Source organism: Streptomyces exfoliatus, assembly GCF_000725545.1.
In the GTDB taxonomy this organism is placed as follows: domain Bacteria; phylum Actinomycetota; class Actinomycetes; order Streptomycetales; family Streptomycetaceae; genus Streptomyces; species Streptomyces exfoliatus.
Genome location: NZ_JNZP01000002.1, coordinates 1 through 113,316, shown reverse-complemented (window position 1 = coordinate 113,316; position 113,316 = coordinate 1). Strand labels below are relative to the sequence as shown.

The window sequence follows — 113,316 nt, the reverse complement described above, 5'->3', positions numbered from 1 at the left end:
TGAAGAAGGAGGCCACGAACAGGCCCACGAGCAGCCAGCGGGGACCGCCCGCCGCGGGAATGAGCAGCGGGCCGAGGAAGATCACCGACACCGACACCCGGTACGCGGTGCCCACCGAAAGACGGCGCACCACCATCCCGGACACCAGCGCGCCGAGCAGGCCTCCCACGGCCGCCGCGCCCATCACGAAACCGACCGCCGCGGCGGACAGTTCCTTGTCGCGCACCGCGTAGAGCAGGAACAGCGTCTGCACCATGGTCAGCAGGAAGTTGCACGAACAGCCGACGAGCCCCATCGCACGCAGCCAGCGGTTCCCGAACACCCAGCGCAGCCCCTCCAAGAGCTCGACGCGCAGCCGCCGCTTCTCCTCCGGCACCGCCGGCGCGGGCTCGGGCTTCCTGATGAGGAGCAGCGACACCACCGACAGGGCGTACGAGAAGGCGTTGGCGGTCATGGCGAACGGCGCCGAGAACACGCTCACGAGTGTGCCGGCGAGACCGGGCCCGGCGATGTCCGCCGACGACAGCGTTGCGTTCAGCTTGGTGTTCGCCTCGAGGAGGCTGCGCCGGTCCTTCACGAGCACCGGAACGTACGACATCCAGCTGACGTCGAAGAGCACCGTCGCCACCCCGATGCCGAGCGCGAGCGCGTACAGCGTCGGCAGCGTGAGCAGCCCGAACTCGTACAGGACCGGCACGAGCCCGATCAGCACCATCCGGACCAGGTTGGCGCCCAGCATCACCGGCCGCTTCCGCACCCGGTCCACCCAGACGCCGAAGAGCAGGGCGAGCCCGAGGAAGGGAACCAGCTGTGCGAACCGCAGCATGCCCAGCTCCCCGGCGCCCACGCCGAAGACCAGGACCGCGGTCAGCGGCAGCGCGAGCTGGGTGATCTGGGTGCCATAGAGGGAGAGCCCCTCGCCCGCCCAGAACACCATGAAGTCCCTGTCGCGCCAGAGCGACCGAGGAGGGCCCTCCGCCTCGGCCGCGGGGGCCGACGCGGTGGGCGTGCCGTGCTCCGTCATGCCGGACTCGCCTCTCGTAGCGCCTCGTTGACGACGGCGGTGATGGCCGCCAGGCCCGGGTCCTGCCACACGGAATGGTGGTCACCCGGTGCGATGTGCTCGGTGAGCCGGCTCGCGTACGGACTCCAGTCGAGGAGCCGCTCCACCGATTCCGCGGCTCTGATCAGGATCGTGGGCCCGTCGTACACCGCGTCGAGCCGGTGCTCGCGCATGGCCACGACATGCGTACGGAAGAGGGCGTAGCGCTCCAGCAGGAACTCCGCGTCGAACTCCTCGGGTACGGCGCCGTGGAGCTCCGCCGCGGCGAAGACCTCGGCCGGCTCCGCCCCCGGGCGCACACCGGCCAGCGCCTTGTCGACACCGGGGGCCCGGTCACGGGTCACGCCGAGGAAGTCGTACAGGAAGTAGCGGGCCAGCTCGTCGTCGGGCGGCACCGACTGCGTCCCGGGCAGCGCCGCGTCCACGATGACGAGCAGCGGCACCTCCTCACCCGCGGCGACGAGGAGCCGTGCCATCTCGTACGCGACGACCCCGCCGAGGGACCATCCGAGCAACTGGTAGGGGCCGTGCGGCCGGTCCGCCCGGAGCGAGGCCGTGTGCAGCTCGGCCAGCTCGCGGATCGACGTCAAGGGCTCCGAGGCGCCGTCGAATCCTGGCGCCTCGAATCCGAACACCGGGCGCGCCGGGGCGATTCGGTGCGCCATCGACGAGTAGCAGAACGGCGATCCGGAGACCGGATGGACGCAGTGCAGCGGAAGCAGGTCACCCTCCGCGCGGAGGGTGACGAGACTGCCGACGGTCGGTTCGATCACGGGGTCGGCGCTCCGTTCGGGGTGGGTGCGGGCGGTGCGAGCCGCTCGTCGATGACACGTGCGATGCCGCTGACCGTCGTACCGCCGTACAGCAGACGGACGTTCACCCGGATCCCGAAGTGCTTGTTGAGCCGGGTGACCGCGCGCATCGCCTGGAGGGAGTTGCCGCCGAGCGTGAAGAACCCGCTGTCCGCCCCGATCCGGGACGTGCCGAGCACGGCCGCGAAGACCTCGGCCACCGCCTTCTCGGTCGGCGTGGACGGCGCGGTGCCGCTCGCCGGCGGCTCGCCGAGGTCGTCGGGCGGCGCCGGGAGCGCCTTGCGATCGACCTTGCCGTTGGGCGTCAGGGGCAGCTCGTCCAGGACGAGCACGGTGCCGGGCACCATGAAGGCGGGGAGGGCCCGGGCGGCGTGCTCGGCGACCTCTGCGGGCTCCACGTTCCGGCCGCTCTCGGCGACGAGATGGGCGACGAGCCGCCGGTCGCCCGCTCCGTCGGGATGCGCGGTGACGACCGCCTCCCTGACCGTGTCATGGGCGCGGAGCACGGACTCGATCTCGCCCAGCTCGATCCGCAGACCGCGCAGTTTGACCTGGAAGTCCGCCCTGCCGAGGAGTTCGATCAGCCCGTCGGGACCGTACCGGGCCACATCGCCCGTCCGGTAGAGACGCTCGCCCGACACCTCGCCGCAGGACCACTCGAAGAACCGCTCCGCCGTCTGTTCGGGCCGGCCGAGATAGTCCCGGGCGAGCCCGATCCCCGCAAGGTGCAGTTCGCCGGGGACCCCCGGCGGCACGGGCTGGAGACCGTCGTCGAGGATGTACGTGCGCTGGTTGGCCATCGGGCGTCCGTACGGGATGCTCGTCCAGCGGGAGTCGGTCTTCACCACCTCGAAGATCGTCGAGTGGATCGAGGACTCCGTCGCTCCGCCCAGGGCGACGAAGCGCAGTGCGGGGGCGAACGCCCGTGCCCGGTCGGGCAGCGACACGGGAATCCAGTCGCCGCCGAGCAGCGCCAGACGCAGGTCGCCGAGCGGCTGGGCACCGATGCTGTCCAGGTGGTCGACGACCATGTCCAGGAGAGCGGGAGCCGAGTTCCAGACGGTGACCCGGTGGGCGGCGAGCAGGTCCGCCCAGTGCTCCGGATCCTTCGACCGCTCCGGCTCCGGCAGGATCACCGTTCCGCCCGCGGCGGTGAGCCCGAGGAACTCGTACACCGACATGTCGAAGCTGGGCGACGACAGGGCCAGGACCCGGTCCCCCGGGCCCACGCCGAAGCGGGAGTTGAGGTCGGCGATGTTGTTCATCACCCCGCGGTGCCGCAGGGCGATCGGCTTCGGGGCGCCGGTCGACCCGGACGTGTGGATGATGTACGCGAGGTCGTCGGGGGTGGCGCCGCCCTCCGGATCGTGGGTGGGGAGCCCGGCGAGGAGCTCCTCTGCCCGGTCGAGGAGCACCACCGGGGTGTCGGGCCCCGTGCCCGCGGGAGGCAGGCTGTCGGCGGGACCGCTCCGGCTGACGACCACCGCGCAGGACGTGCCGGCCACCATCGTGGCGAGGCGCTGCCGGGGGTAGTCGGGGTCGAGCGGCACGTAGGCGCCGCCCGCCTTGAGCACCCCGAGGACGGCGACGAGCAGCTCGGCGCAGCGGTCCAGGCAGATGCCGACCCGCCGGTCGGGGCCGACCCCGAGGCCCCGCAGATGGTGGGCGAGACGGTTCGCCGCCTCGTTCACCTCGCGGTACGTCCAGCTCCGGTCACCGCCCACCAGGGCGAGGGCGTCCGGGGCCCCGGCGGCGCGGGCCTCGAACGCGGTGTGCAGACAGACGTCGTGCGGAAGGTCCGCCGCGGTGTCGTTCCACTCGACGAGCATCCGGCGCAGCTCGTCCTCGGGGAGCAGCCGCAGCCGCGACACCGGCCGCTCCGGGTCCGCGAGCGCGTCCTCCAGGAGCGTGCGGTAGGAGTCGAGCAGCCGGACCACGGTGGCCCGGTCGAAGAGTTCGGGGGCGTACCGCAGCTCCGCGCTCGGCAGGCCGTCGTCCTCCTCGCCCGGCGGGTGCAGGACCAGCTCGAACTCGTCCCGACCCGCCGGCCCGGCCTCCGCCGTCCCGACGGGGGCCGAGCCGGCGGCGAGCCCGGCCACCGTCTCCGTGCCGGTGACGGTACGGCTCAGGCGGACCGCCGTACCGACACCGGGTGTCGTCACGAGGAAGCCGAAGTCGGCCTGACCGCTCCAGCGGTGGAGCAGGGCGGTGAAGCCCGCCAGGAGGATTCCCTCCGGGGCCGACCCGGCCGAGGGACCGAGCGGCAGCCGGGCGGAGCCCGTCCGCTCTGGAGCGGCCCCGGGCAGGCGTGGACGATCGATCGGCAGCAGCACGGGCGGCGACGGCACGGGAGCCGAGGCACCCGCCGTCACGGGCGCGGGTACGGCGTCCGGTGCGGAAGTCGTCATGGAATCCGGGTTCCGGCTCAAGACCTCTCTCCTGGCTCGCGGTCGGAGACATCGGCGGCGCCGACGCCGGCCCCGAAGGGCAGCGGGTGGGTGCGGCACAGCGCGGCCACCTCGGCCGTCACCCGGTCGCGCACCACGGGGTCGGTGCGGAACTCGGTGTCACCGAGCACGGTCGTCGCGCTGAGCACGTCGTGGAGCAGAGCGGCGCAGACCCGCATCTGATCCGGCCCCATGCCCCGCTGCGCCAGCACGTTCGTGCCCAGACGCAGACCGCTGGCGACGAGCGGCGCCTTGGTGTCCTTCGGGATGCGGTTGCGGTTCGTGAGGATCCCGCACTCCTCCAGGGCGCGCTCGGCGACCACACCGGTCATGCCGCGGTCGAGCATGTCCAGGAGCACCATGTGGTTCTCGGTACCGCCGGTCAGGATCCGGTATCCGGCCTCGCCCAGGGCGTCGGAGAGCGCCGCGGCGTCCGCACGGACCAGCCGCATCGTGTCCCCGAACGCCGGCTCCGCCACCAGCTTGAGCGCGTGGGCCTTCGCGGCGACCGACGCAGGGCTCGGCGTGCCCTGGGACTGCGGGAACACCGCGCGCTGCATCAGCCGGGAGAGCGGGGTGCGGCGGGCGTCCGGGCCGGGAGTCAGGTGCTCCTCCCCGATCAGGATCAGCCCCCCGCGCGGCCCGCCCAGCTGCTTGTACGTACTGGTGGTCGTGACGTGCGCCAGATCGATGGGGCTGGGGTGCTCCCCGGCGGCCACCAGACCGGCGATGTGCGAGATGTCGGCCACCAGATACGCCCCGACGGAGTCCGCGATGGCGCGGAACCGGGCGAAGTCCAGGATCCGCGGATAGGCGCTGGCCCCGGCGATGAGCACCTTGGGACGGTGAGCGAGGGCCAGCTCGGCCACCTGGTCGTAGTCGATGAACCCCTGGTCGTCCAGGCCGTAGTGCACCGCCCGGTAGTGGTGACCGGTCACCGACGCGGCGGACCCGTGCGTGAGATGCCCGCCGGAGTCCAGGTCCAGGGCGAGCAGAACACCGCCCGGGGGCAGCAGCGCGGCCAGCACCGCCTGGTTGGCCGAGGAGCAGGAATGCGGCTGCACATTGGCGTAACGGGCGCCGAAGGCACGCTTGGCCCGGTCGACGGCGAGTCGCTCCACACCGTCGAACCGCTCCGCACCGGGGTGGTAGCGAGCCCCCGGATAGCCCTCGGCCGTCACGTTCGACAGGGCGGCGCCGCCCGCGGCCAGCACCGCGGGGCCCGCGGCGCTGGCGGACGCCACCATGGCGAGGGTCATGGCCTGCCGCTCCACCTCCCGGTCGAGGAACAGCGCCAGCTCGGGGTCGGTCCCGTTCAGCAGCTCCATCCCCCGGCGAAGCAGCACCGCCTGCGCGGAGCCGGAGCCGGAGCCGTTCTGCGGCGCGGGCAGGGGCGCCGGCGCGGGTACTGCGGGCGCCGGCGGCACGGGCGGCGACGGGGACGGGATCGAGACCCGTGGGGCGTCAAGCACGCGTACCCGCCTTCGACTCCACCAGCGTGTCGATGGCCGTGGCGACCGTGGCGACCGAGGCACCGCCGTACAGGAGCCGGACGTTGACCTTCACCCCGAAGTGCTTGTTGAGCCGGCTCACCACCCGCATCGCCTGCAGCGAATTGCCGCCCAGCTCGAAGAAGTTGCTGTCCGCGCTGACCTGCGTCACGGACAGAACGGTGCCGAACACCTCGGCCACCTTCTCCTCGGTCGCCGTCACCGGGGCGACGAAGCTCGCCGTCCCGTCGCCCGAACCGGACACCGGAGCCGGCAGCTTGGTGCGATCGATCTTGCGGGCCGGGGTCAGCGGGAACTCCGCCAGCTCCACCCACCCGGTCGGCACCATGTACTCGGGCATCGTCGCGCCCAGGTGCTCACGGAGCTCCGCCACCGTCGGCGAGACGTCACCGAGCACCGTGTAGTACGCGACGAGCTGCTTCTCCCCGTAGTCCTCGCGCAGCAGCACCAGGGCCATCCGGACCTTCGGGTGCGTCAGCAGGCCGGACTCGATCTCACCGAGCTCGATCCGCAGCCCGCGCAGCTTCACCTGGTTGTCGAGCCGCCCGATGAAGTCGATCTGGAGATCACGGGTCCAGCGCACCAGGTCGCCGGTGCGGTAGACCCGGCCCTTGCCCAGGATCGGGTCGGGGACGAACTTCTCCTCCGTCAGCTCCGGCAGGTTGAGGTAGCCGCGCGCGAGGCCGTCGTCGCCGCCGATCAGCAGCTCGCCCGGCACGCCGACCGGCACCAGGTTGAACTCCTTGTCCACCACGTAGTGCAGCCGGCTGAACTCGGGGCGGCCGATGGGCGGCGAGGACTGCCACTCCTTGTGCTCGCACAGGTACTCGGTGGTCGCCACCGACGCCTCGGTGGGGCCGTAGAGGTTCACGAACTTCCGGCCCGGCAGGTTCCACTTGTTGACCAGATCGGCCGGCAGCGCCTCCGCCCCGCCCATGATGTACTTCAGATCCGGGTACGGCCCCGCCTCGACCACGGAGAGGATCGCCGGGGACAGCCCCGCGTAGGTCACCCGCTGGTCACGCATCAGGGCCCCCAGGGCCTCCGGCGACGAGGCGTCCTCCGGAGCCACGAGCACGAGCGCCGAGCCGCTGATCAGACCCGCGAAGATCTCGCCCTGGGACATGTCGAAGGTCAGCGCGGGCAACTGCAGGAGCCGGTCCTCGGTGTTCCACTCGCCGAAGCTGCGCCGGTACGCCTCGATGAACATGCGCAGGCCGCGCTGCTCGATCATCACGCCCTTGGGCCGCCCGGTGGAACCGGAGGTGTAGAGGACGTAGACCAGGGAGGCGGGCTGCGCCCACTCCTCGAGCGGCTCGTCGTCCGGCTGGGCCTCGATGACGTCCCAGTCGGCGTCGATCCGGACGGTCTCCCAGCCGCACGACTCCGGCAGGTCGCCGAGCGAGGCGGCCCGGGTGATGACCAGCGGGCTCTTGGTGTCCCGCAACATGTGGTCGAGGCGGGCGTTGGGGTGCGAGGGGTCGATGATGGTGTAGGCGGCCCCGGAGACCATGACACCCAGGATCGCGACCAGCGCGTCCAGGTCGCGGTCCATGGCGATGGCCACGACCTCCTCCTGGCGCACCCCGCGGGAACGGATGTACCGGGCGAGCTTGCCGGCCCGGCGCATCAGCTCGCCGTACGTCATCTCCACGCCGCGGCAGACCGCCGCGACCAGGTCGGGGTTCTCCTCGGCGATCCGGGCGATCGTCGCGTGCACCGGCTCCGTGGTGTAGTCGAAGTCGGCGCCGCGTCCCACCTCCAGGAGCTCGGCGCGCTCGGCCTCGGAGAGCATCGGCAGCGCGGAGACCGGGGTCTCCGGGGCGTCCGCGGCGGCGTCGAGCACCGTGCGGAAGTGGTCGATCATCGCCTCGACGCGCCAGCGGTCGTAGAGGTCGGTGGCGAACTCGACGATGAGACGCAGGCGTTCGGCGCCCTCGATGAAGCTGAAGGACAGGTCGAACCGCGAGCGCGAGGTGGCCAGCGTGATCGACTCGGATGACAGGCCGCTCAGTTCGAGGGCGTCGCCGGTGCTGGCCTCGCCGAGGAGCTGGCAGGCGATCTGGAAGAGCGGGTTGCGTCCCGCGTCCCGGGTCGTCTGCACGCGGTCGACGACGTGGTCGAACGGTACGTCCTGGTTGTCGTACATGTCCAGGTTCGCGTCGGCGATCCGCTCGAGGAGCTCGGTGAACGTGACACCGCCCGACAGGTCGCACCGCAGCACCGTCATGTTGATGAACAGGCCGACGACGTCCTCGAGTTCGGGGTCGGTGCGGCCGAGCATGGGCACCCCGAGGGCGATGTCGTCCTGGCCGCTGTACCGACTCAGCACGACGTTCAGGGCCGCGGCCACCACCATGTACAGGGAGGCGCCCTGCTCGTGCGCCAAGGCCCGCGCCTTGGTGAGCAGTTCGACGGGGAAGTCGACCACGAAGGTCTCGCCGTTCTGCGTGGGCTCCGGCGGCCGGAGCCGGTCGGCGGGCAGTTCGAGCGCTTCGAGGCCGGCCAGCCGCTCCTCCCAGAACTTCAGCTCCTCCTCCCAGACGCCGTCGGCCCGCTGCTTGCGCTGCCGCTTGATGTGGTCGACGTAGCCGATGGACAGTTCGGGCAGCGAGGGCGCCCGGCCCGCGGCCAGGTCGTCGTAGGCTGCGGAGATCTCCCGGCTGATCACACCGCCGGACCAGCCGTCGGTGATGATGTGGTGGAAGCTGAGGCTGAGCACGTGGTGGTCGGCGGCCAGCCGGAACAGCTGGAACCGGGAGATCGGCCCCGCGGCCAGGTCGAACGGCGTGTCCGCCTCGGTCTGCAGCGCCTCGCGCAGCGCGCTCTCGGCCTCCTCCGGGCCCAGCTCGGAGAGGTCCCGGAGCGGCAGCGGCCGGTCCTCGGCGGGCGACACGACCTGGTAGGGGACACCGTCCGCCGCGTGGAAGGTGACCCGGAGCTGCTCGTGGCGCTTCACGAGCAGGTTGATCGCGCCTTCCAGGGCGGCCGTGTCGAGCGGGCCGCGCAGCCGGTAGGCCACCGGGACGTTGTAGGTGGTCTCACCGGGGCTCATCTGGTCCAGGAACCACAACTGTTCCTGGCCAAACGACAGTTGGATGTTCGACTCGTCAGTGTGCATGCTCATCGTCACAGAACTCCGTTCGGGGGCATGGCAGGGCAGGGCAGGGCATGGCGAAGCAGGACAGGGCGGGGCGGAGGCAGGTCAAGGACGCGGCAGGGCGGGGGCGGCAGCGCGGCGCATCGCCCTGGGGCGCGGAATTGAGGAACTCGAGGTCCTGACGGGCCGGGGCGGCGGCCCCCGTGGCGGGGGACGGGGCCAGGGGCCGGAGCCCCGGCGGGTCAGCGGACCGGGGCGGGGCCGGTCGGGGGAGTGGAGGGTCTGAGGACCCGCTCCACGCGGCTCAGGCCTTCGGCCACCGCCTCGGGGGACCGCGCGAAGCAGATCCGGAAGCCGTCACTGGCTCCGAGGGTCTCGCCGGGCATCAGCAGGACGCCCAGGTCCAGTGCTCTGCGGCACATCGCGAGGGGTTCCTCCCCCGTGGTGAGCCAGAGCCAGGCGAAGGGGGTGCCCTCGGGCTCCACGAGGGTCACCGCGTCCGCGTTGCGCCGGGCGAAGTCCCGTACGAGGGTGAGCCCGGCTTGGGTGACCTCGTGGTACGTGCGCAGATGGTCCTCGCGGTGGGCCAGGACGTCGCAGGCCAGGGTCTCGCACAGCACCGAGTTGGAGATGGTGGACAGGAACTTGCGCCGTGCGCAGCTCTCCACGACGGCCGGCGGACCGTAGAGCCAGCCGACCCGCAGCCCGGGAAAGCCGTACACCTTGGACAGGCTGGACACCGAGATCACCCGGTCGCTGCCGACGGCCGCCGAGCGCGAGAGGTCGAGCGCGTACTCCTCGTCGAGCAGCAGATGGGCTCCGGTGCGCGCCGCGAGGGCGACCAGACCGCGCAGGTCGTCCTCCCCGATGCGCCGGCCGGTCGGGTTGCACGGGCTGTTGGCGACGATCAGCCGCACGTCCGGCCCGGCCACCGCCTCGGCGGCCTCGACGTCGAAGCTGAGGTCCGGGCGGAATCCGACGAGGTCGACCCGGGCGCCCAGCTCGGGCGGCACGTCCCAGGACTGCTGCCAGCCCGGCCGGAAGGCGATCACCCGCGACCCGGGGGTCAGCAGCGCCGCGTACACGAGGTAGAGCGCCTGCTGGGCGCCCTGGGTGATGAGCACCGATTCGGCCGAGCCGCCGTACAGGCCGGCGACCGCCTCGCGCAGGGCGCCGAGGCCCCGGTCGTGTCCGTAGTCCAGTTCGAGGCCGGCCGGCACCTTGAGGGAGTCGAGACGCCCGGGGAGCATGTTGCTGTCGCCGAGGTCGATGTCGAAGCGTCCTGCGGCGTCCTCGAACACCCACCGCTGGATCGGGTAGTCACGCGTCGTCCGCGCGTGCGGGGAGGGGCTCACCGTACCGTCTTCGCCGGCGTCGTCCGGTCGAGCCGGGCGCGCAGGGCGGGCGCGAAGGAGCCGGCCGCCACCTGTTCGGCGTCTCCCGTCATGGTGACGTGGCCGTCCTCGGCCACGCTGATCTCCACCGTGCCGCCGGGCATCCTGACCTCCACCCGGGCGTCGCAGAGCCCCAGTTCGCGGGCGGCGGACACCGCCGCGCAGGCGCCGGCGCCGGACGCCGTCACGTACCCGGCGCCGCGCTCGAAGACCTCGAGCTCCATCACGGACCGGTTCACCATGCGCACGAACTGCACGTTGGTGCGGTTCGGGAAGCGCTCGTGACCGGCGATCCCGGGGCCGAGCCGCCGGGCGAGCTCCGCCGTCGGGGTGTCGTCCACCCGTACGACCGTGTGCGGATTGCCGTTGTACACGCAGGTGACGGTCAGTTCGTCGCCGTCCACGGCGAGCGGCACGTTCACCGCGCGCCCGTCGAGTGGAGTCCCGTCCTCGCGGAGCAGAGACACGTCGGCGGCGTCGAAGCCGGGCCGCCCCATGCCGACCTCCACCCGTCCCTCGGAGGCGTCGAGGACCCGTACGGAGGAGTCGCCGGCGGCCGTACGGAGGGTGAACTCGTCTCCGTCGGCCCAGGCGCCGGGCTCCTGCCCGGCGAGGTGGAGCGCGAACATCCGCAGACCGTTGCCGCTTCTGCCGCAGTCGGATCCGTCGGAGTTGTACAGGTCGAGGGAGACCGGGGCGCCGGGGCGGGGCGGCTCCAGCGGCCCGTAGAGAAGCCCGTCGGCACCGATGCCCAGCCGTCGGTCGCAGACCAGCCGGATCGCCTCACGGGTCACGGGGAAGTCGGTGTGGCGGGGGTCGATCACCAAGTAGTCGTTGCCTGCTGCCTGGTATTTGAAGAAGTCGTTCACGGATGAACTCCCTTGGCTGCGGGGCGCGGCGCCGCCCCGAGGCGTGGTGCCTCGCCCCGGGGCGGCGCCCGGTTTCACTGCTCGGAGAGCGCGGCGTTGTCGTGCTCCTCGCCGTACCACTTCTCCGCCCACCGGGAGAACGCGATGATGACGATGTCCCGGTGGCCGGGGCCGCCGTCGGCGGACAGCACGTCGGTGACGTCGTGGGCGAGCTCCCGGTCGTCCAGGAGGACCGCCTGGCCCGGCTCCAGCGTCCCGGTCCAGAAGGGCTCGTCGGCCCCCGGGTTCCACAGACGGGTCTGGCCGCCGGCCACGTTCACCTTGTTGAGGACCGCGATCATCACGAACTCGTGGCCGTCGTGGTGCACGCCCTCCGGGGTGAGCGGGCCGGGCTTGCCGCCCTCGGCGCGGGTCCGGTTCTGGTGGACGTTGATCTGCCAGTCCTCGGACCGGTCGAGACCGAGCTCGCTGACGCCGTGACTGATCAGCGGGGTGAAGTCCACCTTGATCGGCTCGTAGACGCGGCGGATGCCGCCGCCGACCGAGTTGAACTTCTTGTAGGTCGTGTAGTCCCGGTGCGCGAGACGCTCGAACGACCACCCGTCACTGCCCTGGGGGCTGAGGCGGTACTGCGAGAACCGCTTGAAGCGGGTGCCGTTGCCCATGTACTCGTCGACCGGGCAGTCGTCGTAGCTGGGCAGGATGTCGGCGGAGATGTCGGGCAGGTCGATGATGGTGAAGCGTTCGCTGCCAAGGGCCATGGTCTCTCCTCCAGAGAAGATGAAGTCGTCGGACGTCAGGCGGCGACGGACGGGATGCGCTCGTCCAGGTACGCGGCAGAGGAGTTGAGCCGCCAGAGGATGCCGCGGGCGATGGCGCGCCGCATGTCCGCGGACTCGGCGGCGGGCAGCACCACGTTGTGGAACCAGCCCTGCGCGTGCTGCGAGTCGATCGTGATGTGCAGCTTGTGATAGGTGATGCCGACCTCGGGCAGACCCAGGCGCTCCCAGGCGTGCACGACCTGGACGAACCGGTCGGGTGCCATCCACTCGGTCATGCCCAGGAAGCCCACGGCCTCCGCGTACAGGGCGCGCTGGCGGCACAGCATGACGGCGAGGTTGCCGTTGAGCAGGGAGGTCGCGGTGAGCGACCTGCTCAGCTCGTCCTCCGAGATCTCGAAGACCTCGTAGATCTTGTTGAAGAGGTGGGTGTGGACCTGGGCGTGGTCGCCGTTGCCCATCTCGTCCCAGAAGTTGGCGGCGATCTCCATCTTGGCGGCGCCGGCGGTGCCCACCTGCATCATGGCCAGCAGGTCGTCGAAGCGGCCGTCGACGACCGACTCCTGCATCACGTAGTTCCGCAGGTCGTCGTGCGAGGCCGCGTTGCGGATGAAGTCGTGGTAGTACGGGTGCTTGTACACCCGGTGGTTCCGGGCCGTGTTCTTGAGCCAGGTCAGGTACTCCCGCGGCTCCGTGGGCGCCTCTTCGATCAGCCCCGGCTCGATCAGGGCGTCCTGGGCGGCCGCGGTGGCGGTCTCGAGGAGCCTGGCTATCTCGTACACGACGACCGATCCCTCGGCGGTCTGCCCCTGCGGGATCTTGGTGTACAGCTGGTAGATCCGGTCGAGGAGGTACTGCTGGGCGTACAGGGCGCCGTTGTCGCCCGAGGCCGCAGCGGCGTTGATGTCGGCCACCTCGCCCAGGACGCGGCTCCGCTCGCCGCCCGACAGGGCGTCGACCTTCTCGGGCGCGGAACCGAGCCATGCGCACACCTTGTCCACGGTGGACAGGAACGGGTCACCGGGTACGGTCAGACCCTTGGAGCCGCCGACTTCTGGCATGTGTTTCCCCTTGGATTCACTGGACGAATCAGATTTGCGACGCGCGGTCTGTGCACCGTCGCCAGGAAGGGCGACGGTTGGCCTGCCATTGCTTGTACTGCGGCGAAGCGTTCTTGCGGGCCGCAGCGGTGGCGGGCGCTGCCATTCTGCAAGGGGCCCACTGGACGGAATATGTACGCGCTCTGTACGACCGCCGGGCCCTCGTCGCCGGCCTTCGCGTACGGCCCTGGCCGCAGGGCTACGCTGGCCGTCGCCCTGGTGGACGACCGCCTCGGCGGACATCGACACGGAAGGTGCGCGTGAGCGAGGAGTGGACGGATGCCGGCCTGTACGGGCGGCTGCGCGTCGAGCGGGGAGACCTCGGGCCGGCCCGCTGGCTGACCGAACGCCGGCCCGGGTACGGCGAGTTCGGAACCGTCGGTGGGGTCGCCGCACCAGGATTCGCCGCCTACGCGCGCGTGTTGCACCCCGCGGCCCTCGACGAGCGCCCCGTGCGCTGGGAGACCGTCGCCGCCGCCTACGGGCGGAGCGTCGGGGAGCTGACGGACTGGCACGAGGTGATCGGCGTGGACCGGTTCTACCAGAACGACGAGGAGTACGGCCTGGCCGGGGTGTGGGACGAGCATCCGGCCGAAGGCCCCACGCCGGGTGAGGTGGCGCGGGAACTGATCCCCGTACTGGCCCGGCACACGGACACGCCGGAGCGGTGCTGGTTCGGGTTGTGGCACGGCTACGGCCGCCGGGAATGGCCCGGGATCCCCACCTTCCCGACGCCGGAGCGGGAGGAGATCCTCCTGTCGGGAGCGCTGGCCGACGTCATGTCCCCTCCCGAGGCCGAGCCGTTCGACGAACTGCCGGACCTGTGGTGGCCGCAGGACAGGGCCTGGTGCGTGGGCGGGGACGTCGATCTGGTGAGCACGTACGTGTGCGGCTCGGAGGACCTGATCGCCGCACTGCTCGCGACGCCCGGCCTGGAGGTCCACCGCGTGTCGTCGGGGGACCGTGTCGGCTGACCGGTCGCAGGTGCCGGGGCGTAGCGGGTGGGTCATTCTTGGAGCATGGGTGCCAACCGTCGTGGTCCCCTGCGCAGGGGCCGGTCCGGGGTCCGCGGTGTGCGCGCCGTGGTCGCCGCCGCTGTCGCCGCCGTGATCACCGCCGTCGCGGTGGCCGCGGGCGTCGCTCTGCGCGGCGCCGACGCGGGCGGCACGCCTGCCGGTGTCCGCGGCGCCGACGGTACGACCGCCGCGGTCCGCGGCGCGCAGGTGACGCCTGCCGGCGTCCACGGCGCGGACGCGACGTCCGCCGGTGTCCACGGCCCGTCGGCGGCCCCGCCGCCGCCCTCGCCGTCGGCGCCCACGCCCCGGCCTGCCGCCTCTCACGTCGCGGCGGAGGTGTCCATACCGTCGATCGGGGTCGAAGCGCTGGATGTCGTGCCGTACGAGGGCACGACCGACGACCGGGCGGGAACCCGGATCCAGGACCGGGGTGTGGCCGCCAGCCCCTACGGCGAGCACGGGGGCGTCGGGCCAGGGGACGTCGGCAACTATCTGGTGACCGCCCACCGGCTCTCGGCCGGCGGGCCGCTGCGTGATCTGCCCGCGGTCGACGTGGGGGACCTGGTGCGTGTCACCGCCGGGGGCACGGTCTACACGTACGAGATCGTCGAGACGCGGGAGACGTCCTTCCGCTCGGAGCGCTCGCTCGCCGAGCAGCGGGCCGCCGTCCCGGGCGACCCGGGGCAGAAGCCCACCCGAGCCATGATCACCCTCTCGACGTGCGCGACGCCGGAGGACGACGCGGCGGGCAACTTCTGGCGGGACGCCCAGGGCAACCCCGAGCACCGGATCGACAAGATAGGCGTCCTGACGTCGAAGCGGCCGGCGTAGGGCCCGTCCTCCGTGCGGGACAGGCCCTGGGACACTCTCCGGCCGGTGCGGCGCGCGTGGGGGGAGCGGCGGATTCCGCCCCAGGGGTAGAAATCGCTTTCTTTCCCCGGCATGCTGTCCGCCACCGCGCCGGGCCGCCCGCGCGCCCGTCCCCCGGAGGTTCCCCCCCATGCCCTCCTCCGCCCCCACGCCCCCTCCCTTCGCGTCCCGCCGAGGCCTGCTGCGCGCGGCCCTCGGCGCCGCCGTCGTCGCCCCGCTCGCGATACCGGCCGCCGCGACAGCCGCACACGCCGCCGACGCGTACGACACCCTGCGTCTGACCTGGCGGGACCTGCTCCTCGGCACGAACGTCGTGCCGACCGCCGAACCCTTCGCCTCGAAGCTCGCCGCGCTCGGCGCCACCGCCGGCGACCTCCGCTCCGCCATGGCCACGGCGAACGGCTCCCTCTGGCCGGACCTGCCGTACGCCGACCCCGAACCGGACACGGACGCCGAGTCGTACACGTACTCGGGCAACCTCAACACCAGCTACAACCGGCTCCGCACCCTCACCGAGGCGTACTCTCAGCCCGGCACCGGACTCACCGGCGACGCGACCCTGCGCGCCGAGATCCTCGCCGGCCTCGACCACCTCCACGACCAGGCGTACAACGCGAGCCAGGTGCGCTACGGCAACTGGTACAACTGGCAGATAGGCATCCCGCAGGCGCTGCTCGACATCGACGTCCTCCTGTACGACGTCCTCGGCGCGACCCGCGTCGCGGCACACTGCGCCGCCGTCGACCACTTCGTCCCCGACAGCGCGGTCGCGAGCTACACCGGCACCTCCACCGGGGCCAACCGGGTCGACCTCTGCCGGGTCCTCGCGCTCCGCGGAGTCGTCGGAAAGTCCTCCGCGAAGCTGTCCCGGGCCCGCGACGCGCTCTCCCCGGTCTTCCCGTACGTCACGTCCGGCGACGGTCTCCACGCCGACGGCAGCTTCATCCAGCACACCTACGTCCCCTACGCCGCTTCCTACGGCGCCGTCATGCTCGGCGGGCTCTCGATGCTCTTCGCCCTGCTCAAGGGATCGGCGTGGGAGGTCACCGACAGCGGCCGGCAGGTGGTGTTCGACTCCGTCGAGAAGGCCTACGCGCCCTTCCTCTTCAACGGCCTGGCCATGGACGCCGTCGCGGGGCGCGCGATCAGCCGCGGTGTACAGCGGACGGACACCAGGGGCGTCCGCCAGGACGACCACCTGCGGGGCCACGGGATCATCGCGCGCGTCGCGCTGCTCGCGCGGAGCGCGTCGGCCGCCGAGAAGGCCCGCTGGGACGGCATGGTCAAGGGCTGGATCGCACGCGACCACTACAGCCCGCTGCTCGCCGACCCGGCGCTCGGTGTCGCCGCGCTCGCCCGCCTCAAGGCCGTCCAGGACGGCACGGCCCCGGCGAGCCCCGAACCGTCCGGTCACCGTCTCTTCCCCGGCATGGACCGCGCCGTGCACCGCCGCGCCGGGTGGGCGGCGTCGCTCTCCATGGCGTCGAACCGGATCACGTACTACGAGAACGGCAACGGCGAGAACCTGCGCGCCTGGCACAGCGGCTCCGGAATGCTCTACTGGTGGGGCGACGACTTCGCCAACGGGCAGTACAGCGATCACTTCTGGCCCACCGTCGATCCCTACCGGCTGCCCGGCACCACGGCCTCCCGCAAGCCGCTCGCCGACGGCGAGGGCGGGACCTGGGGCGCGGCCCGGCCCGATGTGCGCTGGGTCGGCGGGACGACGGACGGCACGTACGCGGCTGTGGGGCAGTACCTCAAGGGGCTGTCGTCCACGCTCCTGGCCAAGAAGTCCTGGTTCTTCCTCGACGACGCGGTCGTCTGCCTCGGCGCGGGGATCCACGGCCGCGACGGCGCCGGTGTCGAGTCGGTCGTGGAGAACCGCAACCTCGGCGGGACGGGTGTCCATGCCTTCACCGTCGACGGCGCGGCCCAGCCCACGACGCTCGGCTGGAGCGCCACCCTCACGGGCGCCCGATGGGCCCACCTCGCCGGTTTCGCGGGCTACGTCTTCCCCGGCGGCGCCACGGCGCTCAAGGCCCTGCGCCAGGCCCGCACGGGCGCCTGGTCGGACATCAACAAAGGGGCCGAGACCTCGCCGTACACGCGCCGGTACCTCACGCTCTGGCTCGACCACGGCACCGATCCGACGTGGGCGGCCTACTCGTACGTCCTGATGCCGGGCGCGACCCAGGCGGAGACGGCGGCGCGCGCGGCGGACACGGGATGGCTCACCGTCCTCGCCAACGCCAACGAACAGCAGGGCGTACGGGTCCCCGCGCTCGGCTTCACCGGCGTCAACTTCTGGCTCGCCGGCACCGTCGGCGACGTCACGGTCGGCGCCCCCGCGTCCGTGCTGATCCGCGAGTCCGGCACCACCGCCACGATCTGCGTCTCGGGCCCCCTGCGCGACGGGGCGCCGATCGACCTGACCTGGAACCGCCCCGTGCCGGCGGTGGTGTCCAAGGACGCCACGGTCCAGGTGCTGTCCACGGGATCCGCGCTCACCCTGCGGATCACTCCCGGCACGCTCGCCGCCACGCACAGGGCGGTCGTCAGCCTGGGGTGAGAGGGGAGCGGGAACGTGTGGGCCATTGGCTCCGTCCGGCCACCCACCGCGCTGTCGCAGTGGGCCGATGGCCCACCGTTTCCACGGTCGGTTGAGCCGTCGTACCCCCTTCCGTCTATCCTTGTAGCCATCACACACCTTCGGCGCCGCGCAGCGCCGTCCGGCGACGAGGCCGGACCGGCCCGCGGTGCCTTCGTCGTGTCCGAGCCCCCACCACCCCCGGGGTCCCTCGCGCGCGGCGAGGAACACGACAAGGGGGGCGGGATTGGCCGCCGTGCGGAAGTACTTCATGGCCCCGGATCCGGGACGCGTCCGGCTCAGGGTGTCGACGCGCGCCGTTCTCGGCATCACGCTCGCCGTCGCCCTCGCGGAGCTCTTCGGCCTCTCCCTGACCGCCTCCATCACCGCCGGTCTCGCCGCTCTGCTCGCCCTCTTCACGGTCGGCGACTCCACGGTCCGCCGCCAGGCCGTCACCACCGCCCTGCTGCCGGCGGTCGGCTTCCCCGTCCTCGCGCTCGCCACATTCCTGCACGGCGCCCCGCTCCTGCGGGACGCGAGCTGGCTGCTCGTCGTCTTCGCCGGCGTGTACGCCCGCCGCTGGGGACCGCGCGGGCACGCCCTCGGCATCTTCGCGTTCATGCAGTTCTTCGTGACGCAGTTCCTGCACGCGCTCCCCTCCCAGCTTCCCGAGCTGTACGCCGCCGTCGCCCTCGCGCTGCTCGCCGTCGGAGCGGTCCGCTTCGTGGCCTGGTGCATCGAGCGGCACGTGCCGCCGCCGGGCGCGCCCGCCCCGCTGCCCGGCACGGGCCTGGCCCGCCCCACCACCCGCCAGGCCTTCCAGGCCACGGCCGCGTGCGCCGTGGCCCTCGCCGCCGGCCAGCTGATCTCGCACGAGCGCTGGTACTGGGCCGTCGGCACCGCCTGGTGGATCTTCGTGAACACCTCATCGCGCGGCGAGACGCTCGTCCGGGGCTTCCGCCGGGTCCTCGGCACCGTCGCCGGCATCGCCGCCGGCCTGCTGATCGCCGTCCCGCTGGGCGGCGCGACCGCCCCCACCGCCCTGCTCGTCGCCGTGTGCGTCTTCGGGATCTTCTACACCGCCCCGCTCTCGTACAGCTGGATGATGTTCTTCGTCACCGTCATGGCGGGACTGCTCTACGGGCTGCTCGGCGTCCTGCACCCCGGCCTGCTGCTCCTGCGCTTCCAGGAGACCGCCGTCGGCGCGATCGGCGCCGCGATCGGCGTCGCCCTGCTGCCGGTGACCACGCACGCCGCCACAAACGCCTGGATCGAGCGGGCCGTGACCTGCGTGCACACCTGCACCACCGCCGCCGCCCGGCGCCTCGCGGGCGACCCGGGCGTCGACCCGGCGCCGCACGCCGCCGAGCTGGAGATCCTGCTCGGCCGGGTCCGGCTCTCCCTCGCGCCGCTCGTGCACCCCCTGAACCCGCTGCGGGCCCGCAAGGCACGCGCGCGCCGGGTGCTCGCGCTCCTGGACGACTGCGCCCGCGAGATCCGGGGCCTCGCCGCCGTCGCGGCCGACCCGGACGCCTCGCACGACGCCCGGCTCGTGGCCGCCGCCTGGCGCGTGGAAGCCGCGGTCCACGCCCTCGTGCCCCCGGCGGGTCCGGGACGGACCGCGGTCGCCGAGGCCGACGGCGTACCGCATCACCACCCCGGCGCGGAGGCCGCCCTCGGCCATCTGCACGGCCTGGAGCAGGCACTCGTCGGCCTCGCGGCACCCCTGAAGACCTCCCTCCGCGCTCCGCTGGTCCCCGCCGCCTGAGCCGCGCACCGTTGGTCTAGACCGCCTGCTACCGTCGGCCGGACGAAGGCCGGTCGACCGCGACCGGCCCCGGGGACAGGGGAGGCGCCGTGAGCGGCACAGGGACGGTAGACACGGCTCGGGGGCGGAGCGCGGTACGGGCGTACATCGGCTCCTTCACCTCGGCCGGCGGGCGGGGCGTCCTGGCCGCCGACGTGGACGAGGAGACCGGCGCGCTGACCGTCACGGGCGGCAGCGACGCCGTCGCCGACCCCTCGTTCCTCGCCCTCGCGGGCCCGGTGCTGCACGCCGTGTCCGAGATTGACGCGGGAGCCGTCGCCGCCTTCGACGTCACAGGACCCGCCCCCCGGCCGCTCGGCGCGCCCGTCCCCGTCGACGGCGCGGCCCCCACCCACCTCGCCGTCGCCGCCGGCCACCTCCTCACCGCCAACTACACCTCCGGCAGCGTCACCGCCCTGCCGCTGTCCGAGGACGGCACCGCCCGCCCCGCCACGACCGTCCTGCGGCACGAGGGCGCCGGACCGGTCACCGCGCGCCAGGCCGGCCCGCACGCCCACCAGGTGCTCCCCGACCCCGGCGGCCGGTGGGTCGTCAGCGTGGACCTCGGCACCGACTCCGTACGGATCTGCGCCCTCGACCCGGTCACCGGGGCGCTCACCCTGCACGGCGAGACCGCGCTGCGTCCCGGCACCGGCCCGCGCCACCTCGCCTTCCACCCGGCCGGCACGCACGCGTACGTCCTGAACGAGCTGGAGCCCACCCTCACGGTCTGTCGCTGGGACGCGGTCGCCGGCGTGCTCGAACCGCTCGGCGAGACCCCCGTCGTCCCCGACCTCGTCCCCGAGGGCGCCCCCGGTACCGCCTATCCCTCCGAGGTCGTCGTCGCCCCCGACGGACGGTTCCTCTGGGCCGCCGTCCGAGGCGCCGACACCATCGCCGTGCTCGCCCTCGACCCGGACGGCAGCGGAGCCTCCCTCGCCGCCACCGTGCCCTGCGGCGGCAACTGGCCTCGCGACCTGACCCTCGCCCCGTCCGGTCGGCACCTGTACGCCGCCAACGAGCGCTCCGGCGACGTCACCTGGTTCACCCTCGACCCCGAATCCGGGATCCCCGAGCGCGCGGGCTCGATCGAGGCCCCGGCGGCCTCCTGCGTCGTCTTCGGCTGAACCGGCGGGACCCGGATCCTCTTCGTACGTCGAAGGGCCCGCACCGGACATCCGGTGCGGGCCCTTCGACGTACGGGCAGGGGTGCGGGCGCGGGCCTCAGAGCGAGGACGAGCCCTGCTGCTGGGGAATGCCGAGGGTCGCCGTGTACTGCGAGAGCACCAGCTTGCCGATCGCCGGGTAGGCGCCCAGCGGCTCGGCCGCGGCGCACCCGGCCTCCTTCGAGGCCTCGTCGAGCAGACCCTCCGGCAGCTCGGGGCCGATCAGGTACGGGGCGAGGGCCAGCTGCTCCGAGCCCGCGGCGCGCAGCTGATCCGAGATGGAGGCGATGGAACCCTCCTGGTCGAGGGCGGCGGCCATCACCGGCACGGCGAGGCGCGCGGCGAGCAGCATGCCGGTGATCCCCGCGGCCTGCACGGCCTCCTCGCCGCCGACCGTGGCCAGGATGATGCCGTCGGCGGCCGTCGCCACCGTGAACAGCCGGGCGCGGTCGGCGCGGGCCAGGCCCGCCTCCGACAGACGCACGTGCAGCGCCTCGGCGAGCAGCGGGTGCGGGCCGAGGACATCCGTCAGCTCGGCGGTGTTGCCGGCGTCCATGACGGCCTGGCGCACCTGGCGCATCTGGGCGCTGTCCGGACCGGCGAGCAGCGGCACGACGACCGCGGCCGGGCCCGTCGGGGCGGTGACCTCACGGCCGGCGGCCACGGCCAGCTCGTACCGCTCGGTGCGCAGCGAGGCGGCGGCCGCGAGCATCGTCGCGAGCGAGGGGAACTCGATGTCGTCGCCCTCCAGGAAGCCGATCAGGGCTTCGAGGCCGGGCAGCTCGGAACGCGCGATGCTCACGACCTCCTCGGCCAGCGAGCGTATGGCGGCGGAGGGCGCGCCGGGCACAGCGAGAACCAGTGCGGGAGCGCCCTCGGGCGCCGCCGCGGGTTCGGGGCGACGGTGCCGCCCGGACTGACGGGGTCGAGGCATTCGTACAGGCAGGCCGGAAGCAGGCCCAGTGGGGGAGCTCATGGCGCCGCATGCTACTGGTTTCGCCCGGTGTGCCGTCGGGTGAGGTACGGTCACGCGCCTTCTGCCCCCGTATGTCCCCCCTGGACGCGGCCCCAAGCCCCCTCAGGGACCGAGACACCGGCTCCCACCTGGGCGGATGCCCGTCACCTTCGGCCGTGTCCGCGCCCTCGCCTACGAGGCCGTGTCGCCGAACAGACGGAGCAGCGAGGGGTCCTCCGGCAGCCGCAGGGTGTCCGAGGCCAGTCCCGCCGCGAGCGCGACGGCCCCGGCCAGCGGATCCCCTGCCGGATCCACCGCCCGGGCGTGCGGGAGCCGCTCCCCGAGCGCCGCGCGCAGCGGTACGAGCAGGGCGTCGCCCATCCTGAACAGCCCCCCGGTCAGCGCCACCACGGCTCCGGGCGCGACGGGGCACACCGCCTCCGCGGCGTCGGCGATGTGCCCGGCCGCCCGCGCCAGGATGTCCGCCGCCACCGGGTCCTCGGCAGCGCACCGCCCCACCTCGGGGGCGAAGGAGGCGAGCACCGCCGGCCGGTCCGTGCGGGGGTACAGCGTGCCCGGCAGCCCGGCCACCGGACCGAACACCTTCTCCGCGCGGACCAGGAGCGCAGCCGAGCCGCCGCGCCGCCCGTCGTACGCCCGCATCGCCGCCTCCAGCCCGGCCCGGCCGATCCAGGCGCCGCTGCCGCAGTCGCCGAGGAGGTGGCCCCAGCCGTCGGCCCGCCGCCAGGACGTCAGATCCGTCCCGAGGGCGATCATGCCCGTGCCGCCGGCCACGACCGCGCCGGGGCGCTGCCCGAGCGCCCCGGCGTACGCGGTGACCGCGTCGGCGGCGAGCGCGAGCCGCCCGACCCCCCAGGCCCCGGCGAACGCCCCCGGCAGTTCGGCGCGCAGCTCGTCCCCGAGGGTCGCCATCCCGGCGGCGCCCACGGCCACGGCGACCACCGACCGCCCGCAGTGGGGCTCCGCCAGGGCCCGGACGGCGGGCAGGACCTGTTCGAGGAGGTGCCGGGCGGAGATCCCGCCCGGACCGGTCCGTACCGGCTCCCGCGAGGCGCGGGTACCGAGCACGGCACCGCCGACCGCCTCGGCCAGGGCGACCCGGATCCCCGACCCCCCGGAGTCGACCCCGACGACCAGACCGTCGGAGGGGCCGGAGAGGCCGACGGGGCCGGCAGGGCCTGCGGAGGCGAAGGGCTCGTTCATGGACACCACGGTGCACCGTCCTCGCATCGAGTGGGGCGGGGGAGACGCCCGGACCGGATTGTCACTGTAGGCCGGTAGAGTGACGGACCGTGACAGCGCGACCGTTGAAGGAACTGGTGGAGCCCGGCTGGGCGGAGGCCCTGGGCCCCGTCGCGGGGCGGGTGGCCGAGATGGGCGACTTCCTGCGTGCGGAGATCGCCGCGGGCCGGACGTATCTGCCGTCGGGGCAGAACGTCCTGCGGGCCTTCCAGCAACCCTTCGACGAGGTGCGGGTGCTGATCGTCGGTCAGGATCCCTACCCGACGCCGGGGATGGCGATCGGACTGAGCTTCGCGGTCGCGCCCGAGGTCCGCTCGCTGCCGGGAAGCCTGGAGAACATCTTCCGGGAGCTGCACACCGACCTCGGCATGCCGCGGCCCTCGAACGGCGACCTGACCCCCTGGACCCGCCAGGGCGTCCTGCTCCTCAACAGGGCGCTGACCACGGCTCCCCGCAAGCCGGCGGCCCATCGCGGCAAGGGCTGGGAAGAGGTGACCGAGCAGGCCATCCGCGCCCTCGCCGCCCGGGGCAAGCCGCTGGTGTCGATCCTGTGGGGCCGCGACGCGCGCAACGCCCGCCCGCTCCTCGGCGACCTGCCGGCGATCGAGTCCGCGCACCCCTCCCCGATGTCGGCGGACCGCGGCTTCTTCGGCTCCAGGCCCTTCAGCCGCGCGAACGAACTGCTCCTGAAGCAGGGCGCCCAGCCGGTGGACTGGCGCCTGCCCTGACCCCGGGACCCCGGCCGTGAACCCGGGGCCACGGTGCTCCAGGGCACCCGTGGCCCCCGGCTCAGATCACGGCCGCCCGGACGCACAGCACGTCCGGCAGGTGCTCGGCCAGGAGTCGCCAGCTGTCGCCGTCGTCCGCGCTGGCGTACAGCTCGCCGTTGCGGTTGCCGAAGTAGACGCCCGCCGGGTCCGCGTCGTCCGTGCACAGCGCGTCCCGCAGCACCGTGCCGTAGTGGTCGCCCTCGGGCAGCCCCCGTACCAGCGGCTCCCAGCTGGCTCCGGCGTCGGTCGTGCGGTAGACCCGGCAGCGGCGGCCGGCCGGGACCCGGTCGGAGTCCGCGGTGATGGGGAAGACGTACGCCGTGTCCGGCCGGTGCGGGTGTGCGGCGACCGCGAACCCGAAGTCGGAGGGCAGCCCGGCGCCGATGTCGGACCAGCTGGCCCCGGCGTCGTCGCTGCGGAACACGCCCCAGTGGTTCTGGAGGTAGAGCCGGTCCAGGTTGCCCGCGTCCTGGGCGATCTTGTGCACGCACTGCCCGAACTCCGGGTTCGGGTCCGGCAGGAACACCGCCGACACGCCCTGGTTGGAGGGCTCCCACGCGGCCCCGCCGTCCCGGGAGCGGAACACCCCCGCGGTGGACACCGCGACCGTCACGGCCTCCGGGTCGCGCCGGTCGGTCAGGACCGTGTGCACGGCCTCGCCGCCCCCGCCCGGCACCCACCGGGAGCGGGTCGGGTGCTCCCACAGCGGGCGGACGAGCTCGAAGGACTCCCCTCCGTCCGTCGACCTGAAGAGCGCCGCCGGCTCCGTCCCCGCGTACACGACGCCGGGAGAGTGGTGCGGTGCCGGGTGCAGCTGCCAGACGCGTTCGAGGGAGGCCCCGGTGTCCTCGGGGAACCTGACCGCCGGGCGCGCCGGTTCGGTCCAGGTCCTGCCGAGGTCGTCGGAGTGGAAGACCGACGGCCCCCAGTGGGCGCTGTCCCCGCCCACGAGCAGGCGCGGGGCCGGTCCCCTGGTGTCGATGGCGACCGAGTAGACCGCCTGCGAGGGGAAGGCCGGATCGTCGAACTCCCACCGGTCGTCGCGCCTTCGGCCGATGAAGAGTCCCTTGCGGGTGCCTACGGTGAGGAGTACGTCGGGCATGACTGCGACCTCCAGGACGCCGTTGTCGCGGATACGGGCCAGTCTGCACCCGGCCACTGACAACGGCTCCCGGACACTCCCGCGCCCGCGTGGCCGGTCGCTCGGATCATGCCCGATCCGAACGACCGGCCCTAGATCGCCCAGGCGTACGGCGCCGGAGTCGCGGGAGCCTCCGCGCCGAGGTCGCGGGCGGCGCGACGGGCCCAGGAGGCGTCGCGCAGCAGCTCGCGGCCGAGGAGGACCGCGTCGGCCTCGCCGTTGGCGAGGATCTTCTCCGCCTGGTCGCTCTCGGTGATCAGGCCGACGGCGGCCACGGGCAGTCCGGTCTCCGCCTTGACGCGGGCGGCGAACGGCACCTGGTAGCCGGGGCCCACCGGGATCTCGGCCGGTCCGCCGTTGCCGCCGCTGGAGACGTCGAGGAGGTCGACGCCGTGGTCGCGGAGCAGGGCCGCGAACCGTACGGTCTCGTCGACCGTCCAGCCCTGCTCCTCCAGCCAGTCGGTGGCCGAGATGCGGAAGAAGACGGGGAGTTCCTCGGGCCACACGGCCCGGACGGCGTCGACGACCTCGAGGGCGAGGCGGGTCCGGTTCTCGAAGGAACCGCCGTACGCGTCGGTGCGGTGGTTGCTGTGCGGGGAGAGGAACTCGCCGATGAGGTAGCCGTGGGCGCCGTGCACCTCGACGACCTCGAAGCCGGCGTCGAGGGCGCGCCGGGCGGCGTCCGCGAACTGTCCGGTGATCTCCCGGATCGCCTCCACGGTCAGCTCGGTCGGCACCGGATGGCCCTCGGCGAACGCGACGGGGCTCGGTCCGACGGGCTGCCAGCCGGGGCCGCCGTCGGGGACGGGCCCGCGGCCCTCCCACGGGCGATTCGTCGAGGCCTTGCGGCCCGCGTGGCCGATCTGGATGCCGGGCACCGTGCCGTGCTCCTTGAGGAAGGCGGTGATCCGGCGCAGACCTTCGGTCTGGGTGTCGTTCCAGAGGCCGAGGTCCGCGGGGCTGATCCGTCCCTCGGGGGCGACGGCGGTCGCCTCGACCAGGATGAGTCCGGTGCCGCCGGTGGCCCGGGAGGCGTAGTGGGCGAAGTGCCAGTCCGTCGCCACGCCCGCGTTCGGTCCGGTCATGTCCGCCGAGTACTGGCACATCGGCGCCATCCAGACCCGGTTGGGCACGGTCAGGGACCGCAGGGTGTAGGGCTCGAACAGGGCGACGCTCATGACGGACTCCGTTTCGGGATGCCTCGAAGGACCCTTGTACGATACCCGTCGTAGTACGGCGTCTGTCAAACTACGAGGGTTCTCGTACAATGGGCCGCATCCCGGATGAAGTGGAGCCGCCGCCATGACGACCGCCACCAGCCCCCGCGCCCTCGAACACCCCCCGCGCGACCGGATCCGTCTCGAAGCGGTGCTGCACGCGCTCTCGGACCCGGTACGCCTGCGCATCGTGCGGGACATGGCGCGCGAGGCCACCGAACTGAGCTGCTCGTACTTCGACCTCCCGGTGACCAAGTCCACGACGACGCACCACTTCAGGGTGCTGCGCGAGAGCGGCGTCATCCAGCAGATGTACCGCGGGACGGCCAAGCTCAACGCCCTGCGCGGCGAGGACCTCGACGCCCTCTTCCCCGGCCTCCTCGACGCCGTCCTGGCGGCCGCGGACGCCCAGGCCGCCCGCACGGAGGGGGCGGCCTGAAAACACGCCCTAGGGCCCGAAGGGGCTCTGCGGCGGCGGGTCCTACAGCGACCGCATCCTGTTGATCTCCGAGGTCTGCTGGGCGATCACGTCGTTCGCCATCTCCTCCACGAGGACGTTGTTGCCCTCGCTCAGCACCTCGGCCGCCATCGTCACCGCCCCCTCGTGGTGCGTGATCATCAGCTTCAGGAACAGCTCGTCGAAGGCCTCGCCCTTCGCGCTCCCCAGCTCCTTGAGCTGCGCCGCGGTCGCCATGCCCGGCATCGAGTGATGGTCGTGACCGGGCTGTTCGCGCGGGCCGCCGTTGTTCTTCAGCCAGCCCTCCATCGCGCTGATCTCCGGCTGCTGGGCCGCCGCGATCCGCTCGGCCACCTTCTTGACCTGTGAGGATCCCGCCCGCTGCGGGGCCAGCGCCGTCATGGTCAGAGCCTGTCTGTGGTGCTCGATCATCATCTGCGTGTAGCGGAAGTCGGCGCTGTTCGGGCTGTCGTCGGGCAGGAGCCGGGCGGCCTCCTCCGGAGATATCCGCCGGGCCGGTTCGCCCGGTTTCCCCGGCGCCACCACCGTGGTCCCGGTCGACGCTCCCGCCTCGGGGGCGGTCTCCGGCCCCGACTCGCAGGCGCTCAGGGCCAGTACGGCGACGGCGGACAGGGCCACGGCGACGACGGCACACTGACGGCGGATCAACAACGCGACCTCCAGGGTTCTTGCGGTGAGTGTGTCCGTTCCTAGCACTTTTCGCGGGGCGTCCGAGCAAAAACCTTCATTACATCTGCGTTGCCATCTGTTGAGATGTGCACGGCAAGGAAGATACTGCCGCTGTCCAACACCCGTTCAAAGCTGAACGGATACAAGGGAGGACGGAGTGACCTCGTTGCGTACCCCGCGTACCACGACCATCACGCGAGACCCGCGTGCACGGCTCAGACGCCTGGGCGTGGCATCAGCCGCGGCCGGAATGCTCGCCACGTTGTTCGTGGCCGGCCCCGCGTCCGCCACACCCGACCCCGGAGACAACCCCGTCCAGGGCAAGGTCTCCTCGGAGCAGGCGGCCGACGCGCGCTCCGCCATCCAGAGCGGCGAGATACCCGGCGTGGACGAGATCGTCCACAGCCCGAACATCGAGCACCTCGTGAACATCCCGAAGGACGCCCTCAAGGGCACCAACTCGGACCTCGCGTTCCAGGGCAAGTACGCGTTCGCCGGCAACTACGACGGCTTCCGCATCTTCGACATCAGCGACCCGAAGGCCCCGAAGACCGTCGCCCAGGTCCTCTGCCCCGGATCCCAGAACGACATCTCCGTCTCCGGGAACCTCGTGTTCCTCTCGACGGACTCCTCGCGGAGCGACAACTCCTGCGCCAGCACCTCCCAGCCCGCCTCGGTCAAGGACTCCTGGGAGGGCATGAAGATCTTCGACATCAGCGACATCGCCAACCCGAAGTACGTGGCCGCCGTCGAGACCGCCTGCGGTTCGCACACCCACACGCTGGTGCCCAAGGGCAAGAACGTCTACGTGTACGTCTCCTCGTACTCGCCCAACGCGGCGTTCCCCGACTGCCAGCCCCCGCACGACGGCATCTCGGTCATCAAGGTGCCCCGCAAGGCGCCCGAGCAGTCCGCGATCGTCAGCTTCCCCGTCCTCTTCCCGGGCGAGGGCCCGGACGGCGGCGGCAACCCGGGCGGACCCACCAACCCGGGCGTCTCGAAGACCACCGGCTGCCACGACATCACGGTGCTGCCGGAGAAGAACCTCGCGGCCGGTGCCTGCATGGGTGACGGCATCCTCTTCGACATCGAGGACCCCGAGCACCCCCGGGTGATCGACCAGGTCCAGGACAACGTCAACTTCGCGTTCTGGCACTCCGCCACCTTCAACCAGCGGACGAACAAGGTCGTCTTCACCGACGAGCTCGGCGGCGGCGGCGGGGCCACCTGCAACGCCGAAGTCGGCCCGAACCGCGGCGCCAACGGCATCTACGACATCGTGGGCAAGGGCAAGAAGCGCGATCTCGTCTTCCGCAGCTACTTCAAGATCCCGCGCCACCAGGCCTCCACCGAGAACTGCGTCGCCCACAACGGCTCGCTGATCCCGGTCAAGGGCAAGGACCTCATGGTCCAGGCCTGGTACCAGGGCGGTGTCTCCGTCTGGGACTTCACCGACTCGGCGAAGCCCAAGGAGATCGCCTACTTCGAGCGCGGCCCGGTGTCCGCCACCACCATCACGACCGGTGGCTCGTGGTCCGCGTACTACTACAACGGCTACATCTACTCGAACGACATCGCCAAGGGCTTCGACGTGCTGAAGCTCTCCGACCCCCGTACGGACCCCGCGAAGCGGGTCCGCATGGACGAGCTCAACGTCCAGACGCAGCCGAACTACTTCGACTTCGACTCGACCGACGACTGACCCGGGTCCTGACGACCGGCTGACGGCCTGATCGCCGGCGTGCCGCCGGGCGGACCCCCGTCCGGCGGCACGCCCGCCTCCCAGTCCAGGCCGTACCGGTGGAACAGCTCCGCGCGCAGCCGCGCGAGCGGCATCCTGGCGCCCGGCAGCAGCACCGCCACCACCGCGCCCATCAGGAGGGCGCGCAGCAGCGGATAGTCGGTGTCCACGTCCTCGGAGCCGTACCGGGTGACCGTGTCCCGCAGCAGGGACGCGAGGCGCTGCTGCTCCTCGCACTGCACGAACCCCTCGGCCTGCAGGATTCCCGCCATATGGGTCCGCATCAGCGTGGGGCGCTCCATCGCGAGCCCCAGGATCGCGTCGATCGCGCGGGCCAGCCGCTCGCGGCCGTCCTCCGTGCGCGGTTCGCGCTCCAGCGCCTCCTCCAGGGTGAGGTGCATCAGACGGTGCACCGCCGCCTGGAGGAGCTGCCGCTTGCCGGGGAAGTAGTACGAGATCAGCCCGCGCGCCGTACCGGCCCGCTCCGCGATGTCGCCCAGCGTGGTCGCCTCGTACCCGCGCGTGTCCACCAGCTCCACCGTGGCCCGCAGAATCCGCTCCCGCGAACGGCGCCGCAGCTCTTCATTGACCGATGGGCTACGCGGGGACATGCTGGACTCCTGCGTTGACTGGCTGCCGGCCAATATACTCGGCGCATCCGGTCGGCATGCCCGCGTGGCAGACCGCCGGGGATGCCGTCTGTTCTGGGCGACACGGGGGATCGTCCAGAGCAGACGGCTTCATCATGTCCTTTCCATTCTGCTCCCGCCGAGCCCGCCGAGCCCGCCGTCCCGAAGGCCTGCCGTCCGGGCCCCACGCCGTTCGCTCCAGCGGTACGTCAGGACCGCCACGGCCACACAGCACCAGCCCAGCAGCCAGCCCCCGAGCACGTCCGTCGGCCAGTGCACACCCAGGTAGAGCCGGGTCCAGCCGGCGCCGAGGACCGAGACGAGCGCGACGCCCGCGAGCGCGCCCCAGCCGCGCCACCCGGGGCGCCAGCGCAGCGCGAGCACCCAGAGCAGCAGCCCGCAGGCCACCATGGCCGTCATCGCGTGCCCCGAGGGGAAGGCGGCGTACTGTGCCGAGTCGACCGGGTCGGGCCACCGCGGCCGCTCCCGGTCCAGCAGCGCCTTCACCCCCTGCTGGAGCGCCGCGGCGAACAGCATGGTCCCGGCCAGCCACAGGGCCGTGCGCCGTTCCCGCCGCCACCACAGCAGCACCGCGGTCGCCGCGGCCAGGGCGCGCATCGTCCACGGGTCCCACACCCAGTCGCTGAGGATCCGGTGGAGTCGGGTGAGCCAGGGGCGGGCGACGGCCTCACGGTGCAGGGACTCGGCGACCGACAGGTCGAAGGAGAGCAAAGGCGCCCACCCCACGGCCACGAGCACGAGTAGCGGAAGGGCCAGGGCGCCGGAGATCACCGCGGAGGAGCGCATACATCGATCCTGCCTGATGACCTGCCCCGAGTGATCCTCCGCGCGCGCCCTCCGCGCGCCGCCGCACCCGAATCCGCCGAGGCGCGCACCGCCATCCGTTGCTATCCCAGCGCGCTGAGCGCAGGGACGAAGGCCACGAGCACCGGGACCACCGGTACCAGGGCCGCGGCCGCGGTGAGCCGCAGTCGGCGCCCCGCGGTGAGCCGGGGCGCCGCGGTGAGCAGCCGGTTCACCCGCTGGGGGAGATCCGCGTACGGGGCGGGGCCGGGCCCGAACACGCCCCGGTCCTCGTTCAGTCCGACCAGGGCGAGCGCGATCGTCAGCCGCCCGAACCGGCGCGAGGCCACGTCGTCGGCGGCCAGCTCCACGAGCCGGTGCATCTCCTCGCGGAAGGCCGCGAAGACCGGGATCCCGGGGAACCCGGCGGCCAACGCCGCCGAGGAGTGCAGCAGCCAGTCGTGCCGGGCGCGGGCGTGACCCTGCTCGTGCGCCAGGACCGCGTCCAGCTGACGCCCCTTCAACCGCCGCAGCGCCGCGGTGGTGATGACCAGCCGGGACGTGGTCCCCGCGAGCCACCAGGCGTCCGCCCGCTCGCCCTCCAGGACCACGAGACGCTCCTCGCCGGGCTCCTCCCCGGGCATCAGGGGGGCGCGGACGAGCAGATCGCAGCGGCGCTGCCTGCGCCGGGCGCGGGCCCGGCCGATCTCCCGGCCGAGCATCGCACCGGACCAGACGCCGCCGGCCGCGAGGACCACGGCGAGGACCGCGGACCAGGGGCCGGTCGTCCCCAGCTCGTACGCGTCGACCACCGCGCGCGGGGCGGGCGCGAAGACCTGCCCGCGCACGGCCTGCCAGGCGGTCGACGCGCTGAACGTCATGGAGAGCGCGAAGCTCAGCAGGACGGCGGCGACCACGCACTGCCACACCCAGAGGGCCACCACGGGTTCTCGCTCGACCCAGTCGGCCCGTGACAGCAGCCGGGGCGCGGCGAGGGCGGTCAGGACGCCGAGCAGGAACAGCGCGAGGGAGACCCACATGGGCGTCACCCTATGAGCGCGGTACGGGTCGGGGGTATGGCCTCGGGCCCCAAGTGACGTACGCCACGGTTTCGTTGCCCGTGCAGCCGTGCAGCCGTGCAGCCGTGCAGCCGTGCAGCCGTCCAGCCGTCCGCCGCCCTACCGACCCACCGCTCTCACAAGGTCACCAACATGGCCAGCATGGCGAGCGCCATCGACAGCCGGCAGGCGAGCGCCAGCTCGGGCCGAGTCGCCCAGGCCGGCCCCGGACCCGGCCCCTGTCCCTGCCCGGGGCCACCGGCCCTCGCCGTCCTCACCGTCGCGACCGGTGCGAGTCTCGCGCCCGCGTGCAGCACGTACACCACGTAATAGAGGAGCAGCCCGCCCGTGACGACGGGTATGCCGCTCGTGGTGCCCGGCGTGTGCCCCGTGTGCGCCCCCGTGGCGGGTGACGCCATCGCCACCGCCATGTAGACCATGGCGAGCGAGCCGACCAGATGGTGCAGATGGTGACCGCCCCGCCGGACCGTGAACAGGCCGTGCAGCGTGGCGCCGCCGAACACCGCCGCGTACACCGCCCAGCCCCAGGTCGGCGGCGTGAGCACGGCCGCGGGCAGCGCCATGGACGCCATCCCGAATCCCATCACCGCCTCGCCGCCCGCCGCCCGCCGCTGCTCCCCGGCGCACACGCGCATCCGCAGCAGGCAGTACACCCCCGTCGCCGCGCACAGCGCGACCATGAGCCACCCGGACAGAGCCGGTCCGTGCACGGCACACCTCCCCCTCGACGCCGTACCGTCCCCGGAGGAATGCCCGGCGCCGGTCGTGCGCACGCGGGCGCACGGGCGCGCGGAGGCGTACGAAGGGGAGTGAACGGCGCCCGACTAAGCTCGGGACGGTCGCGTTCGGCGACCGTCAGTACCCGAGGGGAGCCCCGTTCACATGGACACCGCCACGTCGCAGGAGACCGGCCGGATCAGCTACCGCGACGCGGTCCTGGGCGACGTCCCGGCACTCGTCCCGCTCGTCCAGTCGGCCTACCGGGGCGACGCGAGCCGGCGGGGGTGGACCACCGAGGCACACCTGCTCCAGGGACAGCGCACCGACCCCGACGGCGTGGCCGCCGTGATCACCACGCCCGGCAGCCGGCTCCTGGTGGTCGAGAGCGACGACGAGATCGTCGCCTGCTGCCAGCTGGAGGACCGCGGCGAGGCCGCCTACTTCGGCATGTTCGCGGTCCGGCCCGAACTGCAGGGCGCGGGCCTCGGCAAGCTGATCATCGCGGAGGCGGAGCGCCGGGTGCGCGAGCTCTGGGGCGCGCGGGAGATGCACATGACGGTGATCTCCGTGCGCGAGGAGCTGATCGCCTGGTACGAGCGGCGCGGCTACCGGCGCACCGGCCGGATGTCCCCGTTCCCGTACGGCGACGAGCGGTTCGGCGTACCGCAGCGGGACGATCTCGAGTTCGAGCTCCTGGTCAAGCCGCTCGGCTGACCGGGGTGGCGGAAGGGCGGCTTCGACCCTGACTGACAGGAAAAACTTCTGTCGAACGGGGGGTCGCGCAGGATAATTTCTCTTGCCCCTCTTGTGGTGGGGAACCGTGGATGGTTACGGTGTCTTGACGCGAGGTTCTCCTGTGGAGGAAGAGGCATGACGGAAATTCTTGTGCAGGACGTGATCGGTGAGGGGATATTCACCGACGCCCGGGTGATCGACCACCCCGCCTGGCCCGAGCTCAAGAATGCCGTGGAGGAGATCCGCTCCTGGCAGAGCGCCGACGGCTCCATCGACTTCGAGGCCGAGGGCGCGCCCGCCCGCTCCCTGGCCGAGCTGACCCTCGACCGCGTCATCGCCGCGGTCGAGCAGCTCTCCCCGCTCGTCCCGCACGACGGCGCGTACCACCGCGCTGTCGTCTCGGACCTGCGCAAGTGGGGCGAGAGCGGCTTCACGGTCCCGGACTTCCTGGACTCGCTGCTCGCGTTCCAGCCGGCCGCCGACCGCAGGGACGGGCTCCAGCACCTGGTGCTCTTCCCGATGTACACGCAGAACGGCAACCTGGACCGCAACCTCGAAGCCGTCGTGCTGCGCATGGTGTGGCCGGAGTGGCTCTCCGAGCTGGAGCGCACCCGCTACGACAACCCGCTCTTCTGCGGCATCACCTTCGAGGACTTCACCGCCGGGTACGACACCAACTCGGCCGTCCTCTTCCCGGAGACCATCGCCGTCCGCGAGGCCCCCGAGCGCTTCACCTGGGGTGGCATCTTCTGCGACCGAGAGGCCGCCCGCTTCCGCAAGGTGACGGAAGCCGCCGTCGACATCCTGGGCATCCAGCTGCCCACGGACATCGCCGCCATGATCGACGACCAGGCCCGCTGCGAGCAGGCGTTCGTGCTCTGGGACATGGTCCACGACCGCACCCACAGCCACGGCGACCTGCCCTTCGACCCCTTCATGATCAAGCAGCGCCAGCCCTTCTGGATGTACGGACTCGAAGAGCTCCGCTGCGACCTCACCGCCTTCAAGGAGGCCGTGAAGCTGGAGTCCGAGGGCAACGCGCACGGCCGCGACGTGCAGTACGCGGTCCTCTTCGACCGGATGTTCCGCTTCCCGCTCTCCGGTGACCGCAACCGCAACTACGACGGTCTCGGCGGCCAGCTCCTCTTCGCGTACCTCCACAAGCACGAAGTGGTGCGCTGGACGGACAACACCCTCAAGATCGACTGGCAGCGGGCCCCCGAGGTCACCAACCAGCTCTGCGCCGAGATCGAGAAGCTCTACCGCGACGGCATCGACCGCCCCAAGCTCGTCCACTGGTTCAAGGCGTACGAGCTCGTCTCCACCTACCTCGCCCCGCACCCGGGATCGAAGTGGGCCAAGGGCCCCGACGCCCTCGACCTCTCGCTTCCGCCGCGCAAGCTCGTCGACGACGTGCTTCCGGACGAGTTTCCGCTCAGCATGTTCTTTGAGGCCCTCGCCAAGAAGCTGAAGGGCGTGATCGCCGAAACCAAGGGCATCACCGCCGCCGACGTCTCTGGGACCGAGCGGGCCGCCGCGTGAGCACGCGTACCGAGGACACGGAGGAGGCGTCGCCCATGAACGCCAACGGAAACGGCGGGCCGCTCGACGGCGCCGTCATCGCGGTGGCCGGCGCGGCAGGACCCGCGGGCCGCGCGACGCTGCTGCGCCTCGCCGAGGCCGGTGCGACCGTGGTCGCGTCCGACGCCGACCCGACCCGCCTCGCGGAGGCCGTCGACGCCGCCCGCTACGCGCACGGCGGCGCCACCGTCATCGGCGACACGGTCGACCTGCTCGACCTGGACGCCACGCGCGACTGGGCCGCGAAGACCGAGAAGGAGTTCGGCCGGATCGACGGCCTCGTCCACCTGGTCGGCGGCTGGCGCGGCAGCGCCTCCTTCACCGAGACCGACCTCAAGGACTGGGACTTCCTGGAGAAGCTCCTGATCCGCACCGTCCAGCACACCTCGCTCGCCTTCCACGACGGGCTGCTGCGGGCCGACGGCCGGGGCCGTTACGCCCTGATCAGCCAGGTCGGCGCGCACAAGCCGCTGGCCAACAACGCCGCGTACAACGCCGGCAAGGCCGCCGCCGAGGCGTGGACCCTCGCCATGGCGGACTCCTTCCGCAAGCTGGGGGGCGACGACGGCCCGCAGGCGGCGGCTGCGATCCTGGTGATCAAGGCATTGGTGCACGACGGCATGCGCGCCGAGCGCCCCAACGCGAAGTTCGCGGGCTTCACCGACGTCACGGACCTTGCCGACGAGGTCGCCGGTCTGTGGGACAGGCCCGCCCAGGAAGTGAATGGACAGCGTCTGTGGCTGACCCCCAAGCCGTGACCGCGGCTCTCGGCCCCAGGACCGACGCGCGTCGTCACCACGACCCGTCGGTCCGGGGCTTCGCCAGCGACAACTACGCCGGCGCCCACCCCGAGGTCCTCGCGGCCCTCGCCCTCGCCAACGACGGCCACCAGGTCGCCTACGGCGAGGACCAGTACACCGAGCACCTCCAGCGGATCATGCACAGCCACTTCGGCCCCTCCGCCGAGGCCTTCCCGGTCTTCAACGGGACCGGGGCGAACGTGACCGCCCTCCAGGCGCTCACCGACCGCTGGGGCGCCGTCATCTGCGCCGAGTCCGCGCACATCAACGTGGACGAGGGCGGTGCGCCGGAGCGGATGGGCGGCCTCAAGCTGCTCACCGTGCCGACCCCGGACGGCAAGCTCACCCCCGAGCTGATCGACCGGCAGGCCTGGGGATGGGAGGACGAGCACCGGGCGATGCCGCAGGTCGTCTCGATCACCCAGAACACGGAGCTGGGCACCGTCTACACGGTCGAGGAGATCCGCGCGATCGTCGATCACGCCCACTCCAAGGGCATGAAGGTCCACCTCGACGGTGCCCGGATAGCCAACGCCGCCGCTTCGCTCGACGTGCCGATGCGCGCGTTCACCAACGCGGTGGGCGTCGACGTCATCTCGTACGGCGGCACGAAGAACGGCATGCTCTTCGGCGAGGCCGTGGTCGTGCTCAACCCCGACGCGGTCAGCCACATGAAGCACCTGCGCAAGCTGTCCATGCAGCTCGCGTCGAAGATGCGCTTCGTGTCGGTGCAGCTGGAGGCCCTCCTCGCGAAGGACCTGTGGCTGCGCAACGCCCGCCACGCCAACGCGATGGCCCAGCGCCTCGCGGCCGGCGTGCGGGAGGTCGACGGGGTGGAGATCCTCTACCCGGTGCAGGCCAACGCGGTCTTCGCGCGCCTGCCGCACGAGGTGAGCAGGCGACTGCAGGAACGCTTCCGCTTCTACTTCTGGGACGAGGCCGCCGGCGATGTCCGCTGGATGTGCGCCTTCGACACCACGGAGGACGACGTGGACGCCTTCCTCCAGGCCCTGAAGGAAGAACTGGCTCGCTAGCACGTGCCGCACGAAGGAACGGCCGGACGGAAGTCATCGACTCCCGTCCGGCCGTTCTCGTCTTCGTCTTCTTATGGAGCCCGTTACGGGTCTTCTCATGGAGCCCGGTACGGCCGAAAGTCCAATGAAGTGAATTATCCAGTGCCCTACACTGGACCACATGACTCTCACGCTCACCGTCTCCGACGAGGTGCGCACCCTCGTACCCGGCTTCACCGCCCTGGTCGTCGAGGCGCACGGACTGGTCAACGGACCCAGCGACGCAGCGAGCTCGGCGCTCCTGGACGAGGCCGCGCGCCGGCTCGCCGAGCGCCTCGACGGCCGCACTCCGGACCAGGACCCGCACATCGCCGCCTGGCGCGCCGCGTACACCGCGTTCGGCGCCAAGCCCTCCCGTACCCGCAACTCCGCCGAGGCGCTCGCCAGGCGGGCGCTTGCGGACGGCGGACTGCCCCGCGTCAACCGGCTCGTCGACGCCTACAACGCGGTCAGCGTCGTTCATCTCATCCCGGTCGGCGGCGAGGACCTGGGACGGATCCGGGGCGGCATGAGCCTGATCAGGGCCACCGGCGAGGAGCCCTTCGTCACCATGGCGGGCGGCGTGGAGACGGTGGAGCACCCCGAGCCCGGGGAGATCGTCTGGTGCGACGAGGAGGGGGTCACCTGCCGGCGGTGGAACTGGCGCCAGGGCCCTCGCACCCGCATCGACGACGACACCGTCGACGCGGTCTTCCTCCTCGAGTCGCTCGCCCCCATGACCAGGGACGAGCTGCTCGCGGCGGGCGGCGAGCTCGCCGAGTCGCTGGAGAAGCTCAGCCCCGGGTCCCGGATCACGATCCGGGACCCGCGATAGCGCTGTCCGTCAGCCGGCTTCCTTGACCTGGGCCGGGGTCGGAGCCGTACCGCCGAGGTGCGCGGGCACCCACCACGTGTCGCTCGCGTCCTTGGGGCGGACCGGGTAGGCGCGCTGCGCGGCCTCCAGGAGCTCCTGGACGCGCTCGCGCAGCCGCCGCGTGATCGCGCCCGCGTACTGGTCGGAGGGGGCCTCCATGGGCTCGCCGACGCGGATCGTCACGGGGATGTGGCTGCGCTTGAAGTTCCGCGGACGCCCCTTCGTCCACACCCGCTGGGTGCCCCACAGTGCCATCGGGATCAGCGGGACGCCCGCCTCCTGCGCCAGTCGCGCCGCACCCGTCTTGAAGCTCTTGAGGGTGAAGGACTGGGAGATGGTCGCCTCGGGGAAGACGCCGATGATCTCGCCGGCCCGCAGCGACTCCAGCGCGTGCTGGTAGGCGTGCTCACCCTGCGAGCGGTCGACGGGGATGTGCTTCATGCCGCGCATGAGCGGCCCCGAGACCTTGTGCCGGAAGACGGAGTCCTTCGCCATGAAGCGCACGAGACGCTTCTGGGGCAGCGCCGCGAGACCCGTGAAGATGAAATCGAGGTAGCTGATGTGGTTGCTCACCAGCACAGCCCCTCCCGTCCGCGGGATGTTCTCGGAACCCTGGGTGTCGATCTTCAGGTCGAGCGCCTTGAACAGGGTGAGCGCGGCGCCGACGACCGGTCGATAGACGAGTTCTGCCATCGGAGAGGAACCTCTTCTTCGTGTGCCGGGGGAGGGGTCTCCCGGCGAAGTTACGCGGCCGTAGGTTTTCGGCTTTGGGCAGATCGTGCCCCATGTGGGGCGCCGTGACCAGTCCAGGCGGCTTCGTACAGGGAGATTCTCGTCACTCGCGGTGCCCGTGGCGGGAATCGAACGCTCCCGTGCGACGCTGCACCGGATGACATGCCGATATACCGACAGGCTGACAGACCGACCGCGAAGGGGGAACGCATGACCGAGGTGCTAGGGCCGGAGGCGCTCGGCGCCGAACTGGGGGAGCGGGCCACCCTCGTCCAGTTCTCCACCGCCTTCTGCCAGCCCTGCCGGGCCACCCGCCGCACCCTGGCCGAGGTGGCCGCGATGGTGCCCGGTGTGGGGCACGTGGAGATCGACGCCGAGGAGCGGCTCGACCTCGTACGCGCCCTGGGCGTCGAGCGCACCCCCACCGTCCTGGTCCTCGACCGGGCGGGCCGCGTCGTCCGCAGGGCCGCGGGGCAGCCCCGCAGGGCCGACGTCATCGCCGCCCTGGGGCGGGCCGTCTGACGCCGTGACACACCTCCCACATCCCGGTACGCACTTGACTGCACGCGGCAACGATCGTCACCCTTGCGGAGTGCCCCCAGAACTCCTTCTCTACGGCCGGACCCATGTGGACCTGGCCCGCAACGCGAGCGCGCGCTGTCCGGGCGTCTGACGATCCCCGGACCTCTCCCATGCCGCCCTCGCAGAAGGACAACTCCATGACGGCTTCGCCGGACCTCCGACCCGGTCCCGTTCCCACGATCGGCGCACCCCGACAGGCCTCTCCCGACCTGCTCCGTTCCGTCTTCCGCCGGCACGCGGCCGGTGTCGCGGTCGTCACCGCGCACGGCGAGCGTCCCGTCGGCTTCACCGCGACCTCGCTCAACTCCGTCGCCGCGGACCCGCCGCTGATCTCCTTCGGGGTGGGTACGACGTCCTCCAGCTGGCCCGTGCTCGCCGAGGCCGAACACATCGGCGTGCACATACTCGGCGAGCACCAGCAGCAGCTCGCGGCCACCTTCGCGCGCAGCGGCGCCGACCGCTTCGGCGAGGGGACCCGCTGGAGCGTGGGCCCCGAGGGGGTGCCCGTGCTCGACGGCGTCCTCGCGTGGCTGGTCTGCCGGGTGGTGGCCCGTGTTCCCGCCGGCGACCACCGGATCGTGATCGCGCAGGCGGTCGCGGGGGACCCTGACGGAGCGGGCCGGCCGCTCCTCTACCACCACGGGCGCTTCAACGCGCTGCGCGACTGAGAGTTCCCGTACGCGCCCCACCTCGCGCGTTGGCCAGATCACATTCCTGAGCGCTTGCTTACTGGTAACAAACTGGGTGTACTGACGAGTAATATTCGGGTCGGGGCGTCCGGCGCCCCGACCGGAAACCCGCCCTTCAGGCGCCTATGCTGCGAGCAACAAGGCAGCCCAGTTATGACGATGCAGTAGGAGAGCCGGCGTGAGCTTGAGGATCGTTGTCTGTGTGAAGTACGTGCCCGACGCGACCGGAGACCGCAAGTTCGCGGACGACCTCACGGTCGACCGTGACGACGTCGACGGCCTGCTTTCGGAGCTCGACGAGTACGCGGTCGAGCAGGCCCTGCAGATCGCCGAGGAAGCCGACGACGCCGAGGTCACCGTGCTCACGGTCGGCCCCGAGGACGCCAAGGACGCGCTGCGCAAGGCGCTCTCGATGGGCGCCGACAAGGCCGTCCACGTCGAGGACGACGACCTGCACGGCACCGACGTCATGGGCACCTCCCTGGTGCTCGCCAAGGCGATCGAGAAGACCGGCTACGACCTCGTCATCGCCGGTATGGCCTCCACCGACGGCACCATGGGTGTCCTCCCGGCGATCCTCGCCGAGCGTCTGGGCGTCCCGCAGGTCACCCTGCTCTCCGAGGTCAAGGTCGAGGACGGCACCGTCACCGGCCGCCGTGACGGCGACGCCGCCTCCGAGCAGCTGGAGGCCTCCCTCCCGGCCGTCGTGTCGGTGACCGACCAGTCGGGCGAGGCGCGCTACCCGTCCTTCAAGGGCATCATGGCCGCCAAGAAGAAGCCGGTGCAGTCCCTGGACCTCGAGGACCTCGACATCGAGGCCGAGGAAGTGGGTCTCGAGGGCGCCTGGACCGCGGTCGACTCGGCGGCGGAGCGTCCGGCCCGCACGGCCGGCACGATCGTCAAGGACGAGGGCGAGGGCGGCAAGCAGCTGGCCGAGTTCCTCGCGAGCCAGAAGTTCATCTAGGGCTCGCGCGAGCCTCACCGACCGCTGCCCCTTTCGTTCGCAGGAGATTGAAGTCCCATGGCTGAGATTCTCGTCTACGTCGACCACGTCGACGGAGCCGTCCGCAAGCCCACCCTGGAGCTGCTGACCCTCGCCCGCCGCCTCGGCGACCCGGTCGCCGTCGCGCTCGGCAACGGCGCCGCCGACACCGCCGCCGCGCTCGCCGAGCACGGCGCGGTGAAGGTCCTCACCGCCGACGCCGCCGAGTTCGCCGACTACCTCGTCGTCCCGAAGGTGGAGGCCCTGCAGGCCGCGTACGACGTCGTGTCCCCGGCCGCCGTGCTCGTCCCGTCCTCCGCCGAGGGCAAGGAGATCGCCGCCCGCCTGGCGGTCCGCATCGGCTCCGGCATCATCACCGACGCCATCGACCTGGAGGCCGGTGACGAGGGCCCGGTCGCGACGCAGTCCGCGTTCGCCGCCTCCTTCACCACCAAGTCCCGCGTCTCCAAGGGCACTCCGGTCATCACGGTCAAGCCGAACTCGGCCCCCGTCGAGGCCGCCCCGGCCGCCGGCACCGTCGAGGCGCTCGCCGTCTCCTTCTCGGAGAAGGCGCACGGCACCAAGGTCGTCTCCCGCACCCCGCGCGAGTCCACCGGCCGCCCCGAGCTGACCGAGGCCGCGATCGTGGTCTCCGGCGGCCGTGGCGTCAACGGCGCCGAGAACTTCGCGATCATCGAGGCGCTCGCCGACTCCCTCGGTGCGGCCGTCGGCGCCTCGCGCGCCGCCGTCGACGCCGGCTGGTACCCGCACTCCAACCAGGTCGGCCAGACCGGCAAGTCGGTCTCGCCGCAGCTGTACATCGCGTCCGGCATCTCCGGCGCGATCCAGCACCGCGCGGGCATGCAGACCTCGAAGACGATCGTCGCGATCAACAAGGACGCCGAGGCGCCGATCTTCGACCTCGTCGACTACGGCGTGGTGGGCGACCTCTTCGACGTCGTCCCGCAGCTGACCGACGAGGTCAAGGCCCGCAAGGGCTGACCTGCGGTTCTGTCGGGCCCGGGGGCCGCACGGTGACTCTCACCGTGCGGCCCCCGGCCGTTTCGGACAACCATTGACTCAGGTCCCGACGGCCTACTAACTTCGCCATACGGATTGTTGATTCCGTGCAGCGGAAAACAGGAGGATCTGGGATGGGTCAGCAGGAGAAGGTGTCGACGAGCCTCGCGGGCGCGGTCAGCGAGGGCATCAGCGCCTCCCTCGCATCGGTGGACGCCGAACTGGACCGCCGCTACCCGGGAGACCCCGGGACCCGTCAGCCCGTTCACACCGTCTACGTACCCGGCAACGTCTTCGAGGCCGGCACCATCCGCTCCTGGGGCGACCAGGCCCTCGCCGCCCTGGACGAGCACGCCCCCGACGCCGCCTCCTTCGCCGCCGTCCTCGGGCTCGCCGACGACCTCGCCGAGGACGTCTACGGCCGCGTGCGCGCCAAGCTGGAACGCGAGCCGATCGAGGACCTTCGTGTCGACTTCGAGGACGGCTACGCCGGCCAGGACGAGGACCAGGATGCCGCACGCGCCGCGCGGCTGATCTCGGAGGCCTACCGGGACGGTACCGCCGCCCCGTACATGGGCATCCGGATGAAGTGCATGGAGTCCGCCGTACGCGACCGGGGCATCCGCACCACCGACGTCTTCCTCACCGGCCTCCTGGAGAACGGCGGCCTCCCCGACGGCCTCGTCCTCACCCTCCCCAAGGTCACCTACCCCGAGCAGGTCTCCGCCTTCGTCCGTCTCCTGGAGGCTTTCGAGAAGGCCCACGGGCTCGACGCGGGCCGCCTCGGTTTCGAGATCCAGATCGAGACCAGCCAGTCCATCCTCGCCGCCGACGGCACCGCCGCCGTCGCCCGCATGATCGGCGCCGCCGAGGGCCGCGCCACCGGACTGCACTACGGCACCTTCGACTACAGCGCCTGCCTCGGCGTCTCCGCCGCCTACCAGGCCAGCGACCACCCCGCCGCCGACCACGCCAAGGCGATCATGCAGGTCGCCGCGGCCGGCACCGGCGTACGCGTCTCCGACGGCTCCACCAACGTCCTCCCGGTCGGCTCCACCGAGCACGTCCACGAGGCCTGGCGCCTGCACTACGGCCTCACCCGCCGCGCCCTCGCCCGCGCCTACTACCAGGGCTGGGACATGCACCCCGGCCACATCCCCACCCGGTACGCCGCCGTCTTCGCCTTCTACCGCGAGGGCTTCGAGGCCGCAGCCAAGCGCCTCTCCGCCTACGCCAACCACGCGGGCGGCGACGTCATGGACGAGCCCGCCACCGCGAAGGCCCTCAGCTCCTACCTGCTGCGCGGCATCGACTGCGGCGCCCTCGACACCGCCGAGGTCGACGCGCTCACCGGCATGAACCGCGCCGCCCTGGACCGCTTCGCCGCCCCGCGCCGAGGCGACCTCACCGCCTCCGCGGAGTAGTCGGAGGCTGATGGGCCTAGGGCCTGTCCTTCGGATCACGCAGGGCTCGCGGGGCCTGGCACGCGCGCTCGCCGCGTTGTCGTCGGTCCCCGACGCTCCGCGTGGCCTCCCTCCTCCGCCTTGCGATCACGCGCACCAGGCCCCGCTCCCTGATCCGGCCTGATCCCAAAGACAGGGCCCTAGTCGGCCTGCGGCGGGATCTCGCCCGAACCCCGGGCGAGGAGCGTCGTGCCGAGGACCACCCGCTCCGGCGCCTCGTCGGCCCCGTCGAGGCGCCGGAACAGCCGCTCCGCTGCCGTACGCCCGAGTGCGGCGGCGTCCTGGGCGATGACCGTGACGCCGAGCAGATCGGCCAGTTCGATGTCGTCGAAGCCGACCAGGGCGACCGGCCGTGGGTGCGCGGCGAGGGCCCGGACCACGGTGACGAGCACCCGGTTGTTCCCCGCGAACAGCGCCGTCACCGGCTCCGGCGCGGCCAGCATCTCCCGTACGGCGGTGCGGACCCGCTCCGGGTCCGTCGATCCCGGCGAGACCCAGACGTCCCGGACCGGCAGCCCCGCGTCCTCCATCGCCGCCCGGTAGCCGCGCAGTCGTTCCGCCGCGGTGTGGATACGGGGGCGGTCGCCGATGAAGCCGATGCGGCGGTGTCCGTGGGCGATCAGATGGGCCACGCCGTCGCGGGCGCCGCCGAAGCTGTCGGTGAGGACCGCGTCGGCGTCGATGAGACCGGCGGGGCGGTCGACGAAGACGGTGGCGACGCCCGCCCTCATCTCGGGCTCCAGGTACCGGTGGTCGTCGCCGGAGGGAATGACGATCAGACCGTCGACCCGGCGCGCGCACAGCGCGAGAGCCAACTCCTGCTCCCGGTCGGGGTCCTCGGCGCTGGAGCCGTTGATGAGCAGAGCCCCGTGCGCTCGGGCGACCTCCTCCACGGCCCGGCTGAGCGGCCCGTAGAACGGGTCGGCGAGATCCTCGAGGACGAGGCCGACGGTCGCCGTCCTGCCCTTGCGCAGGACCCGCGCGCTGTCGTTGCGGCGGAAACCGAGGATCTCGATCGCCTCCTGGACCCGGCGCTCGGTGTCCGGGGTGACTCCCGGCTCGCCGTTGACGACCCGGGACACCGTCTTCAGGCCGACGCCCGCGCGCGCGGCGACGTCCTTCATGGTGGGCCGGTTGCCGTAGCGGGGCTCGGGGCGGCGGGCGGTGTCGGCCACGGTGCGGGGTTCCTCCGTCGGGAATCGGTGGGTGTAGGGCGAAGCATAGAACCTGGACAACGTTGTCATGGCAGGAGAGACTGTACGGACCGCGTTCCGCCGCAGCCGACTGGAGACTCCCCGCCCATGCAGACCGATTCCGCCCCGGGCTCCGCCGAGGATCTCGTCGTCGCCCTCGACATCGGTGGCACGAAGATCGCCGGCGCTCTGGTCGACGGCGACGGCCGCGTCCGGCTCCGCACCCGGCGGGCCACGCCCGCGCGTGAGGACGGCGAGACGGTGATGGGCGCGGTCGAGGACGTCATCGCCACGCTCGCGGCCTCGCCCCTGTGGGCGGCCGCGGGGGCCGTCGGCATCGGCAGCGCGGGCCCGGTCGACGCGCACCGGGGCACCGTGAGCCCCGTCAACGTGCCCGGCTGGCGCGACTACCCGCTCGTCGACCGGGTCCGCCGGGCGACGGGCGGCCGACCGGTCACCCTGGTCGGCGACGGCGTCGCCATGACCGCCGCCGAACACTGGCTCGGCGCCGCCAAGGGCCACGACAACGCCCTGTGCCTCGTGGTCTCCACCGGGGTCGGCGGCGGCCTCGTCCTCGGCGGCCGGCTCCACCCCGGCCCCACCGGCAATGCCGGCCACATCGGCCACATCGCCGTGGACATGGACGGCGAGCCCTGCGCCTGCGGCGCACGCGGCTGCGTCGAGCGGATCGCCAGCGGTCCGCACCTCGCCCGCCGCGCCCTGGAGAACGGCTGGCGACCGGGGCCCGACGGTGACACCACCGCCGCTGCCGTGGCCGCCGCCGCGCGGGCCGGGGACCCGGTGGCCGTCGCCTCGTTCGAACGGGCGGCACAGGCGCTCGCCGCGGGCATCGCCGCGACGGCGGCCCTCGTCGAGATCGACATCGCGGTCGTCGGCGGCGGCGTGGCGGGCGCCGGCGAGGTGCTCTTCGCCCCGCTCCGCCGCAGCCTCGCCTCCTACGCGACGCTCTCCTTCATCCGGCACCTGACCGTCGTCCCCGCCCTCACGGGCACCGACGCGGGCCTCCTCGGCGCGGCAGCGGCGGCCAGGAGCGCGGACGGCGGGGGATCGTGGACGGGCCGGACCTCCTGAACGAAGGCTTCTGACCGGCTCCGAGGCCGCCCGGACGTCCGACCGGGGGCAGTCCCGTCAGCTGCCCGTCATTCCCTCCGTACCCGCTCGGGCGTCCGCTGCTCCACGATCACCAGGAAGGTGTCGGACTCCAGGTCCATCACGACCCGGGCCGGCACCCCCTCGTCGCGCCGCGCGCCGGCGAACTCCTCGGCGGGCAGGCTGCCCCGCGGGCCACCGGCCGGGAAACGTTCGAGAACCGTACGACTCATCTCCGCACCCCCTCGTGCTTGCCGTTATCAACGACCCGCGCGCGGAAGCGTCACGCATATGCCGAGACATGCGTGGGTGGTTTTCGTGGCAGGGTGTTGCGGGCAAGCCACAGGGGGCCGTCGAAGAGGGGGAATCGTGATCGTCTGGGTCAACGGTACTTTCGGCGCGGGGAAGTCCAGCACCGCGCGCGAACTGATCGACCTGATCCCGCACAGCACGCTGTACGACCCCGAGCTCGTCGGGACGGCGATGGGCCGGCTCCTCCCCGCCAAGCGGCTCGCGGAGGTCGAGGACTACCAGGACCTGCCGATCTGGCGCCGCCTGGTCGTCGACACCGCCGCCGCCCTGCTCGCCGAGGTGGGCGGTGTGCTCGTGGTCCCCATGACGCTGCTCCGGCAGGCGTACCGGGACGAGATCTTCGGGGGGCTCGCCGCCCGCCGCATCGACGTACGCCATGTGCTCCTCGCTCCGGAGGAAACGATCCTGCGGCAGCGGATCGACGGCCGGACGGAGTACGGCGACCCCGAGGCCGACGCCCGCGTCCGGGAGTGGTGCCACGCGCACCTCGCGCCCTACCGCGCGGCCCTCGACTGGCTCGCCGCCGATGCCTACACCGTCGACACCTCAGCCCTCACCGCGGCCGAGGCCGCCCGGTCCGTCGCCGACGCCGTCCAGAAAGGGCTCGCCGCCCCCTGCGGCATCGTCCAGACCCCCGACCCGACCGGCGAGACCGTCGCCGCGGGCGTCCTGCTCTTCGACGACCAGGACCGCTTCCTCCTGGTCGACCCCACCTACAAGCCGGGCTGGGAGTTCCCCGGCGGCGTCGTCGAATCCGGCGAACCCCCGGCCCGCGCCGGAATGCGCGAGGTCGCCGAGGAGATAGGCATCGCGCTCGACGCCGTACCCCGTCTCCTGCTCGTCGACTGGGAACGCCCCCAGCCGCCGGGCCACGGCGGACTGCGCCTCCTCTTCGACGGCGGCCGGCTCGACGCCGCGGACATCGCCCGCCTCCGCCTCCCCGGCGCCGAACTGCGCGCCTGGCGCTTCGTCACCGAGGAGGAGGCGGCGGACCTCCTGCCGCCCGTCCGCTACCGCCGCCTCCGCTGGGCCCTGCGCGCCCGCGAACGCGGCACGGTGCTCAACCTGGAGGCGGGGGACCCGGTCGGCTGACGGGCCCCTCGGGCGTCAGAACCCGGTCACGCCTGCTTCGAGCGGGCGTAGTTGACGAGGAAGTGCGCCTCCGCCACCGACAGCCGCTCCAGCTCCTCGGGCGACACCGACTCGTTGGGCGCGTGGATCTGCGCCTCCGGCTCGCTCAGGCCGATCAGCAGGATCTCCGACTCGGGGTACAGCGAGGCCAGCGTGTTGCACAGCGGGATCGAACCGCCCATGCCCGCCGTCTGCATCTCCTGACCGGGGTACGCGATCCTCATCGCCTCCGCCATCGACGTGTAGGCCGGGCTCGACGTGTCCGCCTGGAACGGCTGACCCTGACCGACCTGCTCCAGGGACACCCGGGCGTCCCACGGGGTGTGCTTCTCGATGTGGGCGAAGAGCAGCTTCGTCGCCTTGGCCGCGTCCTGGCCCGGCGGCACCCGCAGGCTGATCTGGGCGCGGGCCGACTTCGGCACCGACGGGGTCGCACCGGCCACCGGGTGGCAGTCGATGCCGATGACCGTGACGGCCGGGCGGGCCCAGATCCGGTCGGCGACCGTGCCGGCGCCCGGCAGCGCCACGCCCGAGAGGACCTTGGCGTCCTTCCGGAAGTCCTCCTCCGGGTACTGCAGGCCCTCCCACACGTCGTCGCCCGGCAGCCCGTCGATGACGGTCGAGCCGTCCGGGCCGCGCAGCGAGTCGAGCACGCGGATCAGCGCGGCCAGCGCGTCAGGGGCGGCGCCGCCGAACTGACCGGAGTGCAGGTTGCCCTCCAGGGTGTCGATCTGGACCCGGATCATCGTCATGCCGCGCAGCGTCGCGGTCACCGTCGGCAGACCCACCCGGAAGTTGCCCGCGTCGCCGATCACGATCGCGTCGGAGACGAGCAGCTCGGGGTGCTGCTCGGCGTACCGCTCCAGACCACCGGTGCCCTGCTCCTCCGAACCCTCGACGATCACCTTGACCGTCACGGGCACCCCGCCGTTCGCCTTCAGGGCGCGCAGCGCGAGCAGGTGCAGCACGAAGCCGCCCTTGCAGTCGGCCGTGCCGCGCCCGTACCAGCGCCCGTCGCGCTCGGTCAGCTCGAACGGAGGGCTGAGCCAGGCGGACTCGTCCAGCTTCGGCTGCACGTCGTAATGGGCGTAGAGAAGGACGGTCGGCGCGCCGGCCGGGCCGGGCAGGATGCCGTACACGGCCTGCGAGCCGTCCGGGGTGTCGAGCAGCGCCACGTCCTGGAAGTCCTCGGCGCGCAGGGCGTCCGCCACCCAGTTCGCCGCCGCCTCGCACTCGCTCCGGGGCGCCACGGCCTCGTCCGCCACCGACTCGAAGGCCACCAGCTCGGCGAGCTCGGCCCTGGCCCTGGGCATCAGGGACCGGACGGTCTCGGCGATCGGATTCGCGGTCATGGGCACGCTCCTGATGGGTGCGACGTTACGACGTAAGGACGGCGTTCGGCGTATGTCGTGGTACGGCGAACGCATCGCCGATCCTACGGCGCGGTGCCCGGGCTACCGCGCCGTAGGATGCGTCAGGAGCAGACCACCGGTCGGATCAGGAGCAGAAGCACACGTGAGCAGCGAGCACGCAGAGAACGCCGGTCCGGAGAACACCGCGCCCGAAGGCGCGGCTCCTGAGGGCATCGGTGTGGACGAGGTTTCGGCGGTGGACGAGGGTCCGGAGACGGACAAGGCCGCAGCGGCGGAGGTGGGTTCCGCGGCGGACGTCTGGGACGTCGTGGTCGTCGGCGCCGGACCGGCCGGCGCGTCCGCGGCCTACGCGGCGGCCGTGGCGGGACGTCGGGTGCTGCTCCTGGAGAAGTCCGAACTGCCCCGGTACAAGACGTGTGGCGGCGGCATCATCGGCCCCTCCCGCGATTCGCTGCCGCCCGGCTTCGAACTGCCCCTCCAGGACCGGGTGCACGCCGTCACCTTCTCCCTGGACGGACGCTTCGCCCGCACCCGCCGCTCGCGCAAGATGCTCTTCGGGCTCATCAACCGCCCGGAGTTCGACGCGCAGCTCGTCGAGCACGCGCAGAAGGCGGGCGCCGAGCTGCGCACCGGCGCCACGGTGTCCCGGGTGGAGCAGCACGGCCCGGCGGTACCGGACCGGCGGACGGTCGCCGTGGTCCTCGCCGACGGCGAGACCGTGCTCGCCCGCTCGGTCGTCGGTGCCGACGGCAGTGCCAGCCGGATAGGCGCCCATGTGGGGGTGAAGCTCGGTCAGGTCGACCTCGGTCTCGAGGCCGAGATCCCCGTGCCGCCGTCCGTGGCCGAGGACTGGAAGGGCCGGGTCCTCATCGACTGGGGGCCGATGCCCGGCAGTTACGGCTGGGTCTTCCCCAAGGGCGACACGCTGACGGTCGGCGTCATCTCGGCGCGCGGCGAGGGCGCCGCCACCAAGCGGTACATGGAGGACTTCGTCGCCCGGCTCGGCCTGTCCGGCTTCGAGCCCACGATCTCCTCCGGCCACCTGACCCGCTGCCGCACCGACGACTCGCCGCTCTCCCGCGGCCGGGTGCTCGTCTGCGGTGACGCGGCCGGACTCCTGGAGCCGTGGACGCGCGAGGGCATCTCGTACGCGCTGCGCTCGGGCCGGCTCGCGGGGGAGTGGGCGGTACGGGTCGCCGAGGCGGGCGACGCGGTCGACGCGCGGCGCCAGGCGCTGAACTACGCCTTCGCCATCAAGGCGGGGCTCGGCGTGGAGATGGCGGTCGGGCGGAGGATGCTCGCGCTCTTCGAGCGGCGCCCGGGACTGCTGCACGCGACGATAACGGGACTTCGGCCGGCCTGGAACGCGTTCGCGGACATCACCCGTGGCTCGGCGACGCTGGGCGGCATGGTCCGCTCGAACGGCATGGCCCGACGGGCGCTGGAGCTACTGGACCGGCGCATGGACACCTCGTCGGGCGTCGGCCCCGCGGGCCGCGGTATCGGCCAGCGGGAGCGGTCGGCGCCGGAGGGCGGGGGCGAGGACGCCGCCGAGGCCGGTGGCGGGGACGCCGGTGGATCGGCCGAGGTTTCCGCGGTTGCCGAGGCACCGAAGGCGTCCGAGGCACCGAAGGCGCCCGAGGTGCCGGAAGCGTCCTGACGCCTCGGAGCGAGGCCTCGGAGCGAGGGTGAGCGAAGCGTGGACGGGCTCCGTCGCTCCGGCCGGTTCACGCGGCCGGGGTGGTGGGGCCCGTCGTCGTGACGAGGAAGACGGGGTGCTTGGGGGCGACGGCGCGCAGCTCGTCGTCGGAGGAGTCGGGCCCGACGCCGCCGAAGAAGACGCCGACCTCGGCCTTCCATCGCTTGAGGTAGGCGCGCAGCAGTGCGGGCTTGTCCTCGTCCGACACCTCGACGGCGGTGAAGTCCTGCACGTGCTTGCCGAGGATCAGCTGCCCGCCGCCGGCGGCCCGCATGTTGTGGGTCCACTGGACGTGGCCGCGCGGGGCCACGAGGTAGCGGACGCCGTCGACCGTCAGGAGGTTGACGGGGGTACGGCGCCACTCGCCGCTCTTGCGGCCGCGGACGGCCAGCACGCGGGACCCCCAGACGCTGATGCCGCGCCGGGTCATCCAGGCGACGGCGCGGTTGAAGACGTTCACCGTCAGCCAGCCGGGCTTCATGACGTGGGCGGAGGCGGGGGTGGGGCTGTTCGGGTCGGCGGGCTGACCGGACATGGGTTCCTCCTGCGGATGTGTGAGCACTGCTCTCGCTTGAGATCAGTGTGCACGGATCGCCGCCCACAATCAAGAGCACCGCTCTCACTTCGTATCGGCGATCTCGAAGTGGCACACTGCTCTCCATGACGACCGTCCGAGGAGCCCGCGCCCGCGCCCGCATCGAGATCACCGCCGCCATCAAGGACGAGGCCCGCACCCAGCTCGCCGCCGAAGGCGCCTCCAAGCTGTCCCTGCGGGCCGTCGCCCGCGAGCTCGGCATGGCGTCCTCCGCGCTCTACCGCTACTTCCCGAGCCGCGACGACCTGCTCACCGCCCTCATCATCGACGCCTACGACGCCATCGGCGCCGAGGCGGAGCAGGCCGCCGCCGACACCGCGGGGCTGCGCCCCCTGGACCGCTGGACCGCCGTCTGCCGCGCGGTCCGCGCCTGGGCCCTGACGCACCCGCACGAGTACGCCCTGATCTACGGCTCCCCGGTGCCCGGCTACACCGCGCCCCAGGACACCGTCGCCCCCGCCGCCCGCGTCGGACTCGTCCTCATCGAGACCGCCCGCCGCGCCCACGCCGGCGAAGGCATCGCCCTCCCCCCGCTCCCGGAGGCGCTGCGTCCCGAGGCGGCCCGCATGGCCGCCGACATCGCCCCGGACCTCCCCCCGGCTCTCGCCGTCGCACTCGTCGCAGCCTGGTCGCAGCTCTTCGGCCTCGTCTCCTTCGAGGTCTTCGGCCAGTTCCACCGCGTCGTCGAGGACCGCGACACCTTCTTCGCGACGGCCGCCCGCCGTCTGGGCCAGGACGTGGGCCTGCTGCCGCGCGGCTGAGCGGCCCGCCCCCGGCTCCGTCCCCGGCTTTCGCCTGCTCCGGCGGGAGTACCGGCGACCACCTCACAGGGCTGACGCCCGCGCAGGTGCGGTGCGGTGCGGTGCGGTCAGCGTGACCGGCATGGACCGGAAGCCGGCGGGCGGGGACGAGGAGGGCGGCGAAAAGCCGACCCCCGGGTCGAGGACGCCGCGCCGCAGTCCGTGGGGCAGGAGGGGTCAATGGGACCCCTGGGACTTCCGGGACCGAAAGAGCGGCGGGGCACAGCCGGACGGCGGCCACGGGCTGCCCTGGCTGTCCACGGTGCTGATCGCCGTACTCGTCATGGCGGGGAGCGGGATCGCCGCGCGGAACCAGCCCGGCCGTGAGACGCTCGACGCGCTCGCCCGGGCCCTCGGCCTTCTCTGGACGACCCGCGTCAGCCGGGCCATGGTGAAGCTGGGCGGGCCGGACCGCGCCCGACTCGTCGTCATGGCCTATGAGTCGGGCCTCGCTCAGCCCGGCTGGCTGGGCTGAGCGGGCGGCCCCTCAGGACCAGGTGATGCCCGAGGTCTCCCGCCACAGCCGGGCGAGGTCCTCGTCGCCGGTGAGGGTCACGGCACCGGCGGGCAGCCGGTTCCACAGGTACAGGTACAACCGGTCGGCGGGCCCGGAGAGTTCCGTGTCCGCGACGGCCGTCGCCCGGCCGTCCCGTTCCGTCCGGGGCGGCTCGGCCGACAGGCGTACGGTCCAGACGTCACCGGTGTCCGTCGCGCGGACCCGCAGGACGCGGGGCTCCGGGGTCCGCACCCGGCTGCGGTCCCGGCCGTGCATTCCACGCAGCAGTTCGTCGATGCCGTCGGCGGCGAACGCGGAGTCCACGGGACCGGGAGCCGTGAGCGCGGACTCGGCGTCCGCGCGGTGGACGGCCGTCTCGTGCGCCTGCCGCCGCGCCCAGAAGGCGAGGGGCGAAGGCGCCGGGAGGAAGGTCCAGCACTCCAGGTCCTCGGGCGCCGCGCGCAGGGCGGCGACGAGCCGGGCGTGCCCCTCGCGGTAGTGCGCGAGCAGTTCCTCGCCGTCGAGCGCCGGTTCGCCGGCGTCCGGCTGGTACGTGATGTGCCCCTCGGCCACGAAGGCAGCGGCCCAGCGGTGGACCATCGTCGTGTGCCGCAGCAGGTCCCTGACCCGCCACCCGGGACAGGTGGGCACTTCCGCGTCCGGCCCGGCCTCCGCCGCCGCGTCGCCCAGCGCCCGGCCGGCTGCTTCCAGCGCCTCGATGTGCTCCGTGATCTTCATCGTTCCCCCACCGGATCGGTTCATGGAGCCGCATTCTCGCAGCTGAGGCACCGTGACAACGAGGCAGACCGGGTACACCGGCAACTCAACTCACCTGAGTCGCACCGGCGTTCCGCGCCCAGTAACCCATGGCAGCCGCGCCGGCGGCGAGCGCGGCGACGGTGGTGAGCGCGATCGGCAGCGAGAACCAGTCGGCGAGGAACCCGATGCACGGCGGGCCGAGGAGCATGCCTCCGTAACCGAGCGTGGACGCCGTCGCCACGCCGCCGGGCCCCGCGACGGCCCCGGCGCGGGCCACGGCGACGGGGAAGATGTTGGCGAGACCGAGGCCGGTCACGGCGAAGCCGAGCAGCGCGCCCCAGACGCTCGGCGCGAGGGCGCCGAGCAGCATCCCGGCGGCGGCCGTGGCGCCGCCCAGGACCAGGGTGCGGGTCTGGCCGAGGCGTTCGAGCAGTGCGGTGCCGGACAGGCGTCCGAGGGTCATGGTCAGAGCGAAGACCGAGTACCCGGCGGCGGCCACCCCCGGGTGGGCGCCGAGGTCCTGCGTCAGGTGGAGGGCGCCCCAGTCGGCGAGTGCCCCTTCGCCGTACGCCGTGCAGAGGGCGATGACGCCGAACACGAGCACGGTACGGCGTGACGCGCCGCCGCCGCCCCGGGCGGGCGGCAGGGACTCGGGCGGCGGGGCGGGGGAGGGGTGGCGCAGGAGTGCGGGCCCGGCGACGGCCGTCAGGACGAGCCCGACACCGGTGAGGCCGAGGAGGTGAGAGGCGGGGGAGAGGCTTCCGGCGAGCAGCCCGCCGAGGCCGGCGCCGATCATGCCGCCGAGGCTGAAGGCCGCGTGGAAGCTCGGCATCACCGGCCGCCGGAGCGCGGTCACGAGATCCACGGCGGCGCTGTTCATGGCGACGTTGATCCCGCCGTACGCGGCGCCGAAGACGAGCAGGACGAGGCCGAGGGCGAGCGGGGACCGGGTGAGGGCCGGCAGGGCGACCGACAAGGACAGCAGAACGGCGGTGACCACGGTGACGGCGTGGGATCCGTACCGCCGGCAGAGCCGTCCGGTCAGCGTCATGGTGATCACGGCGCCGGCGGAGACGCCGAGGAGGGCGAGTCCGAGATCGCCTGCGGAGGCGCCGGTCTGCTGCTTGACGGCGGGGATCCGGACGACCCAGCCGGCGAAGAGGAAGCCGTCGAGGGCGAAGAAGAGGGTCAGGGCTGAGCGGAGGCGGGACAGGGAGTGGGTGGCGGTGTCTCCGCCGTGGCCCCCCGGTGCGGCCGTCCGTACTTTGTTTAGTAGCGGCACAAACTCAGGATAGGGGGCGCGGGCGAGGCAATCAAGCGAGCGACGAGGACCCGCACAGGCCCACGCGCAGGAGTGGGGGACGCGCAGGGACCGTGTTCGGGACGTAAAGCGTGATTTGTGGCGCGTAACGGGGGCCCGAAACTCCAGGGGACCAGAACGCGCCGTAAATCATGCAGTCCCGAACACGGTCCCGGAGCGGCCCCCACGGCTGAGCCACCGACCGGGAAAGGTCCACCGGGCCGGGACGGGCCCACCGAAGCCCACTGGCCCACCGAAGCCCACTGGCCCACCGAAGCCCACTGGCCCGAGGAAGCCCACCGGCCCGAGGCCCCCCAGCGGCCGAGGACGGCCAGGCCCAGGCCCGGAGACCGACCCACCCGCCCGATCATGGGAGACTCGCCACCATGAACGGCAAGGCGACGACGACCCGGACACGGCTGGACAGGGGGCGCAACGCGCTGGGCCCCGCACTGGAGCTGGTGCACACCGGCAGGGCTCCGACCCGGGCCGTCCTCACCGCCGAACTCGGCGTCACCCGGGCCACCGCCGGCGCGGTCGCCGCAGAGCTGGAGGCCCTCGGCCTGATCCGGGTCGACTCGAACCCCGGCGCCGCCGCGGGCTCCCAGGGCCGCCCCTCGCACCGCCTGGCGGTCGACGAGAAGGGCCCGGTCGCCCTGGCCGCCCAGGTCCATGCCGACGGCTTCCGCGCGGCCCTGGTCGGACTCGGCGGCACCATCGTCGCCACGGCCCCCGGCTGCGTCACGGTCTCCGCCGACCCCGCCCAGGTCCTCGGGGCGGTCGTCGACGCCGGAGCCGCCCTGCTCAGGGAGAGCGGCCGCCGGTGCGTCGGCGCCGGACTCGCGGCCCCCTCCGCCGTGGCGGAGCCGGAGGGCACCGCGCTCAACCCGCTGCACCTCGCCTGGCCCGCCGGGGCGCCGGTCCGGGAGATCTTCGCGGAACGGGTACGGGCCGCAGGCATCGAGGGCCCCGCCTTCACCGGCAACGACGTGAACCTCGCCGCCCTCGCCGAGCACCGCCACGGCGCGGGCCGCGGGGCCCGGGACCTGCTCTGCGTGGCCACCGGCCACCGGGGCGTCGGCGGCGCGCTCGTCCTCGACGGCCGCCTCCACACGGGCAGCGCGGGCCTGGCCCTGGAGGTCGGCCACCTCACCGTGAACCCGGAGGGCCGCCCCTGCCACTGCGGCGGCCGGGGCTGCCTGGACGTCGAGACCGACCCGCTCGCCTTCCTCACGGTCGCGGGCCGTACTCCAGGCCCCGAGGTGTCGCTGCTCCAGCAGTCGCGCGACCTGCTGCGCACGAGCCCCGACGACCCGGGCGTCCGCGTCGCCGTCGGGGAGCTGATCGATCGTCTGGGCCTGGGCCTGGCCGGTCTGGTGAACATCCTGAACCCGGACAGGATCATTCTCGGCGGGCTCCACCGGGAGCTCCTGGACGCCGACCCGGAGCGCCTCCGCGCGGTCGTGGCCGACCGCAGCCTGTGGGGCCGCAGCGGCGGGGTGCCGATCCTCCCGTGCACCCTGGACCACAACAGCCTCGTGGGCGCGGCCGAACTGGCCTGGCAGCCGGTACTGGACGACCCACTGGCGGCGCTGAGCCGCGACGCGGCCTGAAAGCAGGGGCGCCCTACCCCGCGGAACGCCCCTCGACCAGCGAGGCGAGCCGCTCCAGGGCCATGCGCGTGCCGGCCTCGTTGTCGGCGGCGGGCACGGCGTCGGGAACCCCCTCGTGGACGACGAGCACGTCCGTGCCGTCGTCCATCGCGACCAGCGTCGTGGTGAGGGTCATGGCGCCCTGCAGCAGCGGGTCCGGGGTCTCGAACTCGATGACCTCGACGACGCGTTCGTCCGCGAGCAGCTCCGCGAAGCGCCCGTGGTAGGTGTCCGTCCGGGCTCCCGACTTCCCGGTGCCGTCGGCCGTGTCGTAGTGCAGGGAGACGCGGAAGGTGCCCCCTTCGCGCGCGTCGAAGTCGTGCACCTCGCAGCTCATTCCGTACGGCACCCGCCACCGCGGGATGTCCGCCGGGTCCACGAGGGCCCGGTAGACGGCCGAGGGCGGGGCGTCGATGTGGCGGGACGCGCGCGTGGTGTACACCCGTACCAGGCTAGGCGGTGCGGCGAAGGATTGCTCCCCGGAGCCGTGGACCTCCGGCCCGAAAGCCCTTGCCCCGGGCGGGAAGTCCTCGCCCCGGGCGGGAAGTCCTCGCCCCGGGCGGGAAGCCCTCGCCCCGGGCGGGAGGCCGGCTCCCCGGGCCGAAATCGCTGCGCGCCGGAGGCCGAACGCCGTACTGTTCCGCCTCATGATCACTTCTGATTCCGATCTTCCTCCGCGGCTCGGCAGCCTCACCTTCCACGGCCCTCTGTCCGAGGCCCGTGCTGCCCGCCTGATCGAGCGGCTCGCGGCCACCGAGCCCGCCGACGTGCTCGACATCGGCTGCGGCTGGGGGGAGTTGCTTCTTCGCGTCCTGGAGGCCGCCCCGGCGGCCAAGGGTGCCGGTATCGACATCAACGCGGAGGACCTGGCGCGCGGCCGGGCCCTCGCGGAGGCCCGGGGTCTCGCGGACCGCGTCGAGTTCGTCGAGGAGTCGGCGCTCGGCACCGATCGCGGCCCGGTCGACGCGATCCTCTGCCTGGGGTCGAGCCAGGCGCTCTGCGACCCGGAACAGCCGCACGACCCCGCCGCCGCCCTGCGTGAACTGCGCCGACTGCTCCGGCCGGGGGGAAGGGCCGTCCTCGGGGAGGGATTCTGGGAGCGCACTCCCACGGACGAGGAGCTGGCGGGCATGTGGCCGGGCGCGGCGGCCGGCGACCACTTCCTCCTCGGCGACCTCGTCGACCTGGCGATCGAGGCGGGGTTCAGGCCCGCGTGGATCGAGACGGCGAGTGCGGACGAGTGGGAGGACTTCGAGTCGGGGTACCGGTACGACACCGAGGTCTGGCTGGCCGCCCACCCCGACCACCCGCTGGCCGCCGAGACCCGCGAGCGGGTCGACCGGCAGCGTGCGACCTGGCTGAACGGCTACCGCCGGGTCCTCGGCATCGCCTACCTCACGCTGGTCGCCGTGGCCTGATACGGGATCCGATATCCGGATCCTGGCTATTGGATCCACATATTGGATCCGAGATACCGGATGCACGCGGTATCGCTCACCACTGCCGCCCCCGGCCCAGCCCCGCCCGCCCCGGCGCCGACAGGTGCAGAACCCGGAAGCGTTCGCCCTCGTCGGCGGGCACTTCCGGGTCTGCCCACAGGGTGAAGGCGAGCAGTTCCCAGTGGCGGGGATCCACCGCGAGGGCGGAGGCCACCACCCCGTCCCGCCGGGCGGCGCGCGCGTGCCGGGCCACCGCGTCCGCCACGGCCTCGCCCGGCGGCACCGCCTCCCCGAGCGGGGCCCTGTGACGCGTCGCGGTGCGCGGCGCCGAGGCGGCCGCGGGCCCCTCCGCGTACGACAGGCCCGTCCAGTGCTGCACCACGGGCCGGCCGAAGTCGCGCACGATCCCCTGGAAACCGGGGCCCCACAGGAAGGAGTTCATGCCCTCCGGAGTGCCCCACAGATAGAACGGCGCGTACTGGTTCACCGGCGCACCGGCCTCCCGCTCCCGGACCAGATAGGCCTTCAGGCCGAGCCCCGGGAAGGAGTCGAGCAGATGGCCCTTCGTCGCGACCCGCTCGCGGATGATCCCCATGTCGTAGGCGGCGGGGAGGGTGATCTCGTACTGCATCGCGTACACGCGCAGATGCTCCGTTTCTAGACGGCTGCCGCTGTGGCGGCGACGGCGGCGCTCGGGCCGAGCAGGGCGAGGAGACCGCGTACGGCACTGTCGAACGGCGCTGGGGAGCCCGTCGCGCGGGCCAGCACGTATCCGCCCTGCACGGTCGCCACCACCGCGGCCGCGATCTCCTCCGGATCGAGGGAGCCGCTGAACTCGCCTCGGTCCAGGCCCTCCTGGACGACCTCGGCAAGCCGGGCGCGAAGCCGGCCGAGAGCTTCGTCGACGGGGGCGCGAAGCGCGGGATCGGCGATGACCTCCGGGTCCATCGTCAGCCGCCCCACCGGGCAGCCCCGCAGGACGTCCCGCTCGCGCAGCAGATAGGCCTCGATCCGGGCGTGCGCCGAACCCTCGGCGCCCAGGACGGTCTCGGCCGCCGCCCCCAGCTCGTCGGCGGTACGGCGGATCGCCGCGAGCGCCAGTTCCTGCTTGCCGGCGAAGTGGTGGTACATGCTGCCCTGGCCCGCTCCCGCCGCCTGCTGGACGGCCTTGGGGCTGGTGCCGACGTAGCCCCGCTCCCACAGCAGCTCGCGGGTCGCCTCGATCAGCCGCTCGGGGGTGCTCATGCTCATGACCGCACTGTACATACCAGTAGGTACAGAAGAGAAGACCTCGACCGGGGGACCTCGACCGGGAGGAGAAGACCTCTGCCGGAAGGAGAAGACCTCTGCCGGCGCCCGTCATGAACACCCCCCACGCGGGCCCGGCCCGTGGGTCCTTCTCTTCCCCCTCCTCTGGGCGGCCGTCGCCGTCGGGATCGTCACCGTCGTCCGCCGGGCCGGATGGCGTCGCGGAGGCGGCTTCGTCCTGGGCCGCGCCGGTCGTACGGGCTTCGACGGGGGTCCCGACGAGAACTCGCCGAGCGCCCTGCTCGGGCGCCGATTCGCGGCGGGCGAGATCGACGAGGAGGAGTACTGGCGCCGGCGCACCGTGCTCGAGGAGCAGTTCGGCCCCGCCGCGCAGGCCAAGGGGCGCCGGGGGTGACCCCCCCCGCCCCCGACCCCCGCCCCGCCGTGACGGCGGGGCGGCCGTCAGCCCGTGCGGCCCGCCAGGACCGCGTCGGCCAGGAACGCGTCCGCAGGGACCCGCTCCGCCGGGACCCGGCGGGCCGGGGCGACGGCCTTCGCGGCGGTCACGGGTGCCAGGACCGGGTCGGGCGCGAGGACCGGGTCCGGGGTGAGGACCGGGTCGGCCGGGATGCTGAGCGGACCGCCAGGGAAGCGTCCGTGCCCGAGGAACGGACCCTCGGTCATGGAGCCGTGGACGGCCTGCCCACGGGTCGTGACCGGCACGGCCGAAGGCGGTGCCGAGAGGGTGAACCACACCACCTTCCCGTCGGCCCCGCAGGGCCGGACGCCCCAACTCTCGCTGACCGCGCCGACGATGGCGAGGCCGCGCCCGGAGGTGGCGAGCGCGTCGAGCGGATCGAGGCCCTCGCCCACGTCCTCCGGGTCCGGGCGGCCGGCCTCCGGTATGCGGGGGTCGTGGTCCCGGACGGAGACCGTGAGACGGTCGAGCAGCAGCTCGATCTCGACGGTGCACCGCTTGTCCGGCTGCGCGTGCCGGTGGACGTTGGTGAGTAGCTCGGTGACTCCGAGCACGGCATGGTCGATCAGAGCGTCGACGTGCCAATGACGGAGATGCGCGGAGACAATCCTGCGGACCTGTCCGATCCGCGACGGCAGGGCGTGAAGCTCCACCGCGTAGTACCTGCTCGGCTCGCTGATCACGGCTGCGACTCCCCGAAGTAGTCCGGAAGAAGACGAAGATTCGGATCTCACATGCGGTACAGCAGGGTGGTGACCTGAAACGGGATGTCACCACCGGTAAACCCTCGGTGAGGTGATTCCAGCGTGAACCAGTGGTGACCGCCCCGCAACTCACGGCGACGGCGGCTTCTGCCGACGCCGCCCGTCGGACGCCCTCAGCGCCGCTTGGCGGCCCGCTTCAGTGCCGCGAGGAAGCGGCCGGACTCCTCCGCCTCGCCCCCACCGGCCTCACCGCCGCCGGCCTCGCCGCCCCGCTCGTCCCGGTGCAGGGTGAGCCGGTAGCGGGTGCCGTTCACCGTCGCGACCGTCTCGTCGGACTTCGCGAACCACGGCCGCCCCGCCCGGACCTTCTCCACGGGCGCGCTGTCGATCTCGCTGCCGTAACTCGTGAGGAGGGCGAGCCGCCCGTCCTCGATGCGTACCTCGCCCGCGCGCGTCAGCGAACGCGGCCAGCGGTCGATGCGTACGCCCCTGGCGCTGAACTCGGGTTCTGACATGCCGATCCGCCCCTTTCACCCGGTTGTCGTTCCCAGTGTGCCGGGCCGCTCCCGCCCGCACCAGTGGCCCACCCTCAAGTCATCCCTATGGAGAGTCAAAGGAAACGTTTGCCCAGGTGAGAGGGGTATTGTCGGCAGCGGGGGAGTGAGCGGAAGCGACCGAGGAGAGGCGCGTATGAGCACCACGGACAACAGCGTGGCGAACCGGGCGGCCGTCGCGGCGGTGACCGTCGACGTCGACCGCAGCGATCCCGCGTACCGGTCGTGGCTCAAGGAGGCCGTCCGCAAGGTCCAGGCAGACGCCAACCGTTCGGCGGACACGCACCTGCTGCGCTTCCCGCTCCCCGAGAAGTGGGGCATCGACCTCTACCTCAAGGACGAGTCCACCCACCCCACCGGCAGCCTCAAGCACCGTCTGGCCCGCTCCCTCTTCCTGTACGCGCTGTGCAACGGCTGGGTGCGGCCGGGGAAGCCCGTCATCGAGGCCTCCAGCGGTTCGACCGCCGTCTCCGAGGCCTACTTCGCCAAGCTCATCGGCGTGCCGTTCATCGCGGTCATGCCCCGGACGACCAGCCCCGAGAAGTGCCGGCTCATCGAGTTCCACGGCGGGCAGTGCCACTTCGTCGAGGACTCGCGCACGATGTACGAGGAGGCCGCGGCCCTCGCGGAGCGCACCGGCGGCCACTACATGGACCAGTTCACCTACGCGGAGCGGGCCACCGACTGGCGCGGCAACAACAACATCGCCGAATCGATGTACCAGCAGCTGAGGCTGGAGCGCTATCCGGAGCCCGCCTGGATCGTGGCCACCGCCGGCACCGGCGGCACCTCGGCGACCATCGCCCGGTACGTGCACTACATGCAGCACGACACCCGCATCTGTGTCGCCGACCCGGAGAACTCCTGTTTCTTCGACGGCTGGACGCACGACGACCCGAACGCCACCGCGGACTGCGGTTCGCGCATCGAGGGCATCGGCCGTCCCCGGATGGAGCCGAGCTTCGTGCCCGGCGCCGTCGACCGCATGATGAAGGTGCCCGACGCGGCGAGCGTCGCCGCCTGCCGCGCCCTGGAGACCGCGATCGGCCGCAAGGCGGGCGGCTCCACCGGCACCGGCCTGTGGAGCGCCTTCAAGATCGTGGCGGAGATGGTCGCCCACGAGCGGACCGGCAGCATCGTCACCCTGATCTGCGATCCCGGCGAGCGGTACCTCGACAAGTACTACTCCGACGACTGGCTGGCCGCCCAGGGGCTCGACATCGCCCCCTACAGCGCCGCTATCGAACGGTTCCTGGCGTCCGGGGCCTGGCCGGAGTGAGCCGCCGGTCGAGCCGGCGCGCGGCGTCCCGGAACGACATCCCCACGCCCGGGCCCGCGAGGCGCAGCCCGACCCGGAACGGGGCCGCGCCGTCGGCCGCCATGGTCCACCGCAGCCGGGTGCCCTTCCCGGCGGGGGAGAGGGACCACTCCTCCGCGAGGGCGGTGACGCCGGGGGCGTTCGTGGCGTCCACCCGGTAGGCGTACCGGACGTCGGGCTCGGAGGCGAGGACCGTCTCCTCGAAGAGGATCCCGCCCCGCAGGCGGACGGTCCGGCCGGCCCCGTCACCGTTCGGGACGGCGGAGGCCACCGAGGTGAACCAGGCGGGCAGGCTTCCCACCTCCACGGCGAGCGACCGGTAGACGGCCGCGGGCGGCGCCGCGAGGGTGGCGGTGAAGACCAGACGGACGGGCGCGGATGCGGTGAAGTCGAGCTCCACCGGCCTCAGTCGGCGTGCCATGGACCGTACCTCCCCTGGACGGAAGCGAAAGGGCACCCTAGCTGACGAAGTGTCAACGGCACAGGGGTCGGGTCGCCGGGGTCCTATCCGACGGAACGGCCCCGCCCGCCCCGGGGATCGCGCAGCAGCCCGTCCACCGCCCGCCCGAACAACAGTCGCCCCGCACGCGCCAGTACGGGATCGAAGGCCCCCGGCACCCCCCGTACCGTCAGCTCCTCCGTCCACACCACCCGGGAGCCGCCGCCGGGCGTCTCCGTCACCTCGACCAGGGCCCAGCCCCGCACCACCCGGCCCGACTTCTCCAGGCGGCACGTTCCCGGCCGGCCGGCCGCCGGGGGTTCCCAGCGCACGACCTCCATCGGGTCGTCGAAGGACAGCGGGCCGACGCCCGTACGGGCCGTGAACCGGGTCCCTGCCCCGTTCGGCCCGGGCGTCAGCACCCTCGTCCGGGTCAGCGGCACCTGGCGGCCGTGCGCCGGCCAGTCCGTCAGCCGCCGCCACACTTCCTCGGGCGCCAGCGGCACCCGCCGCTCGACCCGGAAGAGGCTCACGCCTGTTCCTCGCCCGCCACCACGAGCCCCGGAAGATGTTCGAGGACCTCGGCGCGCACGCCCTCGGGCAGCCCCCGGTCCGTCACCCAGGTGTCCACCTCGTCCAGATCGGCGAACGAACTCAGGCCCACCGTGCCCCACTTGGTGTGGTCGGCGACGACCACGACCCGGCGCGCCGAACGCATCAGACAGCCGTTCGTCTCCGCCTCCGCCAGGTTCGGCGTCGAGAGGCCCGCCTCCACCGAGATGCCGTGCACCCCGAGGAACAGCAGGTCGAAGTGGAGCGAGCGGACCGCCCGGTCCGCCACAGGCCCCACCAGCGCGTCGGACGGGGTGCGCATCCCGCCCGTCAGGACGACCGTCGCCGCCCCGCGCCGCGACTCGCCCCCGCCCCCGGCGAGTCGGTCCTCGTGGAACACGTCGGCGACCCGCACCGAGTTCGTCACCACCGTCAGGTCCGGCACGTCGAGCAGGTGCCGGGCCAGGGCGTAGGTGGTCGTCCCTCCGGACAGCGCGATCGCCGCGCCCGGCGGGACCAGGGCCGCCGCCGACCGGGCGATGTCGTCCTTGGCGCTCGGTTCGAGCACCGACTTGGCGGCGAAACCCGGCTCGTGGGTGCTCGCCTCGACCACCGGAACGGCTCCGCCGTGCACCTTGGCCAGCATGCCCTGGCGGGCCAGCGCGTCCAGGTCGCGACGGATCGTCATGTCCGAGACGCTGAGGCGCCGGGTCAGTTCGTTGACCCGGACACCGCCGCGCCGCCGGACCTCGTCGAGGATCAGGGCACGCCGCTGCTCCGCGAGGAGGTTCTGGTTGTCAGTCACCGCCGGGGCCGGTCCTTCCGCAGGGGACAAGGGGATGGTCGTCGGATTCGGTGAGAACGGTGCGCGGGTGCACGACCGTCCGCGATCCTGATGCCGACGTCGCATCTTCCCACCCTGAGAGGAAGTCCCCTCAGTGTCCCCTGCCACACCCGCCCCGGAGAGCGGGGGCGCGGCGCTCGAACTCCTCGTCCACGGAGTCGGCGGAGCCACCCCCCAGGACATGCTCGACGATCCCAGGACCGTACGGGTCACCGGCGACCGCACCGCCGCCGTGTACCGGCGCGCAGAGGACACCGAGGCCGAGGACCAACCCGAGCGGTACGCGGCCCGCCCGATCCCCGAGGCGTACTGCTGGTCCAACCTCACCTCGGGCGACGGCACCCGCGCCCTGTGGCTGCTGCTCCTGCCGTTCATGGTCGCCAACCTGGCGCACTGGATGAGGCCGCCCGCCCAGGGCCGTCCGCGGCTCGTCCGGCTGTACGGGGTCCTCGTCCGGCTCGTCGCCCTCACGCTCACCGTGCTCCTGACCGCCGCGGCCTGCGAGGTCGCGCTCGACCTGACGGCCTGGCAGTGCGCGGGGACCGCCGCCTGCGCCGACACGTACTCCTGGCTCGGCTTCCTCTCCCCGGTCCGCGACGGCTGGTGGTCCCCGCCCGGCCGCCGGCTCGCGCTCGCCGCCCTGGTCCCGACCGCGCTCGTCGGTCTCCTCTGGTACCTGTCGAACCGGACCTGGAGCGCGTACGAGGCCCAGCGCCCGCCCACCGGCTACGACGCCCCCGTGGCCGAACCGGACGCCGACACGGAGACCGCCGACCGGGGCGAGGGTGCTCCCGGCCCCGGGGGGATCCGGCCGGCCCTCGGTCGTCCCGGCTTCTGGTTCGGGCGCCGGCTCGTCGCCCGCCTCAGAGCCGCCCACACCGCCGCCGGCTTCCTCACCGTCGCCGCCGCCCTCGCCACGGCCACCGCACGGCACGACGCCACCGCCCCCGGCGCCGGCGCCGTCATCGGACCGGCCCTCCAGGTCGCCGTCGCCGCCTTCCTCGTCCTCGTCGTCCTCGTCGTCTGCCGCCGCGGCCGCAGCGAACGCCGCCTCGACCTGCGCGTCGAACGCACCCTCGTCTCCTGGCTGCCCGGCGCCTCGCTCGCCCTCCTCCTGCTCACCGCCCTCTACGCCGGCTGGTCACGGCCCGGCTGGACCTCCGGCGGTGCCCTCCCCGGCAACGCCGCCTTCGGCACCCTCACCGTCGTCCAGGGCGGCCTGGTCGTCGCCCTCGGCGTGGTCGCCCTGCTGCTCCAGCGGCCCGGCAGGCACCCGCGCACCGCCCTGCGCGGACTCGGCGGCCCCGCCGTCGCCATGCTCGCCTGCGCCCTCGCCGGCGTCATGTCCGGGGGCGTCGCCCAGCGCGTCGCCGACTGGCTCGACGGCCCCGGCGCGGCCCACGGCGGCCCCCGGATCGCTCCGCCCGTGCTGCTCAGCTGGCAGGCGTCCGTCATCCCCGTCCTGCTCCTGCTGCTGCTCGCGCCCGCCGCCCTCCTCGCCGTACGGACCGTGCTCGCCGGCCGGCGGCTGCGCGCCACGGTCGAGGCCGACTACGACGCCTCCGGCGAGGGCGACCCGGTCCGTACGGGACAGATCGCCTCCGGCCGGGCGCGGGCGGCGCTCACCGACTCCGCGCCCGTCCTCGTCGGCGTGGTCTCCGGCGCCACCCTGCTGCTCGGCGCCGCCTCCGTCGCCGGAGCCTGGGCCAGCGGAAACGTTCCCGGACGGGCCTTCGACGGCGCCCACCCGGCCGTCGCGTCGCTCGCCTCCGCCACCCAGGCCCTCGGCTCCTGGATGATCGGCTTCGGCTTCCTGCTCTTCGTCACCTGGGGCCGCCGCGCCTACAAGGACGCCTCCGCCCGCCGCACCATCGGCATCCTCTGGGACGTCGGCACCTTCTGGCCGCGCGCCGCCCACCCCTTCGCCCCGCCCTGCTATGCCGAACGGGCGGTGCCCGACCTGACCTGGCGGATGAGCTCCTGGACGCGGAGCACCGGCGGCCGGCTCGTCATCTCCGGGCACTCCCAGGGCAGCGTCCTCGCCGCAGCCGCCGTCTGGCAGCTGCCGCCCGCCACCCGGGGCCGCGTCGCGCTCCTCACGTACGGATCACCCCTGGAGCGGCTCTACGGGCGCTGGTTCCCCGCGTACTTCGGCCCCGACGCGCTGCGTGCCCTGAACCGTACGGTCTCCTGCTGGAGCAACCTGTACCGCGCCACCGACCCCATCGGCGGACCCGTCAGGGTCCCCGCCGCCGACGGCAGGCCGGCCGTCGACGCCCCGGTCCTCCCCGACCCCGTCGCCTACGGCCGCACCCGCGAACACCCGCTGCCCGAACCGATCCTGGGCCACTCCGGCTACCAGGCCGACCCGGCCTTCGCGCACCGGCGCTCCGCCCTCCTCGACCAGCTGCTGCCCGCCATGCCCCGGCAGCGTGGTCCTCACGAGACCGCGGATCAGGGAAGCTCCGGCAGGTCCTCCGGGTAGAGCAGCGTCAGGTCGTCCGTGCTCGCCTCGGCGAGCGCGGCGACCCGGCCCGCGTGCCGCTCCACCATCGACTCGAACGTCTGACGCGCCGTACGGCCGTTGCCGAACGCCGGGCCCTTGGGCAGCTTCGTGAAGTACACGAGCAGCGCCTCGTCCGTGCCCGGAGCGAGCCGGTACTCGTGCTCGTCCGCCTGCTGCCCCACGATCCGCAGCAGCTCCTCAGGCTCGTAGTCGCCGAACGTGATGGTCCGCGAGAAGCGCGACGCCACACCCGGGTTGACCGTGAGGAAGCGCTCCATCTCCGCCGTGTATCCCGCGACGATGACCACCACCGCGTCCCGGTGGTCCTCCATCAGCTTCACCAGCGTGTCGATCGCCTCACGGCCGAAGTCCCGCCCCGAGTCCTCCGGAGACAGGGCGTACGCCTCGTCGACGAACAGCACCCCGCCCCGCGCCCGGTCGAAGGCCTCCTGGGTCCGGATCGCCGTCGAGCCGATGTGCTCGCCGACCAGGTCGACCCGGGACACCTCCACCAGATGCCCGCGCTCCAGGACCCCGAGGGAGGCCAGGATCTCGCCGTACAGGCGGGCCACCGTCGTCTTGCCCGTACCCGGATTGCCCGTGAAGACCAGATGGCGGCGGACCGAGGCCGCCTTGAAGCCGGCCTCCTGACGCCGTCGCCCCACCTCGATCATGTTGGTGAGGGTGCGGACCTCCAGCTTGACGCTCTCCAGACCCACCAGGGCGTCCAGCTCCCCGAGCACGTCCTGCGAGGAACGGGAGGAGGTCACCGGCTCCGGCACGGCCTGGGGTACGGCCGTCTGGACGCGCGGCGCGGGCACCGTCCCCAGGAGCCCCGCCGACTGCGTCGCCGTCAGGACCGTCCCCCCGTCGGGTACGGAGGAGCGGACCGCGCTCTCGTCGCTGGTGCAGTCCTCCGCGCTCGCACCCTCCTCGGGGAACTCGTAACCCCCGCGCGCGCACCGCTCCGTACGGCACTTGCGCAGCGTTGTACGGCAGCCGTCCGTGACGTGGAAGCCGTACCCGCCGCTGCCCGTGACCCGGCAGCCGTGGAAGGAGCCGCGGCCCTCCGCCGACACGTAGAAACCTGCCTCGGCGGGCGACGTGACCGTGCACCGCTCGATCGTCGGGTCGGCGCCCTTGGTGACGATGACGCCGGTCTGCACGGAGTCGATGGTGCAGTTGCCGAGGGTGCCGCCGCTGCCGTGGTCCCGGAACCAGGCGCCCGTCGAGGCCTCCCGGATCCGGCAGTCGTCGAGCTGCGCCGTCGCCCCGTCGCTCACCGAGACCGCCGTGTTCCGCACCTGCGACAGATCGCTGTCGACGACGTCCACGCGCGAACCCCGGTCGAGGACGAACAGCGCGTCCGGCACGTCGTGCACCCGGCACGCGTCGAGGACGGCGGTCGCCCCGTCGCTCACCCACACCGCCGGGTAGTCGCCCGTGCTGTCGTGGATCTCGCACTGGTTGGCGTCCACCCGCGTCCCCGGGTCCCACACCGACAGACCGTTGCGGCCGAAGCGGCGGACGGTCGACCGGGTCAGCGTCAGGACCGAGCGCGAGCGCAGGTCGACGGCGTTCTCCGGGACGTCGTGGATGTCGCAGTCCGACAGCGTGAGCACCGCGTCCGTGTCGAGCGTGATGCCGTCCCCCGACGTGCGGTGCACCGAGGAGTCCGTGAAGTGGGCGGTGGCGCGGGCCGCGATCTGGAGCCCGGCGCCCTTGATCTCGTACACCTCGCAGCCGACGCCCTCCAGGCCGCTGCCCTCGCCGGTCACCGCGATCCCCGCCCCGGAGGAGTGGTGCACCCGGCAGCGTTCGAGACGCGGATGCGCCCCGCCGCGCACCGAGACGCCCGCCTGCCCGGCGGACACCACCTCGCACTCCTCGAACACCCCGCCCGCCCCGTCGAGTACGGCGATGCCGACCCCGGCGGGATTGTCGACCGTGCAGCGGCGCACCGTCGGCCGGGCCGCGCCCCGCACCTCGATCCCGGCGGCCGAGCGGGTCATGATCCGCAGGTCGAGCAGCTCCGGCGTGCCGTCCTCGATGAGCAGCGCGGGCGCGGCGACGTCCTGCCCCTCGATGTGGAGGTCCTGCACGGTGACGGAGGCGCGGATCGTCAGCGGCACCCCGTCCGGCGGGGCGATCCGCACCGAGCCGACCGCGCCCTCGGGGCCGCGCAGGGTGACGGCCCGCCGCACCACGAGGTTCTCCCGGTAGGTGCCGGGCGCGACGGTGAGCACGTCCCCGTCGCCCGCGGCCTCCAGGGCGGCGGCGAGCGAGGGGTACTCACCCGTGCGGCGCCGCCACCGCGATGTGCCGGTGTGCGTCACCTGGACCGTGCCCTGTGCCATGGGTGTGTCCTGCCCCCGCCTGATGCCTCGCCGCTGATCCGATGCCCCACCGTAGCGCGCGCCGGGCCGCGGGGTTGACGGGTCGCGAGCCGGGGGTGTCTTGTCGATCATGCCGGATCAGCAAGACACCCCCTGGCCCTCCCCACGGCCTCAACTGCCGGTTCCGGTGCGGCCCCAGTCCGGGCCGGTCGCCGCCCACGCGCGGTCGAGGCGCGCGTACCGCAGCAGCACGAGCCGGCGTACGACGAGGCGGCGGACGGTCTCCACCAGGAGGCCCGCGAGGAGCGCGGTCGTCAGACCGGCGATGAACGCGTGCGCCCGCGCCGTGCCCGCCTGCATCGGCGGCGCCACCGGACGTCCGTCCCGGTCCGTCCAGAGCGGGAAGGAGGCGCCGGGTGCGGAGGTCCGCCGGGCCGTCGTCACCGTGCCCGTACGGGCCGAGCCGTCCGGCGCGGTCCACCGGGCCACCACCGAGCGGCGCCCGCTCTCCTGGTCCCCCGCCTCGGCGGTCCCCGCCGCGCTCACCGGCCGCTCGGCGGCCCGTACCACCCGGGCCGTCGTCGGGACGCGCTGCTCCTGCTGGGCGCGGACCGCGCGCTGGAGCGTGACGTCGGCGGAGGAACCGGCCGCCCAGCCGGTCAGGGGCACCACGAGACAGAGCAGGACGGCCGCGATGAAGGCGGCCCAGGCCTCGACGAGATCAGTGGTCCGGCGCAGGGGATTGTGCCGCCAGCGCCAGAGTCCGATGGCTGCGCGCACGTCGGGACCCCCTCGTCGTCACCGCTCCTTCCGACGAGTGTGCCCCGGGGCGGCGTTCCCCGCCTGCCGGGCCGGTGAAGTGTGACGGGTGCCCGGGGCCGGGCGCCGCCGCGGTCTCCGGCTCAGTCCAGGATCTTCACCTCGTCGCCGACCCGGACCGTTCCGGTGTGCTCGGGGACGAGGTTCTGGCCGAAGATGACCCGGCCGTCGTTCTTGCGGTGCCGGGCGAGGGTGCGCAGCGGCTCCTTGCCCCGCTCGGCGGTGACCTGGTTCGTGGTGGTGACGACACAGCGCCCGCAGGGCCTGGCGACCCGGAAGGTGACCTCGCCGACGGCGAGCCGTGTCCAGCCGTCCTCGGCCCAGGGCGAGGTCCCCCCGATCACGAGGTTCGGCCGGAACCGGTTCATCGGAAGGGGGCCCTCGTGGGCGTGGTCCCCCTGCGCGATGAGCGAGTTGAGGGCGTCGAGCGAGGACGTGGTGGCGACGAGCAGCGGGTAGCCGTCCGCGAAGCTCACCGTCTCGCCGGGCAGCGCGTACTCCGGGTCGACCGGCCGCCGGTGCTCGGGCGCGTCCATGTGGACGAGCCGGAAATCGCCCTCCAGGTACGCGGAGAGCCACGCGGCCGCCGTCGGGGCGGCGGGCACGGTCTCCACGAAATTGTCGAAGATCTCCATGGTGACGGTGGACGAGGGGTGCGGCACCTCGACCGTCACCGGCGGGTGGCCGGGAGCCGACAGGATGATCCCGCCGCCCGGCAGCGGCTCCGCCGTGGCCAACGCCATCCGGGGGTGACGGCGTTGGGTCACGACCTTGTCCGCCGCGTCGACGACGGCCCACCGGCGGTCCCCGGCCAGCCCCCAGGGCTGGACCTCGGCCTCCGTGGGGGCCAGTGAGCGCATGGCCTTCACCGGGTGGACGTGGACGGAGCGGAGTACAGGAGTCGGCATACGGTCATCCTGCCAGCCGCTCCGGACCCGACGTCGCCCGGTGTGCGGTGCCGGTCAGTAACCCCCGCCCTGGTAGGGACGGTTGTACGGGTCGTCGTACGGCGCGGGAGCGGGCGCGGGCCGGGGGGCAGCCGGACGCATCGCCTCGTACCCCGCGGGAGCGGGGCGGGGCGGCTGCGCGTACTGGCCGGCCTGGTAGCCGCGCGGAGCCACCGGCTGCTGCGGGATGTACGGGGCGGGGGCGTGCTGCAGGGGCACGGGGGCCATCTGCGGCGCGGGCTGCGGGTATCCGTAACCGTTGCCGTAGGAGGGCTGCGGGGTGGGCGCCGCCGGGAGGGCGGGCAGTGCCGCGGGAAGCGCCGGCAGGTAGGAGCCGCTCGTGGGGTAGCTGCTGCCGGTGTCGTAGGCGGCGGGCACTCGGATCGGGGCGATCTGAGGCGTGCCCCGCTCCGCGACCAGGGAGTCGTAGATCGGGGTGTCCGGGAAGGACGGCGCGGTGTGGTAACCGCCTCCATAGGTGGAGCGGGGGGAGGTCATGGCCATAAGTTAAGCCCACGATGTGCCGGTTGGGGAGCCCCCATCTTACGGTCATCCGATTTACGCTGTTTTTGTCGGGCTGACCTGCCAAAACAGCGTTAAAGTCTGCGTAAACAACGGGGGACCTTTTCCGTTGATCTTGAGCGCGGGAAACTCAGGATTATCGATCTATTACCGATAGTAATCACGCGACTATCAGCCGAGTTGACGCCGGACCAGCTCGTGAAAGAGACCGGTGGTGTCGGCGAGGAGTTCGGCGGGGGTGCCTTCCTGGACGACGCGTCCGTCCGCCATCGCGATCACCCGGTCCGCGTCCATGATCGTGGACAGCCGGTGGGCGATCACCACCCGGGTCGCGTTCAGGGCACGCGTCGACTCGATGACGGTCCGCTGGGCCTCGTTGTCCAGCGCGCTGGTCGCCTCGTCGAAGAAGAGGACGCGCGGCCTGCGGATCAGCGCCTGGGCGATCATCAGCCGCTGCCGCTGCCCGCCCGAGACGCTGCCTCCGCCGTCGGACAGCATCGTGTGCATGCCCATGGGCATGGCCTTGATGTCCTCCGCCAGGCCCGCCATCGCCGCAGCGGCCCACGCGTCCTCCAGGGGGTACGTCCCGGCGCCGCGGATGCAGTCGAGGACGGAGCCGGAGAACGGCTGGGCGTTCTGGAGCACGACCCCGCACTGGCGCCGCACGGCCGCCTGGTCGAGGGCCGCGAGATCCTGCCCGTCGTACCGCACGGTCCCGGAGACCGGCCGGTCGAACCCGATGAGCAGCCGCAGGAGGGTGGACTTGCCGCAGCCGCTGGCCCCGACGATCGCCACGAACTCGCCCGGCCGCACCCGCAGATCGACCCCGTCGAGCACCAGCGGACCGTCCTCGCCGTAGCGGTAGGACAGGTTCTCGGCCTCGATCGCCCCGGTCAGCTCACCGGGCCTGACGCTGGAGCCGCGCACCTCGGGCGTCGCCCGGAACACCGGCCTGATCTGCTCGAACATGGGTTGCACGGCGGCGGCCGAGAGGAGCGCGCCGGTCAGCTGCGTGACCGAGGACAGCATCATCGTGACGGCGGTGCTGAAGGTGAGGAACTCGCTCGCGGACAGCGTGCCGCGGGCGGGCCCGGCCAGGAGCGCGAACATCACCAGCGTGCACAGCGGCAGACAGACCGCGCCGAGGACCGCGAGGACGTTCTTGATCCGCCCGACGCGCCGGTGCAGTTCGCGGGTACGGGCGAACCGCCCCGCCCAGGCCGCGTAGGCGAAGCTCTCGGCCGCCGCGACGCGCAGCTTCGGCAGACCGCGCAGGGTCTGGAAGGCCTGGTTGTCGAGCTTGTTGCCGAGCAGGATCAGCTGCCGCTGGTACCGCAGCTGCCACAGCCCGAGGCCCAGGAAGACCGCGGCCGTGGCGAGCAGCAGGGCGAGCGCGACCAGGGCCAGGGGCACGCTGTAGACGAGCAGCAGCACCAGGTTGACCGTGCCGACGGTGCCCGCCTGGACGACCACGGGACCGATGCCGGACAGGACCCGCCGGATGGCGCTGACGCCCATGGCGGCACCGGCCAGTTCGCCGGTCGAGCGGCCCGCGAAGAACGTCGTCGGCAGCCGGAGCAGCCGGTCCCAGACGGCCGGCTGGAGGGTGGCCTCGATCCGGCCCTCCATCCGCAGGATCGCCGTGTTCTGCAGCAGCATGAAGGCGGCCGACACGATGCTGGTCGCGATGACCGCCACGCCGGTCTGCACGATGAGCCCGGTCTCGGCAGCGGGTACGTACGTGCCGAGCACCTTGCCCGTCGCCACGGGCACCAGGGCGCCCAGGACGACCGCCACGAGCCCGCCCAGGAGCAGGGCGCGCAGCTCCGCCCGGGTGCCCCGCAGGCTGAACCTGAGCAGCTGAGGCAGACTCAGCGGCCGGTCGGGCAGCGGGCGGTAGAACATGACGGCGCTCGGCGCGAACGCGGCCGCGCCCGCCCGGCCGACGCGCTCCCGCTCGCCCGTGGCCGGGTCGAAGGCCACGTACCGGCCGCGTCGCCACAGCAGTGCGACCGGTGTCCCGTCGGCCGCGCGGTGACCCACCAGGGGTCCGCTGTCCTCGCGCCACCAGCGGTCGCCGAGGCGGACGCCCCGGGTGCGGATCCGCGAGGCGAGCGCGATCCGCTCGACGGGGTCGGGGCACCCGGGGTCCGCGCCGAAGGCGTCGCCCGCGTCCGCCGGTTCCACGAGCGTGATGCGCGCCTCGTCGGCCACGGCCCGGCACACCGCGTAGGTCGCGTCGGCGCCCGCGCGGCCCCGGGCGCCCGGCCCACCGGGGCGGCCGATGGAGGCGAGCAGGGTGCGGTCGGCCGTGGTGCGGGCCGCCTCGCCCGCCTCGACCCCGGCCGCCGCGCGGTCCTCGTGGTCGCGTTCGAGCTGCTCGATCCAGCCGTCCAGGGCGTGCAGCAGCCGGTACTGCTGGTCGACCATGCCCTGCCAGGTCGCGGGGTCGACGAGGAGCGTGCCCGCGCCGGGGCTCTGGTGGCCCTCGTGGGCCGGGTACCCCTCGTACCCCTCATAGCCCTCGTACGCGGCCCCGTACGCGATGCTGCCCGGGGCCAGCCGCATCCAGAGGACGTCGTCGTCGCCCGTGCCGGCGGTGGAGCCGCCGTCGAGGGTGGCCTGGTACAGGACCCGCAGCCCGCGCCCGATGCCGAGCGCGAAGGCGTGCTCCAGGGGACTGGGAGGGGGCTCGGCCCGCGTCCCGTCCGCGCCCTGGTCCTCGTACCACTGGCCCTCGTACCACCGGCCGCCGTACCCCTGCTCCCCGTACGCCTGCCCTCCGTACCCGTCGTGGCCGCCGTGTCCCCGCTGCCCGTACCCCTGCTCTCCGTACCCGTGCTCTCCGTACCCCTGACCGGCGTACTGCCCCGCCGCGTACGCCAGTTCGCGCAGCTCGACGCGGCGCAGCAGGCAGCCCTGCGCGGGGCGGCCGATCAGGGTGTGCGCGGGTCCTTCGACCGGCCCCAGGAGCAGCGTGCCCGCCCCGAGACGGCCCAGGAAGTGCCACGGGCCGAGCCGTGCCGCGTCGACGGCGAAGAGGTCGAGCGCGCCGTCGACGACGAGCCAGAGGACGTGCGGCCCTTCGAGGGGGACGCTGCTCAGGCCGGCGCAGTCGACCGCCGTGCCGAGGGCGCCCAGGGCCGCCACGACCGGGTCGGGGGCGCCGCCGCCGTGCCGTACGCCGGTGGGGTCGGCGGGCGGTTGGGGAAACGTCACCTCAGTGCTCCTTGACCAGGGCCGCGTACGCGCCCCCCGCGGCGACGAGCTGTTCGTGGCGCCCGCGTTCGACGACCGTGCCCCGGTCGAGGACGACGATCTCGTCGCTGTCGCGCACGGTGCTCAGCCGGTGGGCGATGACCACGCAGGCGCAGCCGCGCCGCCGCAGGTTGTCGATGACGATCTGTTCGGTCGCCGCGTCGAGGGCGCTGGTCACCTCGTCGAGGATCAGGACGCTGGGGCGGCGCACCAGGGCGCGGGCGATCTCCAGGCGCTGGCGCTGGCCGCCGGAGAAGTTGCGGCCGTCCTGCTCGACGCGGCTGCGGATGCCGCCGGGGCGGCGGGCGACCACGTCGTACACGGCGGCGTCCTGGAGGGCGGCGACGACCGCCTCGTCCGGCACGGAGGGGTCCCAGAGCGCCACGTTGTCGCGGACGGTGCCCTCGAAGAGGAAGACGTCCTGGTCGACGAAGGAGACGGAGGCCGCGAGGGCGCTGCGCGGGATGTCCTCCAGGCGCATCCCGTCGATGCGGATCGCGCCCTCCCACGGCGTGTAGAGGCCGGACATCAGCCGCGAGACGGTGGACTTGCCGCTGCCGGAGCCGCCGACCAGGGCGACCTGCTGCCCGGGGCCGACGGTGAGCCGGAAGTCCTTGAGCAGGGGGGCGTCCAGGGGGCTGTATCCGAAGGTGACGCCCTCCAGTTCGACGTGCCCGGTGAGCCGGCGGGTCGGGGCGTGCGGGGCGCGCCGGGTGTGGACCGGGTCGACGGGGAAGTCCTCGACGTCCCTGAGGCGGGCGACGTCGGCGGCGAAGTCCTGGACGCGGCCCGCCACGCCGTTGAGCCGGGTGATCGGTGCCGTGAAGCCGGTCACGAGGGCCTGGAAGGCGACGAGCAGTCCGACGGTGAGGTGCCCCTCCACGGCCCGCAGGCCGCCGATCGTGAGGATCAGCGCGCTGTTGAGCGCGGCGAGGGTGGGCGCGACGACCGCCAGCCAGGCGCTGGGCACGCCGAGCCGCTGCTGCACGTCGAGGGTGGTGGCGTGCTGTCCGGCCCAGCGACGGAAGAAGCCGTCCTCGCCGCCCGTGGCCTTCATCGTCTCGATGAGCTGGAGCCCGCTGTACGCGGTGTTGGTCAGCCGGGCGCTCTCGGCGCGCAGCCTCTGCGTACCGGTGGCCCGCAGGTGGATGACGACGCGCAGGGCGAGGAGGTTGAGCAGGGCGATGAGCACGCCGACGACGGTGAGCTGCGGGTCGTACGTCCACAGCAGTACCGCGTAGAGCAGCACGACGACGGCGTCGACGGCCGCGGCGGCCAGGTCGCGGGCGAGGGTCTCGGCGACGGCGTCGTTGGACTGGAGACGCTGGACGAGGTCCGCGGGGCTGCGCTGGGCGTAGAAGGCGAGCGGGAGCCGCAGCAGATGCCGCAGGAAGCGGGCGCTGCCCAGGGTGGAGGCGATGATGCGCCCGCGCAGCAGATTGGCCTGCTGGAGGGCGGTGAGGGTGGCGGTGAGGACGAGGGTGGTCGCCATCGCCGCGAAGACCACGCCGAGCAGGGACGTCTGGTTCCCGATGAGGAACATGTCGATGTACGTACGGCTCAGGGCCGGCACCCAGGCGCCGGCGGCCACCAGGAGCAGGCTGGCGACGACCGCCGCGGCCATGGTGCCGGAGGTGCCGCGCAGCCGGGCGGGCAGGGCGGCGAGGACGCCCGGCCGGCTGCCGCCGCGGCGGAAGGTGGGGCCGGGTTCGAAGGTGAGCACGATGCCGGTGAAGCTGGTGTCGAACTGGTCCATGGGGACGAACCGGCGGCCGCTGCCCGGGTCGTTGACGTACACGCCGGGACGCCCGAAGCGGCGGCCCATGCCCTCGTAGACGACGTAGTGGTTGAACTCCCAGAACAGGACGGCAGGCCCCGCCACCCCGGCGAGCGCGGCGACATCCATCTGCATGCCCTTGGCCTGGAGGCCGTAACCACGGGCGGCCTTCAGGAGGTTGCCGGCCCTGGATCCGTCGCGGGAGACGCCGCAGGCGATGCGGAGCTCCTCCAGCGGGACGAAGCGGCCGTGGTGGCCGAGCACCATGGCGAGGGCGGCGGCGCCGCACTCGACCGCCTCCATCTGGAGCACGGTGGGGGTACGGACGGTCCGGGGCCGACGGCCCTCGGCCGCCTTGGGTCCCTTGGTTCCCCCGGCTCCCCTGGGGACGGGCGTACGGCGTCGGGGACCGGCGGCGGGCGGGAGCCTGCGCGAGGACGGTCGGGCCCGGGTCGACGCCCTGGGCCGCGCGCTCACGGGAGCAGCCAGTCGACGGGGCGCTGCGCGGCGAGGTGGACGGCGCCGGTGACGGGCGTACGGGAGGCGGGGGCGTGCGGGGGGCCGTCCGCCGAGGACCAGACGTATCCGGAGGCGGTCGCGGGGGAGCGGTCCAGGGTCACGAGGACCGCGACCGGGTCGCCCTGCCGGGAGAAGCGTGCGGCGAGTCCCGCGTCGCCGAGGAAGGAGCCGAGCTGGGCCGCCGACTGGGGGGTGCGGCCGACGGAGGCGACCCGGCCGACGAGCACGCCGAACCGGTCGCGCGGGACGGACTGGACGCCGAGGTCGACCCGGGAGCCCACGCGTACCGTCGCGGCGGAGTCACCCGGCAGGTACAGGACGGCCACCAGGGGGGCGTCCGGATCGGTCACGCGCTCGACGGCCGCCACGTCGGCGCCCGTGGTGAGGACGGAACCCAGCCGCGCGTGCAGGGTGGTGACGCGTCCGCCGGCGACGGCCCGGACGGGACGGTCGCCCCGGTCCGTGCGGACGGTCAGCACGGGGGCGCCCGGGGCGACGGCCCGGCCCTCTTCGGTGAGGACCTCCGTGACCTGTCCGGAGACGGGGCTCTGGAGCAGATAGGTGCCCTCGGCGTGGGTGAGGAGGCCGGGGGCGGTCAGCTTGGACGTCACCGTGCCGGTGAGGGCCCAGACGCCGGCGGCGGCCATGACGATGACGGTGACGGCGAGCACGAGGCGGCCCTGGGGGCGCGCGAAACGCACGGGCACGTCGAGTTCTTCGGGCGCTTGCAGCTTGGAAAGCGCATTGCGGCGGAACTGCACGGACTATTCCTTCGGCTGCATTCTGTCGCCTGGTGTCGCATTCTTCGCGGGCGTCTTTTTGAGCGGTCGGGATCAGGGGCGGCCGTGAACCCCGGAACCGGGGTGGTTCCGGGGTTCACGGATTACCTGCGGCTCAGATACCGGCGAGGCCGGTGATGCCCGCGGTGTTCACCGAGACACCGGTGATGCCGGAGGCCAGGCCGGGGACGCCGGCGGCGATGCCCTCGACGCCCTGGACCGTCTGGAGGGAGCCGACGGTGCCGAGCAGGTTGGTGACGTCGCTGGTCAGAGCGCCGGCGAGGCCGCCGGAGACGGTGACGAGACCGCCGGAGACCGCGTCGAGGTCGGCGTCGGAGATCTCAACGGTCTCAAGGTCGTGACGCATGATGCGCACCCTTCGTTCATGGGGGGAATCCGTCTTCTGCGGCCGCAGCGGGTTTGATCCAATCACGCGAACGGTTGACCCGACTAATTCGGTTGACGCTCCTGCTCTGGCGTTTCTGCACCTCGGGAAGCGGTCGTGCGTCCAATTTCACCGAATGCCGACAGCTTCTCCTCGGATCCGAGTAACAGATTCGGCCACCCCGCCACGTCGGGGGAACTTAAAGGGACAGAAGGGTGCTGTCCGGGCGGGCCGTTCCCCGCCGGTGTCGGGGAACGGTGAAGGCGCCGCCCCTCCACACGCACACGTTGTGCAGGTTTCCGGGAGGAAGGGGCGTGTGGTCACCCCGGGAGTGCCGGTGCCCTACAGACCGGGGCCGTTGTACGCGCCGCGGTGCGGTTTCACGGTCGCGGACACGGGGTTGGCCCAGTAGTCGCGGCCTCCGTTGCCGCTGATCACGGAGCCGTTGCCGAGGGCGGGGGAGGTGGCGCGCAGCTTGTAGCCGTCGACGGAGTGGATCGTGTCGCCGCCCGTGCCGGGGTTCAGGAAGTGCGGGTCCCCGACGATGCCGTTGGCGGTCGGGCGCGGCACGCCCTGGAAGACGTTCCACAGCCACTGGACGCCGGGGTCGGTGGGCAGCCGGGAGTCGGTGGTGCCCACCCAGATGTTGTTCTCGACGACGCTCTCGTCGGGAAGTGTGATGCTGAACTTCCTGTCGGTGCAGTAGAAGACGTTGTTGTACATGTGCAGCGCGGAGCGGCCGGCGCTGACGCTGCTCATGCGGCAGTCGTTCTCGGAGATGTTGTAGCGGATGATCTGCTTGGCGCCGCCGATGGTGCCGCACCCGTCGCAGTCGAGGAAGAAGCCGCCGATGTTGTCGCGGCTGAAGTTGTACTGGATCGTGCAGGTGCCGGTGTTGCCCCAGTCGCAGTCGAAGGCCTGGCTGTCGGCCACCGACATCCGCGTGATGCCGTACACGGCGTTCTTCTGGATGGTCGGGTTGTGGTCGCCGAGCACCCAGATGCCGGCGAAGTTGCCTCCGGAGAAGGGGTACACGCCGTTGCCGACGCCCGACGCGTTGTTGTACTGGATCATGGGGGCGTCGGCGTAGCTGGCGATGATGCCGTCACCGCCGACGTCCTTGATGACGTTGTGCTCGATCAGGACGCCGGAGCCCTTGACGGCCATGGCGCCGACGCGGATCTTGAGGCCGCCGCCGCCCGTGTTGCTGATCTGGTTGTGATGGACCTTGATGTCGTGGAGGGTCGAGTTCGTGCCGCTCGCACCCGTGACGACGCCGGCGGACTGGACGAAGTCCTCGGTGGTGGGGCTGTTCTTGTTCGTCTGGCCGGCCACCCGGTCGACGACGAGATGCCCGATGTCGAAACCGCGGTGCGCTGTGCCGTCGGTGGCCGAGATCCGCAGACCGGTACGACGGGCGAGAGTGGCGGACGGGTTGGTCAGCTTGAGGCCGCTGACCCGCCAGTGGTCCTGGTTGGTGAAGGAGACGGCGTCGGCGGCCCCGCCACCGTCGATCACGGGCAGGGCCCCGGTGCCGTAGGCGGTGAGGGTGACGGGGGCGGTGACGGTGCCGCTGCCCCGCGGCGCGAGGGAGCCCGTGCAGGTGGTGCCGGACGCGAGGGCGAGCGTGTCGCCGGGGCCGTACGTCCTCGCGTTGGCCTGGCCGATGCTGTTGAACGGCGATGCCTGGCTGCCGTCACCGGCGGCCGGCCGTGAGCAGTCCACGTACGTGGTGCTGCCCGCGGCCGAGGCGGGGACGGCGGCGAGGGCGCCGGTCCCGCTGAGGACGAGACCGGCGACGAGGAGCCAACGGCCCACCGCCTGACGGCCTGTGAACGCTCCGATGGTCATGACGTACCACCCTTCTGACGGTCTGCTGCCGCCAGAAGCTAGGTGCGGCCGATGATCGAGTCAACGCACCTTTGTCGATTGATCGAATTTCGATCAAGATCTGGGTGTTTCGTCGACTTGCGTCTCAGGAAGTCGTCTCCGGGCGGGAGTACGTCCGGCCCTTCCACGCCGCCCCGCCGCCCCGGTGGTGCCGCACCGCCGAGTCCACCGTCATCAGGAGATAGAGGAACGCGGTGAAGGGCAGCAGGGGAGCGAGCCACAGCGGCTGCCGGTAGTAACGGAGCATCGGCCCGTACGTCCCCGCCATCACCGCCCACGCCGCACCACCCGCCCAGGCCGCCACCGCGTCCCCGCCGAGCACACCCGCCACCGTGGCCACCGGCGGCACCAGATAGACGAGCGCCAGACCCGCCACCGTCCCCACGAGCAGCAACGGACTGTGCCGCAGCTGCGCGTACGCGCTGCGGGCGACCATCCGCCACAGCTCCCCGAGCCCCGGGTACGGGCGCACACTGTCGACCCGCTCCGCCAGCCCCAGCCAGATCCGCCCGCCGGCCCGCCGCACCGCCCGCGCCATCGACACGTCGTCGATCACCGCCTGCCGGATCGCGTCCGGCACGTCGGCCGCCACCGCCGTCTCCGTCCGCAGCAGCACACAACCGCCCGCGGCGGCCGTCGCCAGGGGCCGCGCCCGGTTGATCCACCGGAAGGGATACAGCTGCGCGAAGAAGTAGACGAACGCCGGCACGACCAGGCGCTCCCACAGGCTCTCCACCCGCAGCCGGGCCATCTGCGACACCAGGTCCAGATCGTTCGCCACCGCCGCCGACACCAGGAGCCGCAGGCTGTCCGGCTCATGGGCGATGTCCGCGTCCGTCAGGAGCAGGAACTCGGGTCCACGCGCGCGTGCGAGCGCCATGCCGCGCCGCAGCGCCCACAGCTTCCCGGTCCAGCCCGGCTCCGGCTCACCCGGCGACACCACGGTCAGCGGCAGGCCCCCGTACCGTCCGGCGAGGTCGGCGGCGAGTCGCCCCGTGCCGTCCGTACTTCCGTCGTCCGCGAGGATCACCTCCGCGACCCCCGGATACTCCTGGGCGAGCAGCGACGGCAGGCTCAGCGGCAGCACCTCGGCCTCGTCCCGCGCGGGAACGACGACGATCACGTACGGCCACGGATACGGCCCGCCGGAGCCGGCGACCTCGCCGGCCTCCCCGCGCGCGCGGCCGCGCGCGGTCGGTGGCAGCCGCTGGTCCGTACGCCAGAAGAAGCCCTGGCCCAGGGCCAGCCACCCCCAGACGGCGAGGGAACCGAGCGCGAACCAGGCAAGGGTGCTCATTCGCGGCAGTCTGCCCCAGATCGCGGGGCTCGCAAGGCTCATCGGCTAGGGTGACCGGGTGAAGATCGCGCTCATGGACTCCGGAATCGGCCTCCTCCCGGCAGCGGCCGCGGTGCGGCGGCTCCGGCCGGACGCGGATCTCCTCCTCTCCAACGACCCCGACGGCATGCCCTGGGGACCCCGTACCCCCGAGGACCTGACGCAGCGCGCCCTCGCCGTCGCGCTCGCCGCCGCCGAGCACCGCCCGCAGGCGCTGATCGTGGCCTGCAACACCGCCACCGTGCACGCCCTGCCCGCGCTGCGCGCCGCGCTGGAACCGGACATCGCCGTCATCGGCACCGTGCCCGCGATCAAGCCCGCCGCCGCGGGCGGCGGCAAGATCGCCATCTGGGCCACCCCGGCCACCACCGGCAGCGCCTATCAGCGCGGACTCATCCGCGACTTCGCCGACGGCGCCGAGGTCACCGAGGTGCCCTGCCCGGGGCTCGCGGACGCCGTCGAGCACGCCGATCCGGCGGCCGTGGACCGGGCCGTCGCCGCCGCGGCGGCGCTCACCCCCCGGGACGTCCGCACCGTCGTCCTCGGCTGCACCCACTACGAACTGGTCGAGGAGCGCATCCTCGCCGCCCTCGAAGCCCGCGGCAGGGCCGGACTGCCCCCGCTCGTCTTCCACGGCTCCGCGGACGCCGTCGCCGCGCAGGCGCTGCGCCGACTCGGCGCCGAGCCCGCCCCCGACGCCGACCCCACCGGCGGCCTCTCCGTCCTGCTGAGCGGACGCCCCGGCCCGCTGCCCGCCACCGCCCTCGGCTATGCCGAAGGCCGGACCCTCGGGGCGGTCGCCTCCGCTCACTGAGCGTGCACGGAGGACACGCTCGCCGAGCGCGAGCGGGAGTTTCGCTCACGGAGCGTGCTCGGAAGGCTTCGTTCCGGCGCGCTGTCGCAGCCGATCCTGGGTAGTCTTACCCTATGAGGCAGCACGCCCGGACCCCGCACGCCGACGACGGGACACCCGCCGTCTGGACCGGCCGCGCCACCAACCGTTTCCAGTGGGTGGCGGCCCTCGCCGGTGCGGCCTGCATGGCCCTCGGCATCACCATCGCCGTGGCCTCGGCCTGGACCTCCGGCATCCTCGCCCTGCTGATGGCCGTGATCGGCTGCGTCGCCGCCGGACTGCTCGTCCTCTTCGGCACGCTCGCGTTCGTCCACGTGGCCGTGAAGGTCGACGACCGCGCCATGGAGGTCCGCTGCGGCCACATCGGCGTGCCGCGCCGCCGCATCCTCCTCTCCCACATCGTCGGCGCGGACTTCGCGCCGAGCGTCACCCCGCGCCACTGGGGCGGCTGGGGCTACCGCTGGCGCCCCGAGAAGGGCACGGCCGTGATCGTCCGGCGGGGCGAGGGCCTGGTGCTGCGCCTCGGCGACGGACGTACGTTCACGGTCACCGTCGACGACGCCGAATCCGCGGTCCGCGTCATCCGGGACCACCTCCGCCACCCGGCCCCACCGGCCCCGCCGACACCGACGGGCGTCTGACCCCGCCCAGGCCATACCGGCATCCCGGCCCGCGGGGACGGACGGCGGGGACCACAGGGACGCCCCGTAGACTCCGCAAGGTGAGCGCCACCATCACCCCCGTCGACGCGTCCGGAACCGACCCCGCACCCACACCGGGTTCCCGGCTGCTGCGGTTCGTGAGGCCCGGGGCGGCTCTGCTGTCCGGGTTCCTGCTCTACCTGAGCTTCCCGCCGCGCCCCCTGTGGTGGCTCGCGCTGCCCGCCTTCGCCCTGCTCGGCTGGGTCCTGCGGGGCCGCCGTCTCCGCGCCGGGTTCGGCCTCGGGTACCTCGCCGGGCTCGGCTTCCTCCTGCCGCTCCTCGTCTGGACCGGCGAGGAGGTCGGCGCCGGACCGTGGCTCGCCCTCGCGGCCCTGGAAGCGCTCTTCGTCGCCGTCGCGGGCCTCGGCATCGCGGCCGTCTCCCGGCTCCCGGCGTGGCCCGTCCTCGCCGCCGCCGTGTGGATCCTCGCGGAGGCGGCACGCGCGCGCGTGCCCTTCGGCGGCTTCCCCTGGGGCAAGATCGCCTTCGGGCAGGCGGACGGTGTCTTCCTGCCGCTCGCCGCCGTCGGCGGTACGCCGGTGCTCGGCTTCGCCGTCGCCCTCTGCGGATTCGGCCTGTACGAGGCCTACCGGCGCTTCCGGGCCTACCGCGCCACCGGCGCCGTCCCCCGCGGCCCGGTCGCCGTCGCCGCGGTCTCCGTACTCCTCCCCGTCGCCGGCGCCCTCGCCGCGCTGCCTCTCGTCGACGACTCGGCCGAGGACGGCACCGCCACCGTCGCCGCCGTCCAGGGCAACGTGCCCCGCCTCGGCCTCGACTTCAACGCCCAGCGCCGGGCCGTCCTCGACAACCATGTCGCCCGCACCCGCGAGCTCGCCGCGGACGTCGAGGCGGGCCGCGCGCCGCAGCCCGACTTCGTACTGTGGCCCGAGAACTCCTCGGACATCGACCCGTACGCGAACGCCGACGCGGCCGACGTCATCGACGGAGCCGTCCGGGCGATCGGCGTACCGACCGTGATCGGCGCGGTCGTCGCCCCCGAGACCGGCAAGCTCCGCAACACCCTCATCGAATGGGACCCGGAGCGCGGCCCGGTCGCCACGTACGACAAGCGGCACGTCCAGCCGTTCGGCGAGTACATCCCCATGCGGTCCCTCGTGCGCGTCTTCAACAGCAACGTCGACCGGGTGAGCCGGGACTTCGGCGCCGGCACGAAGGTCGGCGTCTTCGACCTGGCCGGCACCAAGGTGGGCCTCGCCACCTGCTACGAGGCGGCCTTCGACTGGGCCGTGCGCGACACCGTCACCCACGGCGCCCAGCTGATCACCGTCCCCAGCAACAACGCCACCTTCGGCCGCACCGAGATGACCTACCAGCAGCTCGCGATGTCCCGGGTGCGGGCCGTCGAGCACAGCCGGTCCGTGGTCGTGCCCGTCACCAGCGGGGTCAGCGCGGTCATCCGCCCCGACGGCGAGATCGTCGCCCAGACGAAGATGTTCACCCCCGACGTCCTGGTCGAGGAGGTGCCGCTGCGCTCCTCGCTGACCCCGGCGACCCGGATGGGCACGCTGCCCGAGGCCCTGCTCGTGGCGCTCGCCGCCGCCGGTCTCGGCTGGTCGGCGTTCCGCTCCGTACGGGCCCGGCGCGGCGGCCGCACCGAGTGACGCGCCCCGGGGCCCGATCGGCCGACGACCGGGCCCCGGACCGAGTGACGCGCCTCGGGGCCCGATCGGCCGACGACCGGGCCGGGGCCCGCACGGCCGGTCCCACGGCCCGATCCGTCGACGATCCGATGACCTAGGGTCGGTCCATGGCTACCCCTGACTTCATCCAGGCCCTGCGCGCGACCGCGGGCCATCAGCTCCTCTTCCTCCCCGGAGTGAGCGCCGTCGTCTTCGACGACGAGGGCCGGGTGCTGCTCGGCCGGCGGGCCGACAACGGACGGTGGGCGATCGTCGGCGGCATCGTCGAACCCGGCGAGCAGCCCGCCGACTGCGCGGTGCGCGAGGTGTACGAGGAGACCGCGGTGCGCTGCGAGGTCGAGCGGATCGTGCTCGTCGAGACCCTCAGCAAGCCCGTCGTCTATCCCAACGGCGACGAGTGCCAGTTCATGGACGTGACGTTCCGCTGCCGCGCGGTGGGCGGCGAGGCACGCGTCAACGACGACGAGTCCACCGACGTCCGCTGGTTCGACGTGGACGACCTGCCGGACATGAAGCGCTTCTCGTACCTGCGGATCGAGAAGGCCATGGCCGACGCACCCACATGGTTCCGCACCACAGTGGCCAGCTGAACTATGGCCCCGGCGCACATCGGTGAGGGAAGAGGCCCTTCATAGGGTGCGGAGCATGAGCGCCTCCCTCACCGCCCACGGTGCCGCTACCGGTACCGGTACCGGATCCGTCTCCGCCGAACCCCGGCCCCGTGCTGTCGTCCTCGACCTCACCGGCCGCACCGCGCTCGTCACCGGCGCGGCCGGCGGCATCGGGCGCGCCTGCGCGCTGCGGCTCGCCGCCTCAGGAGCCCGGGTCAGAGCCGTCGACCGCGCCGCCGAGGGCCTGGAGACCCTCGCCGAGGAGGCCGCGGCGCTCCCCGGAATCCTCGAACCCCGGCTCCTCGACCTCACCGACCTCGACGCCGCGGAGGCCGCCGCCGCGGGCGCGGACATCCTCGTCAACAACGCGGGACTCCAGCTGGTCCGCCCCATCGAGGAGTTCCCGCCGGACGTCTTCCACACCGTCCTCACCGTGATGCTGGAGGCACCCTTCCGGCTCATCCGGGGCGCCCTGCCGCACATGTACGCCCAGGGCTGGGGGCGGATCGTCAACCTCTCCTCCGTCCACGGCCTGCGCGCCTCCCCGTTCAAGTCCGCGTACGTGGCCGCCAAGCACGGCCTGGAGGGCCTCTCCAAGACCGCCGCCCTCGAAGGCGCCCCGCACGGGGTCACCTCCAACTGCGTCAACCCCGGCTATGTCCGCACCCCGCTCGTCGAACGGCAGATCGCGGACCAGGCCACCGCCCACGGCATCCCCCCTGAGCGGGTCCTCTCCGAGGTCCTGCTGAAGGACTCGGCGCTCAAGCGCCTCATCGAACCGGAGGAGGTCGCCGAGGCCGTCCTCTATCTCTGCACCGACCACGCCTCGTTCATCACCGGCACCTCCCTCACCCTCGACGGCGGCTGGACCGCCCACTGAAGGATGTCCCTGTGAAGGTTGTCCACAGGGGTGGTGCGACCACACGTTCGGCAGGTATCCCTGTGTCCATGTCCCACGAACACGTCTCCTACCTGGAACTCCTCGCCCGGGGAGCAGCCACGGAGGCATACGACAGGCCCGTGCTGCTCGCCCGTGCGAGCGGCGCGGGCCCCGAGGCGCTGGCCGAGCTCGAAGAGGCCAAGCAGCTCGCCCTGCGCGTCCGGGCCGAGCTGGAGGGGCGGCGGCGCCGCGAGGCGGAGCTGTCCGCGCTCTTCGCCACCGCCCACGACCTCGCGGGACTCCGTGACCTCGACGCGGTGCTGCGCGCCATCGTCCAGCGCGCCCGCTCCCTCCTCGGCACCGAGGTCGCCTATCTGAGCCTCAACGACCCCGCCGCGGGAGACACGTACATGCGGGTCACCGAGGGCTCGGTCTCCGCGCGGTTCCAGCAGCTCAGACTGGGCATGGGGGAGGGACTCGGCGGCCTCGTCGCCCAGACCGCCCGCCCGTACGTCACCGACGACTACTTCGACGACGCGCGCTTCCAGCACACCAGGACCATCGACACGGCCGTACGGGACGAGGGCCTCGTCGCCATCCTCGGCGTCCCGCTCAGCCTCGGCAGCCAGGTCATCGGCGTCCTCTTCGCCGCCGACCGCAGGGCCAGGGTCTTCGAACGCGAACAGGTCGCGCTGCTCGGCTCCTTCGCCGCGCACGCCGCCGTGGCCATCGACACGGCCAACCTCCTCGCCGAGACCCGCTCCGCCCTCGCCGAGCTGGAGCGCGCCAACGACATCATCCGCGAGCACAGCGGCGTCATCGAACGGGCCTCCGAGGTCCACGACCGGCTCTCCGAACTCGTCCTGCACGGCGGCGGCGTCCACGACGTGGCCGACGCCGTCTCCGAAGTCCTCGGTGGCACGGTTGAGTTCAGCGACGAGGGCGCCGGAGCCGCCCGCCGCGCCGGGGGCCACGCGGTCCGCGAGGGCGACGACTGGGTGGCCGCCGTCTCCGCCGGCGGGGAGAGCCTCGGGGCCCTCGTCCTCCACGGGCAGCCCGACCTCGACCCGGTCGACCAGCGCACCCTGGAGCGGGCCGCCCTCGTCACCTCCCTCCTGCTGCTCGCCCGCCGTTCCGCGGGCGAGGCCGAGCAGCGGGTGCGGGGCGAGCTCCTCGACGACCTCCTCGACGCCCCCGACCGGGACCGCCGCCTGCTCAAGGAGCGCGCGGCCCGGCTCCGTACCGACAGCGAAGCCCCGCACGTCGTGCTCGCCGCCCGCGTCGACCGGGCCGGCGGCACGGCCGGCCCCGACGCGGGCGGCCGTGAGAGTGCCGACCGTCAGCGCCTGTGGTCGGCCGCCACCCACCTGGCCGCCACCCGCCACGGACTGGCCTCGGCACGCGACGGCGGTACGGTCCTGCTGTTGCCGCTCGGCCCCGGCGAGAGCGCCGCCGAGCTGGCCCGCCAGACCGCGCGGAGCCTCGGCGGCACCCTGCGCGAACCGGTCACGGTCGGCGCCTCCGCCCCCGTACGGGCACCCCTCGACCGGCCGGACCAGGTGGCCGGCGCGTACCAGGAGGCCCGCCGCTGCCTCGACGCGCTCCTGCTCCTGCACCGCTCGGGCCAGGGCGCGGCGGCCGAGGACCTCGGCTTCCTCGGCCTCCTCCTCGCCGACGGCCGGGACATCGACGGCTTCGTCAACCGGACGATAGGCCAGGTCGTCTCCTACGACCGGCGCCGCGGCACCGACCTGGTCCGCACCCTGGACGCCTACTTCGCGAGCGGCATGAGCCCGGCCCGTACCAAGGACGAACTCCACGTCCACGTCAACACGGTGGCCCAGCGCCTGGAACGCGTCGGGCGGCTCCTGGGCCCCGACTGGCAGTCCCCGTCCCGCGCCCTGGAGATCCAGCTGGCGCTGCGCCTGCACGCGCTCTCGGACGCCGTCACCGGAAAGTGAGACACCCGGGGTCAGACGTCGGCGCGGACCCGGGAGTCGGCGGGGGTCCGCTCCTCGATCTCCCCGAGGTCCCGGTCGCGGGTCTCCCGGGCGCACGCGATGGCGACGACGGTGAGCAGCGCGGCGGCGATCACGTAGAGGGCGATGGGCGTCGAGTCGCCGTAGTCGTTGAGGAGGGCCGTCGCGATGAGCGGAGCCGGCGCGCCGGCGGCCACGGAGGAGAACTGGGCGCCGATGGAAGCGCCGGAGTACCGCATCCGGGTCGCGAACATCTCGGAGAAGAAGGCGGCCTGCGGCGCGTACATCGCCCCGTGGAACACGAGGCCGACGGTGACCGCGAGCAGCAGGCTGCCGAAGGTGCCGCGGTCGATGAGGGCGAAGAACGGGAACATCCAGGCGCCGACACCGACCGCGCCGATCAGGTACACGGGACGGCGGCCGAGGCGGTCGGAGAGCGCGCCCCAGAGCGGGATGACCGCGAAGTGGACCGCGGAGGCGATGAGTACGGCGTTGAGGGCGGTCTGCTTGGACAGGCCGACCTGGGTGGTCGCGTACACGAGGATGAACGCGGTGATCACGTAGTACGAGATGTTCTCCGCCATGCGGGCGCCCATGGCGATCAGCACGTCCCGCCAGTGGTGCTTCAGGACGGCGACCAGCGGCATCTTCTCGACCTGCCCGGCGACGGCCTTGCGCTCCTCGGCGGCGGCGAGGGCCGCCTTGAAGACGGGCGACTCGTCGACCGACAGCCGGATCCAGAGGCCGACGATCACCAGGACGCCGGAGAGCAGGAAGGGAACGCGCCAGCCCCAGGAGACGAAGGCGGCGTCCGAGAGCAGCGCGGTCAGCGCGGAGAGCACACCGGTAGCGAGCAGCTGCCCGGCCGGCGCGCCGGTCTGCGGCCACGAGGCCCAGAACCCGCGCCGCTTCGCGTCCCCGTGCTCGGAAACGAGCAGGACGGCCCCGCCCCACTCACCACCGAGCGCGAAGCCCTGCACGAGCCGCAGCACGGTCAGCAGCACGGGAGCGGCGGACCCGATCGTCGCGTGCGTCGGGAGCAGACCGATCGCGAACGTCGCCCCACCCATCAGCAGCAGGCTCAGGACCAGCAGCTTCTTCCGCCCGAGCCGGTCCCCGTAGTGCCCGAACACCAGCGCCCCGAGGGGCCGTGCGGCGAACCCGACCGCGTAGGTCAGGAAGGACAGCAGGGTCCCGACGAGCGGATCCGAGTCGGGAAAGAACAGCTTGTTGAACACGAGCGCCGCGGCGGACCCGTACAGGAAGAAGTCGTACCACTCGATGGTGGTCCCGATGAGACTGGCGGCGACGATCTTCTTGAGGGAGTTGGGTGGCGTCGGGGAGGGTGTTGCGGCGGCCATGTGCACCACTTCCAGGCAGGTACGGGGACGTTTCGGTGTCGCCATACCGTAGGAAGCCGCAGGTCAGGGGCGTATGTGGTGGGACACCATAGTTCGGCTGGGTCGTGTGCCCCTGGCCTCCATGGCCTGCTGTCGCGACCCTGCCGAAGGCGTGCGAGGGGCCTGGATCGGGGCTGTCCGGATTGCACTGATCGAGCCCGTTTTGGTGGCGCGCCGCTGACCCCCGTGCTGACTGAAATCCCATGTCAGCACCACCTTCCGACCTCTCCCGTGCTGACTCGGTGCCGACTAACCAGCGTTGAACTCCGACATCTGCGACAGACCGGGTTCCGATGGATGCGCCAAGGTCGGTCGTAGATTGCGATCTTCCATGTGGGGCGCCGGCCCTTCTTCGTCTGCTGGTGATACAGCCGGGACATCCTTCTGAGCAGCGAGAATGACGGACGGCGCGTCCATTGGGGTGCTGGACCGTGTATGGACCAGAGCTCGGGACCGCGCACGTGAGCGCGTCACCCCCGCACACGGGGCGGGCCCCCGGCCGGGGCGGGCCGGCCGGGGGGGGCGAAGGGGCGGTCTCAGATGAGGGTGTTGACCGTCACCTGCGTGAGGGCGGTGTTGGACACCTGGTAGCGGCCGCCGAGGGACTGCGCCATCAGGTCGTGGCCGGTGTCGTCGAAGTTGAGGTTGACGATCTCGTCGACGCCGTCCCCGTCGAAGTCGGCTGTGACGTACTCACGGGCGCCGCCGTAGTTGTTCTTGCCGACCTGGTTCGGGTAGTTCGGGCCGCCAGGACGGCCGGGTCCCACAGGTACGTCCCCGCCTGGCTGCCGCCGATCAGCAGGCGCCGGCCGCCGGGGCCGGTGACGAAGCCGCCGGACTCCACCGTCGGGACGGTGAAGACCTGCCGGTAGGCGCCGTCGGCGCCGAAGGCGCGGAACGAAGCGGTGCCGGCCACGAGCAGGCCCTCCTCGCCGGTGAAGTAGTTGCCGTGCGTCAAGAGGCCGCCGGTCAGCTTCTGGAGCAGCACCTCGCCCGTGCGCCCGTCGCGGATCTCCACGACCGTGCGCATGCCCATGGTGCTTCCGGTGCCGACGGGGGCCCTGGTGAGCCAGGTGTGGGCGACCGCGTGCCCGTCGGCGTACGGGATCCGGTGGGCAGGGCGTTGACGCGGTTGTCGAGCGTCGTGCGCGCGCCGTCCGCGAGGGCGTAGGCGACGATCTCGTACCGCACGCCGTCGGTCGCGTCGGCCTGCTCCACCGCGACGAGCCGGCCGCGCGAGGCGTCGAGATGGAGCTGGCGGCCGTAGAGCGTGCTCTCCGTCTGCCAGCCGACGGTGCCGTCGGCGGCGGAGAGCACCACCGTGTGGCCCTTCCCCGGCGCCGTGGCGGTCTTGTTGACGCTCCAGGAGGCGGCGACGCGTCCGTCGCCGAGAGCCTCCAGGGCGCCCCAGCCGGCCCTGCCGGTGGCCTTCGTGTCGTACGTCCAAGTGGAGGCTTCGGCGAGGACCCCGTCGGCGTACGAGAAGCGCACACCGGTCAGCTTCAGGGTGGAGCCGGCCGGGCTGTTGCGGTTGAGGTAGGGGGCGTTCGCTCTCAGCCGCCAGGAGTTCGGCACCGCCCAGGCCGCGTTCTTCAGCCTGTTCTCGCTCTCCGCGCTCGGCGTGTCGTTACTGACGCCTCCAAGGCTGGTACGAGGTCGCCTGCCCCTACCACCCCCGGACACCGGGGGTAGGGGAGCGGACCTCCCGAGACGCTAGGAGGAGGTCGTTACTGGACCATTACTGGCCGGCGACGCCTCTGTGGGTTGGCCAAGCCGGTGGGGCCCTCGAGGACGCAGTCGTGCCATACCCGTTGCCCCAGAGAACCCGCAGAGACGTGTGCGGAAGGCCACGTACCTTTCGGGGCGTTAGGCCGTTAGGGGTGTCGCGGACGCATTCGGCGTCCCGTCAGGAAGGATGCTCCATGTCCACGAAGCGCGTTACCCGTCGTCTGCTGGTGCTGTCGGCCACGGCGGCTGCCTGCACCGGCGCCTTGAGCGTTCCGGCCGCGGCGAGCACGAACGTTCTGGCGGTCGGAAATGCCGCCTACGACACCACGATGATCAACAAAGACCATGACGTCACGGCGGTTGGTGAGACCGCTTACAGCAGCGGGCTGGGGAACGGTCTCGTCCAGCTGCCGGTGGACCACCCCGCCAACCGCGGTGGTGGTGGCAGCCTGCTCTTCTCGGATCGTGCGCTCAAGACCGAGGTCACCGCGGTGGTATGGGAGCGATGAGCGGCTGGCGGTTGAGGGCAACCCTGGCCAGGATGTGGATGCCGACCCGTGTCAGGAGGCGTCTGCGGCAGGATGCCTCCGCGGCCGGCCTGGCGTCGGGGGCCGTTTCGGGGGCGGTGTGCGGCAGCGATCCGGTCAACGGCTACCAGGTGCTGGAACAGGTGGTACGGCTGCCGGTCAGCACGTGGCGGTATCACTGGGACCCTCCGCACGTACGCCACCTGGGACCCATGGCGCAGGACTGGTGGAAAGCGTTCGGGGTGGGTGAGAACGACAGGACGATCTGCTGTACCGACGCCAACGGGGTGGCCATCGTCGCAATCCAGACACTGCACCGGGAGCTGACCGAGCTACGGGGCGAAATCGCGGCCCTGCGAGCCCAGAGTTCGCCGCACACCACCCTGGCAGGCCCGGAGCGGCCAGCTTGGGAAGAAGGTAGCCCGGAAGGCGATGAGCCGACGTCAGGTGTGCCGGCTCGACAAGCGACCGGGCTCTGAGACGTGATGGAGCGACATGTTGGCCAAGAACCCCACGGACCAACTACGGCGCTGCCCAGCGGGTGGCCGGACATGCAGATGACGCCCGAGCAGGGGGTCCCTGCCCGCCTTGACCTGCAGGGAGGTGCACCCGGTGGCGTGCTGCTGCCGCTCCACTGGGGCACCTTCAGGCTGGCATTGCATGCGTGGGCGGAGCCGGGGGAGTGGACGAGGGACGCGGCCGAGGAGGCCTGCCAGGTGGTGGCGCTCCCGCGGCTCGGTGAGCCTTTCGAGCCTGCGGGGAAGCTGCCTGGTGAGTCGTGGTAGGGGCTGTGTCCCGTCCGATCGCGCGCCCGTGGCGCCGCCCCCGGCGTGCCGAGGCGGCTTCCCAGCGGACGCGTTTCTGACGCGCTGCTTCGATCTCGTCGAGACGTCTGCGTTCGGCGGCTTCGCCGCGAAGCGTGATCTCCTGCACGATCTCGGCGAGCTGGTCTTCGAGGGAGCGTGCGGGGGTGCCGGCGCATTCGCTCGCCCGGTGCGGCCGGCCGCCGCTGAGGACGAAGCGGAGGCGTTCGGACGGGGTGTGGTCCAAGCGGGGGATCCTGATCCAGGAGCCCGCGTGAGCCGCGAGGGAACAGGGACGGGTTCGAGGGCCGCCAGGCGCCAGGAGGGGATGTCGACGAGCTTGATCTCGTACCCACCACGGCACCGGCCCCCGTACTGCTCCTTCGTCTCCGGATCCTTCCGGATCTGCGCGCCGCGGCGGGTACCCGGCGAGCAGGGCCCGGACGGTCGCGCCGCGCTGGCGGCCCGTGAAACCGTTCAACCGAACCGACCGTGGTCCCCGCCGATGCCTACTGCGTACCGAGCTCTTTGAGCATCTGCTGTTGGTGGCGATGACCGATCGTCTCGTAGCCGATCACGGTGACGAAGGGCGCGAGCATGACCACGAGCAGACACACCGCGATGGCCACGCCGGCGGCGGCCAGGAGGACTGCCGTGAGCAGTACGGCGATGGTGAGGGCGATCAGAAGGATGTGGAAGCGGTCTGCCGTGGACAGCAGCAGGGTGTGCAGGAGGTAGACCATCAGCAGGTAGAGGCCGACGGGGAGAGCGAGGGCGAGGACGACGGCGGTGCCGGAGATCTTGGCGTGGTGTTCCATGTACAGGCCTGCCACGTGCAGCCCGGCGCCGGCGCCGGCGACGCCGATGAACAGGGGGATGTGGCCGTAGCCGAAGAGGTATCCGCGGCTGCGGCGGTGCACCAGGATGTCGCCGAACGGCGTCAGGAAGTACATCCACCACATGCCGAAGGTCAGGCCGACACCGGCGATGACGACGGCGATGGCGTTCCAGGTCCAGTGTGTGCCGTCCCCGCCTCCCAGGAGGTCTCCGGACGAGGCGACCGTACCGACGACGCCCTCGCCGAGGACGATGATCGCGAAGAGTCCGTATCGTTCGGCGACGTGGTGCGGGTGCCAGGGGGTGCCACCCGCGGAGCCCTGTGTGAGCACCGGCAGGACGATTTCGAGGGCGCCCAGGATGCCGAACGCGACGAAGACGACGGCGATCGGCATGTGGACGAAGGCCACGACGATCCAACCGGCCTGGACGATCACCGTCCAGCGGATGTTGGCCATGCCCACGTCGTGGAACGACGGGGACTGGCGGGCGGCACGCCACCACTGGAGCACCATCGCGATCCGCATCACGACGTAGCCGATGACCATGGCACGCGGTTCGAGGTGACCGCCCTCCTCGACGGAGTGGAACATCGCGGGCAGGCCGAGCGAGAACACGACGACGCCGATCATCTGCAGCATCGTCACGGTCCGGTAGAGCCAGTCGTCGGTGGCGAACGCGGAGGCGAACCAGCTGAAGCTGATCCAGGCGATGCTGATCGCGAACATCGCCAGGACGAACGCGATGACCGCCTGGCCGGCATGCCCCTCGGCGACCATCTCGGCGAACTGGAACGCCGCCGTACCGACGGCGACCACGAAGGTCAGGTCGAACAGCAGCTCCAGCGGCGAGGCGGTCCGCCCGTGCTCTTCCGGGTCACGTCCGGTCATGGGAACCAGCCGTCGCGACAGACCGAACTTGCCGGTGGGCGGGGAATCATTCATGTGCAGCAGTATTTCTGGCGCTGTCCCTGCCCGCCCGGCAGCTCTGCCGACGCAGAGTTCTCCGGCGACAACGGCGAAACCCCGTGCCCGCCCGATCCCCAGCAGCATCGCGGGCTGCGGCCATTCGGGCAGCGGTCTGTCCTGGACGTACCTCTGTGCTCGGTCCCTGACGTGCTCGTCGGGGTCTACGCACCAGAGATCATGATCAACGGCTTGGCGTTGACCGCTGTACCGATGTTCCCCGAGGCCGGAGGACAGCACGGGGGTCGGGGGCAGCGCCCGCACGGCCGAGCGCAGATGCTCGGCCGCCTGGCCTGGGTGCGGCGCGGGAGCTGGGCCGCACCGCACCCAGCCCGCTCAGCTGGGCGTCAGGTAGCCGAGGATGACCATCTCCAGTCCCGCCGCACCCAGGAAGGCCGCGCCGCCGGCCGCGAGGGCGACGAGCTTCGAGGCGCCGTAGCGCGACACCACGAGCCCCACGATGAAGGGGTGCCAGTAGGAGCCGTGTCACCAGCCGCAAACGGCGGTGATCTTGCCCGGTGTCCCTCGTGCGGGTGAGCCCGAGCCCGTACGGCTGTGGTGTCGCACAAGGAGCACAGGCCCGAGCAGGTGCGGGTGGAGTTGCCGGCGCGCTGCCGCGTCGGGAGTCTCGGGCCTCCCACACCGGGGCGGTGCGACCGGATCATGCACGGAACGCATGGTCCCAGGCAGCTACACGCTCTGGGTCAGCAGACCGGCGTCGATGACCTCAGCGATCAGGGTGGCGCCGCGGCTGTTCTGGTGGATGTGGTCGGTCGTGAACACGAGGCCTCGGCGCCGCGAGATCGTGTCGAGGCCGCGGCGCAGCACTGCGTGCTGGACGAGGACGCCGACGACCGCCGCGGGCGTCACCTCCCGGTATGGAATCGGCGGCGGGTCCGCTCGGCGCAGTTCCTCGATCTGGCGTTCGTGGAGCGGAAGGTAGGCCACCTCGTCGGTGGCGGCGACCTCGGCGATCATCCGGCTGTACGTCTGCGATGCCTGGGCCGCCGCTCCGTCGAGTTGTTGGCCGAGCACCGGGAGCGACAGCAGACCGATCGTCGCGTCGGTCTCCGCTCGCAGCCGTGCGACGACGGCCCCCAGGCACTGCTGGAACCATCCGGCTGACGGGCGCTCGGGGAGCTGTTTGCGCTTCATGGCCTGCTCGACGGGGTAGCCGGCGAGGCTCGCTCGGGCGTCGTTGGTCCCGATCAACACGGTGATGACGTCGGGTGGGTTCGTGACGACGGCATCGAGGCGCTGCAGGAGGTTGTAGGCGAAGTCGCCGTTGGCGCCGAAGCGGGCAAGCCGCACGTCACCGGGCGGGTGGCGTCGCCCGAGAAGATCCAGGTAGTCGACGCTGAACTGCGCGCGGGTGAGGCTGTCGCCGAGGCACGCGACGCGTGTCGTCACGGCGTTTCCTCCGGGCCGGGCGTGCCGACGCGTTCGGTCGGGCGGGTGTCGGTCCGAGGACGGTGGTCGGTGCCGAGGCTCGCGGTGATGGCCAGGATGGACGTCGGCCCCTCCATGTCGACCACGTGCCACACCCCGGCCGGGTTGATGGTGGCCTCGCCCGGCCCGAGCAGAACGCGGTCGAGCACCCCGTCCACGTCGCGGGTGACCGTCACGGACCCGCTGAGGCAAACGACCAGTTCGTCGCCTGCGGGGTGGCTCTCCCAGTGGTCGCCGGGCCCGTCCCCGTCGAAGATCATCACCATCCGGCCCTCGGCGCCGTCCGCCGCGACCGCGGCGCTGTAGGCCTGGAGCACCTCCGGGTCCCAGGCGAAGCCCTCGACGGGTTTCGCTCGCGATCCCAGTCCGAGGTGCACGGGGGTGGTCCGCAGGTCCATGGCGTCGCGTTCGTGGTTGACGAGTCTCATGCCGACGATCGTCCACGACAGCGATCGGGCGGTCTTGAAGAAATGGGAACGGAAGCCGACGCGACACAGCCGGTCGGCGGCTACCCGTTCACGAGGAGGACTTCCCCGCGCCGCCAGGCCGTCGGCGATCGGCCCGTGAACTCGCGCCAGTCCCGCACGAGATGGGCCTGGTCGGCGTAGCCGGAGACGGTTGCCACATCGGCCCACGGGAGCGGGTCCTGCGTCGCCGCCAGTTCGTGCGCGTGCTCGAAGCGCAGGACGCGGGCGAAGGTCTTCGGCGACAGGCCCACCTCACCGCGAAACCGCTCGGTGAGGTACCGACGGCTCCAGCCGAGTTCCGCGGCGACCGCACCGACCTGGACACACCCCCGCGCGGCGACGAGACGGCGCCACGCCTCGGCCACCTCGGGGCGCACCCGGCACACACGGCCGCCGCAGGCGCCACGGCCGACAGCCCGGAGGAGCAATTCGTCCAGCGCGGCGAACCGCGCCGCCCATGTCGTCGCCGATCGGAGCCGGTCGACCAGCTCGACGCCAAGCGCTCCGAGGAGCTCGTCAAGTGGGACCAGGCGGTGGGCGAGCTCGGCGGCGGGCATGCCGTAGATGGCCCGGGCCCCGAGCGGGGTCAGCGAAACCTGCACACCTTGCTGGCGTCCGTCGTGGTGGACCGCGACGGACCGGCACATCAGACCGCCGGCCACGCTGCTGAAGCGGGCGACCGGTGACCCGTCGTCAACGCCCGCCGCCACCTCCAGAGGACCTGACAGGCTGATCACCGCAGTGAGCGCGCGACTCGGCGGGCCGCAGTGCACCCCCGCCGGGAGCCCGCGGAGGTCGAAACCGACATACGAGTCGACGTACTGCCGCAAGGCGGGCGCCGGACGTGCACCGATCCCGGTGGCCGTGTGGTCCTCCATTTTCGTCAGTGTACGAGCCGCCCAGTCCAGCAAGATCACCATCCCAGGACTGATCACCGCCGTTTGCGGCTGGTGACGCGGTTCTTACCGGTACCCGGTAGTCCTGAGCGTCGACGCCAGGAAGCGCTCCCGTGTCTGCTGGACCTTGCCGAAACGGCGCTTGCGGCCCTCCATCCTCGGCACCACCAGCACGTCGGTCGCCCCCCCCGCGACGACCGCCGAGACGACCGCGGACGGGAACTGTGGTCGTGGACGGCCGCCCCGATGCCGCCTGGGTGCGCGCCCCGGGGTTTCGCCCCGGGGCCTGCTGCTGTTCCGCGGCCCGGAACAGGAGCAGCAGCGAGGTGTCGAAGTCGCCCATCGTCAGCCCGTCGCGCAGGCGGCCGGCTCAGGCGCGCAGCGCGGGGTCGGCCAGATTACCCACGTTCGGCCGGACCGTGCGGTGGGCGGTGACGAGGTGCCGGACCATCAGGTCGATGTAGGGGCCGTCGGGGTCCCTGCCCATGGCGTCGCCGCTCGCGGCGCGGGCCCCGACGTCGACGGACAGGGTGTGCAGGTTCCCGGCGGCAGGACGGCCGAGCGCGGCGAGTGCGCTGGAGTCCAGGCCGCCCGACAGCAGCATGCAGACGGGGACGTCCGCCGCCAGCTGCCCCCGCACGGCCTGCCCGAGCAGCCCTCGCGCTCGCTCCACCGTGGTGGGCAGGTCGTCGCGGTGCTCGGCCGGCGGCAACGACCAGTAGCGCTGCCTGGATTCGCCTTCGGAGGAGACGACCACGGTCGTACCGGGGGGCACCTCGCGCAGTCCGGCGAAGGCGCTGCGTCCGGGAGTCTTGATCATCGGGTGCGCGGTGAGCAGCAGCGCTGATCTGCCCCATGCTGGACCACCGCAACGACACCCCCTCCAGCCACCGGATGGCGAGGCAGAGCTTCTGGAACCGCAGTGCCCGGTGCCCGGTGCCCGGTGCCCGGTGCTCGGGGGCCGAAGGCCGACGCGTCCCACGCGTCTTCGACCCGCCCCGGGCTCAGGCGTCGCCGTCCGTCGGCGTCGAGGCCGACGGATGACGACGCTCAGTGACCTGGGCGAGCAGGAGCACGGTGTCGTCGGTCGGGCCGGCCGGCAGCAGGTGCGTGAGGATGCTGTCCGCCGTCTCTTCCAACGTACCCGCAACACCCGCCAGTTGGGTGCGGAGTGCTCCGATGCCCTCGTCGATGTCCTTGCCGCGAGACTCGATGAGGCCGTCGGTGTAGAGGGCCAGGATGTCTCCCTCCTGGAGTGCGATCTCGTGCGTGCCGAAGGGGAAGCCGCCGACACCGAGGGGAACCCCCGGCACGTTGTCGATGATCTTCACCGAGCCGTTCGGTGCGCGTACGAGGGGTGGGGGATGGCCGGCGTTCGCGATGTGGGCGCGGCCCGTCGCGGGGTCGTAGTGGATGTAGAGGCAGGTCGCCAGCTCGATGCCCGCTTCCTGGACGCAGGCGTCGAGTTCCATGAGGAGGTCGTCGGGTTCCAGGTTCTGGCGGGCCAGCGCCTTGGCGGTGATCCGTAGCCGGCCCATCGCCGCGGCCGCCGGTACACCATGTCCCATGACGTCGCCGACCACGAGGGCCACCCGGCCGCCCGGCAGGTCGATCACGTCGTACCAGTCGCCCCCGACCTCCGTGAGGTGGCTGCCGGGGAGGTAGCGGTGAGCGATGCGCAGGGACGGGCTGGTCGCCAGGTTGGTGGGGAGCAGCGCGCGCTGGAGGGTGAGCGCGATCTCCTGGACCTGGCTGTAGAGGCGGGCGTTGTCCAGGCACAGGGCGGCGCGCGAGGCGAGTTCGCCGGCCAGGCTGAGGTCCTGCTCGGTGAAGGCTGGGCGGGCGGCGGAGCGGCCGAACATGGTGATTCCCTGGACGGTGCCCCGGGCGATGAGGGGAGCGATGAGGATGCAGGTCAGGCCGCTGTCGATCAGCAGCTGGGCCCGGGCCTGGTGGATGACGGTCCGTGTCATGAACTCGTCGTTCACGGGGACGCAGACGGGCAGGCCCGTTCTCAGTGTCTCGTGGATCGTGGATCCCGGGGGATACGTCACGCGTTCCAGCCCGCCGACGAGTTCGGGGGCCGGAGGCGGAAGGCTGGTGCCGGATGCGATGCGTCGCGTGACCAGGGGGAGGTCCGGGTCGAACACCTCGGGTTCGTCCATCCACTCCACGACTTCCACGACGGAGGCGTCGGCGAACTCCGGAACGGCCGCTTCGACCAGCTCACGGGCGGTGACGTCCACGTCCAGTGTGGTGCCGATCCGGGCCGCGGCTCGGTCCAGCAGAGCCAGCCGCTGCCGTCCGGCCGTCGCTTCCACGATGGCCTGCTCGCGATCGGTGACGTCCACGAGGAGACCGCCCAATCCCGGCCGCGTATCGCCCGCCTGGCTCAACGGGAAGAAGCTCACCGAGCGCACCTGGTCCCGGTCGGGACGGCCCGGCGTGCGCAGGACGACCAGCGCGCTCACGACGGGCTGCCCCCCGTCGGCGACGGCGTGCAGCATGCGCTGGTACTCGCCTCCGTCGGACGTGATCATGAAATCTTCCATACGGCGTCCGATGTGGTTCTCGATCGGGATTCCGTCCATGTCGGCGAGGGCCTGGTTGAGGTGGACGTAGCGCAGGTTCTCGTCGAGCATGACGAGGCCGATCGGGCACGTCTCGAAGAGCGCGTCGAGGAAGGAGAGGTTGGTCTTCACCCGGTCGAGTTCGTCGCCCCTGCTGGCCAGGCCGATGATGACGGTGCGGCCTTGGCGGCCTGTAACAGGGAAGACCCGGAATCCGCAGTCGAAGACCGTTCCGTCCTGGTGCAGGGCAGGCATTCTTACTCGCCAGTAGCCCAGGGTGCGACCACGTTCCGCGAGCCGTTCTGCCGCACTGGTCCCGTCCACGGGGGCGGCGGGAAACAGGGTCGCGGCGGGCTTGGCAAGAACGTCCCCGGCCTTGTATCCGAAGAGTCTCTGCGCGCCAGGTCCCCAGTAGCAGATCCGGTCCTCGTCATCCATCCCGAGCACGGCGACGGCCACGTGCTCCAGCAAGGTTCCCGGCTCCGACCAGAGCGGCCCCTGAGCCTGCACTTCTCCCGCTGGATTCTCTGACACCAGATGCCCTTTCAGGCGCACATGTGGAAGCCGGGCACGCCACTCGTCGGCGGACGGGAACCTCACGTCAATTCTGCTCGCCGTCCGAGGTTCGGACATCACGACGACACCAGGTGGGGTGTGCGCTGTGCCTCAGTGCGCCACTCGCCACGGCCGCCGCACTCGCCGTCCAGGGTCCCGTGGTCGCGGCCGGGGCGGCAGTGGCTACTGGCCGGCCGGAGACCGGGACCAGGGTCTCTCTTTCGGATCACGTCGGGGTGGGGCAGCCCCGCGAGGTGCGTACGGACCTCGCGGATCTGCGGCGCGTGCAGCTCGTCCGTGCTCACTTTGAGGCGCCGCGGTCGGGGTCGTGGAGGAGGACGGTCTCACCGCAGGAGTCGTCACGAGCCGGGGCCGATCGGCTTGCGTATGTCGTCGCGGATCTCGTGGGTCTCCGGCGCCGCCCGTTCGAGGGTGAAGGTGGGGCCGAACGTCACCACGGCCCTGGTGCTGGGGTCTCCCCACGCGCAGAGGGTCTGCTTGGTCGTCGCCTCGCAGCGGAAGTCCACGTCCGCGCCCGGGACGCGTTTCGCTCCCCGAGGCGACGACCCCAGCTGAAGACGTCCCACACCGTGACGGCGGGCACATGCCGCACGGCGGGCTTCGTTCCGCCGCTGACGATCCCCTTGAGCGTGTCCCGCCAGTCGTGGCCGTTGTGCTCGACCCGGCTGGTGGGGCCGTCGCCGGCATCGAACGCGACCGACACTGTTGGCAATTCGCCCCGGACGGGACAGGAGCGGTAGAAGGGTTTCCCGGGCTTGAGGAGCAGGACACCGGGCTTCTTCGCGCGCTCTTGCGTGCGGGGCCGCCGAGTCGTGACGTGACCGGATGGCGATCTGGGTGCCCAGGCCCTCGGCGACACGCAGCAGCCGTTCCACCGGTGCCGAGACGTTGCCGAGGCCCTGGTGCGCGGGTGGCGGCCGGGCAGGCTAGTTTGCTGGGATGAGTCTTCTTGATGATGTGGCCGAGCGCGACGGCTGGCGGTGCTGGGTGTGTGACGAGCCGGTCGACCCCGACGAGTCGGTCAACGACCAGCGGGGGCCCAGTGTCGACAGCCGGACCGCCGACCGGAAGGCCAAGGTCGCCGAGCGGCTCGCGCACCGCGGGTGCAATAGCCGCAAGGGTGCGGTCAAGGTCGTCATCGCCTGGCCGGAGCGCCTGTACGTAGTCGAACCCGCGCCGCTGATCGCCGTTGCCGACAGGTTGGAGCGCAAGGGGGGACGCGAGATGGTGGGCCGTTGTCCGACCAGGAAGGACGCCCAAGAGGCGGCGGATTGGCTGGTGGACCGGTTCTCCCGACTTCTACCTGGGCTGCCGGTGACCGCTGACGTCGAGGCGGGCGGCGGCCAGTTCCTCGTCATGCTGGCCACCGGTCGCCGCTGATCGGGGATCACCCCCAACCAAAGACGGTCGACGACGGGGCGCAGTACCCGGAGAAGACGAACGGGCCTGCGACGCCCCGCGGACAGCAGTAGCGCAGCAGCGTAAGCCGCCGCACTCGCCCGATGGCGGCCCGCGCTGCTGTGTTCACTGCTCGGAGGGAAAGGGCTCCGGACTGCCGGCCCGCCGCCGCGCCACGGGCGCGGCCGAGGATCTTGCCGTGGCAGCGGACGCGGCGCCCGCCCTCGGCGTCGGGCGGGTTGGGCGGTGCTTACGGTCCCTCCGGGACGCCGAGCGGCACGGTGAAGCGCGGCTGCCAGCCGTCCTCCGTCAGCACCACCAGCTGGACCGCCGCCGCACGGGTGTCCAGCGGCAACAGGCTGCCGATCGCGGCGCGGACATGGGCTGCGGCTGCCGGGGTGTCCGCACCCATGGCAACCGTGACATGGGCGGCGGGCCGCGCCCCGAAGCGGCCCCTGTACGGGCGCAACCCGGGCCACTGGTCGCGGAACGCATCGACGATCGGTTGGAGTCCCGGAACGGTGACGGCGACGAAGCCGGACGCCGTCACGACCTCCTCCAAGCGCAGATCAGCTGCCGGAAAACGCGCAACCAGGGAACGCACGCCCTTCTCGTCCTGATGTGTCAGCGCCGATTCCGGCACGAACGGGTAGAGGAGCGAGACGTGCGCCGGCACCCCACGACGCACCAGAGCCGGGTCGACACGCCACGCCGCCTCGAGGAGCGGGTCGGCATCGGGCAAGGCAATGACGAGGGCAGTGGTCCCTGGCTCTGGCACGCCGTCATCATCGCAGGCCAGTCAGCTACTGCGCCCATCGCACCGGGAGGTGGGTGGGAGCGATTGGATCAGGCCGGGATGCGGGTTCCCGCGCCGCCGACCCTGATCCGCCGGTCGCCCGCCCGCAGTTCCACCGTCAGGACGCCAGGACGCCCCATGTCCTCCCCCTGGTGGAGGGTGAGGACCGTCGCCTCGGGCACGAGTGCGAGCTCACGGGCGTACGCGCCGAAGGCGGCCGCCGCCGCCCCGGTCGCCGGGTCCTCCACCACACCGCCCACCGGGAACGGGCCGCGGACGTGGAACACCTCCGCGGAGGCGCGCCAGACCAACTGCACCGTCGTCAGGTCGAGCCGGTGCATCAGGGCCTCCAGCCGGGCGAAGTCATACGCCAGGCGGGCCAGGCGCTCTCGGGTCGCGGCGGCCAGGACAAGATGGCGGGCGCCCGCGAAGGCGATGCGGGGAGGCAGGGCGGGATCGAGGTCGTCGGCCGGCCAGTCGAGCGCGGCGAGTGCCTCTGCCAGGTCATCGGCCGCTATCTCCTCGATGTGCGGCTCGACGCTCGTGAGCGTGGCCCGCAGCGCCCCGCCCTCCCGCGTCACGGTGACCGGCACGGTCCCGGCACGCGTGGTGAACACCAGGTCGCCGGGGCCGATGCGCTCAGCGAGGGCCACGGCAGTCGCGACGGTGGCGTGACCGCAGAAAGGCACCTCCGCCTTGGGGCTGAAGTAGCGGATGGTGTAGGCGCGCTCTGCTTCCGAAGCGCCGGAGCCCGATCCCTCGAACGGCGCTGTCAGGAACGCGCTCTCGCTGTAGCCGACTTCGGCGGCGATCGCCAGCATCTCCTCGTCGTCGAGGCCCGTGGCGTCGAGAACGACTCCGGCGGGATTGCCTCCCTCGGGATCGTCGGAGAAGGCGGTGTAACGCAGGACGTCGGTGGTTTCCCGTACGGAGTTCATGCCGGGAGAACGGCACCGAGCCCCGGAGTGGTTCCCCGGGGACGGGAACCGTCTCGGAGCTCCGTGCCCGGACACGACCTACGGCGGAGCACCATCGACAGGGCCGCCAGTAGCTCCACTTGCCCCGCCGCTCCACAGTGGCGGGGCCTTCATGGCGCCATGGGGCCGTCCTCCCTGTTTCGGATGCTGATTACGGCTTGCGTCCGCACCACGCCACGAGGCGGTCGATGGCCGGCGCGTCCGCGTCGACGTCGACCGCGGCCCCGAACGGCGTACCGTCACGAGGCCCGGTGGGCAGCCCGCGCCTCATGGCGGCGTACGAGATCGCCACGAGTTCTGCGTCCCAGTCCGGGAGTTGGCCGGTCGCCGTGGCCATGTCCCAGGTGTGCACGGTGAATTCCGAGGTCCAGACGGCTGCGGCGGCGGCACCCGGAACGCGACCGAACGGCAGCGTCAGCGTCCGGCCCAGGATCGCGGGATCCGCCCACGCCGCCTCGACCTCACGCGCCGCGGCGTCCCACGCCTCTTGCCATTCGGTGTCCGCCAGGTCGTCGGCGACCGCGGGGAGACTCGTCACGTCGCCGCCGCGCCCGGCGAGGGCGATCCGGCGCAGGACGGCGACGAGGTGCCCGGCCAGCATCCGGACGGTGAATTCGGTGCAGGGCGTGGGCCCGTCGAACTGCTCGGGCCGGACTGCGATGACGGTACGTCCGGCCAGCGCGATGGCCTTCAGCAGGCCCTGGCGAGGGTCGTCGGTGGCATCAGGTGTGACAGTGGACCGTGGGGTGTTCTCCGTGTGCGTCATGACTTCATCCTGGAAGCCGAACAGGTCATCTCCTGGCCACTTTCCGGAAGAGAATGGTCGGTATGAGAGCCGATCGCCTGGTGGCAACCCTGCTGTTCCTCCAAACGCGTACCCGTGTGACCGTGGCCGAGGTCGCCGCCGAACTCGAAGTGTCGCCACGGACCGCGCGCCGCGACCTGGAGGCCCTGTCCACCGCGGGCATCCCCGTCTACTCGCAGCGTGGCCGCGGCGGCGGCTGGTCGTTGGTCGGCGGCGCCCGTACGGACCTCACCGGGCTGACCGCCGAGGAGATCCGGGCGCTGTTCCTGCTCGCGGGCCCTGCGTCGACCACGCCCGAACTCCGCACGGCACTGCGCAAGTTGGTACGTGCGCTGCCCGCACCCCTGCGTTCGGGCGCCGAGGCCGCGTCGCGGGCCGGCCTTACCGACGGCACGGACTGGTCGCGCGCCGACGTCACGGCCACCGGGCCGCACCTCGACGCGCTCCGGCGGGCCGTGGTGGACGGGATCCAGGTGCGGCTCGGGTACGCCGGGCCCGGCAAGCCCGTCGGCGTGCGAACCGTCCATCCGCTCGGGCTCGTGGCGAAGGCCGGTCACGACTACCTCTTCGCCGGGACGGAGCGGGGCTTGCGAGCCTTCCGGCTCAGCCGGGTCGCCTCGGTCGAGGCGACCGGGGAGCCCGTCGTACGGCCGCTCGGCTTCGACCTTCCGACGGTCTGGCGTTCGTTCGCCGCGCGCTTTGAGGAGCGGCTGTACGCGGCGACGGTCCGGGCCCGGGCCGAGCCGGGTGCCATGGCGATCCTGGAGCGGCTGTTCGACGGGCGCCTGCACGTCGGTCCGATGCTCCCCGACGGGTGGACCGAGATACGGGTCGACGGGCCGACGCCGGAAGTCGTCGCGACACAGCTGGCCGGTCTGGGGGCACGCATCGAGGTGCTGGACCCGCCGGAGGCAAGGGAGCGCCTCGCACGTCTGGCGGTCGAGCTGGCCGGTGTGTACGGACCGCCGGGCTCTTTCTGAGCAAAGGGAGCGCGCCGGGACACGGCCGGCCTGGTACGCGGAAATGGCTGCCTCCACGCGGTTTCGCGCACCCAACTTCTCGAGCACGGCGCCGGCATGTGCCTTCACTGTGCCCTCGACCAGGTGTAGGCGGTTCGTGATCTCCGCGTTCGAGAGCCCGGCCCCGAGTCCGGCCAGCACGTCGGGCTCCCGTTCGGTGAGCCGGTCCGTGCGGACCTGGCCCCGATTCCGCGTTCACCGCCGTCCTCCCGCGAAGGACCTTTCCGCCGACTGGCATTCCCGGCCACCCAGGCGCCGTACGCCCCTATGCCGGAAGGAGCAGTGCCTCCGCGCCCACGGGGCGATATCCGGCTGCCTGGAAGGCGCGGACGCTGCGGGCATTGCCGGCTGCCTGCTGCGACCAGACCGACTCGCCCCGGGGCACGAGGTGGCGGGCAGCAGTGGCCAGTTCCCTGCCGAGCCCGCGGTGTCGCGCGTCCTCGTCCACCTCGATCGCCGTCTCCCAGCGGCCGGCGACACCACGGCCGAGGACAAGGATTCCGCCGGCGGCGGCCCAGGCGCTTACGTCGTCGCGTCGCCGGCGCGCGCGAACCACCCTGGGGTGGACCGGATCCGTGATCTCCCGCAGTTCCAGGGCGGGGCGGCCGGGGAGAGAGGACGCGACGGTCAGGAGGTCGATCGTGTCGGTGGATCGCCCTGTCCGGTCGAGGAGGGCGCTCAGGAACCGCGGGTTCATGGTGGCGGCCAGTGCGTCGCAGCCCGTCGCAGCCAGCGTCTCGTGGACCCAGCTGGGGTCCTCGTCGGTGAAGACAACCGAGTGCGCGGTGAAGGCGAGCACTCCGGTGTCACGTTGGTTCGGGGCGGGTACCACGGTGGTGCCGCCGTCGGGCACCGGGAAGTTCCCGTTCGCCGCGGCGTCCATGATGTCCGCCAGGGTCTGTCGCAAGGTCTTCACCGTTCTCCTGTCTGTCGCCTGCCCGTACCCCGTCGAGCAGGCGCGATCCGTGTGATCAGCGTGCGGGCCGTCCCGTGTCCGACAGCCTGTTGTGCCCCGTGGCTGGGACTGCAGGGCCTCCGCTGCCGGACGATGCCCCGGTCAGGACGTGAAGGACTCGGGGCCGAAGCGGCCCCACACCACGAAGGCGGCCAGGGCGAGGTAGGCCAGGTCCACCACCAGGAATGTCATCTCGTGACGCCGCATGCGAGTGATCGCCGCGCCGGTCATCATCAGGACCAGGCCGAGGGCTGCCAGCGGGACCAGAACCGGCGCGTTGCCGAGCACAGCGGGCAGGATCAGGCCCACCGCGGCCAGCACTTCGAGGGCTCCGATGGTCTTGACGCCGCCCGCGCTGAAGTCCTCGGCCCAACGGGCGCTGTGACCACTGGCGACGATCTTCTCCTTCGGCGTGATCACCTTGAAGGCACCGCCGAGCAGGTAGGCGGCGGCGAGCAGTCCGGTGACGATCCACAGGGCGAGGTTCATGGGAGGTGTCCTTACGTGGTGTCGGCTCGGGGAGCCGGGGTCGGGGAGCCGGGGTCGGGCGGTCGTGAAGCGGTCGGGCCGGGCGGATCGTCGGCCTTGCCAGCCGGGCGGATCGTCAGCCATGCCGGCCGGGCTGGTGTCGCTCGCGGGCTGCTGGATCATGACGTTCCCGCGGTTGAAGGCGTTGATGACGGCGATCTGGGCCACCAGGCCGGCGAGCTGGTCGTCGTCGTAGTGCGTGACGGGGTTCGCCCAGACCGCGTCCGAGACGCCGCCGGCCGCCTCGGCGATGCGGGTGCCCTCTTGCCCTGCTCGCCGCGACGATGTGCTGCATGGCCTTGGCGGCGACGGGGCTGGTCATGAAGTCCGGTCGAGCGTCCATCGTGCACTCCTCGTTCCTGCTGTTCGCTGTCGCCCTCTAAGACAGGGCACGCTGGCAGCCTGTGACAGGGGCTGACGTGACGTGCGTCTCCCCGCCGGATTGCGATGGCCCGGCGACGGTCGACCGAAGTGCCTTGGATACCCTCTGGGCGTCCTGTGGATCTTGGAATGGGCGGGCGGGGCGGCGGGTTCGGACTGAGTACCGACGCCCGCGAGTTGGGGGAGGGGTCCCATGTCGGGAGCAACGGATGTGACGGACGGGGCCGGCTACCGACCTCTGATGTTCTCCATCGCCTACGGGATGACCGGGTCGGTGGGCGACGCCGAGGACCTCGTTCAGGACGCTTTCCTCGGCTTGACCCGAGCGCACCGGGCGGGTACCACGATCTCCGCACCGAAGGCGTACCTCACCACGGCCGTGACGCGGTTGGGGATCAACCACCTGAGCTCGGCACGGGTACGCAGGGAGACCTACGTGGGAAACTGGCTGCCCGAACCGGTCGTCGTGGCCCATGACCGGCCGGGACCGGTCGAGCACGTCGAGCTGGCCGACTCGCTGTCCATGGCCTTCCTCGTGCTGCTGGAGGCCCTTTCCCCGGTGGAGCGGGCGGTGTTCATGCTGCGCGAGGTGTTCGGGTACGACTACCCGGACGTGGCGAGGGCCACCGGGAAGTCCGAGGCGAACTGCCGCCAGATCTTCGCCCGTGCCAAGAAGCGCATCGCCGCGGCTGGGCCGGATGCGGACAGCGTGCCGCCCGCCGCCCGGCGGGCCGAGGGCGAGAAACTCGCCCGCAAGTTCTTCGAGGCCGCCGAGGGCGGCGACCTGGACGCGCTGCTCGGCATGCTCGCGCCCGATGTCGTGTACTACGGGGACGGCGGCGGCAAGGCGCGTGCGACCAGGAATCCGGTGGTCGATCCGCAGCGCGTCGGACAGCTGCTCGTCGGCGGGTTCCGCCGGATCCGGAGCCTCGGTGCCGGCCTGCGTCCGGCCTGGGTCAACAGCCGCCCGGGCGCCGTGACGTACGACCCTGAGGGCCGTGTGGTCAACGTGGTCGAGCTCGACATCGTCGACGGTGTCATTCGGGCGATCCACTCCGTGTCCAACCCCGACAAGCTCGGCCACCTCGGACCGGTGTCCGACTTGGCACGGCTGTCGAAGGAATAGTCCACCCCGGCCCGCGGCACCGCTGCGTTCGCGGCTGCGGGGCGGGCCGTGCTCGCGGGGCGGGCCGGGGCCCAGTCGGCCCCGTATGGGGTTGCGATGTCCTGAGCGCTGGGGCCGTTTGTGCGGAGGATCTTGTGCGGGCAGCATGGCCCGATGACGGGATGCCGTGGCTGTCGAGGAGTGGCGGTGACCGGAGGGGAGGAGCAGGGAATGATCAGGCTGGCGGACGGCCCTATGACGTGGGTGGTGACGGGTGACAGCATCACCCAGGGGGTCCTGCATACCCACGGTGCTCGTGGCTGGGTCGAGCACGTGCATGAGCGGGTTCGCTGGCAGCTGGACCGGCTTACCGACGTCGTGGTCAACACTGGTGTCTCCGGCTGGGGTGCGGTCGACGTGCTGGCGGCTCAGGACTGGCTCGTCGGCCGTTTCGAGCCCGATGTGCTGTCCGTGTCCCTCGGTACCAACGACTGTCTTGCCGGGGAGAGTGGCCTGCCCGCGTTTCACGACGCGATGCGCCGGATCGTCGCTGGGGTGAGCCCGGGGACTCAAGTCGTGCTGCACACGCCCGCTTTGGTCGGCTTCTCAGGACGGGAGCGGCGGGCGGCCCTTCCGGCGTACTGCCAGGCGGTACGGGAGATCGCCGAGGACACCGGCGTGTTGCTCGTGGACCACGAGACGTACTGGCGGGAGCACCACGGCGTGGCCGACCCCATCGCGTGGCTCGACGACCCGGCCCATCCCAACGCGGTCGGCCACCTGCGGATGGCCGAACACACCCTGCATACGCTGGGCCTGGGCCGACTGGACCCCCTCTGAAGCGTGTTCGACAAGTCGATCGTTCGGTGAGCGAGCGGCGGGTGGTGACGTAGTCGACGGCGGCGAGCGGAACCGGCCGGGTTCCGGCGCACACGGTGGCAGGCCGGCAGCTGAGGTGCGGGTGGAGGCGTTTGGTCCACCACTGCCCGTTGTCGCGGCCGCTGGTCGGCCCCGAGTTCCAGCCGATCCCGAGCCGGGCGCCGGCAGGCAATCGATGGTGGCGTTGCAGGTCCCGGCGCAGCCGGTGCAGGTGCGGCTGCGGTCGCCGTGGACGCCGTCCTCGACGCGCTGTGTGCGGACCAGCCCGACCTGCCCGACGTCGACGAGAAGATAGGCCGGTTCATCACGCTGGCCGGCGAGGTTCACCGCGCCCGCGAGATCGTCATCCTGGAAGGGGCGGCACCTCTCGGGGAAGTCGCGGAACGCGTTACCCATGTGTCCGCCGATCTCTCCCACGTCATGCGACGGATGGCCGAGGACGCACACGCGGGAAACGACTACGCACACGCGGGAAACACCACCCACGAGGCCGAAGACATTGCCCTTGCCGCCGAACGAGAGCGGACCCTCTACCAAGCCGTCAAGGACTTCCGCCTCGCGGCCCGCAGCGCCATCGGCAAAAGCAACTGCTCCAGGGACTTCAAGCACGCCTGCCGGACCGTTGGGCCGAAACGGCGGCGCCCGCCGACCGACGACGTGCTGTTCGCTTGCGCCGTACAGGGACCCCGGTCCGCCAGGGGCAGGCACCGCGGTCGACCACCACCGGGATCGTTCCCACCCCAGCCGCTCGAACCGCCGCATCCGCAGACCGTGTACGTCTCCACCCACAAGGGCTCAGCTCTCGACACCAGGACCGCGTGGCCGCCCATATGTGGAGGACGTGAAGAATCTAGGGTGTGTTGTGAGGGGTTCGGGGTGCCCTGCGCATTTTCCGTCAGGGATTTCCTCTTGAGCCTGTGGCGAACGCCTTGTCGTTCCACTCGAACTCGTCGGTAACTGGTCGCGGTACCCGAGTTGATCGTCCGTACGAGCGCGTTGACCTGCTCAAACGCCGTGGCGCGGTAGCGGATTAAGGGAACGCTCATGCCTGCGTGCAGGCGGGGTAGGGTCGAACTCGTTCGAACGATACGGGTGCCGTCTCCTTACAAGTGCGGGTGCCTGTCGTTGGATTTGAAAGCTCGGGCGGAACACCGGGAATTCCGATACGGAGAGGGAAAACGGGGCACACCTGGACCCCATGGACGCAGACGACCGAAAGATGTTCTAGGCGAGGCAAACCGATGGATGCTCCAACCACTAGGTCCGCTGGTGGCGACAGATCCGGTGACGGCTCCGGTGACAGCTCCGGCGGCGGCAGTCGGAGCGCCGGCTGGTTCGGAACGAACCCGCCGCGTCACCGGAACGGGCAGCACGGCGAGCAGGACGGGCCCCGGGACACCGAGGGCCGCGTACCCGGCCGACCCTTCACGCAGATACGGCTCGTGGGCAGCGGCGCCGACCGGAGTCGGACGGCACCCGATTCACCCGCCCAGGTTCCGCCTCAGCGGCCGGCCCCGCCCCGGGCCGCCGCCCCTGCCCCGACTCCATCCTTGGCCTCGGTTCCGGCCCCGGAGGACACGTCCGACGCAGGGCTCCTACGGCGCACCATGGCTGAGATCGAGCCGATCGCCGACAAGGTCACCTCGCATTTCTACTCCCTGCTCTTCCTCCGCCACCCCGACCTGCGGGAGCTCTTCCCCGCTGCGATGGACACCCAGCGCGACCGCCTCTTCAAGGCGCTGCTCACCGCCGCGACCCACGCGGACGACCCCGCCACCCTGGCCGCGTACCTGTCCCACCTGGGCCGTGGACACCGGAAGTACGGCACCCTGCCCGAGCACTATCCCGCCGTCGGTGAGTGCCTCATCGGCGCTCTGTCCCACTACGCCCCGCGGAGTTGGGGGCCCAGGGCCGAAGCCGCCTGGGTGGCGGCCTACACCACGATCTCCCAGATCATGATCGACGCGGCAGCCGAGGACGCGCTGCGCGCCCCCGCCTCGTGGCGGGCGGAGGTGGTCGCCCATGACATGCGTACGCCCGACATCGCGGTCGTGACGGTCCGGCCCGACCAGCCGTACCCCTTCCTCGCCGGGCAGTACACCGCCCTGGAGACCCCCTGGTGGCCGCGCATCTGGCGGCACTACTCCTTCGCCGGCGCACCCCGCTCCGACGGACTGCTCTCCTTCCACGTCAAGGCCGTGCCGGCGGGCTGGGTCTCCAACGCCCTCGTACACCGCGCCCGCCCGGGGCACGTCATCCGGCTCGGTCCCCCCGCCGGATCCATGACCGTGGACCACAACACCGACAACGGACTGCTGTGCCTCGGCGGCGGCACCGGCATCGCGCCCATCAAGGCCCTGATCGAGGACGTCGCCCAGCACGGCCGCCACCGCTCCGTCCAGGTGTTCTACGGAGCCCGCCGGGGCAACGACCTGTACGACATCGAGACGATGCTCCGGATGCAGCAGTCGCACCCCTGGCTCTCTGTCCGTTCGGTCGTCGACGACGGTCCCGGCAGCGGCTTGGGCGCCCGGCTCCCCGAAGCCGTCTACGAGTACGGCCCGTGGCACACCTACGACGCGTACCTGTCGGGACCGCCCGGCATGATCCGCCGCGGCGTCGACACGCTGGTGGACATCGGCATACCCGCCCACCGCATACGGCACGACTCCATCGAGGAACTGGTCGGGGCAAGGAATTGAGCACATTCGAACGCGAACGCGAACGGGCCGGGCTCCGGCAGCCGGCGCCGGTACGCACCACGCGGCCGGGGAGCGACGGCGAACATCAGGTCCAGCAGCGCATGGGCACCACCGAACGCGCCGACAGGTTCTACGCCGACCAGGTCCTCGACCGGCTCAACACCCGGATGCGGGCGTTCGCGGCACGGCAGGAGATGTTCTTCCTGGCGACCGCCGACCGGCACGGCGCATGCGACAACACGTTCCGGGCCGGGCCGCCGGGATTCCTCCACGTCCTGGACGACCGGACCCTCGCCTACCCCGAGTACCGGGGCAACGGTGTTCAGGCCAGCCTCGGCAACATCGAGGAGAACCCGCACGTCGGCATCCTGATGATGGACTTCCTCCAGGACCGCATCGGACTCCACGTGAACGGCACGGCGCGGGTCGTGGCCGACGACGAGATGCGCCGAACGCACTTCGGTCTCGCGTACGACCCCGTACCCGGCCGTCGTGCCCAGGTCTGGGTGGAGATCGCCGTCGAGGAGGCGTACATCCACTGCGCCAAACACATTCCCCACCTGCGGAAGATGCCTCCGCGCGACACCGGCCGCGCGTGGGGGACGGACGACTTCAAGCGCAAGGGCGGCGACTTCTTCGGGGCCGCCGCCGAAGCGGCCGAGCGTGGCGCGTTCCTGCCGCCGCCTCGCGCGGACGCGGCCATGTGGCGAGCGGAAGCCGAAAAGGTGCTGGAACGGGCCGAGCAGCGTCCGGCCGCGGCGAGGGAACAGACGTTCAGCGGCTGGTTCAGCCGAAGCGTCTCCGCCTGACCGGCCCCCTCCCACTGCCGTCTCTCTCCGTAGGCGGTTTCGACGGGCGTCGGCACTCTGCGCAGACGCCCGTGCGTTCCAGGGCGTGGTGGACGCCGCTGAAGCCGGACGCGGTCGGTACGTCGGCGAGCCAGCGTTCGACGACTTCGGTGTCGACCGGGTGGCTGCGGCCGCAGGCGCGGCACGTGAGGTAGTGGCGGTGCACGCCCGCGGAGCGCATCCGGTACAGACGTTCCCCCGCGTCGCGGACCGTGTCCACCTGGCCGGCGCGTGCCATCGCCCGGAGCGCCCGGTACACCGTGGTCAGGCCGGTCGGCACCCCTGCCTCGGTCAGTGCCGCGTGCAGCGCCTTGGCGGTGACGAAGTCCGGTGAGTGCGCCAACGCGGTGTGCACGGCCTCGCGTTGACGTGTCGTACGTCTCCACTCGCCGGGCTGAGGTTGTGTCCGAGGCCCGGAGTCAGCCGGACTCACGCCAGCCATCTCCTCCAGGGGGACGCGGGCGGGGCGACCCGGACCGCATGCTCCGCGCCTTCGGCCTGGACCGCGCGACCGTTCCGGAGCAGCGGACGCCCGACCAGGAGGCGGCGGCGTGATCGAGTTCCTCCTCTCTCCCTGGGAACTGCCCTTCATGCATCGCGCCTTCGCGGTGGCCGGGGGCGCCGGCCTGGCCTGCGGGGTCGTCGGGGTCTACGTCGTCCTGCGCGGGATGGCCTTCATCGGCGACGCCGTGGCCCACTCCGCGTTCCCCGGAGTGGCGCTCGCCTACGCGCTGGAGGGCAATCTGCTGCTCGGCGGCGCGACGCCGGCGTCACCACCCGACGTCCTCATCGCCTTCGTCTCCCAGAACCGGCGGCTGAAGGAGGACACCGTCATCGGCGTCTTCTTCGCCTTTGCCTTCGGCCTCGGCATCGTCCTCGCGTCCACCCGTGACAGCTGGACGACCCCTGTCCTCCTTCCTCTTCGGCCAGGTCCTCGCCGTCGGCCCCGAGGTCGTGTGGACGGTGGCGGCCATCGGGGCCGTCCTCGTCACGGTCGTGCTGCTCCCGCGCAAGGAACTCATCGCCGTGACGCTGGACCATGAGACGGCCCGCGCCGCCGGCGCCGGCTTGCTCAGCAGCGCGCGCCGACGGGACGGCGCAGTCACACGCCTCTCCAGGTGCGTCGCCGCCGCCAGATCGGCGGGCGAGATGTCCCTCGGCGGTGTCGTCAAAGAGCCACGCTCACTCACAAGCGGGGGTCGCGGCTGCTGGTAGAACTGGGCCGTGCCTGCTCCGGAGCCGGCACGGACGACTCTCTTGTCCGGCGGCCACTCCTCCCTCGGCCCCGGACTTCACCCTGGAGCCCTCTTTGCCCCTGCGGACAGGTACCAACCGCCCGATATCCCTGCTCGTGTCGACCGCCCTTGCGGCCGCAACGCTCACCGGCTGCGCGCTGCTGGAACTCGCCCGAGACTGCGAGGGGACTGACGACCGGGTGAAGGAGTTGGCGGCGCTCGACGTCCTCGACTCCCGGCCCGACGGGGCCACCATCGCCCGGGGGTTCGAGGAGGTGGACGCCGGCTGCTGGGCGGACAGCGGCGATGTCGTGGTGTACGCCGGCCGGACGTACGCCTTCCCCGGCACACGGGCCGAAGTGACCGCGCACTACCGGACGGCGTTGGTGCGGGAGGGATGGATTCCGGACCCCGAAGTCTTGCCCGGCGACCTGTGCTTCACCAGAGAGGGCATGGCCCTGTGGATCGTCTTCCTCACCGCCGAGCGCCTCGCGGAGGACGGTCACGGAAGCCGCCCCGACCTCACCACCGGGGCCGGCTACTCGGTCGGGATCGATTCGTACGTGGGCAGCGGCGCCGAGGCGAGTTGCTAGGTTCTGTCGTCGATGGGGTGGATCGTGGTCGGTGACAGGTCGTCATGAACTGGCTTATTTCGTGAGGCCATTGCTGCGTCGGACGTTGAAGGGGCGGCCTCGGCCGGACGACCGGACGATGCGCAACAGGAAGGTGTGGAAGTTCCGGGGCCGGGATGGCCAGGCGGGTGTGCCCGCGCTCTTCACGGGTCCTAGCGTGTGACGCCGAGTTGGAGCGGTACGACGGACCGCGCGTCGGCCTTGCTGAAGTCAACGGGAAGTCTCACTACTTCCAGAACCACGCCTACGACCACGCCGACGAAGCCGATGCGTACCAGGTCTGGCCCGCGAGCGAGGCAGCGGTGCAGCCCGCGGCAGCTCCGACCCGGGCGCGAGGCGGGTCCGAGCCGACCGGTCAAACCGCGCTCCCCGAACCTGTCTGGTACCGCGCCGTGCCTCCCCTGTCAGGGGTGCGGTCACGTCCACCGGCCGGAGCCGTGCACTCGTCAGAGTGGACCCGGGCCGTGCCGTCCACCGGCCCCCGGCGTCTCCGGCAGCGTGAGCCCCATGCACCCCCGCCGTACGACGCTCCTCATCCTCGCCGCGCTCCTCACCAGCGGATGCGTGGCCGTCCCCCACGCCC

General features: G+C 72.3%; 103 protein-coding genes and 5 pseudogenes (1 of these 108 only partly in view). 46 read left to right on the top strand and 62 right to left on the bottom strand.

All coding sequences use genetic code 11. The features are described 5' to 3' along the window. The 9 genes from IO20_RS0103670 to IO20_RS0103630 form a co-directional block, all read right to left on the bottom strand. Positions 1 to 1,024, bottom strand: partial view of an MFS transporter gene (locus tag IO20_RS0103670; RefSeq protein WP_030546180.1) — the 5' portion only. It extends 296 nt beyond the left edge of the window; the window shows 1,024 of its 1,320 coding nt (coding positions 1–1,024); it begins with the start codon at positions 1,022 to 1,024; its stop codon lies off the left edge, out of view. After that, a complete protein-coding gene (locus IO20_RS0103665) occupies positions 1,021 to 1,836 on the bottom strand; it encodes a thioesterase domain-containing protein (protein WP_030207055.1) in 816 nt (271 codons plus the stop codon). The genes IO20_RS0103670 and IO20_RS0103665 overlap by 4 nt, the downstream gene beginning before the upstream one ends. Further along, positions 1,833 to 4,283 carry a non-ribosomal peptide synthetase gene (locus tag IO20_RS0103660; protein WP_051874252.1) on the bottom strand — a complete coding sequence of 817 codons (2,451 nt, stop codon included), beginning with the start codon at positions 4,281 to 4,283 and terminating at the stop codon, positions 1,833 to 1,835. The genes IO20_RS0103665 and IO20_RS0103660 overlap by 4 nt, the downstream gene beginning before the upstream one ends. 17 nt (positions 4,284 to 4,300) lie before the next feature. Beyond that, complete coding sequence (locus IO20_RS0103655) at positions 4,301 to 5,794, bottom strand: serine hydroxymethyltransferase (RefSeq protein ID WP_245684855.1); 1,494 nt, start codon at positions 5,792 to 5,794, stop codon at positions 4,301 to 4,303. Beyond that, a complete protein-coding gene (locus tag IO20_RS0103650; RefSeq protein ID WP_030546186.1) occupies positions 5,787 to 8,960 on the bottom strand; it encodes a non-ribosomal peptide synthetase in 3,174 nt (1,057 codons plus the stop codon). The genes IO20_RS0103655 and IO20_RS0103650 overlap by 8 nt, the downstream gene beginning before the upstream one ends. A 215-nt stretch (positions 8,961 to 9,175) precedes the next feature. Beyond that, positions 9,176 to 10,288, bottom strand: a complete 1,113-nt coding sequence (locus IO20_RS0103645) for a pyridoxal phosphate-dependent aminotransferase (protein ID WP_051874253.1) — start codon at positions 10,286 to 10,288, stop codon at positions 9,176 to 9,178. Further along, positions 10,285 to 11,196 (bottom strand): diaminopimelate epimerase, encoded by a 912-nt coding sequence (gene dapF, locus IO20_RS0103640; protein WP_037634543.1) that lies wholly within the window; start codon positions 11,194 to 11,196, stop codon positions 10,285 to 10,287. The genes IO20_RS0103645 and dapF overlap by 4 nt, the downstream gene beginning before the upstream one ends. 74 nt (positions 11,197 to 11,270) lie before the next feature. Then, a complete protein-coding gene (locus IO20_RS0103635; protein ID WP_030546193.1) occupies positions 11,271 to 11,957 on the bottom strand; it encodes a 2OG-Fe dioxygenase family protein in 687 nt (228 codons plus the stop codon). A 35-nt stretch (positions 11,958 to 11,992) separates the two neighbouring features. Continuing rightward, entirely contained in the window at positions 11,993 to 13,036 is a 1,044-nt protein-coding gene (locus tag IO20_RS0103630) for an iron-containing redox enzyme family protein (RefSeq protein WP_030546195.1), read from the bottom strand. 299 nt (positions 13,037 to 13,335) lie between these two features. Between IO20_RS0103630 and IO20_RS36210 the strand changes: the two genes are divergently transcribed. The 5 genes from IO20_RS36210 to IO20_RS0103605 all read left to right on the top strand — a co-directional run bounded on the left by IO20_RS36210 (position 13,336) and on the right by IO20_RS0103605 (position 20,485). After that, positions 13,336 to 14,049: a hypothetical protein gene (locus IO20_RS36210; RefSeq protein ID WP_037634538.1), complete on the top strand. Its 714-nt coding sequence runs from the start codon at positions 13,336 to 13,338 to the stop codon at positions 14,047 to 14,049. 45 nt (positions 14,050 to 14,094) lie between these two features. Continuing rightward, positions 14,095 to 14,922 (top strand): class E sortase, encoded by an 828-nt coding sequence (locus IO20_RS0103620; RefSeq protein WP_245684854.1) that lies wholly within the window; start codon positions 14,095 to 14,097, stop codon positions 14,920 to 14,922. A gap of 169 nt (positions 14,923 to 15,091) precedes the next feature. Then, positions 15,092 to 17,533 carry a polysaccharide lyase 8 family protein gene (locus tag IO20_RS0103615; protein WP_031126797.1) on the top strand — a complete coding sequence of 814 codons (2,442 nt, stop codon included), beginning with the start codon at positions 15,092 to 15,094 and terminating at the stop codon, positions 17,531 to 17,533. Positions 17,534 to 17,822: 289 nt separating this feature from the next. Further along, positions 17,823 to 19,319: an FUSC family protein gene (locus IO20_RS0103610; RefSeq protein ID WP_030546203.1), complete on the top strand. Its 1,497-nt coding sequence runs from the start codon at positions 17,823 to 17,825 to the stop codon at positions 19,317 to 19,319. 89 nt (positions 19,320 to 19,408) lie between these two features. Further along, a complete protein-coding gene (locus IO20_RS0103605) occupies positions 19,409 to 20,485 on the top strand; it encodes a lactonase family protein (protein ID WP_030546205.1) in 1,077 nt (358 codons plus the stop codon). 97 nt (positions 20,486 to 20,582) lie between these two features. On the opposite strand, the gene IO20_RS0103600 is transcribed toward IO20_RS0103605, so the two are convergent. Both IO20_RS0103600 and IO20_RS0103595 read right to left on the bottom strand, forming a co-directional pair. Then, positions 20,583 to 21,500 (bottom strand): sirohydrochlorin chelatase, encoded by a 918-nt coding sequence (locus IO20_RS0103600; protein WP_078945830.1) that lies wholly within the window; start codon positions 21,498 to 21,500, stop codon positions 20,583 to 20,585. Positions 21,501 to 21,671: 171 nt separating this feature from the next. Then, entirely contained in the window at positions 21,672 to 22,703 is a 1,032-nt protein-coding gene (locus IO20_RS0103595) for an N-acetylglucosamine kinase (RefSeq protein ID WP_051874273.1), read from the bottom strand. 89 nt (positions 22,704 to 22,792) lie between these two features. On the opposite strand from IO20_RS0103595, the gene IO20_RS0103590 reads away from it, so the two are divergent. Next, positions 22,793 to 23,470 (top strand): uracil-DNA glycosylase, encoded by a 678-nt coding sequence (locus IO20_RS0103590; RefSeq protein WP_030546211.1) that lies wholly within the window; start codon positions 22,793 to 22,795, stop codon positions 23,468 to 23,470. A 61-nt stretch (positions 23,471 to 23,531) separates the two neighbouring features. Here IO20_RS0103590 and IO20_RS0103585 read toward each other — a convergent pair whose 3' ends face one another. After that, entirely contained in the window at positions 23,532 to 24,614 is a 1,083-nt protein-coding gene (locus IO20_RS0103585) for a WD40/YVTN/BNR-like repeat-containing protein (RefSeq protein WP_051874274.1), read from the bottom strand. 131 nt (positions 24,615 to 24,745) lie between these two features. Next, positions 24,746 to 25,831, bottom strand: coding sequence for an NADH:flavin oxidoreductase/NADH oxidase (locus tag IO20_RS0103580; protein ID WP_030546215.1), 1,086 nt, complete (start codon positions 25,829 to 25,831; stop codon positions 24,746 to 24,748). 124 nt (positions 25,832 to 25,955) lie between these two features. On the opposite strand from IO20_RS0103580, the gene IO20_RS0103575 reads away from it, so the two are divergent. Further along, entirely contained in the window at positions 25,956 to 26,309 is a 354-nt protein-coding gene (locus tag IO20_RS0103575; RefSeq protein ID WP_030546217.1) for an ArsR/SmtB family transcription factor, read from the top strand. Between the two features lie 42 nt (positions 26,310 to 26,351). On the opposite strand, the gene IO20_RS0103570 is transcribed toward IO20_RS0103575, so the two are convergent. Beyond that, positions 26,352 to 26,999 carry a DUF305 domain-containing protein gene (locus IO20_RS0103570; RefSeq protein WP_106978511.1) on the bottom strand — a complete coding sequence of 216 codons (648 nt, stop codon included), beginning with the start codon at positions 26,997 to 26,999 and terminating at the stop codon, positions 26,352 to 26,354. Between the two features lie 268 nt (positions 27,000 to 27,267). Between IO20_RS0103570 and IO20_RS0103565 the strand changes: the two genes are divergently transcribed. Further along, complete coding sequence (locus IO20_RS0103565) at positions 27,268 to 28,719, top strand: LVIVD repeat-containing protein (protein WP_245684862.1); 1,452 nt, start codon at positions 27,268 to 27,270, stop codon at positions 28,717 to 28,719. Here the strand turns inward: IO20_RS0103565 and IO20_RS0103560 are convergent. The 4 genes from IO20_RS0103560 to IO20_RS0103545 form a co-directional block, all read right to left on the bottom strand. Next, positions 28,689 to 29,369 carry a TetR/AcrR family transcriptional regulator gene (locus tag IO20_RS0103560; protein ID WP_030546230.1) on the bottom strand — a complete coding sequence of 227 codons (681 nt, stop codon included), beginning with the start codon at positions 29,367 to 29,369 and terminating at the stop codon, positions 28,689 to 28,691. The two genes, IO20_RS0103565 and IO20_RS0103560, sit on opposite strands and share 31 nt — an antisense overlap. A gap of 132 nt (positions 29,370 to 29,501) precedes the next feature. Further along, complete coding sequence (locus IO20_RS0103555; RefSeq protein WP_078945831.1) at positions 29,502 to 30,194, bottom strand: phosphatase PAP2 family protein; 693 nt, start codon at positions 30,192 to 30,194, stop codon at positions 29,502 to 29,504. Between the two features lie 101 nt (positions 30,195 to 30,295). Next, positions 30,296 to 31,231 (bottom strand): M56 family metallopeptidase, encoded by a 936-nt coding sequence (locus IO20_RS0103550; protein WP_030546234.1) that lies wholly within the window; start codon positions 31,229 to 31,231, stop codon positions 30,296 to 30,298. Positions 31,232 to 31,386: 155 nt separating this feature from the next. After that, positions 31,387 to 31,980, bottom strand: a complete 594-nt coding sequence (locus IO20_RS0103545; RefSeq protein WP_030546235.1) for a DUF5134 domain-containing protein — start codon at positions 31,978 to 31,980, stop codon at positions 31,387 to 31,389. 172 nt (positions 31,981 to 32,152) lie between these two features. Between IO20_RS0103545 and IO20_RS0103540 the strand changes: the two genes are divergently transcribed. The 5 genes from IO20_RS0103540 to IO20_RS0103520 all read left to right on the top strand — a co-directional run bounded on the left by IO20_RS0103540 (position 32,153) and on the right by IO20_RS0103520 (position 36,993). Continuing rightward, positions 32,153 to 32,704: a GNAT family N-acetyltransferase gene (locus tag IO20_RS0103540; RefSeq protein WP_030546236.1), complete on the top strand. Its 552-nt coding sequence runs from the start codon at positions 32,153 to 32,155 to the stop codon at positions 32,702 to 32,704. A 156-nt stretch (positions 32,705 to 32,860) separates the two neighbouring features. Beyond that, positions 32,861 to 34,267 (top strand): DUF6421 family protein, encoded by a 1,407-nt coding sequence (locus IO20_RS0103535; RefSeq protein WP_030546237.1) that lies wholly within the window; start codon positions 32,861 to 32,863, stop codon positions 34,265 to 34,267. Positions 34,268 to 34,302: 35 nt separating this feature from the next. Continuing rightward, positions 34,303 to 35,064 carry an SDR family oxidoreductase gene (locus IO20_RS0103530; protein WP_030546238.1) on the top strand — a complete coding sequence of 254 codons (762 nt, stop codon included), beginning with the start codon at positions 34,303 to 34,305 and terminating at the stop codon, positions 35,062 to 35,064. Then, a complete protein-coding gene (locus IO20_RS0103525) occupies positions 35,061 to 36,140 on the top strand; it encodes a threonine aldolase family protein (RefSeq protein WP_030546239.1) in 1,080 nt (359 codons plus the stop codon). The genes IO20_RS0103530 and IO20_RS0103525 overlap by 4 nt, the downstream gene beginning before the upstream one ends. A 160-nt stretch (positions 36,141 to 36,300) precedes the next feature. Then, positions 36,301 to 36,993 (top strand): B3/B4 domain-containing protein, encoded by a 693-nt coding sequence (locus IO20_RS0103520; protein WP_030546240.1) that lies wholly within the window; start codon positions 36,301 to 36,303, stop codon positions 36,991 to 36,993. A gap of 9 nt (positions 36,994 to 37,002) precedes the next feature. Here IO20_RS0103520 and IO20_RS0103515 read toward each other — a convergent pair whose 3' ends face one another. Further along, positions 37,003 to 37,725, bottom strand: coding sequence for a lysophospholipid acyltransferase family protein (locus IO20_RS0103515; RefSeq protein WP_030546242.1), 723 nt, complete (start codon positions 37,723 to 37,725; stop codon positions 37,003 to 37,005). Between the two features lie 249 nt (positions 37,726 to 37,974). On the opposite strand from IO20_RS0103515, the gene IO20_RS0103510 reads away from it, so the two are divergent. The 5 genes from IO20_RS0103510 (at position 37,975) to IO20_RS0103490 (ending at position 42,461) form a co-directional block, all read left to right on the top strand. Then, positions 37,975 to 38,286, top strand: coding sequence for a TlpA family protein disulfide reductase (locus IO20_RS0103510; RefSeq protein WP_030213208.1), 312 nt, complete (start codon positions 37,975 to 37,977; stop codon positions 38,284 to 38,286). 197 nt (positions 38,287 to 38,483) lie between these two features. Next, complete coding sequence (locus tag IO20_RS0103505; protein WP_030546244.1) at positions 38,484 to 39,014, top strand: flavin reductase family protein; 531 nt, start codon at positions 38,484 to 38,486, stop codon at positions 39,012 to 39,014. A 199-nt stretch (positions 39,015 to 39,213) separates the two neighbouring features. Beyond that, on the top strand, positions 39,214 to 39,999 hold the full coding sequence (locus IO20_RS0103500) for an electron transfer flavoprotein subunit beta/FixA family protein (protein ID WP_030546246.1): 786 nt from the start codon (positions 39,214 to 39,216) through the stop codon (positions 39,997 to 39,999). Positions 40,000 to 40,056: 57 nt separating this feature from the next. Next, the gene (locus IO20_RS0103495) at positions 40,057 to 41,019 is read left to right on the top strand and encodes an electron transfer flavoprotein subunit alpha/FixB family protein (RefSeq protein ID WP_030546248.1); all 963 of its coding nucleotides are present in this window, start codon (positions 40,057 to 40,059) and stop codon (positions 41,017 to 41,019) included. 152 nt (positions 41,020 to 41,171) lie between these two features. Then, positions 41,172 to 42,461, top strand: coding sequence for a DUF6986 family protein (locus tag IO20_RS0103490; RefSeq protein ID WP_030546250.1), 1,290 nt, complete (start codon positions 41,172 to 41,174; stop codon positions 42,459 to 42,461). Between the two features lie 179 nt (positions 42,462 to 42,640). Here the strand turns inward: IO20_RS0103490 and IO20_RS0103485 are convergent, their stop codons facing one another. After that, a complete protein-coding gene (locus IO20_RS0103485; protein ID WP_030546252.1) occupies positions 42,641 to 43,675 on the bottom strand; it encodes a LacI family DNA-binding transcriptional regulator in 1,035 nt (344 codons plus the stop codon). Positions 43,676 to 43,801: 126 nt separating this feature from the next. Between IO20_RS0103485 and IO20_RS0103480 the strand changes: the two genes are divergently transcribed. Beyond that, the gene (locus tag IO20_RS0103480) at positions 43,802 to 44,785 is read left to right on the top strand and encodes an ROK family protein (RefSeq protein WP_030546254.1); all 984 of its coding nucleotides are present in this window, start codon (positions 43,802 to 43,804) and stop codon (positions 44,783 to 44,785) included. Between the two features lie 68 nt (positions 44,786 to 44,853). Here IO20_RS0103480 and IO20_RS0103475 read toward each other — a convergent pair whose 3' ends face one another. Further along, complete coding sequence (locus IO20_RS0103475; RefSeq protein ID WP_030546256.1) at positions 44,854 to 45,036, bottom strand: hypothetical protein; 183 nt, start codon at positions 45,034 to 45,036, stop codon at positions 44,854 to 44,856. Between the two features lie 136 nt (positions 45,037 to 45,172). Here IO20_RS0103475 and IO20_RS0103470 point away from each other — a divergent pair, with 136 nt between their 5' ends. Further along, the gene (locus IO20_RS0103470) at positions 45,173 to 46,207 is read left to right on the top strand and encodes an NUDIX hydrolase (RefSeq protein WP_030546258.1); all 1,035 of its coding nucleotides are present in this window, start codon (positions 45,173 to 45,175) and stop codon (positions 46,205 to 46,207) included. 26 nt (positions 46,208 to 46,233) lie between these two features. On the opposite strand, the gene IO20_RS0103465 is transcribed toward IO20_RS0103470, so the two are convergent. Further along, entirely contained in the window at positions 46,234 to 47,598 is a 1,365-nt protein-coding gene (locus tag IO20_RS0103465; protein WP_030546260.1) for a dipeptidase, read from the bottom strand. A 256-nt stretch (positions 47,599 to 47,854) separates the two neighbouring features. Between IO20_RS0103465 and IO20_RS36205 the strand changes: the two genes are divergently transcribed. After that, on the top strand, positions 47,855 to 49,279 hold the full coding sequence (locus IO20_RS36205; protein ID WP_051874277.1) for a geranylgeranyl reductase family protein: 1,425 nt from the start codon (positions 47,855 to 47,857) through the stop codon (positions 49,277 to 49,279). A gap of 67 nt (positions 49,280 to 49,346) precedes the next feature. Here IO20_RS36205 and IO20_RS0103455 read toward each other — a convergent pair whose 3' ends face one another. After that, positions 49,347 to 49,853, bottom strand: coding sequence for a nitroreductase family deazaflavin-dependent oxidoreductase (locus IO20_RS0103455; RefSeq protein ID WP_051874256.1), 507 nt, complete (start codon positions 49,851 to 49,853; stop codon positions 49,347 to 49,349). A 125-nt stretch (positions 49,854 to 49,978) separates the two neighbouring features. Between IO20_RS0103455 and IO20_RS0103450 the strand changes: the two genes are divergently transcribed. Beyond that, a complete protein-coding gene (locus IO20_RS0103450; protein ID WP_030546266.1) occupies positions 49,979 to 50,674 on the top strand; it encodes a TetR/AcrR family transcriptional regulator in 696 nt (231 codons plus the stop codon). A 121-nt stretch (positions 50,675 to 50,795) separates the two neighbouring features. Continuing rightward, on the top strand, positions 50,796 to 51,188 hold the full coding sequence (locus IO20_RS42275) for a hypothetical protein (RefSeq protein WP_031126789.1): 393 nt from the start codon (positions 50,796 to 50,798) through the stop codon (positions 51,186 to 51,188). 12 nt (positions 51,189 to 51,200) lie between these two features. Here the strand turns inward: IO20_RS42275 and IO20_RS0103440 are convergent, their stop codons facing one another. Then, a complete protein-coding gene (locus IO20_RS0103440) occupies positions 51,201 to 51,947 on the bottom strand; it encodes a maleylpyruvate isomerase family mycothiol-dependent enzyme (protein WP_030546271.1) in 747 nt (248 codons plus the stop codon). Between the two features lie 85 nt (positions 51,948 to 52,032). Then, positions 52,033 to 53,250, bottom strand: coding sequence for an MFS transporter (locus tag IO20_RS0103435; protein ID WP_030546273.1), 1,218 nt, complete (start codon positions 53,248 to 53,250; stop codon positions 52,033 to 52,035). Between the two features lie 404 nt (positions 53,251 to 53,654). Here IO20_RS0103435 and IO20_RS0103430 point away from each other — a divergent pair, with 404 nt between their 5' ends. Beyond that, positions 53,655 to 54,881: an ROK family protein gene (locus tag IO20_RS0103430; protein WP_030546275.1), complete on the top strand. Its 1,227-nt coding sequence runs from the start codon at positions 53,655 to 53,657 to the stop codon at positions 54,879 to 54,881. Positions 54,882 to 54,894: 13 nt separating this feature from the next. Here IO20_RS0103430 and IO20_RS0103425 read toward each other — a convergent pair whose 3' ends face one another. Next, positions 54,895 to 55,362, bottom strand: coding sequence for an SRPBCC family protein (locus IO20_RS0103425; protein ID WP_030546277.1), 468 nt, complete (start codon positions 55,360 to 55,362; stop codon positions 54,895 to 54,897). Between the two features lie 205 nt (positions 55,363 to 55,567). On the opposite strand from IO20_RS0103425, the gene IO20_RS0103420 reads away from it, so the two are divergent. Beyond that, positions 55,568 to 56,338, top strand: coding sequence for an SAM-dependent methyltransferase (locus IO20_RS0103420; protein WP_030546279.1), 771 nt, complete (start codon positions 55,568 to 55,570; stop codon positions 56,336 to 56,338). Between the two features lie 76 nt (positions 56,339 to 56,414). On the opposite strand, the gene IO20_RS0103415 is transcribed toward IO20_RS0103420, so the two are convergent. Beyond that, the gene (locus IO20_RS0103415) at positions 56,415 to 56,999 is read right to left on the bottom strand and encodes a DUF4865 family protein (RefSeq protein WP_030546281.1); all 585 of its coding nucleotides are present in this window, start codon (positions 56,997 to 56,999) and stop codon (positions 56,415 to 56,417) included. A gap of 17 nt (positions 57,000 to 57,016) precedes the next feature. Then, positions 57,017 to 57,625 (bottom strand): TetR/AcrR family transcriptional regulator, encoded by a 609-nt coding sequence (locus IO20_RS0103410; protein ID WP_030546283.1) that lies wholly within the window; start codon positions 57,623 to 57,625, stop codon positions 57,017 to 57,019. Between the two features lie 112 nt (positions 57,626 to 57,737). Between IO20_RS0103410 and IO20_RS0103405 the strand changes: the two are divergent. Then, positions 57,738 to 58,022, top strand: a pseudogene (locus tag IO20_RS0103405) (SHOCT domain-containing protein); the annotation flags it as partial. Between the two features lie 47 nt (positions 58,023 to 58,069). On the opposite strand, the gene IO20_RS0103400 reads toward IO20_RS0103405, so the two are convergent. Continuing rightward, positions 58,070 to 58,768 carry an ATP-binding protein gene (locus tag IO20_RS0103400; protein WP_051874257.1) on the bottom strand — a complete coding sequence of 233 codons (699 nt, stop codon included), beginning with the start codon at positions 58,766 to 58,768 and terminating at the stop codon, positions 58,070 to 58,072. A 194-nt stretch (positions 58,769 to 58,962) separates the two neighbouring features. Beyond that, positions 58,963 to 59,304 carry a hypothetical protein gene (locus IO20_RS0103395; RefSeq protein WP_030546287.1) on the bottom strand — a complete coding sequence of 114 codons (342 nt, stop codon included), beginning with the start codon at positions 59,302 to 59,304 and terminating at the stop codon, positions 58,963 to 58,965. 175 nt (positions 59,305 to 59,479) lie between these two features. Here IO20_RS0103395 and cds1 point away from each other — a divergent pair, with 175 nt between their 5' ends. Further along, positions 59,480 to 60,622, top strand: a complete 1,143-nt coding sequence (gene cds1 / locus IO20_RS0103390) for an L-cysteine desulfhydrase Cds1 (protein ID WP_030546289.1) — start codon at positions 59,480 to 59,482, stop codon at positions 60,620 to 60,622. On the opposite strand, the gene IO20_RS0103385 is transcribed toward cds1, so the two are convergent. The 3 genes from IO20_RS0103385 to IO20_RS0103375 all read right to left on the bottom strand — a co-directional run bounded on the left by IO20_RS0103385 (position 60,582) and on the right by IO20_RS0103375 (position 62,457). Further along, positions 60,582 to 61,082 carry an SRPBCC family protein gene (locus IO20_RS0103385; RefSeq protein WP_030546291.1) on the bottom strand — a complete coding sequence of 167 codons (501 nt, stop codon included), beginning with the start codon at positions 61,080 to 61,082 and terminating at the stop codon, positions 60,582 to 60,584. The genes cds1 and IO20_RS0103385 overlap by 41 nt on opposite strands. A gap of 83 nt (positions 61,083 to 61,165) precedes the next feature. Further along, positions 61,166 to 61,633, bottom strand: a complete 468-nt coding sequence (locus IO20_RS0103380) for an SRPBCC family protein (protein WP_030546293.1) — start codon at positions 61,631 to 61,633, stop codon at positions 61,166 to 61,168. Further along, positions 61,630 to 62,457: a DeoR/GlpR family DNA-binding transcription regulator gene (locus IO20_RS0103375; protein ID WP_030213160.1), complete on the bottom strand. Its 828-nt coding sequence runs from the start codon at positions 62,455 to 62,457 to the stop codon at positions 61,630 to 61,632. The genes IO20_RS0103380 and IO20_RS0103375 overlap by 4 nt, the downstream gene beginning before the upstream one ends. Before the next feature lie 133 nt (positions 62,458 to 62,590). Here IO20_RS0103375 and IO20_RS0103370 point away from each other — a divergent pair, with 133 nt between their 5' ends. Beyond that, complete coding sequence (locus IO20_RS0103370) at positions 62,591 to 64,981, top strand: hypothetical protein (RefSeq protein WP_030546295.1); 2,391 nt, start codon at positions 62,591 to 62,593, stop codon at positions 64,979 to 64,981. On the opposite strand, the gene IO20_RS0103365 is transcribed toward IO20_RS0103370, so the two are convergent. The 10 genes from IO20_RS0103365 to IO20_RS0103320 form a co-directional block, all read right to left on the bottom strand. Then, positions 64,951 to 67,359 (bottom strand): right-handed parallel beta-helix repeat-containing protein, encoded by a 2,409-nt coding sequence (locus IO20_RS0103365; protein ID WP_030546297.1) that lies wholly within the window; start codon positions 67,357 to 67,359, stop codon positions 64,951 to 64,953. The genes IO20_RS0103370 and IO20_RS0103365 overlap by 31 nt on opposite strands. A 150-nt stretch (positions 67,360 to 67,509) precedes the next feature. Beyond that, entirely contained in the window at positions 67,510 to 68,118 is a 609-nt protein-coding gene (locus tag IO20_RS0103360; RefSeq protein ID WP_030546299.1) for an Rv1733c family protein, read from the bottom strand. A 122-nt stretch (positions 68,119 to 68,240) separates the two neighbouring features. Continuing rightward, positions 68,241 to 69,065: an MOSC domain-containing protein gene (locus tag IO20_RS0103355; protein ID WP_030546301.1), complete on the bottom strand. Its 825-nt coding sequence runs from the start codon at positions 69,063 to 69,065 to the stop codon at positions 68,241 to 68,243. A 54-nt stretch (positions 69,066 to 69,119) separates the two neighbouring features. Beyond that, a complete protein-coding gene (locus tag IO20_RS0103350) occupies positions 69,120 to 69,602 on the bottom strand; it encodes a DUF6643 family protein (RefSeq protein ID WP_030546303.1) in 483 nt (160 codons plus the stop codon). 195 nt (positions 69,603 to 69,797) lie between these two features. Further along, positions 69,798 to 72,845 carry an NHLP bacteriocin export ABC transporter permease/ATPase subunit gene (locus tag IO20_RS0103345; protein WP_031126784.1) on the bottom strand — a complete coding sequence of 1,016 codons (3,048 nt, stop codon included), beginning with the start codon at positions 72,843 to 72,845 and terminating at the stop codon, positions 69,798 to 69,800. 1 nt (position 72,846) lies between these two features. Then, positions 72,847 to 75,150, bottom strand: coding sequence for an NHLP family bacteriocin export ABC transporter peptidase/permease/ATPase subunit (locus IO20_RS0103340; RefSeq protein ID WP_397790766.1), 2,304 nt, complete (start codon positions 75,148 to 75,150; stop codon positions 72,847 to 72,849). Continuing rightward, positions 75,135 to 75,941, bottom strand: a complete 807-nt coding sequence (locus IO20_RS0103335; protein WP_030546314.1) for an HlyD family efflux transporter periplasmic adaptor subunit — start codon at positions 75,939 to 75,941, stop codon at positions 75,135 to 75,137. The genes IO20_RS0103340 and IO20_RS0103335 overlap by 16 nt, the downstream gene beginning before the upstream one ends. 133 nt (positions 75,942 to 76,074) lie before the next feature. Further along, positions 76,075 to 76,326, bottom strand: a complete 252-nt coding sequence (locus IO20_RS0103330) for a hypothetical protein (RefSeq protein WP_030213131.1) — start codon at positions 76,324 to 76,326, stop codon at positions 76,075 to 76,077. Positions 76,327 to 76,686: 360 nt separating this feature from the next. Then, positions 76,687 to 78,195 (bottom strand): right-handed parallel beta-helix repeat-containing protein, encoded by a 1,509-nt coding sequence (locus IO20_RS0103325; RefSeq protein WP_030546316.1) that lies wholly within the window; start codon positions 78,193 to 78,195, stop codon positions 76,687 to 76,689. Between the two features lie 124 nt (positions 78,196 to 78,319). Next, on the bottom strand, positions 78,320 to 79,531 hold the full coding sequence (locus IO20_RS0103320) for a glycosyltransferase (protein WP_030546318.1): 1,212 nt from the start codon (positions 79,529 to 79,531) through the stop codon (positions 78,320 to 78,322). Positions 79,532 to 79,589: 58 nt separating this feature from the next. On the opposite strand from IO20_RS0103320, the gene IO20_RS0103315 reads away from it, so the two are divergent. The 6 genes from IO20_RS0103315 to IO20_RS0103290 all read left to right on the top strand — a co-directional run bounded on the left by IO20_RS0103315 (position 79,590) and on the right by IO20_RS0103290 (position 86,237). Next, a complete protein-coding gene (locus IO20_RS0103315) occupies positions 79,590 to 80,384 on the top strand; it encodes a glutamate racemase (RefSeq protein WP_030546320.1) in 795 nt (264 codons plus the stop codon). 113 nt (positions 80,385 to 80,497) lie between these two features. Next, entirely contained in the window at positions 80,498 to 81,064 is a 567-nt protein-coding gene (locus IO20_RS0103310; protein WP_030546322.1) for a hypothetical protein, read from the top strand. 80 nt (positions 81,065 to 81,144) lie between these two features. After that, a complete protein-coding gene (gene lnt / locus IO20_RS0103305) occupies positions 81,145 to 82,746 on the top strand; it encodes an apolipoprotein N-acyltransferase (RefSeq protein ID WP_030546324.1) in 1,602 nt (533 codons plus the stop codon). A gap of 146 nt (positions 82,747 to 82,892) precedes the next feature. Then, the gene (locus IO20_RS0103300) at positions 82,893 to 83,375 is read left to right on the top strand and encodes an NUDIX hydrolase (RefSeq protein ID WP_030546326.1); all 483 of its coding nucleotides are present in this window, start codon (positions 82,893 to 82,895) and stop codon (positions 83,373 to 83,375) included. A gap of 55 nt (positions 83,376 to 83,430) precedes the next feature. Then, a complete protein-coding gene (locus IO20_RS0103295) occupies positions 83,431 to 84,276 on the top strand; it encodes a 3-hydroxybutyrate dehydrogenase (protein WP_030546328.1) in 846 nt (281 codons plus the stop codon). Positions 84,277 to 84,344: 68 nt separating this feature from the next. Next, entirely contained in the window at positions 84,345 to 86,237 is a 1,893-nt protein-coding gene (locus IO20_RS0103290) for a helix-turn-helix domain-containing protein (RefSeq protein WP_031126781.1), read from the top strand. A gap of 11 nt (positions 86,238 to 86,248) precedes the next feature. Here IO20_RS0103290 and IO20_RS0103285 read toward each other — a convergent pair whose 3' ends face one another. The 3 genes from IO20_RS0103285 to IO20_RS0103275 form a co-directional block, all read right to left on the bottom strand. Continuing rightward, positions 86,249 to 87,616, bottom strand: coding sequence for an MFS transporter (locus IO20_RS0103285; protein ID WP_030546332.1), 1,368 nt, complete (start codon positions 87,614 to 87,616; stop codon positions 86,249 to 86,251). A 575-nt stretch (positions 87,617 to 88,191) separates the two neighbouring features. After that, positions 88,192 to 88,422, bottom strand: coding sequence for a hypothetical protein (locus tag IO20_RS0103280; RefSeq protein ID WP_030546334.1), 231 nt, complete (start codon positions 88,420 to 88,422; stop codon positions 88,192 to 88,194). 202 nt (positions 88,423 to 88,624) lie between these two features. Continuing rightward, entirely contained in the window at positions 88,625 to 89,230 is a 606-nt protein-coding gene (locus IO20_RS0103275; RefSeq protein WP_030546336.1) for a hypothetical protein, read from the bottom strand. Positions 89,231 to 89,577: 347 nt separating this feature from the next. On the opposite strand from IO20_RS0103275, the gene IO20_RS0103270 reads away from it, so the two are divergent. The 3 genes and pseudogenes from IO20_RS0103270 to IO20_RS41145 all read left to right on the top strand — a co-directional run. After that, complete coding sequence (locus IO20_RS0103270) at positions 89,578 to 89,892, top strand: hypothetical protein (RefSeq protein ID WP_030546338.1); 315 nt, start codon at positions 89,578 to 89,580, stop codon at positions 89,890 to 89,892. 38 nt (positions 89,893 to 89,930) lie between these two features. Continuing rightward, a complete protein-coding gene (locus IO20_RS0103265; RefSeq protein ID WP_157850722.1) occupies positions 89,931 to 90,389 on the top strand; it encodes a tail fiber domain-containing protein in 459 nt (152 codons plus the stop codon). Positions 90,390 to 90,422: 33 nt separating this feature from the next. Further along, positions 90,423 to 90,775 (top strand): annotated as a pseudogene (locus IO20_RS41145) (MBL fold metallo-hydrolase); the annotation flags it as partial. Between the two features lie 447 nt (positions 90,776 to 91,222). Here IO20_RS41145 and IO20_RS0103255 read toward each other — a convergent pair. The 7 genes from IO20_RS0103255 to IO20_RS40205 form a co-directional block, all read right to left on the bottom strand. Beyond that, entirely contained in the window at positions 91,223 to 92,494 is a 1,272-nt protein-coding gene (locus IO20_RS0103255) for a low temperature requirement protein A (RefSeq protein WP_030546344.1), read from the bottom strand. A gap of 711 nt (positions 92,495 to 93,205) precedes the next feature. Further along, a complete protein-coding gene (locus tag IO20_RS0103245; RefSeq protein ID WP_030546346.1) occupies positions 93,206 to 93,925 on the bottom strand; it encodes an SGNH/GDSL hydrolase family protein in 720 nt (239 codons plus the stop codon). Continuing rightward, positions 93,922 to 94,392 (bottom strand): cupin domain-containing protein, encoded by a 471-nt coding sequence (locus IO20_RS0103240; protein WP_030546348.1) that lies wholly within the window; start codon positions 94,390 to 94,392, stop codon positions 93,922 to 93,924. Before IO20_RS0103240 ends, IO20_RS0103245 begins: the two co-directional genes overlap by 4 nt. Before the next feature lie 80 nt (positions 94,393 to 94,472). Next, positions 94,473 to 95,309 (bottom strand): AraC family transcriptional regulator, encoded by an 837-nt coding sequence (locus tag IO20_RS0103235; protein ID WP_030546350.1) that lies wholly within the window; start codon positions 95,307 to 95,309, stop codon positions 94,473 to 94,475. Positions 95,310 to 95,697: 388 nt separating this feature from the next. Next, entirely contained in the window at positions 95,698 to 96,147 is a 450-nt protein-coding gene (locus IO20_RS0103225; protein ID WP_030546352.1) for an asparagine synthase-related protein, read from the bottom strand. 184 nt (positions 96,148 to 96,331) lie between these two features. Further along, positions 96,332 to 98,368 (bottom strand): SpoIIE family protein phosphatase, encoded by a 2,037-nt coding sequence (locus IO20_RS0103220; RefSeq protein WP_245684853.1) that lies wholly within the window; start codon positions 98,366 to 98,368, stop codon positions 96,332 to 96,334. Positions 98,369 to 98,811: 443 nt separating this feature from the next. Next, complete coding sequence (locus tag IO20_RS40205) at positions 98,812 to 98,979, bottom strand: hypothetical protein (protein WP_157850721.1); 168 nt, start codon at positions 98,977 to 98,979, stop codon at positions 98,812 to 98,814. Positions 98,980 to 99,412: 433 nt separating this feature from the next. Here IO20_RS40205 and IO20_RS0103210 point away from each other — a divergent pair, with 433 nt between their 5' ends. Continuing rightward, positions 99,413 to 99,853 carry a hypothetical protein gene (locus IO20_RS0103210; RefSeq protein WP_030546356.1) on the top strand — a complete coding sequence of 147 codons (441 nt, stop codon included), beginning with the start codon at positions 99,413 to 99,415 and terminating at the stop codon, positions 99,851 to 99,853. Positions 99,854 to 100,121: 268 nt separating this feature from the next. Here the strand turns inward: IO20_RS0103210 and IO20_RS0103205 are convergent, their stop codons facing one another. The 3 genes from IO20_RS0103205 to IO20_RS0103195 form a co-directional block, all read right to left on the bottom strand. Continuing rightward, the gene (locus tag IO20_RS0103205; RefSeq protein ID WP_037634510.1) at positions 100,122 to 100,649 is read right to left on the bottom strand and encodes a 2'-5' RNA ligase family protein; all 528 of its coding nucleotides are present in this window, start codon (positions 100,647 to 100,649) and stop codon (positions 100,122 to 100,124) included. A gap of 68 nt (positions 100,650 to 100,717) precedes the next feature. Continuing rightward, the gene (locus IO20_RS0103200) at positions 100,718 to 101,605 is read right to left on the bottom strand and encodes a PhzF family phenazine biosynthesis protein (protein ID WP_030546360.1); all 888 of its coding nucleotides are present in this window, start codon (positions 101,603 to 101,605) and stop codon (positions 100,718 to 100,720) included. Positions 101,606 to 101,795: 190 nt separating this feature from the next. Beyond that, positions 101,796 to 102,410 carry a TIGR03086 family metal-binding protein gene (locus IO20_RS0103195; protein WP_030546362.1) on the bottom strand — a complete coding sequence of 205 codons (615 nt, stop codon included), beginning with the start codon at positions 102,408 to 102,410 and terminating at the stop codon, positions 101,796 to 101,798. A 62-nt stretch (positions 102,411 to 102,472) separates the two neighbouring features. Here IO20_RS0103195 and IO20_RS0103190 point away from each other — a divergent pair, with 62 nt between their 5' ends. Then, positions 102,473 to 103,429, top strand: a complete 957-nt coding sequence (locus tag IO20_RS0103190; protein ID WP_037634590.1) for a helix-turn-helix transcriptional regulator — start codon at positions 102,473 to 102,475, stop codon at positions 103,427 to 103,429. A 15-nt stretch (positions 103,430 to 103,444) separates the two neighbouring features. Here the strand turns inward: IO20_RS0103190 and IO20_RS38235 are convergent. From IO20_RS38235 to IO20_RS41140, 4 genes and pseudogenes are all read right to left on the bottom strand, one after another. Then, positions 103,445 to 103,636: pseudogene (locus IO20_RS38235) on the bottom strand (response regulator transcription factor); the annotation flags it as partial. Positions 103,637 to 103,733: 97 nt separating this feature from the next. Further along, the gene (locus IO20_RS0103185; RefSeq protein ID WP_030546366.1) at positions 103,734 to 104,375 is read right to left on the bottom strand and encodes a GNAT family N-acetyltransferase; all 642 of its coding nucleotides are present in this window, start codon (positions 104,373 to 104,375) and stop codon (positions 103,734 to 103,736) included. Between the two features lie 150 nt (positions 104,376 to 104,525). Further along, positions 104,526 to 104,912 (bottom strand): DoxX family protein, encoded by a 387-nt coding sequence (locus tag IO20_RS0103180; RefSeq protein WP_030546368.1) that lies wholly within the window; start codon positions 104,910 to 104,912, stop codon positions 104,526 to 104,528. 129 nt (positions 104,913 to 105,041) lie between these two features. Next, a pseudogene (locus tag IO20_RS41140) lies at positions 105,042 to 105,218 on the bottom strand (carboxymuconolactone decarboxylase family protein); the annotation flags it as partial. Between the two features lie 307 nt (positions 105,219 to 105,525). Between IO20_RS41140 and sigJ the strand changes: the two are divergent. Together sigJ and IO20_RS0103160 are read left to right on the top strand one after the other, a co-directional pair. After that, the gene (gene sigJ, locus IO20_RS0103165) at positions 105,526 to 106,458 is read left to right on the top strand and encodes an RNA polymerase sigma factor SigJ (protein WP_030546369.1); all 933 of its coding nucleotides are present in this window, start codon (positions 105,526 to 105,528) and stop codon (positions 106,456 to 106,458) included. A 210-nt stretch (positions 106,459 to 106,668) separates the two neighbouring features. Beyond that, positions 106,669 to 107,277 carry an SGNH/GDSL hydrolase family protein gene (locus IO20_RS0103160; protein WP_157850720.1) on the top strand — a complete coding sequence of 203 codons (609 nt, stop codon included), beginning with the start codon at positions 106,669 to 106,671 and terminating at the stop codon, positions 107,275 to 107,277. Between the two features lie 725 nt (positions 107,278 to 108,002). Here IO20_RS0103160 and IO20_RS42270 read toward each other — a convergent pair. Continuing rightward, positions 108,003 to 108,146 (bottom strand): annotated as a pseudogene (locus IO20_RS42270) (IS5/IS1182 family transposase); the annotation flags it as partial. A 411-nt stretch (positions 108,147 to 108,557) separates the two neighbouring features. On the opposite strand from IO20_RS42270, the gene IO20_RS0103155 reads away from it, so the two are divergent. Together IO20_RS0103155 and IO20_RS0103150 are read left to right on the top strand one after the other, a co-directional pair. After that, entirely contained in the window at positions 108,558 to 110,018 is a 1,461-nt protein-coding gene (locus IO20_RS0103155) for a globin domain-containing protein (RefSeq protein ID WP_078945836.1), read from the top strand. Between the two features lie 101 nt (positions 110,019 to 110,119). Then, positions 110,120 to 110,827, top strand: a complete 708-nt coding sequence (locus IO20_RS0103150; protein WP_037634588.1) for a pyridoxamine 5'-phosphate oxidase family protein — start codon at positions 110,120 to 110,122, stop codon at positions 110,825 to 110,827. On the opposite strand, the gene IO20_RS0103145 is transcribed toward IO20_RS0103150, so the two are convergent. Next, positions 110,805 to 111,308, bottom strand: a complete 504-nt coding sequence (locus IO20_RS0103145) for a Fur family transcriptional regulator (protein ID WP_078945837.1) — start codon at positions 111,306 to 111,308, stop codon at positions 110,805 to 110,807. The genes IO20_RS0103150 and IO20_RS0103145 overlap by 23 nt on opposite strands. Positions 111,309 to 111,417: 109 nt before the next feature. On the opposite strand from IO20_RS0103145, the gene IO20_RS38225 reads away from it, so the two are divergent. From IO20_RS38225 to IO20_RS0103135, 3 genes are all read left to right on the top strand, one after another. After that, on the top strand, positions 111,418 to 111,909 hold the full coding sequence (locus IO20_RS38225; protein WP_078945838.1) for a metal ABC transporter permease: 492 nt from the start codon (positions 111,418 to 111,420) through the stop codon (positions 111,907 to 111,909). Further along, on the top strand, positions 111,821 to 112,081 hold the full coding sequence (locus IO20_RS42265) for a hypothetical protein (RefSeq protein ID WP_425423694.1): 261 nt from the start codon (positions 111,821 to 111,823) through the stop codon (positions 112,079 to 112,081). The genes IO20_RS38225 and IO20_RS42265 overlap by 89 nt, the downstream gene beginning before the upstream one ends. Before the next feature lie 136 nt (positions 112,082 to 112,217). Beyond that, complete coding sequence (locus IO20_RS0103135; RefSeq protein ID WP_245684852.1) at positions 112,218 to 112,694, top strand: hypothetical protein; 477 nt, start codon at positions 112,218 to 112,220, stop codon at positions 112,692 to 112,694. The last annotated feature ends 622 nt before the right edge of the window (positions 112,695 to 113,316 follow it).

Excerpts from the sequence above, each read along its gene's own strand:
- IO20_RS0103660 (WP_051874252.1), bottom strand. The coding sequence starts at position 4,283 with ATGACGACTTCCGCACCGGACGCCGTACCCGCGCCCGTGACGGCGGGT.
- IO20_RS0103650 (WP_030546186.1), bottom strand. The coding sequence starts at position 8,960 with ATGAGCATGCACACTGACGAGTCGAACATCCAACTGTCGTTTGGCCAG.
- IO20_RS0103635 (WP_030546193.1), bottom strand. The coding sequence starts at position 11,957 with ATGGCCCTTGGCAGCGAACGCTTCACCATCATCGACCTGCCCGACATC.
- IO20_RS0103630 (WP_030546195.1), bottom strand. The coding sequence starts at position 13,036 with ATGCCAGAAGTCGGCGGCTCCAAGGGTCTGACCGTACCCGGTGACCCG.
- IO20_RS0103620 (WP_245684854.1), top strand. The coding sequence starts at position 14,095 with ATGGGTGCCAACCGTCGTGGTCCCCTGCGCAGGGGCCGGTCCGGGGTC.
- IO20_RS0103615 (WP_031126797.1), top strand. The coding sequence starts at position 15,092 with ATGCCCTCCTCCGCCCCCACGCCCCCTCCCTTCGCGTCCCGCCGAGGC.
- IO20_RS0103610 (WP_030546203.1), top strand. The coding sequence starts at position 17,823 with ATGGCCCCGGATCCGGGACGCGTCCGGCTCAGGGTGTCGACGCGCGCC.
- IO20_RS0103600 (WP_078945830.1), bottom strand. The coding sequence starts at position 21,500 with ATGAGCTCCCCCACTGGGCCTGCTTCCGGCCTGCCTGTACGAATGCCT.
- IO20_RS0103595 (WP_051874273.1), bottom strand. The coding sequence starts at position 22,703 with ATGAACGAGCCCTTCGCCTCCGCAGGCCCTGCCGGCCCCGTCGGCCTC.
- IO20_RS0103585 (WP_051874274.1), bottom strand. The coding sequence starts at position 24,614 with ATGCCCGACGTACTCCTCACCGTAGGCACCCGCAAGGGACTCTTCATC.
- IO20_RS0103580 (WP_030546215.1), bottom strand. The coding sequence starts at position 25,831 with ATGAGCGTCGCCCTGTTCGAGCCCTACACCCTGCGGTCCCTGACCGTG.
- IO20_RS0103575 (WP_030546217.1), top strand. The coding sequence starts at position 25,956 with ATGACGACCGCCACCAGCCCCCGCGCCCTCGAACACCCCCCGCGCGAC.
- IO20_RS0103565 (WP_245684862.1), top strand. The coding sequence starts at position 27,268 with ATGCTCGCCACGTTGTTCGTGGCCGGCCCCGCGTCCGCCACACCCGAC.
- IO20_RS0103560 (WP_030546230.1), bottom strand. The coding sequence starts at position 29,369 with ATGTCCCCGCGTAGCCCATCGGTCAATGAAGAGCTGCGGCGCCGTTCG.
- IO20_RS0103555 (WP_078945831.1), bottom strand. The coding sequence starts at position 30,194 with ATGCGCTCCTCCGCGGTGATCTCCGGCGCCCTGGCCCTTCCGCTACTC.
- IO20_RS0103550 (WP_030546234.1), bottom strand. The coding sequence starts at position 31,231 with ATGTGGGTCTCCCTCGCGCTGTTCCTGCTCGGCGTCCTGACCGCCCTC.
- IO20_RS0103540 (WP_030546236.1), top strand. The coding sequence starts at position 32,153 with ATGGACACCGCCACGTCGCAGGAGACCGGCCGGATCAGCTACCGCGAC.
- IO20_RS0103535 (WP_030546237.1), top strand. The coding sequence starts at position 32,861 with ATGACGGAAATTCTTGTGCAGGACGTGATCGGTGAGGGGATATTCACC.
- IO20_RS0103530 (WP_030546238.1), top strand. The coding sequence starts at position 34,303 with ATGAACGCCAACGGAAACGGCGGGCCGCTCGACGGCGCCGTCATCGCG.
- IO20_RS0103520 (WP_030546240.1), top strand. The coding sequence starts at position 36,301 with ATGACTCTCACGCTCACCGTCTCCGACGAGGTGCGCACCCTCGTACCC.
- IO20_RS0103515 (WP_030546242.1), bottom strand. The coding sequence starts at position 37,725 with ATGGCAGAACTCGTCTATCGACCGGTCGTCGGCGCCGCGCTCACCCTG.
- IO20_RS0103510 (WP_030213208.1), top strand. The coding sequence starts at position 37,975 with ATGACCGAGGTGCTAGGGCCGGAGGCGCTCGGCGCCGAACTGGGGGAG.
- IO20_RS0103505 (WP_030546244.1), top strand. The coding sequence starts at position 38,484 with ATGACGGCTTCGCCGGACCTCCGACCCGGTCCCGTTCCCACGATCGGC.
- IO20_RS0103495 (WP_030546248.1), top strand. The coding sequence starts at position 40,057 with ATGGCTGAGATTCTCGTCTACGTCGACCACGTCGACGGAGCCGTCCGC.
- IO20_RS0103490 (WP_030546250.1), top strand. The coding sequence starts at position 41,172 with ATGGGTCAGCAGGAGAAGGTGTCGACGAGCCTCGCGGGCGCGGTCAGC.
- IO20_RS0103480 (WP_030546254.1), top strand. The coding sequence starts at position 43,802 with ATGCAGACCGATTCCGCCCCGGGCTCCGCCGAGGATCTCGTCGTCGCC.
- IO20_RS0103475 (WP_030546256.1), bottom strand. The coding sequence starts at position 45,036 with ATGAGTCGTACGGTTCTCGAACGTTTCCCGGCCGGTGGCCCGCGGGGC.
- IO20_RS0103465 (WP_030546260.1), bottom strand. The coding sequence starts at position 47,598 with ATGACCGCGAATCCGATCGCCGAGACCGTCCGGTCCCTGATGCCCAGG.
- IO20_RS0103455 (WP_051874256.1), bottom strand. The coding sequence starts at position 49,853 with ATGTCCGGTCAGCCCGCCGACCCGAACAGCCCCACCCCCGCCTCCGCC.
- IO20_RS0103450 (WP_030546266.1), top strand. The coding sequence starts at position 49,979 with ATGACGACCGTCCGAGGAGCCCGCGCCCGCGCCCGCATCGAGATCACC.
- IO20_RS42275 (WP_031126789.1), top strand. The coding sequence starts at position 50,796 with ATGGACCGGAAGCCGGCGGGCGGGGACGAGGAGGGCGGCGAAAAGCCG.
- IO20_RS0103440 (WP_030546271.1), bottom strand. The coding sequence starts at position 51,947 with ATGAAGATCACGGAGCACATCGAGGCGCTGGAAGCAGCCGGCCGGGCG.
- IO20_RS0103430 (WP_030546275.1), top strand. The coding sequence starts at position 53,655 with ATGAACGGCAAGGCGACGACGACCCGGACACGGCTGGACAGGGGGCGC.
- IO20_RS0103420 (WP_030546279.1), top strand. The coding sequence starts at position 55,568 with ATGATCACTTCTGATTCCGATCTTCCTCCGCGGCTCGGCAGCCTCACC.
- IO20_RS0103410 (WP_030546283.1), bottom strand. The coding sequence starts at position 57,625 with ATGTACAGTGCGGTCATGAGCATGAGCACCCCCGAGCGGCTGATCGAG.
- IO20_RS0103395 (WP_030546287.1), bottom strand. The coding sequence starts at position 59,304 with ATGTCAGAACCCGAGTTCAGCGCCAGGGGCGTACGCATCGACCGCTGG.
- cds1 (WP_030546289.1), top strand. The coding sequence starts at position 59,480 with ATGAGCACCACGGACAACAGCGTGGCGAACCGGGCGGCCGTCGCGGCG.
- IO20_RS0103385 (WP_030546291.1), bottom strand. The coding sequence starts at position 61,082 with ATGGCACGCCGACTGAGGCCGGTGGAGCTCGACTTCACCGCATCCGCG.
- IO20_RS0103365 (WP_030546297.1), bottom strand. The coding sequence starts at position 67,359 with ATGGCACAGGGCACGGTCCAGGTGACGCACACCGGCACATCGCGGTGG.
- IO20_RS0103355 (WP_030546301.1), bottom strand. The coding sequence starts at position 69,065 with ATGCCGACTCCTGTACTCCGCTCCGTCCACGTCCACCCGGTGAAGGCC.
- IO20_RS0103350 (WP_030546303.1), bottom strand. The coding sequence starts at position 69,602 with ATGACCTCCCCCCGCTCCACCTATGGAGGCGGTTACCACACCGCGCCG.
- IO20_RS0103330 (WP_030213131.1), bottom strand. The coding sequence starts at position 76,326 with ATGCGTCACGACCTTGAGACCGTTGAGATCTCCGACGCCGACCTCGAC.
- IO20_RS0103325 (WP_030546316.1), bottom strand. The coding sequence starts at position 78,195 with ATGACCATCGGAGCGTTCACAGGCCGTCAGGCGGTGGGCCGTTGGCTC.
- IO20_RS0103320 (WP_030546318.1), bottom strand. The coding sequence starts at position 79,531 with ATGAGCACCCTTGCCTGGTTCGCGCTCGGTTCCCTCGCCGTCTGGGGG.
- IO20_RS0103310 (WP_030546322.1), top strand. The coding sequence starts at position 80,498 with ATGAGGCAGCACGCCCGGACCCCGCACGCCGACGACGGGACACCCGCC.
- IO20_RS0103300 (WP_030546326.1), top strand. The coding sequence starts at position 82,893 with ATGGCTACCCCTGACTTCATCCAGGCCCTGCGCGCGACCGCGGGCCAT.
- IO20_RS0103295 (WP_030546328.1), top strand. The coding sequence starts at position 83,431 with ATGAGCGCCTCCCTCACCGCCCACGGTGCCGCTACCGGTACCGGTACC.
- IO20_RS0103290 (WP_031126781.1), top strand. The coding sequence starts at position 84,345 with ATGTCCCACGAACACGTCTCCTACCTGGAACTCCTCGCCCGGGGAGCA.
- IO20_RS0103285 (WP_030546332.1), bottom strand. The coding sequence starts at position 87,616 with ATGGCCGCCGCAACACCCTCCCCGACGCCACCCAACTCCCTCAAGAAG.
- IO20_RS0103270 (WP_030546338.1), top strand. The coding sequence starts at position 89,578 with ATGTCCACGAAGCGCGTTACCCGTCGTCTGCTGGTGCTGTCGGCCACG.
- IO20_RS0103265 (WP_157850722.1), top strand. The coding sequence starts at position 89,931 with ATGCCGACCCGTGTCAGGAGGCGTCTGCGGCAGGATGCCTCCGCGGCC.
- IO20_RS0103255 (WP_030546344.1), bottom strand. The coding sequence starts at position 92,494 with ATGAATGATTCCCCGCCCACCGGCAAGTTCGGTCTGTCGCGACGGCTG.
- IO20_RS0103240 (WP_030546348.1), bottom strand. The coding sequence starts at position 94,392 with ATGAGACTCGTCAACCACGAACGCGACGCCATGGACCTGCGGACCACC.
- IO20_RS0103235 (WP_030546350.1), bottom strand. The coding sequence starts at position 95,309 with ATGGAGGACCACACGGCCACCGGGATCGGTGCACGTCCGGCGCCCGCC.
- IO20_RS0103225 (WP_030546352.1), bottom strand. The coding sequence starts at position 96,147 with ATGATCAAGACTCCCGGACGCAGCGCCTTCGCCGGACTGCGCGAGGTG.
- IO20_RS0103210 (WP_030546356.1), top strand. The coding sequence starts at position 99,413 with ATGAGTCTTCTTGATGATGTGGCCGAGCGCGACGGCTGGCGGTGCTGG.
- IO20_RS0103200 (WP_030546360.1), bottom strand. The coding sequence starts at position 101,605 with ATGAACTCCGTACGGGAAACCACCGACGTCCTGCGTTACACCGCCTTC.
- IO20_RS0103195 (WP_030546362.1), bottom strand. The coding sequence starts at position 102,410 with ATGACGCACACGGAGAACACCCCACGGTCCACTGTCACACCTGATGCC.
- IO20_RS0103190 (WP_037634590.1), top strand. The coding sequence starts at position 102,473 with ATGAGAGCCGATCGCCTGGTGGCAACCCTGCTGTTCCTCCAAACGCGT.
- IO20_RS0103180 (WP_030546368.1), bottom strand. The coding sequence starts at position 104,912 with ATGAACCTCGCCCTGTGGATCGTCACCGGACTGCTCGCCGCCGCCTAC.
- sigJ (WP_030546369.1), top strand. The coding sequence starts at position 105,526 with ATGTCGGGAGCAACGGATGTGACGGACGGGGCCGGCTACCGACCTCTG.
- IO20_RS0103160 (WP_157850720.1), top strand. The coding sequence starts at position 106,669 with ATGATCAGGCTGGCGGACGGCCCTATGACGTGGGTGGTGACGGGTGAC.
- IO20_RS0103155 (WP_078945836.1), top strand. The coding sequence starts at position 108,558 with ATGGATGCTCCAACCACTAGGTCCGCTGGTGGCGACAGATCCGGTGAC.
- IO20_RS0103150 (WP_037634588.1), top strand. The coding sequence starts at position 110,120 with ATGGGCACCACCGAACGCGCCGACAGGTTCTACGCCGACCAGGTCCTC.
- IO20_RS0103145 (WP_078945837.1), bottom strand. The coding sequence starts at position 111,308 with ATGGCTGGCGTGAGTCCGGCTGACTCCGGGCCTCGGACACAACCTCAG.